This window comes from Maribellus mangrovi, from assembly GCF_037646455.1.
GTDB lineage: Bacteria > Bacteroidota > Bacteroidia > Bacteroidales > Prolixibacteraceae > Draconibacterium > Draconibacterium mangrovi_A.
The window spans coordinates 115344-230686 of record NZ_JBBIXN010000004.1 but is presented as its reverse complement, the minus strand read 5'-3'; the positions used below and the strand labels follow the sequence as shown (position 1 = coordinate 230686).

The following is a 115343-nucleotide window of genomic DNA, read 5'->3' as shown; positions in this document are numbered from 1 at the left end:
CCCAGTAGGTTAGAAAAATGTAACGTTGGTTTTCGTGGTAGTTTCGCACGATTACATGTTCATTCTCGCGTAAATAACGAAGCGTTTCATTATCATCGCGTTCGCCAATGCTATCGCACAACTGCGAAAAAGTGGGAAGGCTGCTGCTCCTGAACTCATACAGCGGAGATTTCTGTTCGTTTGTGAACGCAAATACAGTATCGTTTAAAACCGAATAAAAATGAATGCCGATCTTCTCAACGTTTTCAACCTCCGAATAGGTCGTTCGAAGCACTTTTTCGGGCAAAACCTTACCCATGTTTTCGTTAGTTCCCGAAGACAAGCGATGAAGAGAGGCACCTAAACTGCTCTCGTTAACGGCATAAAAATGTTCGTCGGCCAAAAAGAACTTCTTTGCAACAATAGTTTCACGTACCAGTTGTTGCAGGTATTCTCCATTTTTCGAGATGACGTGTACTCCATTTTCGGCAAGCACTGCAAATCCATTTTTATAACTAATGATATCCTTGGGATTTTTGATTTTGGTCGTTCTATCTCCAACCAGTTCAATCACATATTCACCATTTTTGGTGAAACGCCAAAAGCTGCTTTTCCCCGACATCCGGTGTTTAACAATCAGATTCTCGCCAATTACATTAATGTTTTCTATTTCACCCATTGTTAAATTTGCCTCAGCCACTTTTAATTCCAGGTAATCAATTTTACTTGCAAAGCTTGAAATAGGAAGTATATCGGTAGATTCCTTTAACTCGATAAGTTTTACCTTTTCGTTGTTGGTTGCTGTTTGCGAACAGGCAAAAAACAAGGGCAAAACAAGCAGTAAAACACTGTTTTTCAAATTCATAAATAGTTAATCAAAATAAATAAAGGCCAAAGAAAACTACAACAGATCAAAAACCGTGCCCGCGTGAAAAAGATTTAACAAAGATTAATACGGCTTTGCAGGCCTCATGATACGAACTGACATTACTGACCGAAACAAAAACAAATGTAAAAATGCGCACTTTTTATTTGGAAATCACACAAAAGCAATTCAATTTTGAAGAACAACTTTATAAACTAAAAATCAAACTGAAATGAAAAAACTGATTGGCTTAAGCTTATTATTCGTATTGATCGGAACTGCTTGTCTGGCTCGAAATTCAAACGAATCGGATGAACTGCTTGGAAAATGGAAATACCAGGTTGAATCGGCACCTTATGGTTACGAAGCCGGAACACTGGTTTTTTCTGCTTCCGAAGGTAAACTGCTCGGCAAAGTCCTGCTGGCCGAAAACAACAAGATCGATCTTCAAAATGTAAGTTATGCTGAAGGTGAACTGAAATTCGGACTTTATGTAGATTACGACTACATAACCATAAAAGCAAAGATTCAGGGAGACAAACTGGAAGGAACAGTGAATTCTCCGGAAGGTCCAATGAAAATAACAGCCAAAAAAATCATTAAAGAATAACAGAACGAGGCGCCTGATCGGGTGCCTCTTCCCTTCTATTCACTGCTTTTTCTGAGTATCATGGAACTTTCTAGTACAAAATCGAAATTCAAATCCTGGCTGGTAATTCTTTCAGCCATACCAGCTTATATTGTGATTCTTGCTCTGCTGCAAATTGCATTCGGGGCTATCCTTGCCCTTAGTACTAATCATCAACTTATTGATCTTGCTGCACTAGACAGAGACTATCCAATGATCTGGCAATTGATTTCTGTATTAGCGCAACTTATGGCAGCACTTGCCATCATTTTTATTTACTGGGTGAAGATTTTTAAAAATTCAATCAGATCTATTGGATTTGAGCTCTCCGGTTCAACCGGTAAAGAACTTGTTCTGGGATTTTTATCCGGAATTTTTCTTATTGGAGCTATTTTTCTTGTTTTGTTGCTCACCCGTCAGATTGAAATAACCGACTTCGAATTTTCAACAAAATATTTTTTGTTTTACATACTGTTTTACCTACTTGTATCATTTCACGAAGAACTTTTATTTCGTGGTTATTTACTGGGTACCACAATGCAGGTGGCAAATAAATACATCGTCCTCTGTATTTTTGCATCACTATTCTCTTTTGTGCATTTCTTAACCAACGACTTTTCTTTGTTACCCATCATCAACATTTTTCTGGCAGGTATTATTTTGGGCCAGTACTACATCAACACCAAAAGGCTGTGGTACAGTATATCGTTGCATTTTACCTGGAACTTTTTTCAGGGACCAGTTATTGGATCGAATGTTAGCGGCAACAAAAATATGCAATCGATCATTCAGCAAGACCTGCCTGGGAAAGAATGGATCACCGGTGGTGCATTTGGTTTTGAAGGTTCGGTAATCATGACCTTGCTGTTGATCCTGCTGATCGTCTATTTTGAATTATACCTTCGTAAAAGAGAGAGAGTTTCTGCGCAATAAAAAAGGCCCCAAACGGAGCCTTTCTCAATATTATTATAATAAAACAGCTTTATTCCTCAAGTTTTATCACCTCGCTGCCTGCCAGCAGAAAGGCTCCTGTTCCGTAAACTTCCCAACTGTCGGGTCCGAAATTCTTTTTAGGATCCTGACCAATTGGCTGGCACCAACCAACATGTCCGTCAGGTTGAATCAAACCATTCAATCCGATCCAGGCTTTTTTAACGGCCGGCAAATATTCATCTTTATCCAAAATTCCATTGTTGATTCCCCAGGCGAGAGCGTAAGTATAGAATCCCGATCCGCTTGCTTCGCCTCCAGGATACGACTCGGGATCGAGCAAACTTGAGCGCCACAGACCATCTTCCTGTTGCAGCCCCACAATCGCAGCCGCCATTTCTTTATAATTCTGCACATAAAAATCGCGGTTTGGATAATCGGCCGGCAATTCTTCAAGTACGCGAACTAAACCTCCCATTACCCAGCCGTTCCCGCGCGACCAGAATATTTTTTTTCCGTTAGCTTCTTTCCGCTCTTTGATTCCCGGAGTGTTCCACAAATAGCTCATATCGCGGGCATACAAATGGTATTCCTCGTCCCAAAGCAGATCGTAAGTTTCTTTCCATAGTTTATCAGAAAGTTTCAAATACTTATCCTCGTCTAATGTAATGCCAAGCTTTACAAATGCCGGTGGAGCCATGAATAAGGCATCGCACCACCACCAGGTTTTCTCGTAAATTCCTTCGGCTTCGTATGGAGTAACCATAAATTTCTCCATAGTTTCGGCAAAAGGTTTAATCATTTTTTCGTCTTCCGAAACCCTGTACATATCAATGTATGTTTGGCAAATGGCATGGTCATCAGCATGATGCAAACGTGGTCCGGGTTTCCAGTCGTTGGCTTCTCCCATTTCGTACATGGCATCCCAAACTTTTTTAGAGTCTAAAGTTTCGTACGCAGCAAAAACACCGGCATAAAAAGCACCGTTGGTCCAGTCGTACAACTGGTGTTTCGGGTGTTCGAGCTGCCAGTCGAGCGCTCGTTTCATCGTTTTTTTGATGTACTTATCCTTAAAAAGCTTTTTGGTATTCTTATCGCCCGCCGAAACGGTGGCTGTGATCAATACAATGATCAAAAAGGTAAGATTAATTTTTCTCATGAATTTTTAATTTTGTGCAAAAATATACAACGCCACTTAGTTTGCAAGTTTTTAATCAAGTACTCGAGCGAAATCGGAACGCTCCAATGTAAAATTAAAATTGCTAAATTATAAATTAATGGATCATACGATGGTTCAATACAAATTTATAACTATACTTGTGACAAATAATTGAAATGATAACAAGAACAGGACATCACGGCCATCATGGAATTATCCAACCAAGCGGTAGGCTGTAATTGTTTTGTATATTCATAACGATATTTTAAAAGGCTTGCCGGGAGGTGAGCCTTTTTTGTTTTTAATAAGTTCTGTGGAAATATTAAGAACACCCCCCATTTCGGAAATGGCCCGATCAAGTCGTGCCACTTTCCTCAATTGTCCCTCTAAATTAGGGGGACAGTTTGAGCCGGAAGCTCCGCTTGACGGAGATGAAGGTGAAAACAGGGGGTACCAAAACAAGATTTATAACAGTTAACAACAATAAAAAATGGACAACAAAATTAAAATTGCTATTCAGACAAAAGGAAGATTAAATGAAGACACGATGAACCTGATCAACGAAGCGGGAATCGGGCTGAGTGTTGGTAAGCGCAAACTGGTATCGGAAGCCAAAAATTTTCCGATGGACGCCTTGTTTCTTCGCGATGATGACATTCCGCAAACCGTAGCCGACAATGTTGCCGATATTGGCGTAGTTGGCGAAAACGAAATGGCCGAAAAAGATGAGAATGTAGTGATTGCCAAACGACTGGGGTTCTCAAAATGCAGGCTTTCGCTGGCCATTCCTAAATCAATCGACTATCCAGGCATTGAGTTTTTCAATGGTAAAAAAATTGCCACCTCCTACCCTGTTATACTGAAGAAGTTTCTGGACGAAAACAACATTAATGCAGAAATACACGTGATTTCCGGTTCTGTTGAGATTGCTCCGGGAATCGGACTGGCCGATGCTATTTTCGATATTGTAAGTTCGGGCTCAACACTGGTAAGCAACCGATTAAAGGAAGTAGAAGTGGTTATGAAATCGGAGGCGGTACTGATTGCCAATCCCAACCTTTCGCCCGAAAAGCAGGAAATACTGGATGAATTGATTTTCCGTATTGAATCGGTGCAACGTGCCGAAGGTAAAAAATACATCCTGTTGAATGTTCCTAACGAAAAAATTGAAGAAATTACTGCCTTATTGCCGGGCATGAAAGCACCGACTCTTGTTCCGCTCGCTAAAGAAGGCTGGAGTTCCATGCACTCTGTAATTTCCGAGGACGATTTTTGGGAAGTGATTGGCCGCCTGAAAAAAGCCGGAGCCGAAGGAATTTTGGTTGTACCCATTGAAAAGATGATTTTATAAATTCATACTTACAAAACAACAAGTGACAACAAGGCAACTCATACTTTTTACTATACCGGCTCTCATCTGGGGGTCCACATGGTATGCCATCAAGTTTCAACTTGGTACAGTCGATCCTTTGCTTTCGGTTTCCTACCGTTTCTTACTGGCCGGCCTATTCTTACTAGTATTTTGCCTGGCTACCGGAAAACGAATGAGATTCAATCTTAACGAGCACCTGCTGATGGTTCTGCTTGGCCTGAGTTTATTCGGCATTAATTATTGGTTCGTTTATCAGGCAGAATCCGTTTTAACCAGTGGTGTGGTGGCCGTTATCTTTTCGTTGATTATTCTATTCAACATTTTCTTTAACGCCATCTTACTAAAAGGAAAAATTAAAACAGATGTTGTTATTGCGGCTGTTCTGGGAATTTCAGGTACGGCCTTACTTTTTTATAACGAATTGGATTCGCTGCACATCGAACGTGAAAATGTAGTTGTATTGTTGTTTTGCTTTGGTGGTCTGATATCAGCGTCACTCGGTAATATTTTATCGGCATACAAACAGCGAAGAAGCATTCCTGTACTTCAGGCAAATGGCTTTGGAATGTTCTACGGAGGGCTGGCGATGTTTTTGCTGGTCGTTCTTCTCCAAAAACCCATTTCTTTCGAAGGCACCTTCAGTTATACTACGTCTTTACTTTATTTGTCGGTATTTGGTTCAATCATCGCCTTCTCGGCATATTTGAAGCTTTTGGGTGAAATTGGTCCCGACAGAGTTGTCTACATTGCACTGATTACGCCTGCAATTGCACTAATAATTTCTTCTGTTTTTGAAGGTTATCGATGGAATATGTTCGCTTTTCTGGGCATAGTTTTACTATTTTCAGGGAATATTATCGCACTACGTTTCAAAAACAAAAAACAAGCAGAGGTAAGTAACGCTGAAGCTACCACATCTATTTCTAAATTGAATAAAATATGAAAACATTTATAAATCCACCGGAGAGCAGCTGGCCGGAGATTCTGAAACGTCCGACCTTTGATGTTTCCGAACTTTACGGAAAAGTACAGGACATTTTAAATGAGATTCGTCGGGATGGAGATGTGGCGCTACGCCGATTTACTGCCAAATTTGATGGTGCGGAGCTGGACGATTTCCTCGTTTCGGAAACTGAAGTAAGTGAAGCAGAAAATCTGGTTGATGATAAACTGAAAAGTGCTATTAACCTGGCCGCTAAAAACATCGAAGCTTTTCATGCAGTGCAAAAGCCGGAGATAAAAAAACTGGAAACTACACCCGGTGTCACCTGCTGGCAAAAAGCAGTGGCCATCGAAAAAGTTGGACTTTATATTCCGGGCGGAACTGCTCCGCTGTTTTCCACTGTTTTGATGCTGGCGTTACCGGCAAAAATAGCCGGCTGCAAGGAAATCGTTTTGTGCTCGCCACCAAATAAGGAAGGGAAAATACATCCGGCAATTTTATATGCAGCAAAAGTGGCAGGTGTCACGCAGGTCTATAAACTGGGGGGTGTTCAGGCCATTGGTGCCATGGCTTACGGTACAGAAAGCGTTCCGAACATGTATAAAATTTTCGGACCGGGAAATCAGTTCGTAACAGCCGCCAAACAACTGGTGAGTATGAACGATGTATCGATAGACATGCCTGCCGGTCCGTCAGAGGTGCTTGTTGTAGCCGATTCAACCTCACATCCGGCGTTTGTGGCTTCCGATCTGCTCTCTCAAGCTGAGCACGGTGCCGACAGTCAGGTGGTGCTTGTGGCCGACTCGCAGGAAACCGTTGAAAAAGTGCTGACAGAGATTGAATCTCAGTTACCCGATCTGCCTCGTATGGAACTGGCTACAAAAGCTTTATCAAACAGTGTATTTATTGTTTTGGAAGATCTAGACATCCAGATAAAACTGATTAACGAATACGCTCCTGAACATTTGATCATCAATACAAAAAACTATAGCGAAATTGCGGATCAAGTAGTAAATGCAGGTTCGGTATTTTTGGGTGAATTCACCCCGGAAAGTGCCGGTGATTATGCCTCGGGAACCAATCACACGCTGCCTACCAATGGCTGGGCCCGTTCCTACAGTGGTGTTAATCTGGATAGTTTTATCAGAAAAATCACCTACCAGGAAATCACCAAAGAAGGGATTCGCAACATTGGACCTGCTATTGAAGAAATGGCAGCAGCCGAGCAACTTGATGCCCACAAAAATGCAGTAACTTTACGTTTGAAGGAGATTTAAAAATGGACATTAATCAACTGCTTCGAAAAAACATACAGGATTTAAAACCTTACTCATCGGCACGAGACGAATACACCGGCGAGGCTATGGTATTTCTCGATGCCAACGAAAATCCATTTAACCAGCCGTACAACAGATATCCCGATCCTTTGCAACGGGCTTTAAAGGAAAAAATAGCCGTTCTGAAGAGTGTAGATCCGCAGCAAATTTTTCTGGGCAACGGTAGCGACGAACCCATCGACCTGTTGATCCGTGCCTTTTGTGAACCAGGTGTTGACAACATCGTCACTATAAATCCAACTTACGGGATGTACCAGGTAGCTGCCGATATATCGGGAGTAGAAATCAGGAAGGTTTCGCTCACTCCGGAATTTCAGCTCGATGTGGATGCATTGTTGGCAGCGACTGATGAAAATACCAAACTGATATTTCTGTGTTCTCCCAACAATCCTACTGGGAACAGCCTTGATAAAAAGCAAATATTGAAGGTGGCCGAGCGGTTCAAAGGCCTGTTGATTGTGGATGAAGCCTACATTGATTTCGCACCGGGAAAATCCTTGTTACCGGAGTTGGAAAAATTCTCCAACCTTGTCGTTTTACAAACCTTTTCAAAAGCCTGGGGAATGGCTGGGATAAGATTGGGAATGGCCTTTGCCTCGAAGGAAATTACAGGAATCCTGAATAAAATAAAATATCCTTACAACCTGAATATTTTGACCCAACAAAAAGCTCTCGAATTGCTTGGTCAGTATGAACAGGTTAAAGAGTGGGTAAAACTGCTGATTGAAGAACGCGGAAAAGTTGCGCAGGAACTTAAAAAGCTACCATTTGTAGTTGAAGTTTACCCCTCCGATGCTAATTTCCTGCTTGTAAAAATGCACGACGCTCGCGGAGTGTACGACTACCTGGTTGAAGAAGGCATTATCGTGCGCGACCGCTCGAAAGTACATCTGTGTACCGACAGCCTGCGCATCACAATCGGTGTAAACGAAGAGAACAATATCTTGTTAAATACTTTGAATAATTTGATATAAAATGAAACGAGTCCCGACAGCCCGGGACGAATTACATGAGTTACCTTGAAAAACAAACAATTTTAAACGAATGAAAAAAGTACTATTCATAGATCGCGATGGAACTTTAAATTTTGAAACGCCGGATGAACAAATCGATGGGTTCGAAAAACTGGAGTTTTTGCCCAAAGTATTCCGGAACATGTACAACATTCAAAAAAACCTGGACTACGAATTGGTAATGGTTACCAACCAGGATGGACTGGGAACAGAATCGTTTCCGGAAGACACATTTTGGCCGGTACACAATTTCATCCTGAAAGCCTTTGAAAACGAAGGAGTGACTTTCGACGATATTTGTATCGATCGTCATTTCCCGGAGGATAAATCCAGTACGCGCAAACCGGAAACCGGAATGCTTACTAAATATTTGGAAGGCGATTACGACCTGGCGAACAGTTACGTGATCGGCGACCGGCTTACCGATATTCAACTAGCTAAGAACCTTGGAACAAAAGGTATCCTGATCAACAACGGCGACCTGGTTGAGGAATTGGGAAAACAAGGACTTGCGGATACCTGTGTACTGATCACGGAAGACTGGGACGATATTTATGCCCGGGTAGCCGCACCCGACAGAACAGCCAAAGTAAACCGCGACACGAAAGAAACAAAAATCAGTGTTGAGCTTAACCTCGACGGTTCGGGAGTATGCGAAATATCAACCGGGCTGGGCTTTTTCGATCACATGTTGCACCAAATCGGCCGCCACTCCGGTGTCGATCTGAGCATCAAAGTAGAAGGCGACTTAGAAGTGGACGAACACCACACCATTGAAGATACCGGACTGGCACTGGGTGAAGCATTTAAAATTGCAGTTGGAAATAAACTGGGAATGGAGCGTTACGGATTTTGCCTGCCAATGGATGACTGTCTGGCACTGGCTGCCATCGATTTTGGAGGCCGCCCGTGGTTGGTTTGGGAAGCTGAATTTAAACGCGAAAAAGTGGGCGATATGCCTACCGAAATGTTCATGCACTTTTTTAAGTCATTTTCTGATGCGGCTTTATGCAACCTGAATATTAAAGCAGAAGGAAGCAACGAACACCATAAAATCGAGGCCATTTTTAAGGCCGTGGCCAAGGCAATAAAATTTGCCATTCGACGCGATGTTTTTAATTTCGAACTGCCTTCAACAAAAGGAAAGTTATAACAACCGAATTTTGAAAATATGAAAACCATAAAACCACTTCACGAAAAGAAGAATACAGCCATGCTGCTTATTCACTGCCCCGACAGGCAGGGAATTCTGGCCACCGTAACCGAATTTCTGAATAAAAACCGTGGTAATATTATTTACCTCGACCAGCACGTCGATCGTCAGGAAAAGATTTTTTACATGCGGGTAGAATGGGAACTGGAAAATTTTGCCATCCCGGCCGATAAAATCGGTGAGTATTTCGAAACGCTAATTGGCACACCACTGCAAATGAACTGGAAGATCTATTTCTCGGATGCTGTTCCGCGAATGGCACTTTTTGTATCGAAAATGCCACATTGTCTGTTCGATATACTGGCACGCTACACCGCAGGAGAGTGGGATGTTGAAATACCGCTGATCATCAGTAACCACGAAAAATTAAAACCCGTTGCCGAACGGTTTGGAATTGATTTTTACCACTTCCCCATTACAAAAGAAAACAAGGCCGAACAGGAAGCCGCCGAGATAAAACTTCTGAAAGAGAAAAAGATCGATTTTATTGTTCTCGCGCGCTACATGCAGATTCTTTCGGGTGACTTTGTAAAACAGTTCCCGAACCGGGTCATCAACATACATCATTCGTTCCTGCCTGCGTTTGCAGGTGCCAAACCCTACCATGCAGCCCACGAACGTGGAGTAAAAATTATCGGTGCTACCAGTCATTATGTAACCAGCGAATTAGACGCCGGACCGATTATCGAGCAGGACGTTACGAGATGTAGTCATGTTGATACCATCGAAAAATTGATCAGAAAGGGTCGCGACCTCGAAAAAATTGTACTTTCGCAGGCAGTATACAAACACCTTCAGCGAAAGGTACTGGTGTACAATAATCGAACGGTGGTGTTCAATTAATATCGAAATAAATTACATCATGAATAAACTACTGATTTTAGTAACCTTTATCCTCCTCACTATGAATTCATTTGCACAACTTTCAGAGATTCCTGAAAAGGAAATTCCTGAAGATTATGGTTACATTGTCAAGATCGGTCAACAGTTGCCCGACATTTCGATGAAACTGACCGATGGTAGCCAAGTGACCGGTGCCGACTTAAAAGGCAAAGTAGTAATGCTCCAATTCACAGCAAGTTGGTGTTCGGTATGCCGCAAGGAAATGCCGCATATCGAATCACAGATCTGGCAGAAACACAAAAACAATAAGGATTTTGTATTGATCGGTGTGGACATGGACGAACCGCTGGAGAAAGTGAAAAAATTCAAAGAAGACATTAAAGTGACCTATCCGCTCGCCCTGGATCCGGGCGCTGGAATATTCTACACTTTTACAGCAAAAGGAGCCGGCGTAACACGAAATGTCATCGTCGATAAAAGCGGAAAAATAGTGTATATGACCCGCCTGTATAAAGAAGAAGAGTTCAAGGAAATGGTAGATGTAATTGATTATTTACTCGCCAACTAAAACCAGGTGTCGGATATTTGATTCCGAGTACCAGATTCATATAACTCTGAACTTTGATCTCTGAACTTTAAACTCAGCAGGATGAACATCGTCATTATAAAATACAACGCAGGGAACATTGAATCGGTGAATAACGCACTGAACCGATTGGGTGTAAATGCCGAGATAACGGCCGATCACAAAAAGATCAAAAAAGCCGACAAGGTGATTTTTCCGGGTGTTGGCGAGGCCAGCACAACCATGGCCTATCTTCGCAAGCAGGGGCTCGATAAATTGATTGTGTCTCTAAAACAACCGGTGCTGGGTATTTGCTTGGGGCTGCAGCTGATGTGTTCCCACTCGGAAGAAAACAACACGGATTGTCTTGGAATTTTTGATGAAAAAGTAAAACGCTTTATTCCCAAACCCGGCGAGGAGTTTGTTACAAAAGTTCCGCACATGGGCTGGAATGCCATAAGTGTTTTAAAAAGCGAATTGTTAGCTGGCATACCGGAGAACGAATACGTATATTTTGTGCATTCGTATTACGCCGAAAAAAGCGAGCATACCATAGCTACCTGCAATTACATCAATCCCTTTAGTGCAGCGCTTCACAAGGATAATTTTTATGCCACTCAGTTCCACCCGGAAAAAAGCGGAACGATCGGAGCAAAAATTCTGGACAATTTTTTGAAAATTTAGTCGTAAATTGAAGTATGGATAGACTCACAATCATAAAAGTTGGTGGCAAAGTTGTGGAAGAAAGCGAATCGCTGAATGCCCTGCTCGATCAATTCAAAAAAATATCGGGAAACAAATTATTGGTTCATGGTGGTGGAAGAACAGCCACTTTAATTGCTAAAAACCTGGGCATTGAGACTGAAATGGTTGATGGCCGTAGAATTACAAGTGCCGAAATGCTCGAAGTGGTCACTATGGTTTATGGCGGCCTCGTTAATAAAAAAATTGTTGCAGCTTTACAGGCTCGCGGAATGAACGCAGTTGGACTTACCGGAGCCGACTTTAACCTGATTGAAGCCCACAAACGCCCTGTAAAAGAAGTTGATTACGGATTCGTTGGCGACGTTGACGATGTAAATGTTTCGGAACTTCGGTTGCTGATCGATGAAAATGTTGTACCAGTCGTGGCACCGCTTACCCACGATGGCAAAGGTCAGATCCTGAATACAAACGCCGACACCATAGCTGCTGAACTAGCTACAGAATTAGCTAATTATTACAACGTTTACCTCTTTTATTGTTTCGAGAAAAAAGGTGTTCTGAGCAATCCCGAAGATGATCATAGTGTAATTTATGAACTTGACAAGCAAAATTTTGCTCAATATGCACAAAGCGGTGTCATCAGCGAAGGAATGATCCCAAAACTCGATAACGGATTCAGAGCCAAACAAAAAGGTGTACGTGAAGTGCTGATCACCAATGCCGAAAATATTAGCAGCGGACGTGGGACACGCCTGATATAGCAGCATTTACTCCGGCCAAAAGACTTCCATCATTTAACTCCCAGGGCCATCAAATCATAATACAACCTGATAGTTCCTGCTTCAGTTTACTTGGACAAATTATAAACAATAGTTCACCGTTAAAATTATTGGTTCCGTACTTTTTCATCTTGGAATAATTTATTAAGTTGAGCTGCTTAAGCTTGAGCATCGGTTGTTGTGCCAAATAAAACGGGCCAAACCATAAAGGACTAAATTACAGCATTTTAACATGGCAAAGGTAGTAACCAAAACTTGTAATAATTGTGACCAGCATAGCGAGGGTTGTTGTAAAACGTGTATCGATACACATAAAAACAACATTTTCGCACCGCTTACCATGGAAGAAATTGAATTTCTTGTGGATGAAAAAAAACAAATTAATTACCACGTTGGTGAAACCATTGTTAAACAAAATACCTCGTCGACAACCGTTATTTGTATACGCGAAGGGCTGGCCAAACTTTATGTTGAAAGCAACAACGGCAAAAATGTAATTGTACGTATTGGTAAAACCGGTGATTTTATTACCGGAGGCGGTCTTTTTAACGGTAGTGTACAACATTTCAGCATAGCCGCTTTAACCGACGTTAAGTGCTGTTTGATCGATTCTTCGAAACTCACAAAACTGTTTGAGCAAAACAGCGATTTCGCAGTTCGTTTACTCCGAAATCATACCAAACAAAACAATTATTTGTTAAAAAAACTGGTCGATCATACCCAGAAATATATGCCCGGTCGGGTGGCCGATACTTTGCTGTATTTAAAGGCTGAAATTTTCAACTCTTCAAGCTTCGAAGTGCCACTTACGCGCCAGGAATTAGCCGAAATGTCGAACATGACAAAAGAAAGCTTTGTGCGAATACTTCACCAGTTCAAAGATTCTAAAGCTATTGATGTTAAAGGAAATACGATAAATATAATCGACGAAAGTTCATTAACATCGATCAGTAAAAACGGTTGATTGACATATATCAACTCCAGTACTGTTTAATATCAATTTCCACATTCTTTTATATCACTACACCCCCCCTATTTCATAAGCGTTACACTGTTATTTTTACCCTAAAATTAAGAATAACAAAAATTTCAATTACCTAATCTATTACGTTATGAAATACAAATCATTCACAAAACTTTTATTACTGGCCTTTGGCCTAGTATTTATGTTGGCATCATGTACCAAGGAAGGACCAATGGGACCGGCCGGAGCTGACGGCGCAGATGGTGCTGACGGAACAGATGGCACCGACGGTGTTGACGGAAACCTTTCATGTCTTGTTTGTCACTCGGCCGAAACGATGGATGCAATTACCACGGCATTCGAAATGCATGCGCATAATGAAGGCGGATCATGGGGTCGCGGAACTTCGGCATCTTGCGGACGTTGTCACTCAAGCGATGGTTTTGTTGAGTTTGCAAGATCAGGAGAGGAAATTGGAGCTGCTGTTTCAACACCCTTAACCTGTAAAACCTGCCACGTCAATCATAGCAGTTTAGAAGATGATATACCAGCTCCTGTAAGAGAACTTGGTGTAGTCGAATTCATTGCTGTACCTGGAACTGATTGGGACTATGAAGCCGGTAATTTATGTGCTACCTGTCACCAGGCTCGTAGACCTCATACTGATTATTATTCATCAGAAGCAACAACAGCCACTCGTACATTCACCGGTGACGACATTGCGGTTTATCAAGCCCACGGTGCTGTAGGACCTAATGGAACAAAAACTTTAAATGCTACCGAAGATACCTTAACTGTAGTATTTGATGTACCTACGACTCACGTTTACACCAATAGTACACATGCCGGACCACACCACGGTCCACAAGCAAATATTATCGCTGCCAATATTGGTACACAAATGGGTACTCCATTTGAACAAGCACACCACCAATGCGTGAATTGTCACATGCATGGAGAAGACGGTGCCTCAGGTCACTCTTTCGAAGCAGATCTCAATATGTGTAACGAATGCCACGGTGACCTTGTTGACGTAGAAGGCGAACAAGATGCTATTGCTGCAAGAATGGCTGCTGTTGAAGCTGCTTTAGAAGACCTCGGTGCCATACATGTTGCTGAAGACGGAGTACATCCTATGTACGCTTCTTTACCAAAAGCCCAGTGGGATGCATTTTGGAATTTCATGTGCTTATGGGAAGACAAGAGCCACGGAGTACATAACTTCGGTTATGCAAGCCAACTTTTAAACCAGGCTGAAAATGCTTTAGGTATAGAGTAAGAAGCTCTACTGTTGTTACAATAATTTGAAAAAATAACAAAGTCGGATATCTTTTTAAATTATATCCGACTTTTTAAAAATCAATACTCATGAGGACATTGAAATCTCTTTTATCACTATTCGTATTAGCGGTAATAATGAGTAGCTGTACATACAATTGGATAGTGGAAGAAGAAGTGATCGATCCGGGAGATCCAGATGCTCCTGATATATCATTTTCTGTCGAGATCACTCCAATCTTCGCATCGAAATGTACAGGCTGCCACCAACCAGGAGGTCAGACTCCTGACCTTACCGCGGCTAATGCGTATAATTCACTCAATTCAAGCCGCTACGTAAATACATCGGCTCCTGAGACGAGCCTGATCTATACAAAACCCAGTCCAACGGGTAGCCACGTGAAATATACAGAAGCCGAGGCTGCAAAAGTTCTTACCTGGATAACGCAAGGAGCTCAAAACAATTAAAAAACCTAAACTGATGATGATGAAAAAATACATATTGACTCTGCTAATTTTAGGAATAACGCTATCCAGTTCATTTGCACAGGATGAAGAAGCTCAACCTGTATACGCTTTTAACAGTGGAATACTGATTGATGCACAAACTTCGTACATTCCCGATGCAAGGACCCTGGAATTTGTCATTCAACACAAATTCGGAAGCCTTGAAAATGGGAAATCCGATTTGTGGGGAATTTATGCTCCCGGATCGAACGTACGCTTAGCACTGAATTACGTACCTGTTAAAAACTTTCAGTTTGGAGCCGGCATCACGAAAAAAAACATGTACACTGATTTGAATGCGAAGTATAAAATACTACAACAAAAAACCAGTGGTATGCCGGTATCGCTTACTGTATTTGGTAATGTAGCCATCGATGGCAGAAACGAAAGCGCATTTGGAACCGGAAAAGTTGCTGAGTCGAAAGGCGATAATGCAGAATACACCGTTAAATTCAGCGACCGACTTTCATACTTTTCGCAAGCCATGGTTACACGTAAATTTGGCGAAATACTAACTTTACAGGCAGGCGCCAGCTTTACGCACTACAACCTGACAGGATGGGATTATAACCACGATGTAGTTGGTCTTCATTTTTCCGGTAAAATTAAATTCTCACCTCAGGGATCGATCATTTTCAATTACGACAAACCGTTGAAAATATCCGGAATTTCGGAACAATACGATTGGGATAATGACGAATGGGCCTGGGGAACACATGCCAAGGAAAATCTGTCAATCGGTGTTGAATTCTTTACGTTTACCCACGCATTCCAAATTTATGTGGGAACTGCACAAGGAATTCTTCCGCAAGACATGATGATGTACAATCAAAATGACTGGACAGACAAAGGTTTAGCTTTTGGTTTTACCATCACACGGATTTGGATGTTCTAAGAAAGTACAAACGCAATGATAGTAAAGATGGTAATACCACGAAAAGCGGTATTACCATTTTTTCATAAAACCATAGAAACAGTAAACATTAGAGACTCTATAATATTACATTTTTATCCATGAAATATCTCACTTCAATACTCTTTCTGATCCTCGTAAATATTTCCTTGCAAAGTGCGGGGCAGTACTACGACGATCCTAAAAGTCACGATTGTTTAAAGTGCCACTCGCAGCAAACCTATTCATTTCATAACGACATGATGGACACGGAGGAGAAACGACTCATGAATCCGTATTTTATTATCGATACCATTCAGTTGCGAAACGGGGTACACAAAAACTTCGATTGTACCGATTGTCACTCGTACGATTACACGACTTATCCACATGCTGCCAATCTGAAACTTGAGCCCCTCATGACTTGTTTAGACTGTCATGCCGGCGACGAATCGTTTGCGAAATATGAGTTCGAGAAAATTCAGGAAGAATTTAAAAAGAGTATTCACTACCAGGATTACGGCGACAATTTTACTTGTGCAAAATGCCACAATCAACACTACTACGCTCCTGCCGCACGCACCAGCAGCAGTATAGTTGAAATTGTAGAGTACAGTAACAAGATGTGTTTGTCGTGCCACAACGATATGAAAAAATTCAGCCTGGTTTCGGGCGATACAAAACCAACAGTTGTTTCTATTCACGACTGGCTGCCAAACCAGGCATTGCACTTCGAGCACGTTCGCTGTATTGAGTGCCACACAGCAGTTGAAGACGACCTGATGGTTTCACACAACGTACTTTCAAAAGAAAATGCCGTGCGTCGTTGTGCCGAGTGTCACTCGTCCAATTCATTGTTAAAAGCTTCTTTGTATAAATATCAAAATCTACAGGAAAGAGCAGAAGACGGAACTGCACTTGGTGTACTGTCAAATGAAAATTACGTGATCGGATCGCATCAGATCCCGATTTTGAAAACAATCAGCCTGATATTCTTTTTCGCGGCAATAGCAGGAATCATTATCCACCTGACTTTTAGAATTATCATCAAAAAGAAATAACAATGAGCTCAGAAAACAAAATATATTTCTACCCGCTTTGGTTACGCATTTGGCATGGAATAAATGCCCTGGGTATTATACTCCTTATTATTACCGGAATAAGCATGAATTCGGGTTTCGAAGAGTCGGTTATCAGTTTTAAATTGATCATTACCGTGCACAATTATTCAGGAGTGATAATTACTTTAAACTACCTGTTGTTTTTTATTGGAAACATGGTAACCTCTAATAAGAAGTTTTACATTATAAAACCGAAGAATTTTTTGAAACGCCCCATGAAACAGGCCTATTATTATGCCTGGGGAATGTTTCACGGAATGAAAGCACCCTACCCGCTTTCTGAAAAACGTAAATTCAATCCTTTGCAAAAATATACTTACCTCGCGGTAATGTATATCGTTGTTCCACTGGTAATCATTACTGGAATTGGATTGATGTTTCCCGAACTGATCTTTAATAAAATTTACAATGTAAGCGGTGTACTTATCACTGCCGTTACCCATTCAGCCATGGGATTCTTTATTTCAATCTTCCTGGTTATCCACCTGTACATTGCCTCGATTGGTAAATCGCCACTCGATAATTTCAGAAGCATTGTAAACGGTTGGCATCACATTTAAGAAGCTAATTCAGATAGAGTATAAAAGCATTTAAACGAAAACAAAACAGAAAACAGAACATAAGACATTAACACACAAGGCATAAACTGTTAGCTCGCTCTGAGATTAGAAGAATTTTTACAAATAATAAAATAAAAGGGCGCTGTATGAAAAAGGTGGACAACAAGGTTGTTGATAATGTTCTGTACAATTGCATCTCCGGTCGTTTATCGGGAGTTGTAAAAGTTATTTTGCTGGCTGGATTCATCGTAATGACCGCTTCGGTCCTGTATGCACAGTCAAACGAAGATTGTGCAATGTGCCACGATGATCCCGATCTTTTTACCATCGTTAACGGACGCGAGGTTTCGCGTTACATTCCGGCTAATATCCTGGAAAATTCGGTGCACAGCTACCTGGAGTGCATTTCGTGCCATGCTGATGCCGATGTTGAAGAATTTCCACATCCCGAAAAGCTACAACCCGTAAATTGCGGCGATTGCCACGATGAAGCCATGACAAAATTCTTGGACGGAATTCACGGTACCGCGTTCGAAGAAGGCGATAAAAATGCGCCCAACTGTTCTGAATGCCACGGTTCGCATCAAATTCTGAGTTCAAGCGATCCAAAATCGCGCACATATAAGATGAATATTCCTGTGCTGTGCGGAACCTGTCACCGCGAAGGAGCGCCAGTAGCCCGTTCGTACAACATTCGCGAACGCAACATTATTGAGAACTACAGCCAGGGCATTCATGGTCAGGGACTTTTCAAAAGTGGACTTGTAGTAACCGCCACCTGTAACGATTGCCACGGTAACCACCTGGTATTGCCCCACACCAATATGAACTCCAGCGTATCGGAAAAAAATATTGCGGCTACATGTATGAAATGTCATGCACGTATTGAAGATGTGCATACCAAGGTGATCCAATCGGAACTCTGGGAAAAAAGCCCGGGTGCTATCCCTGCATGCACTGATTGTCACCCGCCCCATAAGGTTGATCTTAAAAACATACTGGCAACCATTTCAGATAAAACATGTTTGAATTGCCACGAGCGCGACGATATCCATAAGATAGTGGATGGCCAAGAGGTTTCATTGAAAGTGGATGTTAATGAATTTGTGAATTCGTCACACAATAATATTACCTGCGTTAAATGTCACTCCGATGTTACTGCAAACATTGCCCGTCCTTGCGAAACGGCGGATAAAGTGGATTGTTCGGCTTGCCATGCTGAGGAATCCGACATTTATTTTAAGAGCGGACATGGGAAGGCCTACTTTGCCAAGCATGAAAATGCACCTTACTGTACTGATTGCCATGGTTCGCACCAGGTTATTCCGTCTGAAGACGAAAACTCCCCCACTTACCGTGCGGTGATTCCTCAATTGTGTGGCGAATGTCATAAAGAAGACGGAAAAGCCGTACAAGGTACCAACCTGAAAGAAACCGATGCTTATTACGATTATTCTACCAGTGTTCACGGTCGCAGTTTAAAGGAAAAGGGCTTGTTATCGGCAGCCATATGCACCGATTGCCACACTACTCACTACATCCTGAAGGAAGAAGATCCGCTTTCGTCGGTAAATCCGTCTAATCTGGCCAGAACCTGCGGAAATTGCCACAAAGGAATTTACGATCAGTACATCGAGAGCGAACACGGAATTCACGACAACACCGATGACCTAAAGTTCCCAACCTGTGAGACCTGCCATACTGCGCATAACATTTCCGAAGTTCACGAAAGTAAATTCATGGGTGAAATAACGACACAGTGCGGTCAGTGTCACAAAGAACTTGCTGAAACGTACCTGGAAACATACCACGGAAAAGTGTATCAGTTGGGTTATCTTGAGGCGGCTCGTTGTTCTGATTGTCATGGTGCTCATAATATTTACCGGATGGATAATCCGAAATCGACCATCAGTCCGCGAAACATTGTAGGAACCTGCGCAAAATGTCATACCGACGCCAATATGAAATTCACGGGATATTTAACACATGCCACGCACTACGATAAAAGCAATTTCCCATGGCTGTATTATACTTTCTGGGCAATGACTGCTTTATTGCTAAGCGTATTTGCTTTCTTTGGCTTGCACACCTTGTTGTGGTTCCCACGCTCACTAGCGACACTCATTAAAAAACGCAATGAGCCAAAACCCATTGGCAAACAAATGTATATCAGGCGTTTTACAAAGAAAAACAGGGTAACCCATATTTTTGTGATCGTTAGTTTTATCCTGCTTGCTTTAACCGGTATGATGCTGAAATTTGCTTATATGGATTGGGCCAAGTTCCTGTCAGATGCTATTGGTGGGGCACGTGTTGCAGGTAATATTCACCGTATCGGTGCCTTAATCACATTCGGATATTTTATTTTCCACGTGGTTTCGCTCTTAAAAGTTAAGTTCCAGAGAGGTATAAAAGTCAGTAAGTTTATATTCAGCAGTAACTCACTGATGTTTAATCGTAAAGACATTCGCGATTTCTGGGCATCACTGAAATGGTTTATCGGAGTTGGTCCACGTCCGGAATATGGCAGATGGACTTACTGGGAAAAATTCGACTACTTTGCTGTTTTCTGGGGAGTTGTGGTGATCGGATCTACCGGATTAATGTTGTGGTTCCCCGAATTCTTTACAAAGTTTCTGCCCGGCTGGCTAATCAACGTAGCTCAGATCATTCACAGCGACGAAGCATTACTGGCGGTTGGATTTATCTTTACTATCCACTTCTTTAATACGCACCTTCGTCCGGAGTCGTTCCCAATGGATACTGTAATATTTACGGGGTATGTTCAGGAAGAAGAATACAAAAAAGACCGTCCGCACGAATATGAACAGTTGGTAAAATCAGGAAAAATTAAAGACGTTCGGGTGGAAAAAGAGTTTACAAAAGAGCACATGCGAAAGATCAGAATATTTGGATTTACTGCACTTTTTGCCGGTACGATCATGATATTACTGATAATTTACTCTTTAATTTTCCATTAAAAACGTAAAATTCGAAATTTAGATTTTTCGATTTATGACTAAAAAACAAATTCTAAAACAATCTTAAAAAACTAGATAAAAGAGACATATAAAAGATCGACAAATAAAGGACAACACTTTAACAGAACATAGTTTCAGAAAAAAACTACGTATGTAGACGACTTATAAATTAGAATTCGACCTTGAATAATTAAAGGAATTTTTGAATCTTGGTCTTCAAGATTTTATGAGAAATCGATAAACTAATAATCATGAAATTACCATCGTCAATAAAGAATTGGATCTCGATAACCGGAGCCGTTTTAGCTGTTTTTAACCTGGCCAGTATTCTGTCTCTGTTTTTACTGAATGCTGTTTTCGGTTTTGGAGGACAGTACATCGGATTGTTCATTTACATGGTACTACCGGCATTTATGATTGTTGGCTTGCTCCTGATCCCAATCGGGATGCGCATCAACCGCAAAAAGGCAAGGCTGGCCGAAAAAGAAGGTCGTCAGCTGAATTGGCCGGTACTTGACTTTAACAACCAGGCCACACGAAACGCCAGCACCATATTTATTGTAGGAACCATATTTCTGCTTATTATTTCCTCAGTAGGTAGTTACGAAGCGTTTCACCTCACTGAATCAGTTGAATTCTGCGGAAAGCTTTGTCACGAAGTGATGGAGCCTGAATACACTACTTACCATGGTTCTTCGCACGAACGTGTTGCCTGTGTGGAATGCCACGTAGGATCGGGAGCCAGCTGGTATGTAAAAAGTAAACTTTCGGGTCTGTACCAGGTGTATTCGGTTATAGCGAATAAATATCCGCAACCCATCCCTACCCCAATTGCCAACTTGCGTCCGGCACGTGAAACCTGCGAAGAGTGTCACTGGCCCGAGAAATTCTACGACAATAAAATGAGGGTAAAACATTCGTTTTTAACCGACGAAGAAAATACCGAGCACATTATTCATTTGCAGGTAAAAACAAGCACCAAAGAAACTCCGCAAGGAATTGTTAAAGGTATTCACCAGCACATCAGTCCTGATGTAAAAATTGAATACAAGGCGCTGGATGATAAACGCCAGATCATTCCGTGGGTGAAATATACCAATACCAAAACCGGCGAAGAATATGTGTATACCGACGGTGACAATATGGTGTCGGAAGCAAAACTCGACTCGTTGGAAACAAGAGTTATGGATTGCCTCGACTGCCATAACCGTCCTTCGCACAATTACAATGCGCCACAAAACTTTATTGATCAAGCAATGGCCCAGGGTAAAATATCGACCGATTTACCGGCCATCAAACTGGCAGCCATGATGGCGCTTTACCAGGATTATCCCGATAAAGACAGTGCCATGTTCGCCATAAAAACTCAGGTCAACGAATGGTTCGAAGGTAGTTACCCAGAGGTATTCGAAACCAAACAGCCGGAAATCGAACAGGCCATTGCTGCCATTCAGGAAGGCTATTCGAACAACATCTTCCCATATATGAAAGCCAGTTGGAAAGCCTATCCGAACAATATCGGTCACATGGAATCGGATGGATGTTATCGTTGTCATAACGATCGGCACGCCACCGAAGACAGCCGCGTTATTTCGAAAGATTGTAAATTATGCCATAATATCATTGCACAGGGCACCGCCGACAGTCTCCAATACTCAACTGATTTTGAGGCACTTGAGTTTAAACATCCGGTTGATATCGCGGAAGCCTGGAAAACTGAGATGTGTTCAATGTGTCATGTGGCATTATATTAGTATATTTAAAACACAGATTTGTGAATTAACAATAGTGTAAACGTTTAATACAGTAATTATGAACTACAAAAAATTAATCTTTCTTTTAGGACTAGCTATTTTGTTCAGCACTGCAGTTTCTGCTCAGGACTTCAAATACATCGGAGCAGCAAAATGCAAAATGTGCCACAACAAACCGAACAAAGGCGAACAGTACAACAAATGGGCTGAAGGGCCACACGCCAAATCAATGGATGCATTGAAAGGCGACGAAAAAAATAACGCGACATGTTTAAAGTGTCACTCAACCGCCGGATCTGTAGACAGTGGTTTGTTAGCCGGTTTGAAAGCTGACGAAGGCGTTTCGTGCGAATCATGCCACGGACCGGGTAGTCATTACAAATCTGCCGCTATTATGAAAAACAAAAAAATGGCATTATCAAAAGGTATGACCGAGCCAACAGAAGAAACTTGTAAAGCCTGCCACTTAGGTGACAAACCTGACGGCCACCCGGCAGCAAAAAAAGCATGGAACTTCGACGAATTTGCAAAAGTTATTGCTCACGACGATCCAACAACAAATTAATAGTTACCAAATTTTTGTTTTGTGAAGAAATTCCTTTGTTTGCATAACAAAGGAATTTTTTTGATGTTTTATTTTGACAACAATCCGTTATGAAGAAGCTAGGTTCACTTATTTTTTCGATGTTTTTTACCGGGATTTTGCTGGTTATTTTTGCGATTGCCATTGGCTATGCCACCTTTGTTGAGAACGACTATGGCACCATCACCGCAAAAATACTGATCTACAATTCCAGATGGTTCGAGATACTGCTCTTTTTACTCAGTATCAACCTCATAGGTAGTATTTTTCATTACAACCTGATTGCAAGAAAGAAATGGACGGTTCTGCTTTTTCACGTGGCCTTTGTTGTCGTTCTTATAGGTGCGCTCATCACACGTTATTACGGTTACGAAGGAAGCATGCACATTCGCGAGAACAATGCTTCGGACTATATCATCTCCGACGCCACCTTTGTGAGTGTTAAAGTTATCGATGGTAATCAAACCGTTGAAGAAATAAAAGAGGTGAAATTTTCGCCTTACACTGCCAACCGATATTCCGAGAAAATTCATTTGAACGGAAAAACAGTTCATATCGAAAACCAACTGTTTATGCCGTCAGCCACCGAAAACATTGTGGTCGATCCAAATGGCGAACCTATCGTTTCGATGATAGCGGTTTATGAAGGATCGAACCGGGTGGACTTTAACCTCAGAAACAACGATGTAAAAGACATTAACGGACTGACCATCGGTTTTGCGTCCTTAACAAATCCAGACATTCAGTTGCGAATGGTAGGTGGGAATTTGTACATTTCAGCCAAAGACTCACTTCACGTCTCGGGCATGATGCAGGACGCTGCTGAAGTGATTGCTCCCGGCACCGAAGCACTGGTGAATACACAAAAAGCCTACATCTACAAAAATCTGACTTTTGCGATCAGGCAATTTCTTCAGAAAGCCTCTGTGCAGCTGGTTTACCAACAGCCACAACAACGTGGGATGCGAACAATGGATGCATTTAAAGCCACAGTTTCATCAGGAGGCACAAGCAAAGACCTTATTGTTTACGGTCAAAAAGGCCAGGTTGGCGAACCCTACTCTACCACAATCGACGGAATGAATGTTACTGTGTCGTACGGATCGCGCAAAATTGAACTGCCTTTCTCTATTTATCTGAATGAATTCCAACTGGAACGTTATCCAGGTTCAATGAGTCCATCATCATACGCCAGCGAAGTGACCCTGATTGATGGTGACATTGAAATGCCATTCCGTATTTTCATGAATAACATTTTGAAATACAAAGGCTATCGTTTCTTTCAATCATCGTACGATACCGACGAGCAAGGTACGATCCTGTCCGTTAACCACGACGCGCTGGGAACCGGTGTAACCTACTTCGGCTACCTGATTATGGCGCTCGGCATGTTATTTACCTTATTCAATAAAAACAGCCGCTTCAAAAGCCTGCTAATGGTATCTGCAAAATTGCGCGATAAACGGAAAAAATTGTTCGCTGTATTGGTTACCGGTATTTTATTGAGTGTTTCGGCACAGGCACAAACACCTGCTCTTGATCGACTCGATCAAGATCATGTCTCGTCGTTCGAAGAATTGATTATTCAGGATCGTAAAGGACGAGTTGAACCGGTATCAACTCTGGCATCGGAAATACTGCGAAAAGTGGCCAAAAAGACCAGCTGGGAAGGCATGTCGGCAACAGAGGTTTTTCTCGATATGCAAGCCAATCCCGATAAATGGAAAAATGTACCGTTTATAAAAGTTTCCAATCCCGAATTAAGAAGCATGATCGGTACCTATGGAAAATATGCCACGTTTAATTCGATTGTAATGCCGCGCGAAATGGGTGGTTACCGGCTCAGTTCCATGGTGCAGGAAGCCTACGAAAAAAGTAGTAATCAACGGAATAAATTCGACAAAGAAGTGATGAATGTTGATGAACGCGTCAACATACTGATGGCCGTGTTCTCCGGCGATTTCTTAACCATATTCCCGATCCCTGATGACAGCAATCACAAATGGGTATCCATTAACGAAGCTACTGAACTGCCAAAAGAGCAAGCCAGTTTTGCTGTTCAATCCGTATCCGCTTATTTGAGTGCGGTTCAAAACCGCGATTGGGCCACTGCCAGTCAAGTGCTTGCCAACATCAAACAAAACCAGCATCAGGTTGGCGCAAAAATCATCCCTTCGGATGCAAAAATATCACTCGAGGTATTGTACAACAAGCTGAACATCTTTGGAAAACTTTCGAAGATATTCATGTTCACCGGATTGATTTTGCTGATGCTGCAGCTAATCACGCTTTTCAATCCGAACTTCAAATTAAGTTTCCTGAAAACATTTGCCTTCTATTTTATAATGTTACTGTTTTTGGCCGAAACTGCCGGCCTAGGAATTCGCTGGTACATTTCGGACCACGCTCCGTGGAGTAACGGTTACGAATCGATGGTGTTTATTAGCTGGGCCACGGCTCTTGGAGGTTTGATCTTTGCCCGACGCTCGGAAATCACACTTTCACTAACGTCGGTTTTGGCCGGATTAACATTAATGGTGGCGGGCATGAGTTGGATGAGCCCCGAAATTACCAATCTGGTTCCTGTACTGAAATCGTACTGGCTGATCGTTCATGTGGCTGTAATTACAGCAAGCTACGGATTTTTAGGCATCAGTGCTTTACTTGGCTTCCTGAATCTCATTTTAATGGTTTTCAGAAATAAACGAAATACCGACCGAATCAACCACACCGTAAAAGAACTGGTAAATATTATCCAGATTGCATTGATAATTGGCCTGTTGATGGTAACTCTGGGATCGTTCCTTGGTGGTGTTTGGGCCAATGAAAGCTGGGGCCGTTACTGGGGCTGGGACCCCAAAGAAACCTGGGCGCTGGTCACTGTTTTGGTATACACGTTTATAACGCACATGCACCGCATTCCGGGTTTACGCGGTAGTTTTGCCATGAGTGTTGCAGCAGTCCTCGGAATCAGCTCGGTTTTAATGACCTATTTTGGTGTGAATTATTACCTTTCAGGACTTCACTCTTACGCTCAGGGAGAACCGGCACCGATTCCGTCAGGTGTTTATGTGGCGATTGTAATTGTGGCTATTGTAATCGTATCCGCCTATATTTCCGAACGCGGAAAACCCATTCCGGAAGAAGTAATTGAAGAAGAATAAAACCCAACAGGGGCAAGTTCATTAAACGATAAACTTGCCCTTGTAAACCGGCTTTCCGAACCGGCGAAGTTCAATTCAATAAAATCCTGAATTGAATTCGGATAAGTCAAGCTTTAACTTTTCCTGATTTTTTTTGAAATAGAATCCTGCCTGCGAAATCATAAACACTAAAACAAGATAAGTAGATCAGATCAAAGGATCGGAAATTACTTGATCTCAGAAAAGTCAACTTCTCTGATCTCATGGCGAACTGTTACTTTTTTCCCCTTGTTAACTTTGACACCATACTGAATATCAACATGTTCAATATAGGGAGGTATATCTTCTTTTGATAATAACCTGCCCCCTAAGAATCCAACATTAATTCGCACAAAAAAGCTGGAAGCAACGTTACGACCATCAACAACAGCAGGTAAGAACTTGCCGGGCAGCATAAGCACTTTTCGATTGGTGGACTGCTCAATCTCGCTACAAAAACCGGATATGAGCTTCGGACCCGAAAGGTTTCCCTTGTCATCAACAAAATACTGTAGAATTGACATACCAACTTTCCCTTCTTTCATAACTTCTATCGGAATTTCCAAATCCTGTGCAATTGTTCGTTTAATCTCATTTTTAGCGCCAATGTACAGAAGTGGTCGCTCTACGTTTTCAACCGCATATTCTGCTTCCTTTTTTACCAGGAAAGAATCGGCTACCATTGCCCCGTTCAGGAAAATCAAACTATCACTACTGAAATTATAGATCATATAAACTTCTCCTGTTTTATCTTCCAAAAACCTCCAAACACCTGATCTGGAAGAGTTATGGTATTTTCCGATGGCAAGTGTGTCTTTTGTCAGGACATTAAGCAAATAACTTTCACCACTGCGAAATTTTGTGGCTTTATCGATATGAAAAACCTCTTTGTAGTTGCCAAATTTTTGTGTACGTTTCTTTAGTTTCTGAGCCTGAACCATTGAAATATTGAAAGTAACAAGGATGAAAAAGAGAAATAATCTGAGCATGATTAAAGGTTTTATACTGATCATAAAACTAAAGAATTAATTGGTGGCTCCACAATTAACCGCGTGTAGAATTAGTATAAATTACGTTGCTGTTATATAGCACTATTCCGATCATATTCACACATCTAGATTCTTTATTATATTTGCACCCGAAACGATCTCCGAGCCTTTGTACCTAAGTTTTATAAGGTACAACGGCCGATGGGACTGCCCGGAAACAGGTTGTCCTCCCGCGTTCCGACGAGTCGGGATAAATTGGAAAGGAGAGAAACAGCCCGGTGTTCACCGGTGCTGAACTCGCTGCTTTCTCTCGTGGGTAAGATTTTAGTAAAGCGAGCGAATGAATTCTTTAACACTACACACAAAAATTAAACTCTCCCATTTTCTGCTGGTGTCGGGCAATGGCAGAAATGTTGGAAAAACTACGCTTGCCTGCAAAATCATTACACAACTTTCGAAATCAACACCTGTTTCCGGAATAAAAATCTCATCGCATTTCCACTCCTATTCCGAAGATGAAGTAGTGAAAAAGAGCGATAGCTTTGTTATCTTAGAAGAAAAAAAGCACAATTCGAAAGACAGTTCTTTAATGTTGCAAGCCGGAGCCCACAGAGTGTATTTTGTTATGGCCGCAAAACAAAACCTGGAAGACGCATTAAGCCAGCTGCTTAAACTGATCCCGAATGAAGCAGTAGTTTGCGAATCAGGAGGCCTGCACGAGCACGTATCACCGGGACTTTTTCTTTTTGTGAACAAAAAAAACAAAGCAATCGAGAAAGTTCATTTGCTCAAACAAGAACCCATTATTGTCGAAAACGACGGAGAAAATTTCAATATGAATATTAAAGACATTTGTTTTACAAACAAGCGGATACAGTTGAGACCATGAGTAAATTCGATCAAATACAGGAAATAATCAAAAAGCTACCCGTAGCTTTCGGTGTTGAAGAAGTGGCATTGGAAGATGCGTATAATCGGATTCTTCGGGAAAATGTGGTAGCGGATATGGATATGCCTCCTTTTCATAAATCAGCCATGGATGGATATGCCTGCCGGTTGGAAGACATCGAGAATTCGCTGGAGGTGCTCGAAGTTATTCAGGCCGGAAGTTTCCCTAAAATAATACCGGGTAAAAACCAGTGCGTAAAGATTATGACCGGAGCGGCAGTTCCAAACGGTTGCGACTGTGTTTTTAAGGTTGAAGATTCGGAGGAAGTTGATTCAAAACACGTAAAGTGTACCAATCCCAAAACAGCTAAAAACATCTGTTATCAGGGGGAAGATTATCAAAAAAATGAAGTTCTAATTGAGGAGGGAACAATAATCAACACACCGCAAATGGCAGTATTGGCCGGTGCAGGTTATTCCAGGGTAAAAGTGACAAAACAGCCACTAATTTCTGTGATCGCTACAGGCAGCGAGTTAGTCGAACCGGCGCGAACACCAAAACCGGGACAAATACGCAACAGCAATACCAGTCAACTGGTGTCGCAACTCCGGCAAATGAACCTGAGGGTAGTGGACAAACTGATGCTCGCTGACGACTTTGAGTTGCTTACAGCAACTTTCCTCAAAGCGCTTATTAATAGCGACTTTGTGATTTTTACAGGTGGAGCTTCGGTAGGTGATTTTGATTTTATTCCTGAAATTTTAAAAGAACAAGAATTCAAATTTTATTGGGACAACACCGGAATAAAACCCGGCAACCCGATGACATTCTCGGAAAAGAAGGGCAAATATGTTATTGGTCTTTCCGGGAATCCGGTTTCATCACTCGCACAGTTCGAAATGATTGCCAAACCGGCCATATACCAATTAATGGGAGCCAACTACAGCCCGCTCCGTATATTGGGCGCTATGGCTTTCGATTTCACCAGAAAAAAAGCTGACCGGATAGCGGTTATTCCTGTCATTATCGATTCAGAAGGACTGATATCGGAAATTCCTTTTCACGGTTCGGCACACATCAATGCATTGGTATCGGCCAATGCACTGCTGGAAGTACCGCTAAATATTAACACCATAAAAAAAGGCGACAACGCGCATGTTAGACCACTTTAACAGAAATATTACCTACCTGCGCATCTCAGTAACTGACCGGTGCAATTTCCGCTGCGAATACTGTATGCCTGCCGAAGGTGTGCCCTGGGAGCATCACGACGAACTCCTGAGTTTTGAAGAGATTCGCGATATTGTTAAAGTGGGTACAAAACTTGGGATCAAAAAGATTCGTTTGACCGGAGGTGAACCGCTGGTTAGAAAAGATCTACCGGAGCTCGTTAAGATGCTTTCTTCTATTCCTGAAATTGAAGAAATCGGAATGACAACTAACGGTGTTTTACTACCCAAATATGCGAAAGCACTACAAGCGGCAGGACTTACGCGGGTAAACATCAGTCTGGATACTCTTGATCCCGGGAAGTTCAAAAAAATTACACGGATCGGAAGTTTGAATGAAGTATTAAAAGGAATCGATGCCGCAATCGATGCTGATCTTCTACCCGTCAAAATCAACTTTGTTCGAATGAATGGCGAAAACAAGGAAGATGAACAGGCCGTTCGTGAATTTTGCCAGAAGAAAAATCTGAAATTGCGCTTTATCCGGCAAATGGATTTACGTACCGGCGAGTTTTATTCGGTGGAAGGCGGTGAAGGCGGGATCTGCAAAATTTGCAACCGGCTACGATTAACAGCCGACGGATTTATTGTGCCTTGTCTGCACTCGGATCTGCGTTACAACATACGCGACATTGGAATAGAAGAAGCCTACATGCAGGCCCTTGAAAATAAACCCAAAACAGGATACGGGACAAATACTCACCGGTTTTCAAATATTGGAGGTTAAATTATGAGTCAGTTATCACATATCAACGACGAAGGAAAAGCCAACATGGTTGACGTTGGGCACAAACCGCAACAAGTGAGGATAGCTAAGGCTTCAGGTTATATTCAACTTCAGCCTGAAACCTTAAAATTGATCAACAAAAGTCTGATTAAAAAAGGCGACGTGATCACCATTGCTGAAATTGCGGGAATTCAGGCTGCCAAAGAAACTTCGCGATTAATTCCGCTTTGCCACCCGCTGCAACTCACTAAAGTAGAAGTTAAAGCGACAACTGAAAAGGATGGAGTCCGAGTAAACAGCCTCACAAAATGTATCGGACAGACCGGTGTTGAAATGGAGGCTCTAACGGCTGTAAGTATGGCTTTACTGACCATTTACGACATGTGCAAAGCCGTTGACAAAAAAATGGTAATGAGCGATATAAAACTCGAATCGAAAGAAAAAAAGGATCAGTAATATGCAGGAGAAAAGTTGTAAGATCGTTTCACTCAATATCTCGGAGAGAAAAGGAACGATAAAAACTCCACGGAAAGAAATAACGCTCACAAACGAAGGCATTCATGGAGATGCGCACGCTGGAAAGTGGCACCGCCAGATCAGCCTTCTTGCCGACGAAAGTATAAAAAGTTTTGAAGGAGAACTGGGCCGTGAGATCAATCACGGTGAATTTGCCGAAAATATAACAACGCTGGGATTTTCTGTGCATAAAACTAAGCCGTTCGATCGTTTTGTATGTGGCGATGTAGAAATGGAAGTCACTCAGATCGGGAAAAAATGCCACGGCGATAATTGCGAGATCTTTCAACAAACCGGAAAATGTGTTATGCCGTCGGAAGGTATTTTTTGCCGGGTCATTAAAACCGGCAAACTCAAAGAAGGAGACCAACTTGAGTACCGTCCCAAAACGTTTCGGGTAAAAGTTTTAACGCTTAGCGATCGTGCTTTCGAAGGCGTGTACAAGGATAAAAGTGGCCCCTTGATCGAGAAACTTACAAAAGACTGGTTTCAGGGGCAAAATTACAGCATAAAAACCAACCGGATTGTAATTCCCGATGAAGCCGATATACTCGAAAAGGAACTAAATAAAGCCGTTCAGGAAAATTACGACATTATTTACACCACGGGTAGCACCGGAATCGGTCCTCGCGATATTGCGCCCGATATCATCAGTAATTTTATCGATCTTGAGATTCCGGGAATTATGGACATGATCCGGTTGAAATATGGAGCGAACAAACCAAATGCCTTACTAAGTCGTTCCATTGCCGGAGTTAAAAATAAAACACTGGTATTCTCGCTGCCCGGAAGTACAAAGGCCGTTCATGAGTACCTGAAAGAAATCCATCAAATACTAATGCATTCGTTTTTAATGTTGCATTCGATCGACAGTCATTAAAATAGCTTATTTGGCATTAAAGAAATCGTCAAGAATCTGAGCGTGATCAAATCCCAGTTCAGGAAGTTTGTCGATAGGAAACCAGGCGGCATTGCTGGCATCGTCACTTCCTGTCACCTGCTCTTCATGAGGAAGTTCAACAGAATGAATCACTGAAATAGTCCGGTGTCGAGGATCGCGTTTTGGTGCATCGTAAGCACGAAATTGCTGCATGCCATCCACCTTCAGACCGGTTTCTTCTTCCAGTTCGCGAATACAAGCATGCTCCAGCGTTTCATCCATTTCGATAAAACCGCCGGGCAAGGCCCACATATTTTTAAAAGGCTCTCCTCCCCGCTCGATCAACAAAACGTGTGGTGATTTTTCGGAATAATAATAGACAATGGCATCGACAGTAAGTGCAGCCCGCGGGTATTTATAAGTATACATGTAAATTTTTTTTAATACGAAGTGATAATTCGAGATTTAAGATTCCGTCAGTTTTTTCTCCCGGTTTTTCTATACCTGAAAATAAGGTACAGAACCGCGATAAAAATTACGAGGTAAATAAAAAACTCAATACGTTCCATTAGCGTCAATTATTTTTTTCATTACACGTAATTTGTGCGTGTAACGTTTCGTATCGACATTAAAAATACCAAATTGATCCACATTATCAATCCTAACCTGCCCGGAAGCATGGATAATTTTATTTCGTTTCCAGATAATTCCAACGTGAGTAATATTTCCTTCCTCATCATCAAAAAAAGCCAGATCACCGGGTTCGGCTTCTTCTACAAAACTAATGGCGGTTCCGTATTTGACCTGCTGGCTGGCATCGCGGGGTAATTTAATCCCGATCATCTTATAGATCACCTGTATAAGCCCGCTGCAATCAACGCCAAAAGGTGTTCTTCCACCCCATAAATAGGGTGCGTTAAAATATTTCAGAGTCTGATCAATAATCATTTTTCGTGGATCTTTCGATTCTCCGTAAATCACATTTCCGGTGGCCAGAAAAGTGTCACGAATAACCGAAAACTGCTTGAGGTAAGGCCGCCAAACCGGCAATGTGCTTCCGGCCACCAACATCAGGTTTTGATCTTCTTTTACTGGCACAATGGTAATCACATCAGAAGTTACAGCCGAGGCACTTTTTTCAATTTTCTTGAGCGTGCGGTTGTTTATCGGAGTGATCATTTTAGTATCCACCCATCCTTCATAACCGTCGTAAGCCAGCTTCACATTGGTCCAGCCCACCATTTGCTCGCGCATTTCGAAATGTTCGCCAAACAATATCTGGGTCACCATTTCGCTTTTTTCTGAAGGTTCGAGTCTGACGGGAATAATACTTAAGTTGGAAATGCCGTAATTCATCAATAATTTGTTATTTTCATTTTGTAAAACAAAGTGCCGGCAGCACTGCTGTATGTACACAAAACTATTAAAAATTGAATAGTGCCTGTCGGCTTCGTTGCGATTTTTATAAGAAAGTTATGTTGAAAAAATCATCCAACGAACATTTATATTAAATTGAGCTGTTATTGAACGCTTCCGATATGAACAAATTTTACAGAAGATTAAAGAAATATACCAGGATAAGCGTACAAATTTTAAGCTTTCTGCTGGCCGCAGTGGCTTTGTACCTGATTTTGCCCGGTGAGCCAAAATTTAAATATGAGTACCAAAAAGGATTTCCGTGGAAGCACGAAAACCTGGTAGCCCCCTTTGATTTCGCCATTTTAAAATCGCCCCAGGAACTTGATGACGAAAAACAGGAAGAAGCCGCTAAAGTAATTCCTTACTTTTCCTGCGACACCTCTGTGGTTACTGCAAACATCAATAAACTTCGCGAGGACATTGAATTGTCTTCCGACATTATGGACGTGCGCAAAGAAATGGTAATTGACATACTGCGCAATGAAATAAAAAAGATTTATAATGCCGGGATTCTGCAGTTTTCGATTGATTCGTACAGCGAGCTTAACGGTAAAAGCGAGATAAAGAAACGTATCGGAAACTCGGTAACACGGGAGAATATCGATGAATTGTATTCCGAGAAACAAGCTTATAATGCCATTGTTGATGCAAAAGAAGAACTTAGCACTTCGGTTGGTAATCTTGACTGGCTAAATAATTATCCCCTCGACCGGTACATTTCGGCTAACCTCACCTACGATGCCGAAACCACACAAAAAGAAATAAATGAAGCTACTGCCGACATTTCTCTTTCAAGGGGAATGGTGCGACTGGGAGAACGCATCATACTTCAAGGAGAGATTGTTGACGGGGAAAAATACCAGATCCTGGAATCACTAAAGGCCAGTTACGAAAAAGAACGCGGCAACAACTTTAACCGCTACATGGTTGGCGTTGGAAAAAGCCTGTTTATTCTTGTGATGCTGGGGCTCGTGTTTGTATTCCTTTTTATATACAGGCGCGATATCCTCGATCACCTCAACCGGCTGTTGTTTCTGCTCATGCTCATTACCTCCATCGTATTTATCGCACAGTTGATCGACTCCTTCCCCAACCTGCACATTTATATCGTTCCCTTTGCTATTTTGCCGATTGTCGTACGCACATTTTTCGATTCACGAACAGCGATTTTCACCCTGTTCATCACTACACTTTTAATCGGATTTTACGCGCCCAATAATTATGAATTTATTTTGCTGCAGGTATCGGCCGGAATTGTAGCCGTTTTTAGTCTGAATAAAATGCACCGGCGTGTTCACCTTGTTTTGGCGGCCATCTGGGTATTTTTGACCTACGCACTCGTTTATACGGCACTTACGTTAATTCACGAAGGAACCCTGATGCTGTTCAACCTGGGAATGTTGAAATGGTTTGTATTCAGTAGCGTACTTATCCTGCTGGTTTACATTCTGGTTTATATTTTCGAAAAACTTTTTGGTTTTATTTCCGATGTTACGCTTATTGAGATATCGGACAGCAACCAGCCACTACTGCGAAAACTGGCGGAAGAAGCTCCCGGAACCTTCCAGCACTCGATGCAAATTGCCAACCTTGCAGAAGAAGTAATTCTTAAAATCGGAGGAAATCCTTTCCTGGTTCGAGCAGGTGCTTTGTACCACGACATTGGCAAAATTGCACGCCCCGCTTTCTTTATCGAGAATCAGGCGGCAGGACTAAATCCTCACGACCGGCTCAACTTTCAAAAAAGTGCCGAAGTGATCATCGATCATGTAAAAAACGGGGTAAAAATGGCGCAAAAACATAAACTCCCGGCACCCATCATCGAGTTTATTGCCACGCATCACGGAACAACAAAAGCGAAATATTTCTACCTGAAACACAAGGAAGAAAATCCTGATTCAGAAGTGGATGAAAGTCAGTTTATCTATCCCGGACCGCTCCCGGAATCAAAAGAAGCATCGGTTGTGATGCTGGTCGATGGAATAGAAGCCGCCTCGCGCAGCATGAAAGAAAAAACCCATCAGAACCTGAAAGAACTGGTGAATAATATGATCGATCAGAAGATCAAAGATCGTCAGCTCGATAACTCCAAACTCACATTCCGCGATATTGAGATCATTAAAGAAACACTGTTGGAAAAACTCATTAACATTTATCACTTGCGGATTGAGTATCCGGAAGACAAAAAGCAGAATTAATAATTTTTAACTTGAATTGCACCAAACAAGTGAAAAGCACGTTACTTTTGTAGCTGTTTATTTGGGCATACTCTTTGTTATTAAATGGAGAGAAAAATTAGCCCACTAATTGATTATTGCAAAATGCATTGAGAATGAAAAACTGGAAAACATTAACAACCGCACTACTCATATCAACACTATTTTTGGCTGGCTGTGGCGACGAAGGAACAGTACCCGATCCTGATGATCCCAAAACGGAAGCTCCGGCACTCACAAAAAAAGTAAACCTTTTTATCAAAGAGGTCATGAATGATATATACCTCTGGTACGACGAGGTTCCCAATATCGACTACAAATATGAATTCGATTCAAAAACCTACTTTAATAAATTGATTTACAAAGATGATAAGTGGTCAGATATTACTGACGATGTTGAAGCTTTAGAAAACAGTTATCAAGGAACAGAAAAAACATTTGGCTGGTCTTTAACTTTTGGCTTGTTTTCGGATACCGAAAATGTTTTCGCCATTGTTCAATACGTTTATCCTAATTCACCGGCTGCAAATGCCGGAGTAAAAAGAGGTGATCTTGTCATATATATGAATGGATCCGACATTACCCAATCTAATTATACCGATTTGCTTTATGCTGATGATTTAAGTGTAACACTGGCAACTTACAATGAATCAACAGGAATAACACTAGGAGCAACAGTTGAAATGATAGCATTGGAATTAAGCCTGAATCCCGTATTAAAAACAAATATTATTGAATACGAAGGACACAAAATAGGATATTTGTTTTACAGTCAGTATGTTGATGGCTTTGATACGGCACTAGATACAGCCCTTGAAAGTATGGTAAGCCAGGGAATGACTGACTTAGTTTTGGATCTGCGATATAATAGGGGTGGAACAAATGGGGCAGCTCAACATTTATGTAGTTCTCTGGCTCCACTGAATATAGTCAACTCAGAGAGCACTTTTTACACTTTCCTTTTTAATGACAAATATCAAAGTTATAATTATGGGGTTCCCTTTGATAAAGATGTACCGGTAAAATTAGGACTGGACAACATTCATATTTTAACAGGAAATAATACAGCCTCAGCTTCTGAATTAACAATTACAGGATTAAGAGCTTATATGGAGGTCACACTCGTAGGAGATACAACCTATGGAAAATTCTATAGTGCAACGCTAATTAAGCCCGAAACGTGGTATGATAACAATACACAATATTACCAGGAAATTGCAAATTGGGCAGTACAACCAATTTTTGCTCGCTTTGCCAATTCTCAGGGAGTAACTGATTTTAAAGACGGATTTCCTCCTGATATAGATGCATACGACGATATATTTAATACACTGCCGCTTGGTGACATGAATGATCCATTACTTGCGGCTGCGATTGAAGATATTACAGGATCTACAGTTATTTCTGCTGTGAAAAGTGCCAGAAAACCACCATTTGAATATAAAATTATTGACCAAGGATTTTCTAGGTTTGATAAAAACAAAGAAGTTCTTCATATAGACATAAATGACATAAATTTCTAATTAATAGTAAGGATATTATTCCAAAAAGAATATTTTAAAAAACTGCATAAGATGTACTTCAGTACTCTTTCTTATAACATATATTAACGAAATTGATCGCCTTTTCATAATTACAAATCAATTTATAAATAAATAACAATCAACTCGTTATCAGCATCTTAATTTACGCGTCCCATTTGCTTTTCTCAAAAATGTGTGTTACATTTGAGCAAACCCTAATTGCGACGCTGTATGTTTGATGAAATTAAGTTTTCAAACCCGGAGTATTCTACCCAGGTATTGGACGACAAACAAAAAAACCAATCAGTTAAAACCCTAGATGATAAGCAACTGATTGACTTTGTGGAATCGATTTCACAAATGGTGCTTATTTTAGATCAGCATCAAAATATTGTTTATGCCAACAATAGTTTCACCAGTTTTTTCGAAAACAAAAAAATCAACCATATCATTGGCAGTAAAGCCGGCGATAGCTTTTCGTGTCGGAATGCATCGCGGGACGGTAATATTTGCGGTACTTCAAAGTTTTGCAGATCATGTGGGGCAGCTCACGCAATTCGAAATGCAGTAAAAGGAAACCGCTCGACCAAAGAATGTAAGATTCTCACCACTAATAACGAAACAATTGATTTAAGGGTGACAGCCAGCCCCTTAACTTTGCAGGAAAGTAATCTTACGCTCTTTTCGATCAGCGATATCAGCAACGAGAAACGACGTCGCTCACTGGAACGGATCTTTATCCACGACATACTGAACATTGCCGGTGGTATTTCCGGTTTATCGGCCATAATGAAAGAAATTGATGATCCTGAAGAAATAAAAGAAATTGCCGAAACCATCGAAACAGCAGCAAATAATCTGGTCGATGAAATTCAGAGTCAGCGTGAATTGAGTTCTGCCGAACGAGGCGACCTGACCCTGAATTATACCAGAGTTCGTACGACAGACATTTTAAAAGCGCTAAAGATACTTTACTCGAATCACGATTTAAATCCGGGCAAACCCATTACAATTCGCGACGACGCAGATTTGGTATTGCTTATTGACAAAGTATTGCTTAAACGTATTCTTGGCAACATGGTTAAGAACGCCATCGAGGCCATTGTTCCGAACGACCAGATAACAATCAGCTGTGTAGAGACTGGACAAAATGTAAGGTTCGAAGTGCACAACAACAGCCACATTCCGGAATCGGCTCAGCAAGAGCTTTTTAAACGTTTTTATTCCACCAAACAAAACGGCCGGGGTATTGGAACCTACAGTATGAAATTGTTTGGCGAGAAGTATTTAAAAGGTAAAGTTTGGTTCAAAAGTTCGTTGGAAAATGGCACCAGCTTCTTTTATGAAGTTCGCTTGTAACTACAATCCCAGAACTTATCTTCCACACATTAATTTTCCGTCAGCAATCTTCCGATGGAATTTATTTTAATACTAAAAACCTTAGATTTTTCTTAATTTAGAAAGCTCTAACAGGCCGGTTTTATAACAGATTGCTCCTATGACAAAAAGCAAGAGACTTGATCACGAACTCCCTCCTGCCACCGAAGAATGGGGATGGCGTTACCACCATTTGGGTATTCCAACCGATAAGCAAATGCCCAACGAGAAATACATTCCGCATTTTAAGTTCTACCACTCCGGTTTTCCCGAAAGTCCATTCGGAATTGAATGGATGCGTTTTGAAACCGATACTCCCGTGCACCCGCTCGTGCAAAATTTGCCACACCTCGCATTTGAGGTTGACAATATTCAACAAGAAATAAAAATTCATGATCTTCGGGTTATTACACCAACCAATTCTCCGGGCAACGGTATTCGGGTAGCTATGATTGAGCACAATGGCGCACCAATTGAACTCATTGAATTTACCAACAAATGACACAGTATTTTACCGACGAAACATCTAAAGGGAAGGACTTTTCAGGTGAAGAGAAACAAGAAGCGAACTACGATAATTGTGAGTTTATTGATTGTTCGTTTACAGGTGCCGATTTAAGCGACCTGAATTTTGAAGACTGTACCTTTAAAAGTTGTGATTTTAGCAACGCAAAGCTTCTGAACACAGCCTTTAAAAACGTCAGCTTTAATTCCTGCAAACTTATCGGACTGCAATTCGAGAAGTGTAATCCTTTTTTACTGGCCTTTACATTCAATTCCTGCATCCTGAATTATGCCACCTTTTATCAGCTGAAAATACCGGGAACCCGCTTTAGCAATTGCATGCTTCTTGAAGCCGATTTTACGGAAACAGACCTTACAGGTGCCACGATCGAAGACTGCAACTTTAGTGGCGCCATGTTTGGAAATACCCGACTCGAAAATGCCGATTTCAGAGGATCCGTCGACTTTAGCATCGACCCCGATCAAAATCAACTTTCAGGAGCCAGTTTTTCGCTCGAATCATTACCGGGGCTTTTGCAGAAATACGGGATAAAAGTTCAGTAAATCCGGAGCGACTATTTTTTCCAAAAAAAAGCCTTGCAAAATGAATTACAAGACCTTCTTTTAAAATCTTTATCCTTTAAAACTTGTACGTCAAGCCAACACCAAACGACTCCATAAATTGCAGGCGAGCTCCGTTGGTCCCAGTATCCGGATCTTCAATTTTTACGTCATCGTCGTAAATCAGGTGGGTAATCAGGTTGGCACTCAGGTAATCATTGATCTTCATATTAAACTGTGTTTTCCAGTCCACATCAACATTTTGAGGATTATCGAGGTAGTTCGAAAATAGGTTCAATGTAGTTTCGAAAGTAACATTTGTCCAAACTTCTTTTTTATACTCCAGTTTAAATGTGGCTCCAAATTCACCACGTACCTTTTTGCCGGCATCAAGTCCAAAATCCTCTTCGTTGATATCGTCGGCCGTAACAAAGGTAAACTTCCCTGAAACAGGCGAGATCAACATCGACAAGCCATCGGTTTTATAATCCATACCGGCGGCTAAATTCAGGTAGCCCGGTGCCATAAATTTCGAAATCAGTTCCCTCGGATCGTTATCGTAATTATAGCCCGAAGCAAATTGCGATTTAAAACCCAGCAAGGCAGCATAATTCCAGTTTCCACCGGCTTCCAATCCCAGTTTTGAACTAATATCGATCAAATCGTCAGATTTCCTGGTATCGGTGTCTTTTTCTTTAATAAACCCATATCGCAAATCGAAACTGTTGTCCCAACTCAGCTTATCCTTTTTGTAATTGGCTGCGTAGTTGAGCATAAACAAGCCCGACATAGAACTTTTTCCTCCCGCAGCCCAGTTGGTTAACGAAACTTGCGAAAAATTAGCGCTTGCAGTTGTCGATGTTTCCCACAGTGTATCCTGTTCAGTTTGTTGGGCAAAAAGGGCAAATGGAATTAACATCAAAATGATTAGTAGCTTCTTCATCTTTTTTAGTCTTTTTTTGTTTGTTTGATAGATTAAAATTTAGGAACAAATATATCCTTCAAATGTTTGAATCTGCTGCACCTTTGCAGGCTGTTGAGGAAACTGTTGTTCGTTCAATTTTATTTATTCAAAGTATGTTTGCTCATTTTACTTTTTTCGTTTCGATCTTTTCATCCACCGCGAACGTGCCAGCTTTTGGAGATCTTCCACCTTATCCGATTCGTCGACTATCTCCAATCCGAAAAGTGTTTCAATTACATCCTCCATAGTAACCAATCCTACAATTGTCCCAAACTCATCGGCCACCATAGCCAGATGCTGGCGCTGTTGAATTAATGTGTCCAGTAGTTTGGCTACCGACCACATATCCTGAACAAAAATGATCTCTCTGCGAATTTCGGCCAGTTTACGGGCATGATTATCTTCTGCCAGATTCTCCAGAATAATATCCTTTAAAGCAAGGCCGGTAATGTTGTCCGGCGACTCGTGAAACACCGGAATGCGTGAGAACTGAAACGGATTGTGTTCAACAAAAATATCCCCCAGGTTCAAGTCTTCATCCAATGCAAAAACTACGCTCCTGGGTGTCATAATATCTTTCACTTTCAGGTTTTCAAGCCGAAGGAGGTTTAGAATGATCGATTTTTCTTCCTGGTCGATCGCACCACTTTTATGGCCGGCATCGGCCATGGCTGCAACATCGGCCCGGCTAAAAACGCTTGTTGTACCATCGCGTTTAATGATTCGGGTAATTCCCTTACTCAACCATATAAAAGGAGCGAGTATGTATACCAATATTCGCAACGAACTCACCGTAAAGCCGGTCAGTTTTTTCCAATAGGTGGCGCCAATGGTCTTTGGTATAATTTCCGATAAAATAAGGATGGCCAGGGTCATTGCACCGGCAATGATCGATTCGTAAGTCACATCAAAAAGTACAAAATTGATTTTGGTGGGACCAAATATTTTTCCGGCTTCAACACCAACACCAATGGCACCCACGGTGTGCGCTATTGTATTCAAAGTAAGAATGGCCGACAGCGGGCGGTCGATATCTTCTTTTAATTTTTGAAGTGGCATACCCACCAACGGATTTTCTTTTTGCATGCGGCTCACATACGACGGGGTAATGCTCAAAAGCACTGCTTCCCAGATGGAGCACAAAAATGAAAATACAATGGAAATGATAAAAAAGAAAAGTAATGTTGCCATAATTTGAACTTACAATAGCTTAAACGAAAATACAGAATTCAGGTTTTACATAAAAACATCGTGGCATGTTTTCCGACGAAATAATATATATTTACTTTGCTTTGAACCGAACAGCTCATCTGATTGTAATTCAAGATGCGAATTCAATACAAAATATTAAAATTATAAGAAGAATGAAAAAAGTAATAATACTAATGCTTTTGGCAATGACAGCAAGATTAGGATTTGCCCAGGGTGATCCCTACCTGTGGTTAGAAGATGTTGACGCGGAAAAATCGCTGGAATGGGTAGAAAAATGGAACGATAAAACCTTAAAGAAATTGACGGGTCAACCCGGGTATGAAAAAATGTACGATCAAATTTTGGAGATCTACAATTCTGACGATCGCATTGCGGCTCCGGCCATTTATGGCGATCTCATCTACAATTTCTGGCAGGACGAAGATCATCCTCGCGGAATTTGGCGACGTACTCCCCTAAAAAGTTATTTAAGCAAAGAACCGGTTTGGGAAACGGTTTTGGATATTGATGCCTTATCAGAAGAAGACAATGAAAAATATGTTTTTAAAGGAGCCGGCGGTTTATATCCCGATTACGGAAGGTTTATGGTACAACTCTCGAAAGGGGGCGGCGATGCTGTTGTTATACGCGAATTCGATGCCATCAATAAACACTTTGTACAGGGTGGTTTTGAGATTCCCGAAGCCAAAGGAGGCGTTAGTTGGATTGACAAAAATACACTTCTGGTTGCCACTGATTTTGGTACCGGATTAACGACATCGGGTTATCCAAAAGATGTTAAAATATGGAAGCGCGGTATCGATTTAAAAGATGCCAAATTCATTTACGAAGGCAAAGAAGATGACATGTACAACGGTGGTTCATGCATGCATACCAAAGAAAGAAATTACCAACTGATTAGTAACCGCACTACATTTTATACCGGTGTGTATTATTTTGTTGAAAACGGAGAACTAATAAAACCGGAACTTCCCGAAGATATTATTTTGAATACCATTTTTAAGAACCAGGCTATTTTCGACTTAAAATCGGATTGGAATGTTGGCGGTAATTCTTTTAAACAGGGCGATATGATCAGTATCGATTATAACGATCTGATTAATGGGAAAACGAATTATCAACTCGTTTTACGCCCCGATGAACGTTCGAGTGTTTCCGGGATAAATACCACCGAAAATTATTTGCTGGTAAATATGCTGCACAATGTAAAAGGAGAATTGTACAAGTATTGGTTCGACGGCACCTGGAAGAAAGAAAAAATAGACGCGCCGCAGTTGGGTACCATTTCACTCGGATCGGCTGATGATAACAGTGATACCTTTTTCTTTTACTTTCAGAATTTCCTTGAACCATCAACTTTATACAAAGGCGATGCACAAACGGGTAAATACGAAAAAGTTAAATCCTTAAAATCGTGGTTTCCTACTGATGATTACCAGGTTCAACAATTTGAAGTGGCCTCGAAAGACGGCACGATGATCCCGTATTTTGTAGTGTCGGCTAAAGACATGAAATACAATGGCAAAAACCCGACATTAATTGGTGCCTACGGAGGATTCGAAGTTGCCCGATTGCCGTTCTACAGCGCAATCACAGGAACTTCGTGGCTTGAAGACGGTGGAGTTTACGTGCTGGCAAACATTCGTGGTGGCGGCGAGTTTGGCCCTAAATGGCACCAGGCCGGCTTAAAAGAAAACCGTCAGCGAATTTACGACGATTACTTTGCAGTGGCCGAAGATCTTATCAAACGGAAGATCACATCGCCAAAAAAAATGGGCATTACAGGAGGAAGTAATGGAGGATTACTTGTTGGTGTTGGGTTTACGCAACGTCCCGATCTTTATAACGCCGTGGTATGTGCTGTTCCTTTGCTCGATATGAAGCGCTACCACAAACTGCTGGCCGGTGCCAGTTGGATGGCCGAATACGGAAATCCCGACATTCCGGAAGAATGGGAATACATCAGCAAATACTCGCCTTACCAGAATGTAAAAAAAGGAATGGATTATCCCGAAGTGTTTTTCTATACTTCTACCCGCGACGATCGTGTTCACCCGGGACACGCCCGTAAAATGGTAGCCAAAATGAGCGATATGGGCTACAAAGTGTACTATTTCGAAAACACCGAAGGTGGACATGCCGGAGCATCAACCAATGAACAGCGCGCAAAAATGGCGGCTTTACAATACAGCTATTTAAAAATGAAACTGATGAATTAGATTGAAAAAATATTCAGGACACTACTATTCACCCGTTGACTTTAAGTCACCGGGTGAATTTCTTTAAAACGCTGCACATTAACTTCATCCGGTAATCGCTTGTTTTCCCCACTCAAAAAATCGCACATTACACCGGCAAAATGCGGTGCCAACATCACTCCTTTTGTTCCCAAACCATTAAAAACAAAAACATTTTTATGCTCAGGATGCTGACCTAGTAACGGTCTCCTATCGGCAATTGTCGGCCGAACACCTGCCCAGTGGTTCTCGATGGTGTAATCTAAACCAATTAGTTGATCCAGGCGTTCGAGTATCGATGCTTTTCCTTTTTCTGTCGGCTCCTCACTCAGGTCCTCCCATTCATAGGTCGAGCCCACTTTAAAACGCTGATCTCCCACCGGCAACACAAACACCTTTTTATTCAGAATATATTCTTCCGATAAATCAGGCGCGTGAATTAACAGCACCTCTCCCTTTGCCGGATTCATTTTTACAAAATTGAATAATGGATTACGACTGAGGTGATAACCTTCGCAAAACACAACTTTTTCAGCCTTATAACCACCGCATTCAATTTCTTTATTGATATCCATGTTATCTGTAACTTGAAAATCTTCTTCAATTAGAAGTCCCTTTTTATAAAAAAATGATTCGGCGTGAGCTAAAAAAACAGAGAGATTAAGATAACCGGCCTGTTGCACTATTCCGTAAGCCGGCGCCGTTTTTATACCTCGAACCGGAGATTCTCCAACTATGTCTTCAATGTAAAAATCAAAACCGGGTAAGGTAATTTTCTTTTTCCACAGATTAGTTTCCTGTTCCGAAAGCGGCTTAAGAATTTTTTTGGAGAAATAAAAAGACTTCCCAAGGATCTTTTCCAGGTGCTGAAAGTTCCAGATCATTTCGGGCAGCAATTCATCCACCATCCAGCTTTTTGTAAGACGTTTATATACCAGGGGATTGATCATTCCGGCTGCAACTATAGAAGCCTTGCTTTTGTTCGCTGAATTTACAATTCGAAAATCAATTCCCCTTTCCAACATATTAAAAGCAAGCATGGTTCCTGCGAGCCCCTGTCCTACGATCAGGAATTCTGTTTTTTTCATGATCGAATCAGCTTTCGGGCTTCTTTGGTTGAGCGCGTCGGTAGGTTACATTTGCCTTCGTGACACACATAAATAAGATCGTCGCCCAAAACAAAACGATTTTTAAGCAGCGGAATTTTACTTTCACGGTTCGTTTGCGCCCAAAGTATATGGGGTTGATAGCCATCCTTTAGTTCTGCAAGCAGCAGATTTGAATTGATACCGCACACCACCACCTCAAAATAAGGCTCAGTGAGTTTGAGCATCACATTTCCCCAGTTGGCGTAAGCCATCGGATATTTGGTAAAATGAAGAGTTATATGCTGAAGCATTTTTTTTACCGCAGTCAAATAATCCGGTCGCCCCTGTATCAGGTACAAGCGATGCAGATTATTTGCCATCACTGAATTGGCGGCAGGAATAACATTGTCTTCTTTTTGAAAATGATTGGCAACCGCCGATCCCGTATTTTTTTCGGAAAAGTAAAATAATCCTTTCTTCTCATCGTAAAAATGATCGAATACATAGTCGTTCATTCGAACAACTTGTTTCATCCATTTTTCATCGCCGGTAGTTTCGAAAAGAGCCAGAAATGCCTGAATTAACAGGGAATAATCTTCTAAAAATCCTTTTATCGTACTCCTGCCTTTTTTCCAGTTGTGATACACCTGACCCGATTTATTCACCTGGTTCTCCACCAAAAAGTCAGCATTCTTTTGGGCCAATCGAAGGAAATGATCGTCATTAAAAGCTTTGTAAGCATCTACCAAACCGGTAATAACCAAAGCATTCCAGGAGGTAAGAGTTTTATCATCCAGCCCGGGACGTTCTCTGTTGCTCCTTTGCTTTAACAATTTATATTTCCAATTGCCCACCATTAAATGCAGGTGGTGCTCGCTCAATTCATGCAAATTTGCAAAATCTTCATTGCTCCTGTCGCGCAATAAAATGAACTTGCCATCTTCCCAGAAACCTTTCTCGTTAATGTTGTAGTATTCAGCAAAAAGCGGGTAATCTTCATCGATCACTTTTTTCAATTCACTTTTTTGCCACACGTAAAATTTGCCTTCTTCTCCTTCGCTGTCTGCATCGAGCGAAGAATAAAAAGCACCTGTCTCGTCCATCATTTCACGCTCGAGGAAATCGACGATCTCGTAAACCACACATTTAAACTCCTGATTCTTAAAGTGCTGATAGGCTTTCGAATAGATGCTAAGCAGTTGCCCGTTATCGTATAACATTTTCTCGAAATGCGGAACCTTCCATTTGTCGTCGACCGAATACCTTGCAAAGCCACCTCCAACATGATCGTAAATACCTCCACGGGCCATTTTTTCGAGCGTGATTCGCACAAAATCAAGCGCCTTGTCGTCGTTTTTTATAAATCCAAAATACAGCAGGAAATCGAGGTTTACGGGCATCGGAAATTTCGGTGCACCGTTTTTTCCACCCTCTTTCAAATCAAAGATCGATTTCCAGTTTTCTAAACCGGTTTCAATCAGTGAGCGATCAACAGCAATATTTTCCTCCACCTCAATTCCCAGCGAAATGTTTTCAATTCCTTCCTGCAATTCACGTGCATATTGTTGTGTTTTTTCAGGCTCCTTTTTGTAATAGTCAAATACTGCATTCAGGCTGTTCATCCAGGTTTCTTTCGAGAAAAAGGTTCCGCCCCAAATGGGTTGTCCGTTTGGCAATACAACCACATTTAGCGGCCATCCACCCTGTCGCATCATCAACTGAACGGCACTCATATAGTAATGATCGATATCCGGTCGTTCTTCCCGGTCCACTTTAATGCATACGTATTTATCATTCATTACCTGCGCTACTTCAACATCCTCAAAACTTTCGTGTTCCATTACATGACACCAATGACAGGCCGCATAACCTATACTTATAAGTACCAATTTTCCATCACGTTCAGCTTCTTTAAGGGCTGCCTCGCTCCAGGGCTGCCAGTTCACCGGATTGTGAGCGTGCTGCAACAAATACGGAGAAGTAGAATTGATCAATTCGTTGGTTTGACCTGTTTTGTCATTTAGATGAAATGTCATTTCGTCGGCCTTTCAGATACTTTAATGTGATACTATTTTGTTATTACAAGAAAAACAATAATATGTATGAATAGTTTGTAAAGTGGCCTTTGAATCCGATAGGTAATATTTATGAGATATCGAAGTATATTTATACATACTTACTGTAGACTTCCTGCTTTATTCGGATTAAATCTTTTTTGTGTATTGTACAATAAACATTATTTCAAATCCCCGAACCACAACACATTGTATTACTGCATATTACAAGCATACAAAATAATATCTGTATTTTATCCCGACTTTTGTAGTGAGAAATATCAGCTCCCGAAAGCTCTAACACTTGCAATATTCAATTATATTTGTAGCACAAACCCGATTGGAAGTCGAAAGACACAACATTACAAAGTATTAAATCCCGGAGTGGACGCCGGGATTTTACTTTTTAAAGACTTAAAATTTCATAAAACATTTTGCTAACTTCCTCTAAAAAAATAACTTCGCCCCGTTTTTTAAAGCGTAATCAATCATGATAAATATTCTTAAAAATTTTTCCGTTCTGTTGGTTCTTCCTATTATTCTTTTCATGGGCTCTTGTGTTGACGGAACAACATCTGACAGGACTCAGGAAGAAGAACTGGTTGAACTTAACCAGTTGATCTTAAATATGGAATCTCAGGGCATCGATGTGGACACAACCGAATCGGGAGTTTACTACGTCATCCACAAGCAGGGAAGCGGTCCGTTTATAGCACCTTATGATACCATTACCATTGGATACGAGGCCTACCTGACCAATGGCATGCTTTTCGATACCTCTGAAGATCGATATGAAGATGGAGAATGGGAATTTGTGTACATGCAACAAACGCTTATGCAGGGTTTAACTGATGGACTTGCAATAATGAAAAAAGGAAGTGAATTTGAGTTTATTATTCCTTCGCGATTGGCTTATGGTGATTTTGGGCAACCACCACTGATCGGCCCTTACGAATCTTTGATTATAGGTGTTAAAGTATACGACATAAAGCCGCTTGTTGAATAATTGTCGCTTTCCATTTCTACCTAAATTGCATTGATTAGTTCTTCCTTCAAATTGAAAATAGCTGCAATTGTCTTGAATTCACACTAAAAAAACAATAATTTAGCGTCAGGCAATAAAACAAATCAACATGAACTGCAGACGCCATTTTATTAAAACGTCGCTGCTTTTTGCGCCGGTGATTTTTTATCCAAAATTAATCTATTCGAAACCCGACCAGTTAAAAAAGGTATTGTTACTGGGCGATTCTATATCAATCGGCTACACACCTTTTGTTCAGGACCTTTTGAAACATCTGGCCGTTGTTTCACGCCCGATGTTGGCAAATGGCAGAGCTGAAAATTGTCAAGGCACTAATAATGGGGTCGCAAACATCAGGCGGTGGATCGGTGACACGAAATGGGATCTTATTCATTTTAATTTTGGTCTGCACGACCTAAAACATGTTGATTCAATAACCGGCGAGAACAGTGATAATGCTGAAGACCCTTTACAGGCAGATTTGAAACAATACAAGAAAAACCTCAAAAAAATAGTGGAGGAACTAAAACAGACCGGGGCTGATTTAATTTTTGCCACCACTACCCCCTATCCCGATACGGTAAGCAATCCTCTTCGCGATCCGGGAATGTCGGAGAAATATAACCGCGTAGCCATCAAGATCATGAACAAAAACAACATCGGCATAAACGACCTTTATACCTTTGCCGAGCCTCGTTTAGATGAAATACAGATCCCTGACAACGTACATTTCACCGAGGATGGTTATCGCCAACTGGCCAAAAAAGTAGCCGACAGGATCACCGAACGAATTGAATATCCGCAGTACCGATAAACAAGAGTTAAAACTCTGCTATTGACTATTCGCTTCATTTTCTGTAATTTGTATCCTCAAATCTATTAAACAAAATTACATGAAGACGTATTACGACATTCACTGCCATATTTTTAATAAAGATGTTATCATCCGAAAACTGGTAAATGTAGTTCAATCACTGCTTTCAATCCGCGATCTTTTGGAGAAAGATCTGTCGGGTGCGGCCCTGAAGTATAAAATCGACGAGATTACGCACATACTTACCGAAGTTACGCAGGAATCGAGCGAGGATGTGTTCAAGGCACAGGACAAAGTTTATCAGGGACAGGTGGTAACCACCCCGCTTATGTTCGACCTGACTTATGCCGATGATAACGACGATGACGAGAACCACAATAAGCGCTATCGCCGAAGAATTAAGAGTGTATTTTGGCTATTGCGCGCAGTTGTTCTGCCGGTGGTTGAACACATTGCCCGCAACAAATACGATAACGACGAGCTGGCAGAAGCCATCGACCAAGTGCAAAAACAGGTAAAAAAGTTCCAGAAAAACTTTAAGGTAAAATCGGATGAAGAGGTAGAAATTTTTGATAACGCCAACTATGCTCAGCAAGTAGCCGATCTGGAATACCTCTCGCAAAAATACGAAACCATAAAACCGTTTTTTGGCATCGATCCGCGACGCGAATATAAGGGACATACCAATACTGTTGAAGCTATCAAACAGAAAATTCTAGCTGACGATGCCTTGTTCTACGGAGTAAAACTCTATGCACCAGCCGGCTTTTCTCCAACCGATCCCGTGTTGATGGGAACCGACGATCAGGAAGGTGTTTATGGCATTTGCGAGCGCCATAAAATACCAATCACCGTGCACAACTCAGATGCGGGATTTGCCTGTTTCTCAACGGTACTTAATGTTCGCGGTGATGTGCTGCTGAACGAAAACATTGTCCGACCCCAAAAACCAATTCGTTTTGATAATCGTTTTTTTAGTCGTCACGTGAGCGAAGCAATTCAGGAACGGGCAAAAAAATTAAACCACCCGCAACTCTGGGAATTGGTGCTGCAGAAATATCCAAACCTGGTTCTCAACCTTGCACATTTTGGCGGCAGCGGACAAATTATGGAATATGTGAATTACGATATCAAGTATAAAAAGGCAGATGCGGATCTTTTTGAAAACGAAATCATGCACTTATCAGTCGAAGATAAAGAGGTTTTAAGGGCTGCATATACCGAAAAGAAAGGCTACATGTATTTGCGGGAGAACATGACTATTTCGGAACGGGCAAAAACATGGAATGCGCTGTATCGAGCAAAATTAATTGACAACTGGGCAAAAGCCATTTTCGATTTGGTTAAAAATCCGAATTATCCGAATGCTTACACCGATCTGTCCTGTTTCTCTGAAGGAACACTGATTGAATCGCCCGAAACACAAAAACTTACATTCTCAATTAAAGAAGAACTCAAAACATTTAAGCATAACTTCTTCGACCAACTCAACGCATACGAAAAATCGAAGATATTGTACGGTTCCGATTACTACCTCACCCAGTTCTTTGGTCCTTCGTTACAACAATATTTTGATGATTTTAAAGCTGCTTTCGATGAAGACTTTGATATTATAGCTATCGACAATCCCAAACGGTTTCTTAACTTTGAATAATACGAAAGTAAAGCGACTAAATGGGAAAAATTACACTGCATCGGGGCGACATCACAAAACTGGAAGTTGATGCCATTGTAAACGCTGCCAACAAATCATTATTGGGTGGCGGAGGTGTCGACGGAGCCATTCACCGGGCGGCAGGAAAAGAATTACTCGAAGAATGCCGAACTCTGAACGGCTGTGAAACGGGTGATGCGAAAATTACCAAAGGCTATCAACTTCCGGCTGATTTTGTGATTCATACGGTCGGTCCCGTATACAACGGTGGCCGTTACAACGAAGCCGGGAAACTGGAATCCTGTTATAAGCGTAGTTTGCAGGTAGCCGTTGATAACGGAGTTAAAACCATTGCTTTTCCGAATATAAGTACCGGAGTTTATGGTTATCCAAAAGACGAAGCTGCAAAAATTGCCGTTGAAACCGTTCAGGAATTTCTCTCTCAGGCGCCTTCAATCAAAGAAGTGGTTTTCTGCGTATTCGACGATCAGAACTTCCAACTTTATAAAAATCTCCTCGGGCACGACTAACAAAAACTTCGCTTTAAATTCAATAAAAATTAATGCTAAAGTCATTGTGAATCCCGATTTTCTGTTTTTCATTTGAAGGATTATTTAAGAAGGAATGGAATCGATAAAAGAAGTATATAAAATTGGTCACGGACCATCGAGCAGCCACACCATGGGCCCTAAAAAAGCGGCTATTAAGTTTTTGGAGAAAAATCCTGAAGCCGGTCGCTATGAAACAGTGTTTTATGGTAGTTTGGCAGCCACAGGAAAAGGCCACCTCACCGATTTTGTAATCGAACAGACATTTGCCGGGAAAAATAACCGGATCATCTGGGAGCCCAAAACATTTCTGCCCCGTCACCCGAATGCCATGAAGTTTACAGCATATGATTCAAATGATACTATTCTGGATGAATGGACCTGTTACAGCGTTGGCGGAGGAACAATTATAGATGATATTACAAGCTCGGAAACGGTTGATATTTACGAGCGCCATAAAATGGACGACATCCTGGAATGGTGCCGGAGAAACGAAAAACAATTTTGGGAATACGTTGTAGAATACGAGAACAACGACATTTGGGAATACCTGGAAGAAGTTTGGGAAGTGATGGCTGCCAGCATTAAACGCGGGCTAAAAACCGATGGTAACCTGCCCGGCGTTTTGCGTCTTCCGCGTAAAGCTTCATCGTTTCAGATAAAAGGCGAGAATTTTGCGACTCCTTTCAAACGTCGTTCACAGCTGTTTTCATACGCTTTGGCCGTATCCGAAGAAAATGCTTCGGGTGGAAAAATCGTTGCCGCTCCAACATGTGGTGCCTGCGGTGTACTTCCGGCTGTTCTTAAATATTTCAGCAAAGTACATAAAACCGATAAAAAGGGCATTTTGCGAGCTCTTGCAACTGCCGGATTAATTGGCAACATCGTAAAAACCAACGCTTCCATCTCGGGTGCTGAGGTAGGTTGTCAGGGCGAAGTGGGCACGGCCTGTGCCATGGCATCGGGAGCTGCAACTCAAATGATGGGCGGCAGTATTCAGCAAATTGAATATTCGGCTGAAATGGGATTGGAACACCACCTCGGATTGACTTGCGATCCGGTTGCCGGACTGGTGCAGATCCCGTGCATCGAGCGAAATGCTTTTGCCGCCGAACGCGCTGTATCGCACAACAATTATGCCCTGCTAACCGACGGTCGGCACCGGATTAGTTTTGATGAAGTTGTGGAAACCATGTACAAAACCGGGATTGATATTCAAAGTAAATACCGCGAGACTTCTGAAGGTGGACTAGCTGTATTTACGGCCTTGCCAAAATGTTAATCCAACTTTTCTGATTCAACAAACTGAAGTTCAACTGATCAAAAATATTTTTTTATGTGAAAAGCAATTTTGAGGGTTGCTTTTTATTTTTTTCAGTTTTATCTTTGTTGGCACAAAGAAAAATGAATATGAATATCTCAATTACAATTACCGCCATAGATGTGCGACCGCTCCGGATTCGCTAAAAAAGAGATTATTCAAGCATTTATTCATTTTTTCTACATATTTTCAAATGTCTTATCTAAAAACAGGATTATTGGCTTTCAGTCGACTTAAAAGCATTGACTATAAAACCCTTTGGCAGGATGTTAAAGAAGCCATTGGCGGTACCGAGCGCGATTTCACTGACAGCAGTATGGGCAAAGCAATTTTTATTCTGGCCATTCCAATGGTGCTCGAAATGCTGATGGAATCGGTTTTTGCCATTGCCGACATTTTCTTTGTATCTCGTTTGGGAGCAAATGCCGTGGCCACTGTTGGCCTGACCGAATCAGCGATGACCATTATATATGCTATTGGCATGGGACTCGCCATGGCTACTACTGCACTGGTTTCGCGCCGAATCGGAGAAAAGAAAAAGAAAGAAGCCGGCGAAGTAGCCTTTCAGGCTATTGCCATGGCAGCCATTGTAGCTTTACTTATCGCCTTACCGGGAGTACTTTTTGCCAAAGACTTTCTTCGCCTGATGGGAGCAACACCCGAGGTAGTTGAAGAAGGTTACCTCTACCCTGCCATCATGTTTGGCGGAAACGTGATCATTATGTTGCTGTTCATTATCAATGCGGTATTTCGAAGTTCCGGCGATGCAGCCATTTCCATGCGCGTGATGTGGCTGGCCAACATCATCAATATTGTGCTCGACCCACTTCTGATTTTTGGCTATGGTCCATTCCCTGAACTGGGTTTGAAAGGGGCCGCCATAGCAACAACAACCGGAAGGGGAATTGCGGTGATTTACCAGTTCTACCTGCTGTGGAGCGGTAAATACAGAATTAGATTATACCGGGATAACATTAAACTGAAATTTGAAGTAATGTGGAAGTTGCTTAAAATTTCAGGTGGTGGTATACTGCAAAACCTGATTGCCACCTCAAGCTGGATTTTTTTGATGCGCATTATAGCCGTTTTTGGCCCTGATGTTATTGCCGGTTACACCATTGCTATCCGGATTATAATTTTCCCCTTGCTGCTGGCCTGGGGATTAAGCAATGCCGCAGCCACGCTTGTCGGGCAAAACCTGGGAGCAAATCAACCTCTAAAAGCAGAGAAATCGGTTTGGATCACCGGTTATTCAAATATGATTTTTATGGGATTGATCGGACTCTTGTTCGTTTTTCTTCCCGATGTCTGGATCGGTTTATTTGTTGATGAAGGGCCGGTTTTAGCCAACGGAATTTTGGCCCTGCAAATCATCAGCATCGGATTTTTAAGTTATGCACTGGGTATGGTTTTGATGCAGTCGTTTAACGGCAGCGGCGACACCATAACACCCAGTAAAATCAACTTTTTTAGTTTCTGGCTTTTCGAAATTCCACTGGCATATGTTTTGGCCATCACCCTGAACATGGGACTTGCGGGCGCCTGCATTGCTATTGTTGTGGCCGAATCGCTGCTTACCCTGCTGGCTTTTATTTTGTTCAGAAGAGGTAAATGGAAGTTAAGAAAAGTGTAAATTACAAGACAATGGGAAAAAACACATTAAAACAGCTTGGCTACTCTGGTCAAATTAAGGAATTGATCGGCGAAGAAATCGAATCGGCGGAACTGGCACGTGTCTCTGCCGAGCATAAGGAGCGTTACCAAATAATAAATGAAGATGGAACTTTGCAGGCAGAAATCACCGGAAATATAAGATATGCTGCGCAAACAAGAGCTGATTTCCCTGCTGTTGGCGACTGGGTGAAAATTACACGAATCGATAAAGATTCTGCAGTTATACTGAAAGTTTTCCCGCGCTACTCTTTTCTGGAAAGGCAGGCCGTTGGCAAACAAGGCGAAATACAGTTGATCGCCGCTAACATCGATGTTGCATTTATTGTGCAGGCCGTTGGACATGACTTCAACCTGAACCGACTGGAGAGGTACCTGAGTATATGTTATGCAGGAAAAATTGAACCAGTTATCGTGCTTACAAAGATCGACCTGATTGAAAAAGAAGAACTGGAAGCGTTGCAAAATCAGATAAAAGCAAGAAACGCTAAAGTTCCATTATTTGTGGTAAGTAATGTTACCCTCGACGGATTGGAACAACTCCGCGAAAAAATGGAGCCTTATGAAACATACTGTTTTATAGGTTCGTCGGGAGTTGGAAAATCAACGCTGATAAACTGTTTGCTGGAAGATGATATGCTTGAAACCAGCCAAATAAGCGATAGCACAAGCAAAGGAAGGCACACGACAACACACCGCGAACTAATTATTCTTCCAAATGAAAGCATTGTGATCGACACTCCGGGAATGCGCGAACTGGGAATAACGAACCAGGAAGGCGGTCTCGAACTAACCTACGACCAAATAGCTGAACTGGCTGAGAATTGTCGTTTTAACGACTGCTCGCACGAAAACGAAAAAGGTTGTGCAGTGTTAAAAGCGGTGGAGTATGGATCACTCTCCGAGGAAATGTACAACAACTACCTGAAGCTGAAACGCGAACAGGAACATTTCTCAAGCACAGTTCATGAAAAACGGCAGAAGGGAAAAGAATTTGGGAAAATGGTAAAAGAGGTGTCACGGCTTCGCAAAAACAACAAGTATTAAGCTTGAACAAATTCAAACTAAAAATACTTTATAGTAACAAGTGAACTAAATTTTGAACCTATGAAAAAAATTGCTGTAGAAATTAAGTGGGCCATCCTTTTTGTTGTCGTTCAATTACTTTGGATGTTACTCGAACGCGTTTCAGGCCTGCACGACAAAAACATTGAATACCATGCCGTTGTAACAAATTTCTTTGCTCTTGTAGCCGTAGCGGTTTATGTTTTCGCATTGCTCGACAAACGAAAAAGAGATTATGACGGCAAAATGAACTGGATCCAGGGATTCATCTCAGGACTGATCATTACACTCGGAATCACCCTCCTCACCCCTTTATCGCAGTACCTGACAGTGACGGTTATCAGTCCCGATTATTTTGAAGAAATGATTGACTATTCGGTTTCTACCGGAATATTATCGCAGGAAGCTGCTGAAGCCGAGTTCAACCTGGAAAGCTATATGATTCAAAGTGTCTTGTTTGCACCGATTGTTGGTTTAATTACTTCAGCCGTCGTTGCCTTATTCACAAGAAAGAAATAATGCAGAGTTTTAAAACGGTTGACGAATACATTTTGAACGCGGACAGAGGTCGCGAAATCCTGATGGTTTTACGCGATCTTTTGCTGACTACTGAACTTACCGAAACCGTAAAATGGGGCGGTCCTGTTTATACCATTAACGGAAAAAATGTGGTCGGGATCGGTGCATTTAAATCATACTCGGGACTTTGGTTTTACCAGGGAGCTTTATTAACAGACCGCAAAAAAGTGTTGATCAGATCATTGGAAGGCAGAACAAAGGCTTTGCGCCAATGGCGGTTTCAATCGCCCGATGAAATCGATCCCGAACTTTTGCTCGAGTACGTACACGAAGCCATTGAGAACCAGAAGCAAAACAAGGAAATTAAAGCCGACCGGAACAAACCGCTTGTTATTCCTGATGAACTTACCGAAGCATTCGAAGAAGATCCAATTCTTAAATCCAATTTTCAGTCTTTCACTAAAGGGAAACAGCGCGAATTCGCCGATTATATTTCACATGCCAAACAGGAAAAAACACGCTTATCGCGCCTGCAAAAAGTCATTCCGCTCATTCAGCAGAATATTGGCCTGAATGATAAATACAGGAAATGATTTCACGGTTGCTGAATTAATCCTATTTTCATGGACTATAAACGTATTTTCCATGAAGAACGCTGCCATCCTAATTTCATTAATATTAACTGCAATGGTAAGTACCGGACAATCAGCACTTGATTTTAACCTGAAAAAAGCTGAATACCTTTATCATTTTGCCTACGAATGCATCGACCAGGAATACCCGAACAAACCTAATGGTGTTCTGGGCGACGATAGTTACCTGTTGCCACCCCGTGAAATTCATCCGGCGTTTTACGGGTGCTTTGACTGGCATTCGTCGGTACATGGACACTGGACACTGGTAACGATTCTCAACCAGTTTCCTGACTTTGAATACCGCGATGAAATCATTGCCAAGCTGCAGAATAACATCACAAAAGAAAATATCTTAAAGGAAATCGAATACTTTCAGGATGAACACAACACTACTTACGAACGCACTTACGGTTGGGCCTGGTTGTTAAAACTCGATGAAGCTTTGCGCGAATGGGATGCTTCTGAAGCTGCAGAATTGCAGGCTAATCTTTCTCCTCTTGTTGACACGCTGTCCTTAAAATTCATCGAATTTCTCGACAAACTGGTTTACCCGATCCGTATTGGCGAACACAGTAACATTGCTTTTGGGATGTCGTTTGCTTACGACTGGGCTAAAAAATACAATACTGAACTGGCTACCAAAATCGAAGAAAAAGCGCTGGAATATTATGCCACAGATTGCGATTGCCCGCTGACCTGGGAACCCGGTGGTTTTGATTTTCTTTCACCTTGTTTACAGGAAGCTTCTATTATGCAAAAGGTCTTAGATTATGAAGATTTCAGTAAGTGGCTCAAAACCTTTCTCCCTGATTTTGAGAAAGATCCGTCAGAATTTATGGAAGTTGCCGAAGTGACCGATCGAAGTGACGGTAAACTGGCTCATCTCGACGGACTGAATTTTAGCCGAGCCTGGTGCCTGTTCGAAATGGGGCACACTCTTCATAACCGGAAGATGATTGAGTTGGGTGATCAGCATTTTAATTACAGTTACGTAAAAATGGACTCAGGTGAATATGCCGGCGCTCACTGGTTGGCTTCGTTTGCAGTTTATGCGCTTATAAAAAGTATGGAATAAAGAATATCGATTAACGTTTTATGAGTTACAGAAATCTTATCCTTGTTCTGGTTCTTGTATTAGCATTTTCAGTTGCCAATGCCCAAAATCACTTAGAACGTTTCAAAAGCATCGACGTTATTCACTACAGTTTTGAACTTCATTTACACGACGAATCGGACCAAATTGAAGGCACCGCTGATATAACAATAAGATTCTTAAAACCTGCCTATAGTTTCAATCTCGATCTCGTTGAAATTGAAAATAACTCTACCGGGATGCAGGTCAGTTCGATTGTTTATGAAGGAGAAGAAATATCATTCAAACACACGAATTCCATACTTGAAATTGAATTCCCAAAACAAATCAGCTCCGGTGACACGGCTCAGCTTAAAATCAATTACTTTGGCACACCGGCCGATGGACTGATCATATCCAAGAACAGATACGGCGACCGCACTTTTTTTGGCGATAACTGGCCCGATCGTGCGCATCATTGGCTTCCCTGCGTTGATCATCCATCGGATAAAGCAAAAGTAGAGTTTCTGGTTTACGCACCGGCTCACTATGAAGTGGTCGGTAACGGGTATCTGACCGAACGAAAAATGGTGACTGACAATATTGAATTCACGCACTGGAAAGAAGACGTTCCGATTTCAACAAAAGTGATGGTAATTGGAGCCGCCGACTTTGCAATCGGGAACGATACCACTTTCAACGGAATTCCTGTAAGCGCCTGGGTTTTTAAAGAAAATCGTGATAAAGGACTTGAAAATTACCGCTACACAACTGAGGCACTGAGTTATTTTTCTGAACTCATCGGGCCGTATTCATACGAAAAGCTGGCACATGTGCAGTCGAAAACCCGATATGGCGGAATGGAAAATGCCAGTTGTATTTTCTACAGCGAAAATTCGGCCATTTCCGATCGAAGTCAGGAAAGTCTTTTTGCGCATGAAGTGGCCCATCAGTGGTTTGGCAACTCTGCAACCGAACAAAACTGGCACCACGTGTGGCTTAGCGAAGGTTTTGCCACCTATCTTACTCATGTTTACAATCAACATTTTTACGGCGGCGATGCGTTTAAAAATGGTTTGCAGAGAGATCGCGAGCGGGTGATCCGTTTTGCTCATCGTTACCCGGCACCAATAATCGACACTACCGTTACCGAATACATCCGTTTGCTGAATGCAAATTCCTATCAAAAAGCAAGTTGGTTTTTACATATGCTCCGTCACCAACTTGGTGAAGAAACCTTTTTTAAAGGCCTGCGAAACTATTATGCTGAATATAGAAATACAACCGCGCTGACTGCCGATTTCAAAAATGTTATGGAAGAAGTTTCGGGAAAAGACCTGCAAAGCTTTTTCGATCAATGGCTGCGCCGTGCCGGACATCCCGTTCTAAGTTGGAGTTGGGAACAGAACTCGGATATGAAAGTAGAGTTGAAATTGCAACAAATACAGGAAGGTTTCGATTTCGCTTTTCCGCTTGATGTAGCTGTGATTTATAAAGATGACAGCCGGGAAATTCAAACAATAAATGTTGAACAAAGAAGCTCTACTTTTGTATTTCCCGTTCAGCAAAAGGTTAAAACTATCAAGTTCGATCCCGGGATCAACCTTCTATTTGAAGAGGCGAAATAAATCCTGCCATCGATACAAAGAATTACCATATTCTTAAGTAAAGTTTATCCCTTGTATCAATCTGGTCGGTACTTTTTTCATTATTCAAGAAACATTACATTTGCGCAAATTTTTACGAAGGGTCAAATGCAATACTGGAAAAAACTTACACGAAGTGAAATTCGTAACCGGGTGGATGAAGCACTGAATCATAACATTGATTACCACGAACGTTCGATACTGGGTATTCCTGCCTCGCACCTCGATGGAAACGTATTTAATAAAGACGCCGATTCCCTCGATAACGCCCCATTTCTGAAAACCATGGTTGCTAATCCCAATCACATCGGTTGTCACACCATGGGCGAATCGGAACCGTTTTTTGCCGGGACTCAAAAGCTGGAGCAGGAACTAATCAGTATTGTTGCTGAAGATATTTTAAATTGTGAATCCGATAAGTACGATGGTTATGTGGCATCGGGCGGAACCGAAGCCAACATTCAGGCGATCTGGATCTATCGTAACCTGTTCAAAAAAGAATTTGGAGCAAACTACGATGAAATGTGTATTCTTTTTTCAGAAGATTCGCATTATTCAATGCACAAAGCCGGGAATGTTTTGAACCTCGATATAATCACCGTTCCGGTAACCGACAACAGTCGTGAAATAACCCGTGAAACCGTTAAACAACAAATTGAGTCAGCAAAAGCCAGGGGGAAAAAGTATTTTATTGTGGTGGCCAACATGATGACTACGATGTTCGGATCGGTGGATGATATTAATATATATTCTGAAACTTTGACAAACACCGGAGTTGAGTTCAGGATTCACGTCGATGGTGCATTCGGAGGTTTTGTGTACCCGTTCAGCACCAACAGCGAAGCCATGACTTTCGCCAATCCGCACGTGAGTTCAGTTACGCTGGATGCCCATAAAATGGTTCAGGCACCTTTCGGAACCGGTATTTTTATTGCACGAAAAGGCCTCATCGACAATGTATTTACCAACGAAGCCCAATACGTTAGCGGACTCGATGCCACTTTGATCGGAAGCCGTTCAGGGGCAAACGCCATTGCAGTTTGGATGATCCTGCAAACGTACGGGCCTCACGACTGGTTCGAGAAAATACATATTCTTAATCACCGTTCAAACTGGCTTTGCAACCAGCTAAAAGAGGCCAGGGTTGATTTCTACCGTCATCCCGGATCGAACATTGTTACCATTCGTGCCAAGCATGTGGCAAAAGAACTAGCCCATAAATACGGTTTAGTACCCGACCAGCATAATGGCAATGCCCAGTGGTACAAAATCGTGATTATGGAACACGTGCATATTGATCATTTAATACCGTTTGTGGAAGAATTGAAACAGTCTGAGAAAGTGACTAACCACAGCATTTTAGTGACAAAAAAACATCGTGGTACTCATTTTCCCTTTCGTTTTTTCAGGACGAGGTTTTTTGCCGGAAAGTGACGAAGTATACCAATGATCGGCCTGTTTCAGAAAAGCAGGAAATTATCGGCATAATGATTTTTAAAATATCCTGATCATGGACCTGTATTTAATCTAGTGTTAACATCAATATTTTATATGTTGTCCTTCAAAACTATGCAACTAATTCCCCAATTTTCGTATATAATTAAACAAAAGACAACTACTGCGACCATTATCTGATTGTTTTGGGATACAACTTTAACTGGCATAGCTATGAAATACAGATCGAACAGTATTCTGGCATACATCCCGCAAAACAGGGATGGTAAAAGCATTTTGAAACAAGCCTTGTTTATTACCAATGCATTGAGTATGCGCATTTTCCTACTCGATGTCATAAAATCGAGATCGGTATTTCTTCACAATCCAAAATCAAAAAGAAACCAGATACTTCATCAGGGAGCGCTGAATAAGTTTACGGATTTTGTTAAAAATTGCCTGGATTCCAAAATTCCGGATAACATAATTTTGCGAATTGGATGGGGCAATATCATTAATGCACTGATTGAAGAATCCGAACTTGGAGGCTACGAATTCTATTTGATTGATAAGAGTAAAAGCAAGAACGGTTCACAACTTTCACGAACCGATATTGATAAATGTGTGAGTAAATCGTATTGTCCGGTTCTTACCATCAACAAAGATTATCCCGTTACAGAAATTAAAAATATTGTTGTTCCCATTGACATTTCGCAACAAACGAAGAAACGCCTCTACTGGGCCACTTTTTTTGCCAAAAAGATGAATTCTAATATTCATATTGTTTCCGCCCTCAACATCAACATTGAAGAACGCAAGAGTCTGGCGTACAAGAATGCCAGTAAAATAAAGACAATGCTTGAAGAAAGAGGTGTGGCATGCGATGTCAAGATTCTTAAAGTTCACGACCAGGAAAAGCATACAGCAATATTAAATTACATTCAGGAATTTAAGGCCGGAATGGTTATTATTCGAACGCATCAGGAATCAAGATTTACCGGAAAGAAAATAGGAAAATTTGTTTCTGAAATTATACACGGTTGCACAATTCCGGTTTTTACCGTTGGTGGAGTCACAGAAGACTATGATTTTAACACAATATAAAACCTGTTAAGCCAGAAGCGATGACTGACCGAATCGAAGAAATTACGCAAAAAATCTATAACGAAGGCATCACAAAAGCCAAAGGCGATGCAGAACAACTGATTTCTGAGGCCAAAGAAAAAGCTGAAGCCATAATTCGTACGGCAAAACAAACGGAGGAAAAAATCATACTCAATGCACAGAACAAGGCTTTGGAAGAAAGAAAACGCGGCCAAGCTGAATTAAAATTGGCTGCTCAACAGTTTGTTAGCCACCTTAAACAGCAGATCACAAATCTTATCAGCACTGCCCAGTTAGACAAACCGGTAAACGAAGCTTTTAAAGATGACGATTTTATCAAACAGATCATTCTAAAAATAATAGAGAAATGGGAACCTGAAAATCAGGAAAAAATGGATCTGACTTTATTGCTTCCTCCCGATGATCAAAAAAAAATAAATGATTTTTTACAATCGAAAGCCACGGAAGCCATGAACAATGGCATTGATATTAGAGTGGATCCGGCACTGGAATCCGGTTTCAGGATTGGGCCAAAAGAAGGCAGTTATCTCATCAACTTTACCGCACAAGACTTTACAAATTATTTTATACAATACTTAAAAAACGAAACAAAAAAATTACTGTTTGATGCCGCTGAAAAAGACTAGGCACATATAGAGAGACACCATAGACATTGTGATAGACCAGGCGTTAGTTCCACCGGGCTGAATGATTGTTGAATTTCTTTAAGTTTCGGTTATGCTAAAAGGAGAATATTATTGCTTGGTTGCCGGGCTTCCCGACTTAGTCTTCGGCCAGAACAGTGCGCCTGTGAAAAGCAGGATATTCTTGGAGGAACTTCGGCAACAACTTCATTCATCAGACTACAAGCTGATTGAATACCTCTTTTTACCCTTCGACAATCTAAACCTCCTCAATATTTTACTCAAACAGAACAAACCTTATTTCTATCCCGGCATTTACAGTAAACAGGAAATTGAATCGCAACTCTCGCCCGATAACGAAGAAATGCGATTGCCACAATACATGTTCATTTTTATGAACCAAATAAAAAACAGCGACCCAAAACCTGAGGATATGGAAGCTGAAAATGGTTTAAGCATCCTGTTCTATGAGCATGCCCTAAACTGCTCAAACACATTTCTTCAACAGTGGTTCCGTTTCGAGATCAACCTAAAAAATGTGATTACAGCTTTCAACTGCAAGTTATACAACTACAATCTGGGAGAACAACTACTTAAGGTTAATGGAGCAAATGCGGTGTATACGCTTTTAATAGAGAACAAACTAAAACCCAACTATTTTGAGGAACTGCTACCTTATTACGATGAGGTACTCAAAATAGCCGATTCGGAACTTGAACGCCTTGAAAAAGAAAAAGCAATTGATAAACTCAAGTGGCTTTACCTCGACGAGCATACATTTTTTCACTTTTTTACGATAGAAAAAATACTCGCTTATACTATAAAACTATTGCTGATAGAACGATGGATGAAGTTGGATAAAGACACTGGTAAGGAGCTTCTGAATAAATTAATTGAAGAATTTACCAAAAACTATGAATTCCCGGAGGAATTCAATTTGATAAAATAATACAGTATGGCTACAACGGGAACAATTACCGGTATAATCTCGAACCTCGTTATGGTTAAAGTGGATGGTCCGATTTCGCAAAACGAGATCTGCTACATCAATCACAAGGCTGTTAAATTAATGGCAGAGGTCATTCGCATCGGTTCCAACACTGCCTACATACAGGTTTTTGAAAGCACGCGCGGATTAAAGACCGGAACCCTCGTTGAGTTTACCGGTCATATGCTTGAAGCAACACTTGGTCCCGGAATTCTATCGAAAAATTTTGATGGACTGCAGCACGATCTGGATAAGATGACCGGTAATTTTCTACAAAAAGGCGATTACACACACCCGCTCGAAACAGATAAGGAATGGACCTTCAAACCTTTTATGAAAGCAAATGCAAAGGTAAAGGCCGGATCCTGGCTGGGAGATGTGACCGAGAACTGGATTAGTCATAAAATAATGGTTCCGTTCACTTTCAAAGGTGATTTTATAGTAAAGAAAATCGTTGCTGCCGGGGATTATAAAATTAACGATACGATTGCCGTACTGGAAGACGATCGTGGCAACGAACACCGGGTTTCGATGCTGCAAAAATGGCCGGTCAAAATTCCAATAAAAACATATAAAAGTAAACCTCGTCCGTCAAAATTTCTTGAAACCGGAATTCGTGTAATCGACAGCCTCACTCCTATTGTTGAAGGCGGAACAGGTTTTATACCCGGGCCCTTTGGTACAGGGAAAACCGTTTTACAACATGCTCTGTCGAAACAAGCCGATGCCGATTTAATCGTTATTGCCGCTTGTGGTGAGCGTGCTAACGAGGTGGTAGAAATTTTTGCCGAATTCCCTAAGTTGGAAGATCCCAGAACAGGCCGAAAGCTAATGGAGCGTACAACCATTGTTGCCAACACATCAAACATGCCCGTGGCAGCTCGCGAGGCCTCGGTGTACACCGCCATGACAATTGCTGAATATTATCGTTCGATGGGTTTAAAAGTACTTCTGCTGGCCGATTCAACATCACGCTGGGCTCAGGCTCTCCGCGAAATGTCGAACAGGATGGAAGAACTCCCCGGCCCTGATGCCTACCCGATGGACTTGCCGGCAATCATCTCCAACTTTTATTCACGCGCGGGATTTGTTTACCTGAATAATGGAGAGACAGGATCCGTAACTTTCATCGGAACAGTTTCGCCGGCCGGCGGCAATTTAAAAGAGCCCGTTACTGAAGCCACGAAAAAGGCTGCACGGTGTTTTTATGCCTTGTCACAAAACCGTGCCGACAGTAAACGTTACCCTGCCATAGATTCTGTCGACAGCTACTCAAAATACCTCGAATATCCGGAGTACATTGAATATGTGTCAAAAGTAATAACACCCGATTGGGTGGATAAGATCTTATTGGCCCGTAATATTCTTATTCGTGGACGCGAAGCTAACGAGCAAATCAATATTCTGGGTGACGATGGAGTTCCTATTGAGTATCACGAAACATTTTGGAAATCAGAAGTCATCGATTTTGTTATTCTGCAACAGGATGCCTATGACAAGGTTGATGCTTCAACACCGATCAAACGTCAGCAATACATGCTCAACAAAGTACTCGATATAAACAACACCAAATTCAATTTTGAGCATTTCGAGGAAGTGAATCCGTATTTCAAGCAGATTATAAACGTATTGAAACAAATGAATTACTCCGAATTTAAATCGGAACAGTTTAAAAATTTTGAACAGGAATTGCAGAATATTATAGAAGAAAAAACACTTGTTGAAGCCAAGCACCAATAAAAGCGAGAAGATGAAAACAACGGCGTTTCAAAAGATCCACACCAAAGTTGACCGGATTACCAAGGCAACTTGTGCCTTAATGGCTAAGGGCGTTGGCAACGAGGAAATGGCCATCGTAAACGACCGTTTGGCACAGGTTGTAAAGATTGAAGGTGATCTTGTTACCCTGCAAGTTTTTGCCGGGACCGAGGGTATTCCAACCAACTCCGAAGTGGTATTTTTGGGTCATGCCCCTCAACTAGCTGTTGGCGACGATCTTGCCGGCCGGTTCTTTAATGCGTACGGACACCCGATCGACCGAGGTCCGGAGATTGACGGAAAATTGATAGAAATAGGCGGGCCATCAGTAAACCCGGTTCGCCGAAAGCAGCCATCGGAGTTGATCACCACGGGAATTGCCGGGATCGATTTGAACAATACGCTGGTAACCGGGCAGAAAATTCCCTTTTTTGCCGATCCCGATCAACCTTATAACCAGGTAATGGCGATGGTCGCTTTACGTGCGAAAGCCGATAAAATCATTCTCGGAGGTATGGGAATTACCAACGACGATTATCTGTTCTTTAAAAACCTTTTCGAAAATGCCGGAGCCATCGACCGGATCATCAGCTTTGTAAATACCACCGAAAATCCGCCGGTTGAACGCTTGCTGGTTCCCGACATGGCCCTAACCGCCGCTGAGTATTTTGCTGTTGAGAAAAATCAAAATGTACTGGTCCTGCTAACAGATATGACCTTGTATGCCGATGCATTAAGTATCGTTTCGAACCGGATGGATCAGATCCCATCGAAGGACAGCATGCCCGGTTCGTTATACAGCGACCTGGCCAAACTGTATGAAAAAGCAGTGCAATTCCCCAACGGAGGCTCGATAACCATTATTGCCGTTACTACACTCTCCGGCGGCGACATTACTCATGCCATCCCCGATAATACGGGGTACATAACCGAGGGGCAGTTATTCCTTCGAAAAGAAACAGATATAGGAAAAGTTATTGTTGATCCGTTCAGGAGCTTATCGCGATTAAAACAACTGGTTATTGGCAAAAAAACACGCGAAGACCATCCTCAGGTGATGAACGCAGCCATCAGATTGTATGCCGATGCTGCCAACGCCAAAACCAAAATCGAAAATGGCTTCGACCTAACTGATTACGATAAACGAACCATAAGCTTTGCAAAAGATTATGCCAATGAGTTACTGGCCATTGATGTGAACATTGAAATAGATACAATGATCGACACTGCCTGGAAACTATTCAATAAGTATTTCTCGAATGCCGAAACGGGCATAAAAGCCAGTCTGATTGAGAAGTATGGAACATTAAATAAAACAGAACATTAAATGGAGTTGTTATGGAAAATCAATTAGTTACAATCTTAAGAGTTTCGACTCCCCAGTTGGGTTCTTTTGTAAAAGACAGGCTGGAGGAACACGGGATTGAAGTATTCTTCACCAACGAAGATATGACTCCCGGTGATCGATACAATCCTAATGAAGTGCTGCTAAATGTAAAAGCAAGGCAGTCGGAAAAAGCCATTGCCCGGCTTTTGCAGCTTCATAAGGAATACGATCTTGACAAAATTAAAGACGATGTAAGTTTTACGAACCTGAGAAAGATTCTGGTACCTGTAAAACTAAGTGAAGACTGTATTGATCTGTGCAAGTATGCCATTGGTCTGGCAAAAAAACAGAATGCCGAGATCAAGATTCTGTACATATACCCCGATCCGAATTTTAATGAACAAAACAGGCATACCACGTCATGGCAAAGATATGTTCGCCTGGAATTAAAAGAGGCCCACGAAAAGGCCCAAGAAAACCTGGTAAACTTTAGTAAGGAGCTTAAAAAGCAAATCCCTGCCGAATTGTTTAACGCGGTAAAATTACACTACCGCATGCTGAAAGGCACACCCGTAAATGTAATTACTGCTGCCAGTAAGCGCTATCAACCGGATGTCATTTTAATGGGCTCCAAAGTTTCGAAACAGGCTGATGGAGAATTCGTTGGAAAAACACTTGTTAAAGTTATCGAGGAAACTCAACAACCTGTCCTGGCAGTTCCTTTGTCGGCAGTTTTTAAAGGAAAAGATCTGATTAATGTAATGTATGCCACTGATTTTTATGATTCGGACAATACATCACTGAACAAATTATTGAAGATCCTGGAACCATTCAATAAAAAGATTCATTGCGTACATATCGACCTGAAAGAAGATCCGCAACACCAGGAGAAAGTTGATGAACTTAATGCCATGCTCGACCGCGAATACAGCAATCACCACATCAAATGTGAATTGTTCGAAAGTGACAACCTCGTAAAAGGATTCGAAGATTTTGTTGCAAAAAGAGATATCGATATCATTTCGCTTTCCAAAGTGAAGTACTCGGGATTCTATAAGCTGTTTCACTTCGACCTGGTTTCAAAGTTGGTCGCAAATGTAAATGTACCGATTTTGATATTCCCTGTATAAACCATAGAAGAATAAGGTGGCCTTAAAATTTCAATACAATAAAACTGCCCTCCACAACCTGAACAAGCAATTGAAGATCAGGTTGAAGGCATTACCAACCCTAAAAAACAAGGAGGCCGCTTTGCGTCTGGAGGTGAAAAAGGCGAAAAAGAAAACTACCGATCTGGAGCAAAAACTAAAAGAGTTGTTGATCAGCGAGGAACATTCAGTCCAACTTTGGAATGAATTTTTGCCGGAATTGATCACGATCAACAACGTTAAGATTTCAACGAAAAAAATAGCAGGTGTTTCAATTCCGCTTATGGATGAAATAATTTTTGATGAAGAAAAATACAGTCTGTTCTCAAACCCGGATTGGTTTCCCGCGGGAATTTCACTCGTAAAAAAACTGGGAAGGATAGCTTTAGAACGCGAGTTTTACGCACGTAAAACTGACTTGCTCGATCGGGCTCGAAAAAAAACAACTCAGAAAGTAAACCTGTACGAGAAAGTGCAGATACCGGGTTACGAAGGTGCCATTAGAAAAATTAAACGATTTCTGGAGGATGAAGAAAACCTTTCGAAATCGGCACAAAAGATCGTAAAAAAACGACAGCAGCGACAAAAAGTTAAAATAGCATGATCGTTCCGATGGTAAAATATACGTTTCTGGTTTATCACAGGGAATATGAGGATTTTCTTATTGAACTGTGCAGATTGGGTATTGTGCATATTGCAGAACGAGATGTTGAGATTAATGACGAAACAAAGCAAAAGTATGCTGAGTTGAATGCGTACGAAAATGCTGTACACTTTTTACAAAAAAGAAAAAGTGAGTTGCCCCAAAAAAGAATTCATATTTCGGCTAGCGAAATTATTGATGACATTAACGGCAAACAAAAAGAGTTAGAAGAACTGGAATCGCAACTGGAATTGTTAAATAAAGCAAGTCAAAACGCAAAACCGTGGGGTGATTTTTCTCCGGAACTTATCAGGCAGCTTAAACATGAGGGAATTAATCTGTTCTTTTTCAGTACAACAAAAAAGAAATACACTGACCTGGAACAAGCTGAATTACCGGTGGCAATTATCTCAGAATCCGGTAAACAGGTGCTTTTTGTTCATATTAAACAGAACGATCAGCAAATTGATATTGATGCTGAATCCGTTGAACTTCCGCCACTTCCCTATTCTGAAATTGAAATTCAGATCGATGAAACTAAAAAACAAATAAAAGCGATCAACCAAATTTTCGACAGTTACGCCAACAACTCCATTAAGACGCTGGAAAAAGAAAAAATAAAACTGATACGATCGCTTCAATTCAATCATGTTTTACATAACACCTATAAGGAAGCCGAAAACAAATTGATGGTCCTTGAAGGCTGGGTCCCGCAACCTAAAACAGCGGCACTTAATAAACTTTTAAAGGATACAGGATCCATTTACTTTTCGCGTAAAGCCAAACCCGACGATAAAATTCCGGTTTTGCTCACAAACAATCGTTTTAGTAAACTCTTCGAACCGATCGGTTCCATGTTCTCGCTTCCTGATTATTCTGAACTCGACTTAACCGTATTTTTTGCTCCGTTTTTCATGCTGTTCTTTGGATTTTGTCTCGGCGATGCAGGCTATGGATTGCTTTTCATAATTGGCGGTGGATTGTATAAGCTAAAAGCCAAAGCTGAATTTAAACCGTATTTAAGTCTCATCCAGTTTCTGGGTGCGGCAACCATCCTGTTTGGAGCTATATCCGGTACATTTTTTGGTATAAATCTTATTGAGTCGAAATTTGCCCTATCCGATCAGGTCCGGCATCTTTTCCTGAATCCCGATAAAATGTTCAACCTGTCGCTGATGTTAGGCGGCGTTCAAATTATTTTCGGACTATTTATTAAAGCAGCCAACCAAAGCAAACAATACGGGTTCACTTATGCGCTGGCCACCTACGGATGGCTGATTATAATAATCGGCAGCGTCACATATTTCCTCTTGTCGCCAACCGAAATTATACCGGAAAATAGCACGATCCTTTACTGTATACTAGCCGTTGGAGGATTTTTTGTCTTCTTTTTCAGCGATCCCGGAGTGAATATATTTGCCCGTATTGGCAAAGGTGTCTGGGATGTTTACTCCACCGTAACAGGTATTTTCGGCGATCTGCTTTCATACATCCGACTATTCGCACTTGGCTTGTCGAGTGCTATTTTGGGTTTTGTAATCAACGATATCGGCCTGCAAATTCTTGGATCATCCAAAATATTTGGTCCTGTATTTTTTATCATCTTTTTATTGCTCGGACATACATTAAACATTCTCATTTCGTCGCTTGGCTCGTTTGTACACCCCATGCGTTTAACTTTTGTCGAATTTTATAAAAGTGCTGGGTTTAAAGGTGGTGGCAAAGAATACAAACCGTTTGGAAAGCATGAACAAGTATTGAATCAGAATGGAGGAATGAAAACAATAAAAACTTAAGAATAAACTTTAAATAATTACGATCATGACAACTGCAGTTATTTTAGCATATATCGGATTAGCCATTATGCTCATATTTTCAGGAATTGGCAGTGCTGTTGGTGTCTCAAAAGGTGGGAATGCCACAGTTGGTGCATTAAAAAAGAAACCCGATAAATTTGGAAGCTATCTCTTATTGAGTGCCTTGCCGGGAACCCAGGGATTATATGGTTTTGCAGGATTCTTTATCATTAACAGCCAGGGAATCATCACTCCCGAAATGAGCATGCTCCAGGGAGTAGCCATTTTGGCGGCCGGTTTAACTTTGGGATTTGTTGGATTCTTCTCAGCTTTAAATCAAGGCGAAGTAACGTCGAATGGGATCGCCGGCATCGGGTCGGGACACGATATCTTTGGCAAAACCATGGTACTGGCCGTTTTCCCTGAGTTGTATGCCATTATTGCTTTTGCAGCCACCTTTTTAATCAGTATGAGTTTGTAGTATTATAAATTGGTTCAAAATTTTAATCACCTGGAAAATTTGGCCAAAACGATAGTTCTTCTGGTTACTGCATTTTAACTTTTAGATTGAAAATCCATAATGAAAATTTTCGGCAGGATTTAATCCATGGATAAAACTTATGTAAACTACTGATTAACAAATCAGTAATTTAGACATGTTTCAAATAATCACTTAAACGTTCGTAATTCAAAATTCAATTTTTGAAAAAAGGCCTTTAAATATTACACTTTCAAAGTAAGTGTAATATTTAAAGCCCCATTTTTACTCTTGCTATCACTACATCATTCACCACTCATATTGATCGAAGCTGTTAATTATCATATCCCAATAATTTCAACACCTGTTTTTATTCACAATATTTAAATGAATTTACATAGTTAAATATGTACAACCATTAAATCAAGTTTTATGAAAAAGAGAATCATTATTACAAGTTCGGTTGCGGTAGTTGCTTTGATCGCCTACCTGACAACCGCGTTCAATCCTCCTCCTTCAGCCTCTGCAATAAGCAGCGACTACATTGTTTTGGCATGGAACGATTTAGGAATGCATTGTGCCAATGCCGACTTTTCAGACATTGTTATTTTACCGCCTTACAACAATTTTAATGCGCAGGTAATAAAACGAGGTGATGCAAGCCAGGGTGTTTTACCCGAGATCATTACTTCCGGTCTGGAAGTTAATTACAGCATTCCGGGAAATAGTTACTCCGCCGGTAAAACAAATTTCTGGGATTACGAGGACCAATTGTTTGGTGTTGAACTCCCTGACGATATCGGACTTGCCGGAAATGGCCTTTCGGGAAAAATGGAGGTTCTGGAAGGCGAGAATTTTTACCACGTCGAAGGAGTGCCAATCACTCCTTTCACTGATAACGATCTGGAAAATGAGGCACCTTACCAACTCGCACTGATTGAAGTATTACTAAATGGAGACAATGTAACCACAACACAAAATGTAATTCCGGTTTCGAACGAAATTAACTGTTTGAGTTCAGGATGTCATGCAAGCACACGAGACATAAGGAACCGACATTCCGATTCAAAAAACTGGCCTAAACCAGTACTGTGCGCTTCATGTCATGCATCGAATGGATTGGGAGCCCCGGGAAAACCTGGAGTCATGTCCCTTTCCGAAGCAATGCATGAAAAACACAAAGGAAAAACCAACGATTGCTACAAATGTCACCCCGGCTTTAACACCGAGTGTTTGAGAGGCGTAATGAGCAACGAACACAATATGTATTGTACAGATTGTCACGGAAGTATGGAACAGGTTGCAGCATCTATTCATGAAGGTCGTGAACCCTGGTTGGATGAACCAAAATGCGGATCTTGTCATGGCTCAGAATTTGCAGAAGAATCCGGAAAACTGTATAGAAATTCTAAAGGACATGGTGGGCTATTTTGCACCACCTGCCATGGATCGCCACATGCGATTGTACCTTCCAGAGAGGAAAATGATAATCTTCAGAATTACAACCTGCAGGGGTACGCGGGTACTTTAAATGATTGTAAGGTATGCCACACTTCAAATCCCTCCGGCCCGGGTCCGCATGGAATCTACGCCGATAACCAGGAAACCTCTGATGCAGATGGCGACGGATATAATACAGATGTTGATTGCAATGATAATGATCCGTTGATTAATCCGGGAGCATTGGAAGTACCAGATAACTGTATTGATGAGAATTGCGATGGAATAACAGAGTATTCAACTCCATACAATTTGAATTGTCAGGCACTGAATGTTTATCCAAATCCTTTCCAAACCAACATTACGATAGAATATAGCGGTAGCTTCACTTATGCACTTTATAAAAATTCGAGATTAGTTTTACAATCAGGTTCTACTTACATGAATTCATACACTATTAGCATACCTGGAAATTTCAAGGATGGTTCATATGTACTGATAGTCACGGATGATGATGCCAATACCTCGACTTCAGTTAATCTGATAAAGAAAACGTCAAAAGGAGGAAAAGGAAGAGGACATTAAATGTTAGGTAATAATTTAAGAAAAGCCGCTAATCAAAATGATTAGGGGCTTTTTTACTGTGGGAACAGGAGAATGCAACCTCATCGTTTTCCCAACGAGCTGAACATACACATACCTCTTGATTTCCTAATTTTCAAGGGCTTTCAGCGCATTCAAATTAACAGTTGTCCAGTACGTAAGGACACAATCCGGCAGAAAGTCACCTACACTTTTAAGCGTGATTGAGTATCAGGATAAAAAATTAGTTAAACTATTCTCTAGGGAGATTTTATTTTACAATTCCAATATTAAAATATGTGTGCATCACAGACAAATGAAAGTGAGTGCTCTGTTGAATTACAATTACAGTGTATTTAAAATTATGAAGTGAGTTAATCTGTTTCAGTTTAACTGGCGATCATTCAATTCTATAGGTTCCACCTTTTGTTCCAGAAATATCCTTTACTTCAATGCAACGAACATCAACCGGGTGAAACAATTCCTTTAATTTATCAACACACTTTCTAAAAGTTGGCAAATGATAATTTCGGGTTTCACCATTCTGAATACTTATTCTCCAATTTGTCGAACCTTTCTTTTCAATATTACCTTCAATAGTTTTCAGATTAAGTGTGATTGTATGATAAGTTGAAAATGGAGTTTGGTCAACACCTTCTAATTCTTCTTCCGGATTAAAACTTCCTTTTATAATGTATAGTTTAGACATGGGCTTATAACATTTAGTTTACTAAATACTAAGTACAATTTTCAAACCAATAAATTTTAAAAATGAATATTTCTTAACAGCTTACACTTACAAGTTGGGACCAAATGAACTGCGATTACAGGCATCTTATAATAAAATTCATGCATCATTCTTAATGTGATGTTTAACCTTTCAGTAGTAGTTGGAAGCATCAGATATGGAAAATGTTCCCATTTTGGGAAAGGATTTGAGTTAACAAAATACTTATTATTCTGAAATACAATACTTAACACCTTTGGTCTAATGCTTGTTTTTATAAAGCAACTTCATTGAAACAGGACGATAAAAAAATAAGGTTACAACATAAGGGGAAAGCGACTTCTGTATACTTGATTGGTTTTGTATTTAGGGTTTGTAAATTATCAATCATCTTCAAAAAGCGTCCATAGAGCTTTCCCCTCTTTTCCTTTTCAAAATATTAAACCTAACTTCATTATAGTTTGGTACGTTGATTCACAGGAATCAACAAAATTTTAATTTAAAAGGAGGAGTTGTCCTTCTTTTTTCATTCACGCAATCAGTACCGTGGAAATAATCACTGGCTATTACACTATTGTCTATAACTTATTTACAACAAGAAAATAAATAGGGAAACTAAAAAGGAAACAATATCGTTTTACATACAAATCTATCATTTTGCTTTTTCAGAAATTTAAGTAAAACTCGGCGTTGCTTTAGATCGGGTTTTATTTTTTCTGTTAAGTAGAGTGGTTACCTTTTTGTCATTTCCCGAATATATTAATAGAAGGACGTAAATCTAACAACTTAATATTTAAGAAATTTGTATTGTGTATTGACGCTTACACAATCGTTTATTTATTAACTCTAAATTTTAAGTTATGTTTTACAAAACCTTTATGTTAGTTGTTGCCTTTTCTTTGATGATTGGTTTAGGTAACGCAAAAGCTCAGTGTGAATGTATAGATGACATCGCAACGGCTGTGGAAGAAGTAATGGCTACCGATGCTTGTGATGCCGAGATGATGTGGGAAGCACCCCACGCCCTCGAAGTTCATCTGAAAAAACTCCAAAACTGGTGCGGTGATCAACACAAACCACTAAAATCAAAAGTTCCTAATATTGTTGCAGGTATGCTTGAAACCATTCAGGATGCCTATGAAGGTGAGGTTTATGTAGATCCGCTGACAGGAATGGAAATAGTTGTTCATATACCTGCTCCAGAATGTGCCATTCCAGCACTACAGGCACTGGAAGATTTATTGACAGCATGTCCTGTTGTAGAGTAAAAGTATTCCCTCAACTGTATTTATGATTGTTACTTCTCAAATACCAAATAAGTAAATTGTAAATACTATAAAAAGCTGTTCTGAATAGGACAGCTTTTTTGCTATTATTTATACAATGGAATTTACAAGAAAAGAAGGGCAACATTTCTGCTGCCCCTCTAACCCCAAGCACATCAGGAATTAAATTCCCAATGCAATCCAAATATAAAATAAATACTTATTTACAGCACTAAGTCCCAGATTTTGTTTGGGCGAAAGTAGTTGACTCAGTTTGGTGTGCTGAAAAGAAGAAAGATTAGTTCAACAACTACCCCCTTAAATGTTACAAACACACATAGTGCGGATGCACGATGAAACAAACTGATATGTTGAGATATAGATATTCAAGCAAAGCTATCGGCTTTGTGATTGATAGCTCAATTATTATGATCAGAATCACTAAATGTTCTTTTCCAACACTACAAAAAAAAGAACAGCAAAAAAGCACTACTCTTTATAAATGTATTTTCAGTTTAAGATGTGAAAGGATCTGGCAGAAAGTTACCTGCAAAAGTAGCCTACACTCAGGGACAAAAACGAAAAAAGGGACTGAAAATCAGTCCCTTAATTATCCAATATGGTGGGAAGAGCAGGATTCGAACCTACGAAGGCGTAGCCAACAGATTTACAGTCTGCCCCGTTTGACCGCTTCGGTATCTTCCCAATATTTTGAGCCATTTATCTCCCAACTAAGTTGGAGAGTAGCGACTCTTCGAGCCGAATCTCAGATTCGAACTGAGGACCCCGAGATTACAAATCACGTGCTCTGGCCAACTGAGCTAATTCGGCTTATATTGTATCAGTTTTTTTCAGAACGTTGCTGTTTTTATCAGCGGCTGCAAAGGAAAGAATTTCTTTCAAATTTGCCAAACATTTTTTTAAAATTTTCACCACTGAATAAAGAACTGCTTTTTTTGACAAAAAAGTGGGTAAGCTACCTGTGTCGCACCGCTACAACCGCCTACCCTTGCTGCCTTCCGACCCTGGGGGAATTCAGCAGGAGCTGGTCGCACAGGACTTACCCGGCGACAAAAGTAGAAAATTTTAATTTCCCGCCAAACATTTTTTTGTTGTGGAGTAATTATGGTGATTTTGTTACGACATATGTAGTTGATAATCTGGCAAGAACTGATGAGATAATTCTCAAAAAATCATACGATGACATTTGTTTATCCCACAGATTTGGCCGATAACTAAAATATTGATTACTTGTAAATCTTTGTAACACATTTAGTCGAACTCATTTCTGTCATTCAATAAAAATAGAATTATATTTGTCACACCTAATCAAAAAAAGCATTGTTATGGAACAAAAACCTGCATCTTTAATGAAATCGTCGCTAACCTCCGGAATTTATATCGGCGTTGTCTCAATTTTAGTCTCAGTTGTATTGTATGTAGCTAATTTAATGTTTGAAACCTGGGCCGCCTACATCAGTTATGCTGTATTGATTGCCGGCGCCGTTTATGCCCAACTTTCATACAGAAAAAGTCTGGGCGGAGAAATGACTTATGGCCAGGCTCTCGGAGTTGGTACGCTTGCGCTCATTTTTGCATCGGTACTTTCCGCAATTTATGCTTATTTATTATACGCAGTTATCGATCCGTCATTAATTGAACAGATTAGAATTACAACCGAACAAAAAATGGTAGAGCAAGGTAACATTCCTGAAGAACAATTGGATCAGGTTGTTGATATGATGATGAAATTCCAGCGGCCACCGATTATGGCAGCCATGGCAGTTTTAGTTGGTGCAATTGGAGGATTGATCATTAGTTTAATCACCGGTATTTTCACAAAGAAGAACCCAACCGACGTGGTTCCCGAATAATTAAAGCAAACGATTTTATATGGATATTTCCGTAGTTGTACCCCTGTTTAACGAAGAAGAATCGCTCCCGGAACTGGCGGCCTGGATAAAGCGGGTGATGGAAGATAACAACTTTTCGTACGAGATTATGATGATCGACGACGGCAGTCGTGATGACTCGTGGAACGTTGTGCGGAAACTTCAAAAAGACAATCCCCTGATAAAAGGGATAAAATTCAGGCGCAACTACGGAAAATCTGCCGCTTTGTATTGCGGTTTTGAAGCCGTACAGGGCGATGTGGTAATTACCATGGATGCCGACTTGCAGGACAGCCCGGATGAAATACCCGAATTATATCGAATGATAAAAGAAGAGGGTTACGATCTGGTTTCGGGCTGGAAAAAGAAGCGACACGATCCGGTATTGACCAAAAATATGCCGAGTAAACTTTATAACTGGACCGTTCGGAGAATAACCGGCATTAAGCTGCACGATATGAATTGCGGCTTGAAAGCCTACCGCAAAAATGTAATTAAAAGCATTGAAGTTTACGGCGAAATGCACCGCTACATTCCGGTTTTAGCCAAATGGGCAGGCTATAAAAACATCGGTGAGAAAGTGGTCATTCATTCCGAACGAAAATATGGTGTCACCAAATTCGGGCTCGAACGCTTTGTACGCGGCCCGCTCGATTTGATCTCGGTAATGTTTATTTCGCGATTTGTAAAGCGCCCCATGCATTTTTTTGGTGTACTTGGCGCCCTAATTTTTATCGTTGGATTTATAGCCGCAGGTTACCTAGGTGCCCAAAAGTTAATTTTGCTCAACCAGGGAATTAAAGGACATTTGGTGACCGATAGCCCATATTTTTACATTGCACTTACATCCATGATTATTGGTGCTCAGTTTTTTATGGGAGGCTTTCTGGGCGAACTGGTTTCCAGAAGCTCGAGCGAACGCAATAAATATCAGATCGAAGAAAAATCGTATTAGATCCCTATAAGTATATGGTAGAAAAAGAAATCCGGTTCAGGCAGAAACGTGAACTGGCTCAGATCTTATCCGAAGCTTTGGAATTTTTCAAGCAGGAATACAGAGCGATATTACGAATGGTGGCCATTTATGTGCTACCGTTTCTTGTGCTGAATGCCGGTGCACAGGTATATTTTCAAAAAAATGTTTTGGTGAACCTTGATTTTACCGATCCGGAGGCCTTAATGGCCGACCTGGGCGCTTTAAACCTCAACCTGTTCTTTTTATTGCTGTTTGGTCTCTTTGTTCAATCGCTGTTGGTTGGTACTTATTATTCTTACCTGGAGGCTTACATTAAGCTTGGAAAAGGCAACTTTCAGCTATCCGATATATCATCAAATTTTTTTTCTAACAGCTTACTGGCACTGGGTGCAGGACTGGTCTTTACATTTGCTTCGCTTTTCGGATTGATGCTTTGTGTGCTCCCCGGTATCTTTCTGGCCAACACGCTTTCGTTAATGTTTTTTATCACGGTATTCGAAAAACAAGGGATCGCCTACTCCACAACCAAATCGTGGTTGCTGGTTAGAACACAGTGGTGGAATACCCTGGCAATGAATGCTTTGGGAATTATTGCATGGTACAGCGTACATTTAATTTTTTCACTTTTATTATTTGTGCTCGGTTTCGCCGGAGGTTTTAATACTTCTGTTACCGAAGGCCCCATTAATTATCCGCAATGGTATTGGATCCTTATAGGCGTTTCATCGGCCGTTTCAACCATTTTCATGATCATCCCCTACACGCTTCAGGCCTTTCAGTATTTTAATCTCGAAGAGCGCGAAAATCCGAAAGCGGTTTAAATCAGTATCATTTCAATACATCTTTGCAATCTGATGATCTATCAATTAAATTTGATCGCATTACTAATGGTAAACACTTCCGGGTGTTTTCAGCTGATTTTTGCTACTTTAGTAGAGAACAATTTATGACTAACTAAACAATCCGACTACAATGAAAATCTGCACTGTTTTAATCCTTGCCTTATCAATAGTATTCTTCTCTTTTCAAACGGATGATCCGCAAAAGGGAAAAGAATTCAACACCGAAAAAGACATTTTGCTGGCCCAGTTCGATTGCAAAACCGATGTTGACGACCTGCATTCAGTAGCGGCATTTATTACGCTAATGTCACATCCCGATTTTTCAGATGTGAATTATTACGCCGTAGCCGGTGCATACGGAGTTCAGGAAGGACTGTATGTTCCGCCAAATGCTTTGTTTCAGCTTGCTTTTGGTGACAGGTGGAGCGATGCTCACCAGTACCCCGATCTGGCGGTGAAAGAAGTAAAAGCCATTATAAAACCAACGCTATTGAATTGTGGCGATGTATGGATCGCAGAGGCCGGACAGTCCGATTTTTCGGCCCGACTGATAAAAGCAATGCAAAATGACCTGCCCGACATTGATACGAAAAAGCACATCCATATTGTGCAGCACAGCAACTGGAACGAGGATGTAACTTCTGAAGAAGCCCTAAAATACGTCAAACAAAATGCGGATTACAAAAAAATACCCGATGGAAACGAAGTGGGCAACGGAACTCCGGGATTTCGAACACCTGATTATACCGACTGGAAGAAACAGCTTAAAGATCCGAAACTAAAGGAAATATGGAGTGTGGCAATCGAACTGGCCAACAAATACAACGGCAAAGACGGACGTTACAACAACGAGGCAGTGGAAAGTGGAGGCCTCGATTTTTCTGATATTTCGGAAACTTGCTATATACTGGGCATTCAGGATATTAAAGACTCAAAACAGTTTTTTAAGGACTTTGGCAGATAAACTCAGTTCTCGTTGCGGGTGATTTTTATGGGACTAACTATCTATCCTATATTCATGTATTTCTCACGATCGTTTAAAAAATCGCGATAAACTTTAAAGTGCTCTGTATCTTCATATTCTACCGAAGACAAAGGCATCCTGTCGAAACTGTAAATTGTTGCAAGTTCGCAGGCCAGTAAAATCGGTGAATGCGTTGTAACGATAAACTGGGCATGTCCGGCCTTCGCATTTTCAATCAACAAATTCAGCAACTCCAGTTGGCTTGAAGGCGAGAGTGCAGTATCCGGCTCGTCGAGCAAATATAAACCCTCTAATTTATAACGACTTTTGAAAAAAGACATGAGCGACTGCCCATGCGATTGGCTGATGAGAGACTTCCCTCCAAATAACTCCAACTGTCCCGGATCGGTAGTCGCCCACTCTTCAAGCATAGAGGCGAAATCTTTGAAGATCTGAGCTCCGAAAAACGAACCGGGCACTTTTCCATTGGCCCAGTTAACTTTCATGTAACGATGCAATGAACCTTCATAGCGATTCACCCGGTAACGACTGTTCATTCCATTTCGCCAAATGTAAATCCCGGCCGCCTCTGCAATAGCCTCGAGCAAAGTCGATTTTCCTGAACCATTTTCTCCAACAAACAAAGTGATCGGACTTTCAAATTCAAGTTTCTTCGTTTCTGAGAATAAAGGCAAATTAAATGGATAGTGCTCTTTTGTCGGATACCTCTCCGATTCAAGGGTAATGCTTTTTAAATGGTTAGCCATGGCGAATGCAGCTTGAAAGTGTAATATCATCAAACATAACCATAATCATCCAATTATTTGTTCTATTTTAGTTTTGAATTTTTATGATTAGCGACTTAGCTGTCAACATCTTAAACCGAGAATCAATGGAACTTGAATCAGTACGTCTACTAATAAAAGAAATCGGGTGGGAAGATCTGGAAGACATTCACAACTTGAACTCTTTGCCCGAAGTTGATGAATACAATACACAGGGTATTCCCCTAGATACTGAAGAAACCAAAAAGAATATCCGCCCGGCCATTGAGGCACAAAAAGAAGAGAAGCGCAAATCGTATTTCTGGAAAATCATAAGAAAAGATACCGGTGAGTTTATTGGTGTGGCAGGATTAACGCTGTCGCTTAACCGCTTTAAACTTGGCGAAATATTTTATTCTATCCATCCGGAATTTTGGGGAAACGGATTCGCCACCGAACTTGCGAAAGCACTCATTTCAGCGGGATTCAACCATTTTAAGTTGCATAAAGTGGAGGCCGGTGTAGCCACGGAAAACAGCCGTTCGATTAAAGTACTTGAAAAAGCAGGAATGACACGCGAAGGCCGAAGAAGAAAAGTTTTACCCATTCGGGGAGTGTGGAAAGACAATTTTCATTACGCCATCGTTGAAGATGATCCGCGGGATTATTAGAAAATAATACTTCTTGCCTATTCAGCTTTTTGCTTCACCCAAATTAATTTTGAAGTGTCGTATCCGCGTGAAGTCGCCTTATCAAGAATATGTTGCTTTGTTTGTTCCCCGAGCTGTGGTGTTCGACTCAGAATCCAGAGGTAATTGGGCGATGAACTTCCGATCAAAACCCACTGATAATCATTATCTAGTTCCAGTACCAGATAATCGGAATAAAAAAACCAGAAAAAGGACACCCTGAGTTTACCGGGATCAGAAGTGGTTTTTGCCTTACCGTCGGCGCGCTTCAATTCTCCATCCAGGGAACCTTTGCAGCCTTGGTTCACTACTTTTATTTTGCCGTCTTCGCGCATGGAATAAGTAGCTGTAACACCCTCCAGATTTCGTTCGAAACGGTGATCAAAACGTGCGATTTCATACCAGGTACCCAGGTATTTGTCCAGATCAAGTTCATCAACAGTCGACACATCCAGATCCTGAGATTGCGATGTATGCCTTCCGCATGAAACAAATAAAGCAATGAGCACTACTAAAATTAGAGGTAGTAGAATGTTTGTCTTCATGTTATTCTCCTTTGTTCTTTCTGACAAGAATAACAAACGAAATCCTTCGTTGTTAATTGAATCCTGAATTTTAGGATTTCAACATAAAGCTAAAATTGGTATTTACCGCTTTCCGTTTCCTTTAATGCTGCATGGTAAGCTGTGATCAAATTATCCATCACTACAGAAACCGGCAATATTTCATTCAGCTGTGCCGATACCTGCCCAATCTCCAGCTCTCCTTCTTCCATATCGCCTTCGAACATGCCCTTTTTAGCCCGACGCCGTCCCAGTAACGCCATCAGTTCTTCCGGCGATTTTCCGGCTTTTTCAGCAGCATCAACTTGTTCGAAAAAAGCATTTTTGATCAAACGAACCGGCGCCAGTTGTTTCAGTGCCAATTTTGTTCCACCCTCTCCCAAGGAAGTCACCAATTTCTTAAACTCGGGATGCGCTGATGATTCTTCAGTCACTGCGAAGGCCGAGCCTATTTGCACACCATCAGCTCCCAGTGCCAAGGCAGCGAGCATGGCTTCACCCGATCCTATTCCGCCGGCGGCCATTAATGGTAAGTTGGTGGCTTTTCGTACCGAAGGAATCAAAGAAAGCGTGGTCGTTTCTTCACGTCCGTTGTGTCCTCCGGCTTCAAAGCCCTCGGCTACAATAGCATCAACGCCAGCATCTTCACATTTTTTTGCGAAGAATGAACTTGACACCACATGTGCCACGGAAATTCCGCGATCTTTTAGCCAGGTCGTCCACTTTTTCGGACTACCAGCTGAGGTAAACACCACGGGGACTTTGTGTTTTACGATGATATCCATTATGCGTTCCTGTTCGGGGTAAAACAAAGGGATGTTCACACCAAACGGTTTGACGGTTGCAGCTTTCGTTTTAATAACGTGTTCTTCCAGCGTTTCGGGATGCATCGATCCGGTGCCGAGTAAACCAAGTCCTCCAGCATTACTTACTGCTGATGCCAGTTTCCAACCTGCACACCACACCATTCCACCTTGAATTACAGGATATTTTATCTTGAAAAGATCACAAATTCTATTCATCTCAACGCTTATATGATTTCCATCAACAAAATTATAAATAAGCTTTTGTTTTGAAGGAGCTAGAACTTAATTCAGCACAATATTAAGATAGTTTTGTTATTGATTGAATTTACCGAACTAAAGCCTATGCCATTTCTGAATTGAGGTTCTCCTGCAGGATCTGGATCAGCGAATCTTTGGAAACGCGGCGTTTAATCTCGCCTTTATGTGCCACTGAAATGCTTCCTCTTTCTTCCGACACCACAATTATCAGTGCATCAGTGTTCTCCGACAGTCCTACTGCTGCACGGTGACGCAAACCAAGTGCCTGATCGAGAGGCTTTTGAGTTAAGGGAAGAATACAACCCGCTGCTACAATTTTATCATCTCGGATAATAATCGCTCCGTCGTGTAGCGGAGAATTCTTAAAAAAGATGGTTCGGATAAGGGTGGAAGAAATACTTGAATTAATTAATTCGCCGGTATTCACCTGTTCGCGTAATTCGTTATTTTCAGCAACAACAATCAGTGCCCCTGTTTTTGATTTTGCCAACACCTCGCAGGCACCGGCAATCTCTTCAATGTGTTCTTCTTCTATCGTCCTGCCTTTTCCTGTTCCAAAAAGTTTATCAAGGTGAAGTACACGGTTCATGTTGTAATTGGTGCCAATAAATACCAGAAACTTACGGATTTCAGGATGGAAAACCACGATGAGCGCCAACACTCCGACCCCGATAAATTGACCCATAATTGACCCCAGCAACTCCATGTTGAGCGCTTTTACAATCAACCAAAGCAGGTAAAACGAGAAAAGACCTATTACGATGTTAAAGGCAACGGTTCCCTGGATAAGCCGGTAAAGTTGATACAGCAAAATAGCTACCAGCAAAATATCCAGGATATCGAGAAATCGTATGGTAATAAATGCACTTATCATTTAATGCTTGCTTTAATTTCACAGAAGATCTTTACGGCCTCCACGGCTTCTTTTACATCGTGAACCCGCAAGATGTCGGCCCCTCCGAGCAAAGCCATCGTATTTGCCACACTCGTTCCGTTAAGTGCGTCTTTCGCCTCGATATCAAGTGCCTGCCAGATCATCGATTTTCGACTTAAACCGGCCATTACCGGTAACTGAAAAACTTTAAAAGAATCGAGTCGGTTCAGCAATTCGTAATTGTGATCCAATGTTTTTCCGAAACCAAAACCGGGATCGATGACCACATCCTGCACGCCTAATTTGGTTAAACGTTTTACCTTTTCCGCGAAATAGGATGAAATATCCTTGATAATATCGTCGTAATAAGGATCGTCCTGCATGGTTTGCGGTGTTCCTTTAATGTGCGAAAGAATGTATGGCACCTGCAATCTGCCAACTGTTTCAAACATCTTCGAATCCAGCGTTCCACCGGAAATATCGTTAACTATGATAGCTCCTACCTCATCGATTACACGCACGGCTACCCACGAACGAAAAGTATCGACCGACAAAGCCACGTCGGGAAACTCTTTTCGAATGGCCTGCACGGCAGGCAATAACCGGGCTAATTCTTCTTTTGTTGATACACTATCGGCACCCGGGCGGGTAGAAACCGCCCCAACATCAACAATGGTAACGCCATCAGCAATCATGGTCTCAACGGCTTTCAACATGTTCGCTTCATCTTCCATTTTTCCACCATCGTAAAACGAATCAGGCGTAACGTTTACGATTCCCATAACTACAGGAATAGAAAGATCGATCTGGTCATCACCAATTTGCAGCGAACTTTTACGTTTAAGGAATTTGCCTGCCGACTGTGTAATCAACATCAGTTTAAAGCTTTTATGTTTAACAAATTATTAAGAACTTGTAACAAGTTGTTAAGTACAAAAGTAAAATAAAAGAATTCAATATGCTTAATTTTTAATACTTTTATCCAGCAATTTAGCAATGGTATAACCGAAGACAGCACCCGTTTTGGTGTTGTTTTTTAATGCAGTGACAACAAAATCATTCATGGAGAAAACAAACCAACAATACGACCAGGTGATTTCGACTTGTAGGAATCTGTTTGAAAAGAAAATGAAAGACTACGGAAAAGCCTGGCGAATATTGCGCCCGCAATCGCTTACTGATCAGATCTACATCAAAGCCCAACGCATAAGAAGCATTGAAGAAAAAGGAGTTTCGAAGGTGGATGAAGGCATTCGTCCTGAATTTATCGGAATTATAAACTATTGCATAATGGGGCTTATTCAACTGGAACTGGGGCCTTCGGACGAAGAACTGACGGACAACCAGACCATGGAACTTTACGACAAATATTTCCTTCAGACTAAAAAATTGATGATGGACAAAAATCACGACTACGGAGAAGCCTGGCGGAACATGCGTATCAGTTCCTACACCGACCTCATTCTTATGAAAATTAAACGCACCAAACAGATTGAAGATAATGCAGGTAAAACACTGGTTTCGGAAGGTATTGATGCCAACTACATGGACATGATCAACTACGCCGTGTTTGCCATGATTAAAATTGAATTCGAAATCGAAGAAACAACCCTATGATCAGAGTTTTAAAACACCTAGCCCGAATTCTGTTCGGACTTGTATTTATATTTTCCGGTTTTGTAAAAGGAATTGATCCGTGGGGATCGGCCTACAAATTTACCGATTACTTCCATGCCATGGGATTGGATGCACTGGTGTGGACTGCTTTTCCGCTGGGCATAATTTTATCCTTTGCCGAATTTGCCATTGGTGTAGCCTTTCTGTTTAATTGGCGAATGCGCTTTTTCTCATGGCTGGGATTACTTTTTATGGCCTTTTTCACGCCACTCACCTTGTGGATCGCCATTACAAATCCGGTAACCGACTGTGGTTGTTTTGGCGACGCTCTGGTCATATCGAACTGGGCAACTTTCTATAAAAACCTGATTTTTATTACATTAGCTATTGTTGTTTTTGCTAACCGAAAATGGTTTGCCGACCAGGTAAAAACAAAGGTGCCGCTCACGCTTAGCCTGATCACATTTGTGGTGTATTTTGGAATTGTTTATTACTCGTATAATCACTTGCCTATATTTGATTTCAGACCTTACAAAGTGGGAACAAATATTCCGGATGCGATGAGTTATCCCGACGATGCTCAACAGGATGTGTACGAGAATATTTTTTACTACAAGAATAAAAATACAGGTAAAATCAAGAAATTTAGTGAGGAAAATTATCCCTGGCAGGATACAGTGAACTGGGAATTTAATGACATGGAATCGAACCTAATCCAGGAAGGTTACGTACCACCGATTCACGATTTCAGGGTTGAAACACCCGAGGGTGAAAACATCATCGACTTTTTTATTTACGATGAAAATTATGTGTTTATGCTGGTCGCTTACGATCTGCACGAAACTAACACCGAAGAGCAAAGCAAAATAAATACCTTGTCGGGATGGGCATCCGGAAACGGCTATTCGTTTATTTGTCTGACATCGACCCTGCCCGATGAAGCGCAGGCATTTGCCGACGCTAATCAATGCAATTATGAGTTCTTTAATTGCGACGAGATCACTTTAAAAACAATGATCCGTTCCAATCCGGGATTGATTGCAATAAAAGACGGAACCATCATCGGGAAATGGCATTATAACGATATTCCAACTCCGGAGGAATTTCAACAGGAATTTATGAGTGAGTGAGTACAACTTTATCAAAACGCTAAACTTAGGAAAAGCTCGTAGTGCACAGCTCTCAGCCCACAACTGATAGTAAATAAATAGTTAATTGTCCCCCGCTGTTAAAAATGGAGTTGACTCTTATCGATTAAGCTGTTACATTTGTATCGGTTTTAAAATTCTAATCTAATAAATTAAATTACAATAAGATGAGACAAAAAATAGTTGCCGGCAACTGGAAATGCAACACAACCGTTCAGGAAGGTGTTGAATTGGCAAAAGCCGTTGATACATTGGTAGCCAAAGAAGGTGCCGACGATGTTGTAGTTGTTCTTGGAACACCTTTTACTCACATTACAAAAGTTGTTGAATCGGTTAACACCGAAAGAATTGGTATTTCTGCACAAAACTGTGCTGCCGAAGCTAAAGGTGCTTTTACCGGCGAAGTTTCTGCTGAAATGGTAAAATCTACCGGTGCTGAATTCGTAATTCTTGGTCACTCTGAGCGTCGTGAATATTATGGCGAAACCAGCGAGATCCTGAACAAGAAAGTGGCCTTGGCACTTGAAAACGGTCTGACTCCGATTTACTGCTGCGGTGAAGCCTTGGATATCCGCGAAGCCGGAACGCACAACGAATTTGTTGTAAAGCAACTGGAAGAAACTGTTTTCCAGCTTTCAGCCGACGACTTTAAAAAATTAGTTATCGCCTACGAACCAATCTGGGCCATAGGTACCGGTGTTACTGCCAGCTCTGATCAAGCTCAGGACATGCACGCCAACATTCGTGCTGCCATTGCGGCCAAATTTGGTGAAGAGGTTGCTGAAGGAACTTCAATCCTTTACGGAGGTAGCTGCAAACCAAGCAACGCAAACGAACTTTTTGCCAACAAAGATGTTGACGGTGGATTGATCGGTGGAGCTTCGCTGAAAGCTGAAGATTTCCTCGGAATCATCAACGGTTTCTAAAAAATATAACTTTACATATTACTTTACGTAAAGTCACTCAGTTTTGAGTGACTTTTTTTGTGTTAAAATATGGAGTATAAAAAAATTACCATTGTCATCTCGCCTTACCAGGAATGGTTGCGCGATATTATTACAGCTCAACTTGCCGATATCGGCTTCGACAGTTTTGTCGACATCACCAACGGAGTGGAGGCTTATGTTCCGCTAAACCTTTATCAGAAAGGAGAACTAAATGCAGTACTCGATGAGTTCTCCGAAGATTTTTCGTTCAGTGTGAAATCGGAATTGATTGCCGACCGCAACTGGAATGAAGAATGGGAAAAGAACTACTTCAAACCTTTGGTAGTTGCCGATGAATGCGTGGTTAGGGCGCCGTTTCATAAAGAGTTTCCGCACCTGAAGTATGAGATTGTTATTGAACCCAATATGGCTTTTGGTACCGGTAATCATGAAACTACCAGTTTAATGCTGGAACACATTCTGAAATCGGATTTAACAGGAAAGCAAGTGCTCGACATGGGCTGCGGAACCGGAATACTGGGAATCCTTTGCTCCATGAAAGGAGCCAAAAAGATTACCGCTATAGATATCGATCAGTGGTCGTTCGACGGAACTCTTGGAAATACAAAACTCAATAAAATCTTCAACATCGATGTAAAACTGGGTGATGCCGGTTTACTGAGCGACAATAATTTCGATCTGATCCTGGCAAACATTCAGCGAAATGTACTCCTGAACGATATGCCCGCTTATAACCATGTTTTAAATGAAGGAGGAACACTTATTATGAGCGGTTTTTACAGTGAAGATATTCCGGCTATTAAAGAAAAAGCCGAGAGCCTGGGATTAAAAGATGTCGGATACACGGTCAAGAATAATTGGGTAGCATACACATTTCTGAAAGTATAATCAGCTTAAAACCAAACTTTACTACTGAGTTTCACTCTTTGCAGCCGGTTGGATTTAAGTCATATATGTATTAACTTTAAAAGTGCTGAAACCTTGAATTAATGGCCAATCAAAACCGCTTAACAAAATTCTGGCACGAACTAAAACGACGGAAAGTTATACAAGTAATAATTATATATGCTCCGATAGCATTTATCGTTATTCAGCTTATTGATATTCTGGAAGATGATCTCAATCTTCCAGAATTTACAATGCTTTTAGTTATTATTTTACTGGTAGTAGGATTTATAATTGCAGCAATCTTCTCCTGGATTTTCGATGTTTCCTCAAAAGGAATTTCGGTAACAGAACCCGAAGTCCCGAAAGATGGGATAGAATCAAACAAACAAGTTCCCGAAAAATCAATCATAGTACTGCCGTTTGAAAACATAAGTTCCGATCCTGAGCAGGAATATTTCAGCGATGGATTAACTGAAGAAATTATCACCGACTTATCGTATATAAAAGACCTGCTGGTAATTTCCAGAAGTTCAGCAATGACCTTTAAAGGATCGAAGCAAACCTTAAAGAAAATAGCAAGTAAAGTTAACGTAAAGTATGTGTTGGAAGGCAGCGTTCGAAAATCAGGGAATGATCTGCGGATTGTTGCCCAGTTGATCGATGCACAATCGGATACACATGTATGGGCTGAAAAATATACCGGAAAATTGGACGATATTTTTGATATTCAGGAGAAAGTTTCACGCTCGGTGTCCGAATCATTAAAAGGGAAGCTGCAATCCGGAGAACTGGAAAAAATCATGGATAACAAAGTGGACAATATCCATGTTTACGAATGCTATTTGAAATCAAGACCCGATTTATATAAATATACAGAAGAGGCTCTGAAAAGTGCAGAAAGAAACTTAAGATATGGCCTTGATCTTTACGGCCCTCATGTATTGTTGTACACAGGTTTGGGACAAGTTTACTTTCAGTTATATGATTCAGGAATTGATATGGATCCTGATAATTTGAATAAAACAGAGGAGTATCTAAGAAAAATATTTGAAATGCAGCCCGACTCAGCCGAAGGTTTTCTTCTTTCGGGCCTCATGAAATTAAAAAGGGAAAATGCTATCACCGCTTTTAACGATTTTAAAAAAGCCATGGAGATTAATCCAACCAGACCCGAAACACTCATGTGGTATTGTTTTATTCAACTCTTTCATTTTGGTCAACCGGAAAAAGCAAAATCGGTTTTCGAAAAACTTTTGGAGATTGATCCTTTGACTTCTATTAATTTAATATTACCCGCATTTTATCATTGGCTTAAGGGTGAACACGAAAAAGCGCTCAATTATATTGAAAAGTCCATAAAAATAGAGCCTAATAATATTCTTTCAATCTGGTACAAAGGCCAATTACTGATATTAACCCAAAATAATCAAGCGGCAGACTATGCCAGTGAACAGTGGAAAAATGACCCCGGATTTTTCCAGGGATTGCTAATGGTAATGTATCACGCATACAATGGCAGGAAAAATGAAGCGCTCGAATATCTCACTGAAAGCATGTTGAAAATGGCTTGGGAAGATTTTGCATTGGCCTGGTTCATCGCTGGTTATTATGCTGTTATGAATGAAAAAGAATTAGCAATAAAATATATCGAAAGATTACACGAGAAAGGTATGATCAACTACCCCTTGATTGCAAAACATGATCCCTTACTTGAAAACATTCGAAATGAACCAAGTTTTAAAAAGCTTTTAAAAACAGTCAAGAAGGAATGGGAAGAATTTGAAGTTTAATCACCGCTGTTGAAAATCTGACTTCTTTCCATTTCCCAAATCTCCAAATCTCTGATATTCTTCCCGTCGATTACAAAACGCAAAGCGGTACACATTTTATGAAATCCTTTGTAGCCTGCTGCTCCTGGATTCATGTGAAGGAAATTCAGTTTTTTATCAAAGATCACTTTCAAAATGTGCGAATGTCCGCTAATAAAAAGATCGGGAGGATTCCGGTAGATATCCGGTTTTACGTAGCGCTCGTAACGCCCCGGATAACCGCCAATGTGCGTCATCCAAACATCTACCTCTTCACACTTAAAACGCTGGTGTAACGGATATACTGTTCGAACTTTGTGATCATCGATATTCCCGTAAACACCTTTTAGCGGTTTAAAAGCAGCCAATTGATCGGCCGTTTCAAGATTTCCAAAATCGCCGGCATGCCAGATTTCATCCACATTTTCGAAAAACGTAAATACGCGTTCAGGAATAAATCCGTGAGTATCTGATAAAAGTCCGATTTTCTTCATAATGAAAAGCTGGAAGTCAGAAGTCGGACGCCTGGAGAGCCTTCTTTTATGACTTTGACTACCACATTATACAATTTGTAAAATCCATTAAATGCTCGACAAAATAAACTAAATTTGTTTAAATGGCCCGTTGGTAGGTGAACAACTTCGGAGTATTATCTCCGATCTTCCGACTTCGGGCTTTAAACTTCAGACTATGAAACGAGTAGTAATTGTCCGGCACGGAAAGGCCGTTCCTTACGGCTACGACGATGATTTTAACCGCGATCTGCGCCCACGCGGAAAAAGCGATGCAAAATTAGTGAGCAACGAGTTGGTCAGAAGAAAAGTTATCCCCGACCTGATGATCTCGAGCCCGGCAAAACGGGCCATTAAAACTGCACGATATTTTGCCGACAATCTGGAATATGATGCTGCCAATATCCGCGAAGTGCAGGACATATACGATGGACTGACCACAAGCGAGTTTATGGACATCATCAACGAGCTGCCGGAGAATGTCCAAACGGTTTTCTTTTTTGGCCACAATCCCGGATTTTATTATTTCGTTTCCAATCTCCTAAAAACGTTTAACAGCGATATGCCTACCACTTCAACGGTTGGGATCGATTTTGATGTAAACAACTGGAATGATGTGGAAGCGCGCAGTGGAGATCTGGCATTTCATTTGGTGCCACGCATGTTTAAGTAGTTAAATTGAATTTCGTGCTACTAAATGAGACCCCTCTCTGCCATCCAAACAACTGAATACCAGACTTTTTTTTACCGGTCGTGGTCTTTTTCATACTTGCCGCACCTCTCAATTCCCTGAAAGCCATAATTTGCATCAGGGAATTCTGGCTTTTTTTATTTCCTCAAATTTCTTCGTCGATTTGAAATATTTCCATTATTTTTATCATTTGTTCATAATCAACAAATTAAATGCAAGTAACCATTCCACAGAATATAATTCATTTTATTCATATTTTACTAAGATGCAGTGGATCAATCAAATGAAATACCAGGTGCAATAAAAAGCGGAAAATGTGCATTTTTCATCAAACCGAATGGATTTTAAACTGTTTGAATAAGCGAAAACAGAAATAACAAATAAAAACACATGGATACATTTATGGCAGCCCGCATGCAAATGGGGGTTTCGCTCGGATTTCATATCATTTTTGCATGTATCGGCATGGTAATGCCGTGGTTTATGTTTGTAGCCGAATGGAAGTGGCTAAAAACCAACAATCCGGTCTACCTCGATCTTGCAAAGGCGTGGGCAAAAGGTGTAGCAATATTCTTTGCCGTAGGTGCCGTTTCCGGTACCATGCTTTCTTTCGAACTGGGCATGTTGTGGCCAACTTTTATGGAACACGCCGGCCCAATATTTGGAATGCCATTCTCACTGGAAGGAACAGCCTTTTTTGTAGAAGCCATTGCGATTGGACTGTTCTTATACGGCTGGAACCGTTTGAGCAAAAAAGTACACTTGTTTACCGGTATGATTGTAGGGATATCAGGTGTCATCTCAGGAATTTTTGTGGTTGCCGCCAACGGTTGGATGAATGCTCCTTCGGGCTTCGATTGGGTAAACGGGCAGGCGATAAACATCGATCCCGTAAAAGCCATGTTCAACAAAGCCTGGTTATCGCAGGCCCACCACATGACCATTGCAGCTTTCTCGGCAACAGGATTTGCAGTTGCGGGAGTACATGCGATCTTATATTTGAAAAATAAACTCGAAATTCATTCGAAGGCAATAACCATTGCACTGGCTTTTGCATCGGTGGCAGCTATTTTGCAACCCATTAGCGGTGACCTGGCTGCAAAAAATGTGGCCAAATTACAACCCTCAAAACTGGCGGCTTTCGAATCGCATTTCGAAACCCAGGAAAAAGCACCGTTGATCATTGGAGGTATCCCCGATGTTGAAAAACGAGAAGTGAAATATGCTATTAAACTACCGGGTTTTCTGAGTTTCCTTGCACACGGTGATTTTAATGCTGAAGTAAAGGGACTTGAAGAATTTCCGGAAGAAGAATGGCCGCCGGTTCCCATCACTCACTATTCGTTTCAATTGATGGTCGGAATTGGCATGTTTCTCATCCTGATTGCGGTCATTTTCCTTGCCGGCACCTACAAATGGAAACACTGGCTTGAAAAAAGCTGGTGGCTAAAACTGCTTATTGTAGCAACTCCTTTGGGATTCATTGCTGTTGAAGCAGGCTGGATTGTTACTGAAGTAGGTAGGCAACCCTGGATCATTTACGGCATTATGAAAACGAAAGACTCATTAACACCGATGCCGGGAATCCAATACACATTTTATACCATTACCGCAGTGTATTTGCTACTTAGTTTTGTTGTTATCTGGTTGTTAAGCAGACAGATAAAAATGTTGCATTTAAAGTACCAAACCAATGGCTGAAATTAATTTACTCGTACTTGTTATTGCATTACTACTGTACGTTGTTTTGGGTGGCGCCGATTTTGGAGGCGGTATTCTGGAGTTGCTTACAAAAGGAAAAGCCTCGGGAATCGTTTCCAGAGCCATAGCACCTGTTTGGGAAGCCAATCACGTTTGGCTGATCCTGGTGGTGGTGATACTTTTTGTAGGTTTCCCAAGTGTTTATTCCACAGTGCTCACGGCTCTGCACATACCCGTATTGCACGTTCTTATCGGAATTATCTTTCGGGGAACAGCATTTACTTTCAGGCATTACGATATTGATGAAGAGACACCAAAAGCGATATATTCGAAAGTATTTCAATATTCCAGCCTCTTCACCACTTTCTTTCTTGGAGTTACCTTAGGTGGAATTATTCTCGGAAACATTACGCTCGACTATCAATTGGGATTTTACGACGTTTATCTTCGCCCTTGGCTAAACTGGTTCTCGATGAGTATGGGATTGTTTCTTGTGTTGTTATTTGCCTTTTTGGCCGGTATTTTTACGGTAAGCGAAATCAACGACGAAAACTACATCCGCTATTTCTCGAAAGTGGCAAAGCGATTGTTACTGGCTTTGGTTGTGGTAGGTGCCATGGTCTTCACGGCGGCTCAGGCAAGCGGCCATCCCCTGTTCTACGAATTTCTGCATTCACCAGCAAGTATTGCTAGTGTTATTCTGGCTACCCTTGCGCTTCCTGCATTTTGGTATTATCTCAAGACAAACAACAAACTGATGCTTCGCCTGACTGCAGGTTTCCAAACCACCATGATCGTTACCGGTTGGTTTGCAATTCAATTTCCGGTGCTGGTTAAAATTAAAAATGGCCCGGATATCACATTGCAGTCGGCTAGCGCCTCTCACGAAGTACAACTGTATCTGTTGATCGCGCTAATCGTTGGAATAGTGATTATTTTTCCTTCGATGTTTTATCTTTATAAAGTTTTCAAGTTTAACGACGAACCAACAAAAAGCGTTTAAAAGTATCGGTTTCATCGATTTGACTATTTTTGTGAAAACCAAGTATTGAAATCGGATGCAAATCTTTTTTATTCCTGAAATCATTGGAAATACCGTCACACTAAGTACTGAAGAATCGAAGCATGCTGTTCGAGTGTTAAGGTTATCGGTTGGCGATCAGGTTCAAATCGTTGATGGCAAGGGCGGTTTTTACAGGGCTGAAATTCTGGAGGCACATCAGAAGAACTGTATGCTTCAGATTCTTGAGGCCAAATCCGATTATGAAAAAAGAAATTTCAGGCTGCACATTGCCATTGCACCAACAAAAAACATCGATCGGTTTGAGTGGTTCCTCGAGAAATGTACTGAAATCGGTATCGACGAAATTACCCCCTTGATCAGCGAACATTCCGAACGAAAAATAATAAAACCGCAACGGCTGGAAAAAATCCTGGTTTCGGCCATGAAACAATCGCTGAAAGCTTACCTGCCTCAACTAAATGAACTCACTGAACTGAAAGATTTTCTCCAGCAGGATCATCCCGAGAAAAGATTTATCGCTCATTGCAACGATGGCTTAAAAGCCCACTTAAAAAATGAAATTGCAGCCGGCGATGATGCACTCATCCTTATTGGTCCTGAAGGCGATTTTAGCCCGGAGGAGGTGGAACAGGCAAAATCCGTTGGATTTACAGAGATTTCGCTTGGTAATGCTCGTCTTCGTACCGAAACTGCAGGAGTGGTAGCCTGCCACATCGTTAATTTGGCGAACGATTAATTCTTTGTTTCAATTACGAATTGTATTTTTCGGAAAATTACATTTATGCGCACTCAAATTTTTCTTTTGTTTCTGGTTATGGCATTGGCCGGCACAGCTCAAAACAGCAGTGTCAAAATTGCCCTGTTAAAATACAATGGCGGCGGCGACTGGTACTCCGATCCAACGGCCTTGCCCAACCTGATTGAATACTGCAATAAGAATTTAGGCACGAATATCAATCCCGAACCATCGACAATTGAAGTGGGCAGCCCCGAAATCTTTAATTTCCCGTATGTGGAAATGACCGGACACGGAAACATCATTTTTTCGGAAAGTGAAGCAATGAATTTGAGAGCGTACATGGAAGCTGGCGGTTTTCTGCATGCGGATGATAATTATGGTATGGATGAATATTTCCGTCGTGAGATGAAAAAGGTTTTTCCTGAAAAAGAATTTGTTGAATTGCCTCCCTCCCATCCTATTTTTCATCAGAAATACGATTTCGACCAGGGCGTTCCCAAAATTCATGAACACGACAACAAACCGCCTCAAGCATTTGGCCTCTTTATCGAAGACCGATTGGTTTGCCTGTACACCTACGAAACCGACCTGGGCGATGGCTGGGAAGATGAGGATGTACACAACGATCCGGCCGATCTGCGCGAAAAAGCACTAAAAATGGGCGCCAATATCATCTCTTTTGTTTTTGCTCAGTAAGAGCTGAAAGCATCAATTCTCACACAAATTATTTTATCACTTTCTATCTAATTATGAACGCATTATGAAGATTGTAGCCTTTAACGGAAGTCCGCGTAGAAACGGCAACACAGTTACACTGCTGAATGAAATGTTCCGAATTTTTAATGAGGAAGGCATTGAAACAGAACTTATTCAGCTGGGCAATAAAACGGTTCATGGCTGCACGGCTTGTGGAATCTGCAAGGAGAAAAAAGACGGAAAATGCTACATCAAAAATGACCACCTGAATTTTTGCATCGGGAAAATGATTGAAGCCGATGGAATTATCCTGGGATCGCCGGTTTATTTTGCCGATGTCACCTCAGAAATTAAAACATTAATCGACGTGGCCGGATATGTTACCCGCGCAAGCGGACACTTACTAAAACGAAAAGTGGGAGCCGGCGTTATTGCTGTCCGTCGTGGCGGAGCACTTCACACTTTCGAATCGATAAACAACTTTTTCCTGATCAACCAGATGATCGTTCCGGGATCGAGCTATTGGAATTTTGCCATTGGCAGTCAACCTGGAGAAGTACTCAACGATGCCGAAGGCATGCAGACCATCCGTACACTGGCCGAGAATATGGCCTGGTTGCTGAAACGAATTAAACAGTAAACAGTCGCAGTTGGTAGTTGCAACTTTCAGGCACATCGGACACTGAGTATGAAAATTCCGGTTTCAAAAAAAAGGCCATCCATCCGTCAATTGACGAATAAACAGCCTTTTCATATTTTATCAATCGAATCTTATTTTTGTTGTTCCAGCTTCAATGTTTCAGTCGTCGGATCACATACCTCGGTTGGTCCGAAATATTGAATTGGCCCGGGATAAACAAACTGCGTATTGAAAGCCCATTCTCCTCTTTTCGATGCGAAATATTTGAACGGAGCACCTTCGAGTTCAACCAATGCCTTTTGAATAACGGGTTTCATGTGACCATGGCGTTTTTCCATATTCATCATCATTGTTATCGGAACTCCTCCCGCTATCCATTCCGCTGCCGGTGCAGTCGTATTTCTAACCGATGACATATAGCCGGTCTTTCCTTCCGAAATAAGTCCTGAGGCTGTAAAACCTAACGAATAACAATAATCGGCATCGTAATTCGATGGTGCAGCGCAACGACCTTCATATCCGAAGAAATGGTATTGAGTTCCAAACTTTCCACTGAATTTTCCTTTATCTTTTAGTTCTTCTAAAAGTGATTTAACCATCTCACCCAGTAATTTCTCAGTTTCAATTAATGAAACCTGAACATTTCCGTGTGGATCACGATCAAGAGTCAACTGCGTTGCAATACCAGTAGGCAGCGATTTAAATACCTTTGCTGATTCTTCTGAAATATGTTCAGCAATCCAAGCCAAACGGTGACTTTTTTTAAGATGCTTGAACTCTTTTTCAAAGTCAGATCCCTCCGAGAGCAAATCATTCAATTCCGATATCAGTGTTTTCATTTCCGGAATAAATTCAATCAAACCTTCAGGAATAAGTGCCACACCAAAGTTATTACCGTCTTCAGCACGTTTTATAATAATGTCGGCCATGTATTCAACCACTTCGGCTAAGGTTTGCTTTTTTGCTGCTACCTCCTCTGATATCAGAGTAATGTTTGGTTGTGTTTTTAAGGCACATTCCAGGGCAATATGAGAGGCTGAACGTCCCATTAATTTTATGAAGTGCCAGTACTTTTTAGCTGAATTGGCATCGCGCTGAATGTTACCAATTAACTCGGAATATACTTTGGTCGCTGTATCAAAACCAAACGAAGTTTCAATCATTTCGTTTTTCAAGTCACCGTCAATGGTTTTTGGGCAACCGATCACCTGAACACCAGCATCTATTTTGGCATAATACTCAGCCAGAACACATGCATTCGTGTTTGAATCGTCACCTCCAATTACAACAAGTGCGTTTAATGCCAGATCTTTTGCAATTTCCAATCCTTTGTCGAACTGACTTTCTTCTTCCAATTTTGTTCTTCCTGAACCAATAATATCAAAACCGCCGGTATTACGGTACTCATCAATTATTTCTTTGGTAAGTTCAATGTATTTATGCTCTATTAATCCGGAAGGGCCACCAAGAAAACCGAACAACCGACTTTCCGGATTAATATTCTTAATTCCATCAAAAATCCCTGAAATTACGTTATGTCCTCCCGGAGCCTGTCCACCGGAAAGTATCACACCAACATTTAACGCCGGGCGTTCCTTTGTTTCTTCTGCAGCTTCAAATCTTATCAATGGCAAACCATAAGTATTCGGAAATAACTTTTGTATTTCATCCTGATCGGCAACTGATTGAGTATTTTCGCCTTCTATCATTTTAACAGAACCTACTATCGATTTAGGTACTTTAGGCTGATATTTAGCCCTTTCTTTTTGCAATGCGCTAATGTTCATTTTATGTTATTTTTTATTTTTTCGAAAAGCGTACCAAAAATAAGTGAATTTAACAGGATTTCCTATGTTAAAAAGTTTAGCGTAAAGGATTTAAAGTAAAGTTAAAGGGGTGTATAATCGCCTTGGCCTATGCACGACAGGCACAATCATAAAATCACTTCTTTTGAAGATGGCTCCCCAAAGAATCAATGTCAGGATTTTGGGGTGTGTTAAGGCCCAACCTACTAGTTGGTTAAGAAATCGAGAACATTGCTTCCACCACCTGAGCGTCCGGCACGATAAAATTCGGTATAGCCACAACGTTTGCACGAAACGGTTGTAAAACGTCGGTTCTGGATATTGAAATACTTTGTAAAACCAGCACCAGTTGTACGAATCTCATCTGTCTCGTATTCCCATCCACTGCATTTTGGACAGCTAAAATGTTTTTTCATCTTTATCTAATATTTTCAAGGTATCAATTAATAGGGTTCCATATATTGGTATCAATTTCTGATTTCCATTACTAAACGGATCAGAAAACCAATAATTGCCAGTGTTGCCAGCAACACAAAAGCAATATTCCTGACCTTTGAAATCGAATTCTTTGAACCTGGTTTTTGCTTCTTATAATGATCGTATCTACCCATTGTCTGAAGTTTTCTTTAAACGTTTTGCATCTTTCAGGGCATTGTGAATAATCCACTCCAGTTGTCCGTTAATGCTCCGAAAATCGTCGGTAGCCCATTTTTCGACTGCTGCCATCATTTCCGGATCAACGCGTAGAACAAATGTTTTTTTCTTCGCCATATTCTATTCCTCTCCTTCCATTAATTTGCGCATGGCGTATTCTATAGCCTGTTTCTTCTGAGTTCCAATCAATATCTTCTTGTCGTCTTTTAAGTGCAATTGTAATCCCAGGTTTCCTGCAATGGTGTATGCACTTCCGGCCCTTCTTCTGCGCTTGATACCATGACCGCCATATTCACGTTTAGGACGAAATGTTCGTATTTCGTACGATCCGATCTCTTCAGCACTAATCTTTTTCCATTTTCGCATAATTGGCCAAAAAGAAACCCAGACAGCTTTTGTGGTAATTTTTGTTTTAAGCCGGCTGATCATAAATATGACCATGACACCAATCATTACCACCGTAAATAAAATACCCGGCAATGATGGTTCGATATCGTTTAATGGTTCTACTCCAAAAGATTCTCCTTGCTTTGTTTCGATACCCATTGGAATAAGTACCGACAAAATAGCTGCAGTAAAGAATATCCAGAGCCACCATTTGCGGCTTCGTTGTTCTTCTGTGAAGAGAACTTTCTCCATGAACTTTTCTTAATATAAAGAACCTGTGTTAACGACCGGCGTTGCATCTTTATCGCCACATAATACTACCATTAAATTGCTCACCATGGTAGCTTTTTTCTCTTCATCCAACTCTACAATTTCTTTCTGGCTTAATTCTTCCAAAGCCATTTCAACCATACTTACCGCACCTTCAACAATTTTATAACGCGCTGCAACAATGGCAGTTGCCTGTTGCCTTTTCAACATGGCCTGTGCAATTTCCTGTGCATACGCAATGTGGTTGATACGTGCTTCAATTACATGAATGCCGGCAATCTCGAGGCGCTCAATAATTTCACGCTCCAGTTCATTGTTCACTTCTTCGGTACCATCGCGAAGGGTAACTTTGGCCGATTCATCCTCAATATTATCATAGGGATATAAACCCGCCAGTTTACGAAGTGCCGCTTCGCTTTGTACCACTACAAAATGCTCATACTCATCAACACCAAAGGCAGCTCTGTAGGTTTCTTCAACTTTCCATACCAGAACCAGTCCGATCATGATCGGATTACCCAGTTTATCGTTCACTTTAATGGGCTCGCTATCAAAGTTACGGGCTCGAAGTGAAATCTTTTTACGTACAAAAAACGGATTCACCCAATAGAAGCCATTCTTTTTAATGGTTCCCTTATAGGCACCAAACAAAACCATAACACAGCTTTGATTTGGATCGACGACAGTAAATCCGATGGCCAACAGAATAAATATGGGAATTAAGATAACCGAAGTCAGAATCATCCCACGAAGAAAACCAAATACAATAAGTACCAACAGAATCAATTCCACAAACAGAAACAAATAACCCGATAAACCAGAATATTGCTTTTCCATGACATTAATATTTTAGTAATTTGATATTATTTTGATATCACTAAATTATAACATTTTTTTCAACTTGTCAATAGCACCACTAAAATTTTTTCTTTATAAATTTGATATTTTCGCAGAAACATTGTTTAACTTTTTCTGTTATCCATTGATATGAAAGATAAAATCAAGATCATTAAAGAGCCTATTAACCAGTTTGTTCGTCTGGAATCCTCGAGCAGTATTATCCTTTTTGGCGTAACATTACTGGCACTTATTCTTGCCAACAGCCCCATCAGTGAGCAATTTTTAAACCTATGGGATAAATACATCACTTTCAGTTTACCTGGATTTGAATTGTCAAAACCCATTTACAAATGGATCAACGATGGCTTGATGGCCATTTTTTTCTTTGTTATCGGTCTGGAGATCAAACGTGAAGTGCTCACGGGTGAACTCAGTCACATCAAAAAAGCCTCACTCCCATTATTTGCGGCTATTGGTGGGATGATCGTTCCTGCGGTGCTGTTTACAGCGCTTAACATAGGCAATGCAGGTGGCGAAGGCTGGGGTATTCCAATGGCAGCCGACATTGCGTTCTCGCTGGGGATTCTTACCCTTTTGGGGAGCCGGGTACCGGCAGGTGTAAAAGTCTTTTTAATGGCATTTGCGATCATCGACGACCTTGGAGCTGTTTTGGTAATCGCCTTTTTCTACAGTTCGAACCTTATCTGGTCGAATATTTTTATCGGACTTGGCATTGTAGCAGTTTTAATGGTTCTTACCCGCTTTAATTATTACTCGAAGTACATCTTTTTTATTGCCGGAGTGATCGTATGGATTCTATTCCTGAAATCGGGAATTCACGCTACCATTGCGGGTGTTTTATTGGCCCTGACCATTCCTCTACGTAGAAAAACAGATACCAGATCATTTTATGAAAGAAGCAAACAACTTCTCGAAGATTTTATATCAGATTGCAATGTAAATGAACAAAAAACAGTTTTGAGCAAAAAGCAAATGCATAGTATTGACGACCTTCAGGAATTAACAGAAACCACTACATCTCCACTCCAGCATCTGGAACACATGTTGCACGGATGGGTGTCGTACCTGATTATGCCGGTTTTTGCTTTAGCCAATGCAGGGGTTGCATTTAGTTTCGGGGGAGACACGAATATCGCGCTGTCGTTGAACCTGGCTTTGAGTATGGTGGTCGGAAACGTGATTGGAATTTTCGCTTTTTCATGGCTGGCCATCAAGTTTAACATTGCCGAATTACCGGAGAATGTAAACTTCAAACAATTGGGGGGAGTTTCATTTCTTGGCGGATTAGGATTTACAATGTCGTTGTTTATTAACAGCCTAGCATACAAAGATGCTGCGCTTGTCGACTCTGCCAAGATGGGTATTTTGTTTGGATCGTTAGTTGCCGGAATATTGGGCTACACGTTTATCAGGCTGACTACCGCACCCGAAAAAGATTAAACTGAAAAGATTATAAAAAACGAAAGCATAAATAAGGCACCTTATCGGTGCCTTATCGTTAATTTAATATCATTTCCACGTATCCCGCCGACTTGGTTTCAACGACGTCGTACGAACGGGCAAAATTCAGAATATTTCTGATGGAAGCTTCGGATGGTTCCATCTCATTTGTAGTTTTCGAAGTATTCAATTCCTGACCGGCTATTGCGGTTTCTATTTTATCGCAATCACTTTGAAAAGAATTAATACAGTACATTAAAGTAGAGATTTTCTCCATAGGCATTTTTAAAATTATCTTTTCCCTTAAAACGCCCTTCCCCTACTTAATATTGTGTTAACAATAGTTAAATCATTGTCAGCGATATCTTTTTCTTCTCGATTAACTTTCGCAGGTTGATCAGTGCATAACGCATGCGTCCCAATGCCGTGTTAATACTTACATCAGTTTGATCGGCTATTTCTTTAAAACTCAGCCCCATATAGTGCCGCATGTAAATAACCTGCTGCTGATCTTCCGGCAATTCTTTGATCAGATCTTTCACCTCGTTTAAGATCTGATCGTTGACCATTTGATCTTCGACAGTAGCTTCAGAAAACTTCTGAGAATTGAAAATATCCACCTCGGTACTGTCGTTCGAAATGGTTCCTTTCAATTTCAATTTTCTGAAATGATCAATAATCAGGTTGTGTGAAATCCGAAGCACCCAGGAAACAAATTTCCCATTCTCAATGTATTTCCCCCGTTTCAACGAGCGGATAACTTTGATAAACGTTTCCTGAAAAATGTCTTCAGCCAGTTCCTGATTTTTTACGATCAACAGGATATACGAAAAAACCCTGCTTTTATGTCGTACTATTAAAGTTTCAAGAGATTCTTGATCGCCTTCAATAAATCGTTGAACGAGCTCATTGTCGTCCAGTGAGTTAAGTTTGAACATTACCTTCTATTTAATAAACAAAAAGTAAAATGGCTCTATAGGCGTCAAATTTTAAGTGTGGTTAAACAATTATTGTAATTTTGTACGAACCAAAAATGAAACAATTTAACGAAAAATACAAGTTTTTTGAATTATTTATTGCATTCGAGAAAAAATTATGCCGAAAAGTAAAAGCGCCAAATACATTGAAATTCAGAACGCCAGGGTACACAATTTAAAGAATATAAGCCTTAAAATACCCCGAAACAAATTCATTGTTGTAACAGGTGTTTCCGGCTCAGGGAAGTCTTCTTTGGCTTTCGACACACTCTTTGCAGAAGGCCAGCGACGCTATGTCGAAAGCCTGTCGTCGTATGCCCGGCAATTCCTTGGAAGAATTAATAAACCTGAGGTTGACTTTATTAACGGCATACCTCCGGCAATTGCTATTGAACAAAAAGTTAACACCCGAAATCCCCGATCGACAGTTGGAACATCTACCGAAATTTACGATTACCTGAAGCTGCTTTATGCGCGAATTGGCAAGACATATTCACCGGTTTCCGGAGAACTGGTTACCCAAAACACGGTTTCGGATGTGGTGGATTTTATTTCGGGACATAGCGACAAAACCAAGCTTATAATTGCCTCGCCACTGCACCCGAAGAATGGGCGTTCGGTACTCGAGGAAGCCGAATTACTTATGCAGCAGGGATTTCCACGACTGGAAACCAACAATGAAATTGTTAGAATTGAAGATCTGCTAAAAAATAAAGATGAAGCACTTTGCCAGGGCGATTGCAACCTGATTATCGACCGGTTGGTCGTACAACACGATGAAGATACTTTGAGCCGAATTGCCGACTCAGTTCAAACCGCTTTTTATGAAGGTGATGGCGAATGCATCATAAAAGTATATACAGAAAACGGAATTGAAGACAAACGTTTTTCGAATCGATTTGAAGCCGACGGTTTTGAGTTTGAAGTGCCCAGCGTTCACACATTTAGCTTCAATAATCCGGTGGGAGCCTGCCCGAGTTGCGAAGGATACGGTAAAGTAATTGGAATTGACGAAGACCTGGTCATCCCAAATAAATCCTTATCGGTTTACCAGGATGCCATTGCCTGCTGGAAAGGTGAAAAAATGAGCGAATGGAAACGTGAACTGATCTATTCGGCCGAAAAATTTAACTTCCCAATTCATAAACCTTATTACGAACTAACTGAAGAACAGAAGTTTCTGCTTTGGACGGGGAACAAATATTTTAAAGGTCTGAATCGCTTTTTTAAACACCTGGAGGAAGGCAGCTATAAAATACAATATCGTGTGATGCTTTCGAGGTACCGCGGAAAAACGATCTGCCCAGAATGTAAAGGCAGCCGGCTAAAACGTGAAGCGGGCTACGTAAAAGTGGCGCAAAAATCATTGCAGGAATTGGTGTTGATGCCCATTTCCGAGCTTCAAACTTTTTTCGAAAAACTGGAACTCTCGGAACATGACCTCGATATTTCGAGAAGAATTTTAATAGAAATTACCAATCGACTCGAATTTCTGTGCGATGTCGGGCTGGGATATTTAACGCTCAACCGACTTTCATCCACTTTGTCGGGAGGTGAATCACAGCGCATCAACCTGGCGACTTCACTTGGAAGCAGTTTGGTTGGCTCGCTTTATATTCTCGACGAACCGAGCATCGGCTTGCATTCGCGCGATACAGAAAGGCTGATAAAAGTGTTGCGCCGATTGCAAAAAATTGGTAATACAGTTCTGGTGGTTGAACACGATGAAGAAATTATCCGGGCCGCTGATGAAGTCATTGATATCGGTCCGCTTGCAGGCCAACATGGCGGCGAGGTGGTTTTTCAGGGCAATCACAAACAATTGGCCAAGAAGCCCGAAAGTTTGACCACAAAATACCTGACAGGAGTGGAAAATATTAAAATTCCTAAGCAACGTCGTAAATGGACAAATTCAATCGAACTAATTGGTGCACGAGAAAACAACCTTAAAAATGTTTCGGTGAAGTTTCCGTTGAACACAATGACTGTAGTCACGGGAGTCAGCGGATCAGGGAAATCGTCGCTGGTCTCGAAAATTCTAACTCCGGCGCTGACTAAAATCTTTGGAGGTTACGGTGAAAAAACCGGGCGTCACGATGCCGTAAAAGGCGACTACAAACTGCTGCAAGCCGTTGAATTTATCGATCAGAATCCGATCGGGAAATCCTCTCGCTCAAACCCGGTGACTTATTTGAAAGCTTACGACGAGATCAGAAAGTTATATTCACAGCAGCAGGCTGCGAAAATACAGGGATTAAAACCCTCTCACTTTTCGTTTAACGTTGATGGTGGTCGTTGTGATGAATGCCAGGGCGAAGGAACCATAAAAGTTGAAATGCAGTTCCTGGCCGATGTATTCCTGGTGTGCGAAAGCTGCGGAGGAAAACGTTTTAAAGAAGACATACTGGAAGTACGCTATCACGAAAAAAATATCGACGATATTCTTAATCTTACCGTGAACGAAGCGATTGAACTCTTTTCAAAAGGAACAAGCTCAACCGAAAAGAAAATCACCAAGCGTCTGCAACCACTGCAAGATGTAGGTTTGGGCTACATCAAACTCGGTCAGTCATCGAGCACTTTATCGGGTGGAGAAAGCCAACGTGTAAAACTGGCTTCCTTTTTGGCCAAAGAGAAGGATGCTCCTACTCTGTTTATTTTTGATGAGCCTACAACCGGTCTGCATTTTCACGATATCAGGAAACTACTCGATTCTTTCAATGCACTAATATCGCGTGGTCATTCCATCCTGATCATCGAACACAACATGGAAATTATTAAATGTGCCGACTGGATCATCGATCTGGGCCCCGATGGTGGTGACAAAGGCGGTGATCTGGTTTTTGCGGGATTACCCGAAGACCTGTTAAAAACCAAAGCATCCTATACCGGAAAGGCTTTAGCAGAAAAGCTATCGCTTGCCTAGCATTAGCCACAAACGCTGTATTCCGAGCAGCAGAAATATAACGACTGGTAAGATCAGAATCAGCACGGTAATTCCGATCCAAAGCCGAAAGTTGAAGTCTGAATTCTGAAAAGAAAACAACCAGTTTCCTGCTAAAACTCTGGCAATAAATCCCCAACAAGCTGCCAAGATGGTGTTCACCAGTAGAATTTGTTTCATTCGTTTTGAGAGCATTGAAGCACCATCGGATCGAATCAATCTGAACATCAGCAAAGTATAAAGAAACAATCCTGCCCAAGATATGAGTGTTCCGGCCGGGAAGTGACTATTCTTAACAATTTCACTCTCCAGTATTCCGGGATTAAAAACAAAAATGTAAACAAGCACCGTAAGTAGTGCAAGCATAGCAGCCAACTTAGTTCTTCTGGTTTTCATCGTTTTTTGCAACAATTATAGGAAGGCGTTTCCATTCACGTACAAGGATGAAAGCAACAACAATTGCCGAGAGCGAATCAGAAATTGGAAAACTGATCCAAATTCCGTCAATCCCATAGAAACCGGGTAAAATAATCAACAATGGAATTAAAGCGATCACCTGACGGAACAAGGTAGCAAACAACGATAATCCGGCTTTTCCGATGGCCTGAAAGAAGTTGGAAGCAACCACCTGGAATCCAATTATGGGCATCACAAGAATCACAATTCGTAAACCACGTGTTGCAATTTGATACAACATTTCGCTGTCGCTGTTGAATACTTTGATAATCATTCCTGGGAAAGTTTCAAGCAGACCGTATGCAAGCACCGATATAATTGTTGCAGCTATCAAGGTAATTTTTAGGGTTTGTTTAATTCGATCGACCGATTTGGCTCCGTAGTTAAATCCGATGATCGGTTGAGAGGCCATATTCAATGCAACGATGGCCATGATCACCAAAGTTAGCACCGAGTTAATAATTCCAATGGCACCAACCGCCAGATCCCCGCCAAACTCAATTAGCTTTTTATTCAGTAATCCCTGCACAAAACTACCGGCAATCTGCATCGAAAAGGGCGCCATTCCAATAGCCAGAATTTCCATGGATATTTCGCGGTTTATCCGAATATTTTTGAGCTGTAACTTAATGACCGATCGTTTGCTTTTCAGAAAATGATACAGCACCCAGATCATTAAAATAAACATGGAGATCACGGTTGCATAGGCTGCACCTTTAACTCCCATATCGAAACCAAAAATAAAAATCGGGTCAAGAATAAGGTTGGTCACCGAACTCAGTATCATCGAAACCATAGCGATTCGGGCATTTCCTTCGGAGCGGATAACATTGTTTAGCGAAAAGCCAACCACCATGAAAAGTACACCTCCGAGTACGATATCAAGGTAATCATTCGCAAACTGAAATGTCTCGTCAGTGGAACCAAACGATTTTAAAATAGGAACTTTCAGTGCGTAAGTAATTATCATGATCAGCAAAGAAGAAATGATCATCAGAGTAAATCCTGTCCCCAGTGTTTGCCCGGCACGTTCCACATCCTTTTTCCCCAGGTTGATGGAAACATAAACTCCGGTACCTATTCCTATCAACATTCCGAAGCCCATCATAATAAGCATCACCGGGAAGATTACAGACACTCCGGAAAGCGCTTCGGCACTCACTCCCTGTCCGATAAAAATACGATCGACTATGTTATAAAGCGCATTGACAAACACACCAATAAATGCCGGGATAAAATATTTTAGCATCAAGCGGCCAACGTGAGCCTCTCTTAATTCTTCAACATTCTTCATCCGATTAAACTACTTTGTGTTTTGTTAGCATCGTTAAGATTTCGCCAATCAAACCGGTTCATGTCCTTTTGTGTTTGTCCAATTATGTCTGGTTTATGAATTGCATAAAGGTAAAGATTATTGACAAACATTTGTATTTCCACTTTGTTTAAGCTTTTTATTAAATGTAAATTTGCAGCCATTCAATTACGTTCATCATGAAACAACCAAAAATAAACGAGGCCACACGAAACAAGTTGTTCTCCAGCAATTCCGAAACCGTCATTTCAGCTGTTCGCTCGCTTAAAGAATGTGGCAACCGGAGTTACCTTCCGATATTGTTTGAACTTCTGAGTGCCAATCCTGAATCGGAAGTTAAAGCTGAAATTTTAAAGTTGCTTGGTACCATAAAAGACAAAGATACCATACCTGTTGTTATCGATGCACTGCAAAACAAGAAGTACCATTCGATCCGAAAAGAACTGACCACCATGTGCTGGCAAAACGGACTCGATTACAGCATGTATTTCGAAGTGTTTACCAACCTTGTTATCGATGAAGAATGGGCGGTCGCTTTTGAGGCTTTTACGGTGCTCGAGAACCTAGAACATTTTCCTCCCGATGAGCAAATGAAACCGATAAAACTTAAAATTGCGCGGGCGTTGAAAACGGCCAACAAACAAAAACAGTATTTCCTGGAAGAATTGCTAAAAATGACAAGCTAAATTAGGCTGCACGGGTGAAGTATTTCGGCAAAATAATATGGATTCTGTTCTTTTCTTCTTTGGTTTTCAGCGCAAAATCACAAAACGAAAGTCCGCTTCAGCCGTTTTCAAATCCCATGCTCATTAATCCTGCTTTTGCCGGTTTCGACAACCAAACCAGTTTGCATGTGGGTAATCAATTCTATAATGTCGATTCCGCACAAGCCTATAACCAGCTGCATTTTACTTACGACACCTGGTCTCAGAAACTGAACGGTGGCATTAGCATCATTTTTCAGCAAGGCATTATCGGGAAACGGAATATCAGTACTACCGAACTAGGTTTTTCATACGCTGCAAGACCCAGAAAAACCGAAAACGGTGCACTGCGATTTGCCGTGAGTACCAATTTTGTACTGGCCACCAAACAACTTTATGTAAATTCGCTCGACGGGATAATGATCGATGCGGAATCCTCTCCCAATCCTCCGGGCCCGGATCTCTTCCAGTACCTGCTTTTAAAACCACGTCTGGCTGTTTTGTACGAAAGTCGGACGACAAGTTGGGGATTAACTGCCGGCTTTCCGTTAAAGGTTGATTTTGCCGGTGGCGAAGAAGATCTTAATAAAGTTACTCCGATCAATTTAACACTTTACATTTCGGGGAACCACGAAGGTTACAAAAAAGGTTTAAGAACAAAGCCTTATGCTTTTATTCCTGAAGTGATTGTATTTTACCAGGAAGATTTTAGTGTGATCCGATTACATCCCTACATGGAACATGCTGATAACACGTTGGGAATTTTTCTCCAAAGCGATATCACCAACAACATTCATTGCCTGGGCGGAACAGCAGGAATTGCCTTTGGAAACTTTCGCATTGATTTAAATGCAGGCGCAGGAATTCCGGGCATATCAGATCAAATTGGCCTGATGGGAGAACTAAACCTGAAAATTATTGTTCCCCGAATAGACTACTCCAAAATAAATCCATGGGCAACCGAAAGGAACTAAAATGGTTTTTGTAATTTGGTCGGCCAACTTTCAGGGTTTGTAATTCATGAAGTTTCTAAAACTCTTCATACTAATTGGTTTTATTCCGGCGATACTGTATGCCCAGGATCCCAATTATTCCCAATTTTATGCCAATCCAATTTATATGAATCCTGCCTTTGCCGGTACAACAGAACTTCAGCGAATTGTTGCCAATTACCGCAACCAGTGGCCACAACAAGGAAATGCTTTCACTACCTATTCGCTGTCGTACGACCGACTGCTCGATAACCGTAAATCGGGGCTGGGAATTCAGATAAATTACGACCGAGAGCCGAACAATGTTATAAACACCAGCTGGGCCACGGTAAGCTATTCGCATCATGTGCAACTTGGCATGGAAACGTTTATGACATTTGGATTACAAGGCGGTCTGGTAGTTAAACAATACGATGTGAATGGCCTTGTCTTTCCATCAAATATCGATCAGATTTCAGGTCAGATATCCGGGAGTTTACCCATAACAGTTACTGAATCCCGGAAAACTTATCCCGACTTTGCTGTGGGTATCGTTGGACAAAACAAAAGAACATTTTGGGGCATTAGTGCACACCATTTAAACCGCCCCGATGAATCGATTGTGGAAGGCGATAATAAAGGAAGAGTACCGGTAAAAATTACAGCACTCGTGGGAAACAGGAGCAGGAATTTTCATCATGGCCTGTTATCGCGCGAATTCACATTATCACCAAATATTTTATACCAGCAGCAGGGAAGCTTCAAACAGTTAAATCTTGGAATTTATATGATCGAAAAATCATTTCTTTTTGGAGGGTGGTTCAGACATAACTTCGATGTTCGTCCTGATGCGCTGATTGCCTTGATTGGATTTGCACGTGAAAAGTTTCAGTTTGGATACAGCTTTGACTTTACCCTGTCGAAACTGTCCAATTACAGCCACGGTTCTCATGAAGTTTCGTTGACTTTCTTTTTGGGAGCGAAAAGCAGAAAGAACCTGCAAAACAGGTTACTCATACCGATGATTTAATGGTAAACGGGCTTTTTCCAATCCTCATGTGTCATTTCCCACGGTACGACGTAGTGTTCCTCCTCTATACTTCTCGTCCTGTTTTCTTTAAAATTAATCGAGTATCCTTTGAATACCTGATAATTCCTTTTGGAAACCTCTCGTATTGACAAATCCTGCCTCCTCATAGTACCCGAATTTTAAGTGTTTTAAAATTACAAAAAATGAGGCATCAAGCCAAGTTAAAAATCCATAAAGATAAGCGTAAATTTTACCCTAAACCGCTAAAATAGAAGAGTTACCGTTCCCTGCTGCTTGTGCTGTTCACCCGCAAAATCGGTGTATTGAAGCACCCAGGTGTAAACTCCTGCAGGCGCAAATTCGTTGTTTTTCATGGAACCGTCCCAACCTGTATTTTGACTGTTCGATTCAAAAATAATCTCACCCCAGCGATTAAAGATGAGCAGTTGATATCCCTCGTCCACTACACCTTCACCATAAACTCTAAATTCGCGGTCTTCTTCGAGAGTTGCATTGGGAGAAAACGCGTTTGGCGGGAATAAACGATCAAACGTTACAACAACAGGTTTTACGATGGTATCTCTACACTCAAAATCATTATCGGTAATGAGTGAAACCGAATAAATATTCATGGCATCATAACGATGCACGGGATTTGTAATATCGGAAAAAGTACTATCGCCAAAGTCCCACAAATATGAAAGTGCTGCATGACTGGTATTTATGAAATGAACTTCGGGATCGGTGATCAAAACTTCGGAGGGTTCAAAATAAAAATCGGATACAGGAACGGGATAAACAGCTACCAAAGAATCATATATTGCAGTATTTTCACAATTATTTTCATCTACAACCGTAAGACTAACATCAAAAGGACGCAGATTATCTTCCGAATTTATGAACTGATGAGCAGGATGTTGTTCCGGGGAAGTGTTTCCATCGTCAAAATCCCAGAGATACGAGGCTGCAGGATTACTGCTTGTTGCTGAAAAATCGACTTGTAATGGAGAGCAACCTTCAGTATTTTCTGCCGAAACAACGATATCGGGTTTTGCCATTACATTGCGCGGAGCTGAAACATCAGTGCAGCCTTGTTCGTTTATTTTCAGTCCAACCGTGCGATCGATATGCTCGAAACCTAACGGAATGGTAACACTTTCCATTCCTATTCCCGTTGCAAATTCCTCTGAATTGTAATACCAGGTAAATTCAGCTTCTTCCAATGTAGTTCCAATGTATGCTAACTGCAGGTTGTACCCGTAGCATTCATCTTCATCGAGATCGAAAGTGGCTTGGGGTTGATTGTGTATTCCGATTTGCAATGTATCAGTATATTGGCAGCTTGCCTCATCGGTCATTGTCAATAAAAAAGAATAAGTGCCGTATTCCGGAACTGATATAACAGGATTATACGATGTATGATCTTCAATACTAACGCCTGCATCTAATTCCTCCAAAACAACAGATGGATTTCCATTGGTAAAAGCAATTTCAAAGGGATGAGTCATCCCACCGCAAAAAAGCATTTTTACCTTATTTTTATCCAGTTCAGGGTGTTCGCTAGCTGTAACATCAACATAAGCCACAGCTGATAATTTTACCTCCGGATCATTGGGCATGCCACCAAATTCAATTAAAAAACCCTGTGGTATATAGCCCGGGGTTCCCGAACCGGTATTTGGCAGATCGTTCCAATAACCGCGAGTGCCGGCGCTGTATAAAATGTGCGCATAATCTTCATCATTCAAGTTATTGGGCTCACCCGTCCCCCAGTGCGAATACTCGTCATCAACGGGCGTTCCGCTTGATGTTCCCGACCAAAATACTACTCCCTCATCCGGACCTTCCACCCATTTCCAAGTTCCTTCCTGCGAACGATCCGAAGCACCGATCCATCCTGTTCCTTCAGTTTTTGTGTAAATAAAATCCTGTTCTTCTTTTGAACGGATTGTGGCAAGATATCCTTGCAAACCATAATAATCCATTGAAGCAGCACGAGAACGTGCACTGGTCCACGATATCGATTCATCAGCTACAAAACGATAAAAATGTCCGGTTGCGGGTAAATAGTCGGCATCGCGAAGTGTAATTGAAAACGACCGAATGCCCGGATTTTTTGAACCGGAAACATTGTGATAATAAACCTTCGAGACCGCTTCTTCATACTCAGCGTCGGTCCCTATTCCACTGATTTCGAGATAACCACTACCATCATTCCAGTTATAGTCAAATGTTCCTACTTCATCCCACTCCAGTAGGTCCTCTCCACGGGTGTACGGCGAAATGGATATTTTCATCCCTTCGCTTTCTTCATCAACCTGAATATTCTGGATGGATATTGCCTCTGCCACTGCAACCGGATCATCGCAGTACTGAACAGGCTCGGTATTAGGATTGTCAATAACTGGTGGTTCCTGAGCCAAAACAAAACCGGTACTTCCCATGCAGCAAAAGAGTACAATCAGAAATACCGGTTTTATGAATTTCATAAGTATTTTGTACTATTTCCGATTCGAGAAGTACTTCATGAACTGCGAACGCTCGTACATCAACGGATCGGGAATATTTTTATAAGAAAGTCGTCCCCTAAAATCTTCTATCTTTTTGAAATTCCATTTTTTCATAAATGTCTTTATCTCGTCAATAATAGGAGGTATTGACGCAGAACCATTGATATACAGCGTAGAACAAAGCTGTGCCACCTGGGCACCTGCCAGCAACTGTTTCAATACGCCATCTCCGTCGTGAATACCTGTTGATGCGGCAATATCAAGTCTCGTAACCGATGATGAAACCAAACCGACCCAGCGCAATGAACGACGAATATCGGAAGGAGAGCTAAATACTTCCGAAGAAGTCAACTCAAGGGTATCAAGGTTGATATCGGGTTCATAAAAACGGTTGAACATTACTATTCCGGCTGCTCCACTGGCTTTCAGTTTATCAGCCATTCCCACGATGTTGCTGTGATGCACACCAAATTTTACCGAAACCGGAATAGTCACTTCTCTTTTTACTTTTTCAAGCACATCGATGTACAGTTGCTCCACCATGCCCGGTTTTTCGTGCCGGTCGGTAGGCAGGTAAAAAATATTCAGCTCGATGGCATCGGCACCGGCTTCCTCAAAATCTTTGGCAAAGCTGGTCCACTCCATACCGGTGATGCAGTTTACACTGGCAATTATAGGAATATCCACTGCCTCCTTCGCTTTCTTCAACAAATCGAGGTGGTGTACAACAGTATTATTACGGGTGTAGTTTCTGATGTAATCCTCGGCTTCCGGGTAAGAGGTGTTCTGCTGATTTTTGAGCAAACTTGTAATTTCGTTGTTGATCTGTTCCTCAAAAATCGATTTTAAAACAATAGCTCCGATCCCGGCTTCAGCCAGTTCTTTAATCTTTTCAACCGAACTGGTAAGTCCTGAACTTGCTGCTACCAAAGGATTATTCAGTTTTAATCCTAAATATGTAGTTTCCAAATTTGCCATAACAACTTTAAAATTTAATGTTCAGAGTTTAAATTTAAACTCCTTTTTTGATATTTATATGCTAATAATTTCTTGCTCCAAAAATGTTACTCCCTACCCTGATCATTGTACTGCCTTCTTCCAGCGCTATCGGGTAGTCATCCGACATGCCCATCGAAATTTCACGAAATGATTTAGAATCGGCAAAATATTCATTTTTTAGCTGAGTAAAGATATTATACAACATCTTGAACTCTTTTCTGATCTGTTCTTTATCATCGGTGTAAGTCGCCATTCCCATCACCCCGGCAATTTCAATGTTTGTAAAATTCTTGTAAGCTTCCGAATCCAGGATCTCGCGGGCTTCGTCAACGTTTAATCCAAACTTGGTACTTTCCTCGGCAATATGAAACTGCAACAGGCACTTTATTTTGCGGTCGTTTTTCTTTCCTTCTTTATTGATCATTTTCAGCAGCTTAAGCGAATCAACTCCATGAATCAGGCTGATGAAATGCGCAATATATTTTACTTTATTGCTCTGCGGATGCCCGATAAAATGCCACTCGATATCTTTGGGAAGTTCCTCGTATTTTTTTGTCAGGTCCTGTACTTTATTCTCTCCAAAAATACGATGGCCGGTTTTATAAGCCGCTAAAATATCTGCTTTGGGTTTGGTCTTCGAAACAGCAACCAGTTTTACACCTTCAGGCAAATTAGTTTTGATTGATAAAATATTCTTCCCGATATCCATACTGTGCTGAATTTACTGTAAAAATAGAAATATTGACGGGAATAGCCGAGGAAGAATACAGAGAAATTACCAGACTGATGGATTGATGGTAGAAATGCTTAAATGCTCTAATGTGTAATGCTAAAATATTTTCAAAACAGAATATTGCGACTGCAAACTACAATTGCTCTGTTGTTAAACTGATAAATTGTAATTGGAGGAGAAATGGTGCCCGTTTGTTACCGATTTGCCTGTGGTTAATTGCCTACTGTCAACTGATCACTGATTGCTGAACACTGACCACTGCCAACTCAAAGCTTGCAACTCGCAGCTCATAGCTCACAGCTTTTTATAACTTTGCGCCGGAATGAAAGTAAGGGAGGAGATATCAAATAAAATGAACGCACTGGGTGCCCGCCGGGAAGCCTTTGTTTTTCTGATTGATTTTGAAGGAGAACGAGCCAAACTTTTAAATCCCCATGCCAGTGAAGAAATACTCTGGCAAACACGTGACGCTTCAAATTTTAAGTCCGGCAAGGTTAATCCAAATATCGAAGAGTGGAAAATTGATCCGGTTTCTATAGAAGATTATAAAAAAGGATTTGACCAGGTTCAGCAGCTCATTCATAACGGCGATACCTATTTGCTCAATTTCACTCAACCAACACAGGTGCGGACCAACCTTTCGCTCACCGATATTTTTGAGCGAAGTTCGGCGCCATACAAAATCCTTTTGAACAATGAATTTGTGTGTTTTTCTCCTGAAACTTTTGTGCAGATTACGGATGGAAAGATTGCTTCATTTCCGATGAAAGGAACAATGGATGCCAGCATCGAGAATGCTGAAGAACTCATTCTAAAAGATTCGAAAGAACTGGCTGAACACAACACTATTGTCGATTTAATCCGTAATGATCTGAGCCTGGTGGCCGAAAATGTTACGGTGGAAAAATTCCGATACCTGGAACGCATAAAAACCAACCGACGCGACTTGTGGCAGGTAAGTTCGAAAATTACCGGTAACCTTCCCAAAGATTATACAGAAAATATTGGCGACATTATCTTTACCATGTTGCCGGCAGGTTCCATTTCCGGAGCACCCAAAAAAAAGACCGTGGAAATTATTAAAGCCGCCGAAAATTACAAGCGCGGTTTTTACACCGGTATTTTTGGGTATTTCGACGGGCAAAACCTCGACAGCTGCGTCTTGATACGCTACATCGAAAACCAAAACGGAGAACTCGTTTATAAAAGCGGTGGCGGAATTACGTTTATGAGCGATGCCCAAAATGAGTACGACGAAATGATTAAAAAAGTGTATGTCCCGATTTTTGCTTGAAACCATAAAATGCCTCGACGGGAAACTCTTTAACCTGGAATTTCACCAGCATCGTTTCAATCTGGCCAGAAAAAAAGCGTATTCCTGTTCCGACCTTATTTCATTAGCCGATTCGATTCAAATTCCTGAAAAAGCTAAAACCGGACTTTTTCGTTGCCGGGTGATATATTCCGAGCAAATTGAAAAGATTGAATTCATTGCTCATAAATACCGCCCGATAAAAAGCCTGAAACTGGTGGAAGACAATGAAATTGATTATCATTTGAAATATGCCGACCGGAAACGGCTGAATTTCCTTTTCAATCAGCGAGGTGACTGCGACGATATATTGATCGTAAAAAACGGCTGCATCAGCGACAGTTACACTGCCAATCCGGTGTTTTGGGACGGCACCAGCTGGTGGACACCCGACACTCCCCTGCTCTCCGGCACCCAGCGTGCCCGGCTGATTACAGAGGGTAAAATAAAAGTCTGGCGGATCACCCCAGCCGATTTACCCAATTACAGCAAGGTTGGTCTGATCAATGCCATGCAGGACCTGGAAAATATGCCGGTGATTGAGGTGGAAAATGTTGAAATGCTGGATGCTTGATATAGGATGGTGGATGACATGGCCAGATAAAGACTGGCTGTATTATATGGCAGATTATTTATTTTTCCAATAACCATCTCCACAGAAATCCGGGCAAATTAAACGAATCATTTTGGATCTTTTTAATGGCAAATTGAGCCTCGTAAATACAAATATTAGTCTCTTCAATGCCATCGTAATTTTCGAGCAAATAAGGTAGTGCCTGTTTTGCGCCTAACTGCCCCATTGCCCACAACGCTCTTGATTTTTCATCATCACATTCAGCACGGCTTTGTGCCACATTTACAAGAGCCTGAATTTTGTCTCCGGGATAGGACTCAAGTGCCAATTTACACGTTTCCTGAACCCGATACTCAACATAGAAACTTGTACCTAGAAAAAGTAAGAGCAGAATTGAAAAACCTATAATGATAAATATTTTTAATCTTTTTTTCACTGGCTTCCCACTTAAAAGATTTAAAAAGTGCTTTGCTAATAATACGCAAGAATAAAAATATTATTATAACGCCATTAAAAAGAATCCT

109 protein-coding genes, 2 tRNA genes, 1 other RNA gene and 1 riboswitch (1 of these 113 only partly in view) are annotated in these 115343 nt (G+C 41.2%); of the genes, 79 read left to right on the top strand and 33 right to left on the bottom strand.

Annotated elements, in window-relative coordinates; genetic code table 11:
* Positions 1–844, bottom strand: partial view of a DUF4934 domain-containing protein gene (locus tag WFY05_RS16425; RefSeq protein WP_340113994.1) — the 5' portion only. The gene continues 263 nt to the left of window position 1, outside the view; only the first 844 of its 1107 coding nucleotides appear in the window; the start codon lies at positions 842–844; the stop codon falls past the left edge of the window.
* Positions 845–1076: 232 nt separating this feature from the next.
* On the opposite strand from WFY05_RS16425, the gene WFY05_RS16420 reads away from it, so the two are divergent.
* Both WFY05_RS16420 and WFY05_RS16415 read left to right on the top strand, forming a co-directional pair.
* Positions 1077–1454, top strand: a complete 378-nt coding sequence (locus WFY05_RS16420; protein WP_340113993.1) for a hypothetical protein — start codon at positions 1077–1079, stop codon at positions 1452–1454.
* A gap of 60 nt (positions 1455–1514) precedes the next feature.
* Complete coding sequence (locus WFY05_RS16415) at positions 1515–2405, top strand: CPBP family intramembrane glutamic endopeptidase (RefSeq protein ID WP_340113992.1); 891 nt, start codon at positions 1515–1517, stop codon at positions 2403–2405.
* A gap of 49 nt (positions 2406–2454) precedes the next feature.
* Here the strand turns inward: WFY05_RS16415 and WFY05_RS16410 are convergent, their stop codons facing one another.
* Positions 2455–3561: a glycoside hydrolase family 88/105 protein gene (locus tag WFY05_RS16410; RefSeq protein ID WP_340113991.1), complete on the bottom strand. Its 1107-nt coding sequence runs from the start codon at positions 3559–3561 to the stop codon at positions 2455–2457.
* A gap of 313 nt (positions 3562–3874) precedes the next feature.
* Here WFY05_RS16410 and WFY05_RS16405 point away from each other — a divergent pair, with 313 nt between their 5' ends.
* The 20 genes from WFY05_RS16405 to WFY05_RS16310 all read left to right on the top strand — a co-directional run bounded on the left by WFY05_RS16405 (position 3875) and on the right by WFY05_RS16310 (position 26135).
* On the top strand, positions 3875–4039 hold the full coding sequence (locus tag WFY05_RS16405) for a hypothetical protein (protein ID WP_340113990.1): 165 nt from the start codon (positions 3875–3877) through the stop codon (positions 4037–4039).
* A gap of 12 nt (positions 4040–4051) precedes the next feature.
* Positions 4052–4912, top strand: coding sequence for an ATP phosphoribosyltransferase (gene hisG, locus WFY05_RS16400; protein ID WP_340113989.1), 861 nt, complete (start codon positions 4052–4054; stop codon positions 4910–4912).
* Between the two features lie 22 nt (positions 4913–4934).
* Positions 4935–5876, top strand: coding sequence for a DMT family transporter (locus WFY05_RS16395; RefSeq protein WP_340113988.1), 942 nt, complete (start codon positions 4935–4937; stop codon positions 5874–5876).
* Positions 5873–7153, top strand: coding sequence for a histidinol dehydrogenase (gene hisD / locus WFY05_RS16390; RefSeq protein WP_340113987.1), 1281 nt, complete (start codon positions 5873–5875; stop codon positions 7151–7153). Before WFY05_RS16395 ends, hisD begins: the two co-directional genes overlap by 4 nt.
* A 2-nt stretch (positions 7154–7155) precedes the next feature.
* Entirely contained in the window at positions 7156–8187 is a 1032-nt protein-coding gene (hisC, locus tag WFY05_RS16385; RefSeq protein WP_340113986.1) for a histidinol-phosphate transaminase, read from the top strand.
* Positions 8188–8257: 70 nt separating this feature from the next.
* Positions 8258–9379 carry a bifunctional histidinol-phosphatase/imidazoleglycerol-phosphate dehydratase HisB gene (hisB, locus tag WFY05_RS16380; protein ID WP_340113985.1) on the top strand — a complete coding sequence of 374 codons (1122 nt, stop codon included), beginning with the start codon at positions 8258–8260 and terminating at the stop codon, positions 9377–9379.
* Between the two features lie 18 nt (positions 9380–9397).
* Entirely contained in the window at positions 9398–10282 is an 885-nt protein-coding gene (gene purU, locus WFY05_RS16375) for a formyltetrahydrofolate deformylase (protein WP_340113984.1), read from the top strand.
* A gap of 19 nt (positions 10283–10301) precedes the next feature.
* On the top strand, positions 10302–10850 hold the full coding sequence (locus tag WFY05_RS16370; RefSeq protein ID WP_340113983.1) for a TlpA family protein disulfide reductase: 549 nt from the start codon (positions 10302–10304) through the stop codon (positions 10848–10850).
* A gap of 81 nt (positions 10851–10931) precedes the next feature.
* On the top strand, positions 10932–11531 hold the full coding sequence (gene hisH / locus WFY05_RS16365) for an imidazole glycerol phosphate synthase subunit HisH (RefSeq protein ID WP_340113982.1): 600 nt from the start codon (positions 10932–10934) through the stop codon (positions 11529–11531).
* Between the two features lie 14 nt (positions 11532–11545).
* Positions 11546–12313, top strand: a complete 768-nt coding sequence (gene argB, locus WFY05_RS16360) for an acetylglutamate kinase (protein WP_340113981.1) — start codon at positions 11546–11548, stop codon at positions 12311–12313.
* A gap of 250 nt (positions 12314–12563) precedes the next feature.
* Positions 12564–13295 (top strand): Crp/Fnr family transcriptional regulator, encoded by a 732-nt coding sequence (locus WFY05_RS16355; RefSeq protein ID WP_340113980.1) that lies wholly within the window; start codon positions 12564–12566, stop codon positions 13293–13295.
* A gap of 148 nt (positions 13296–13443) precedes the next feature.
* On the top strand, positions 13444–14574 hold the full coding sequence (locus tag WFY05_RS16350; RefSeq protein ID WP_340113979.1) for a hypothetical protein: 1131 nt from the start codon (positions 13444–13446) through the stop codon (positions 14572–14574).
* 137 nt (positions 14575–14711) lie between these two features.
* On the top strand, positions 14712–15041 hold the full coding sequence (locus tag WFY05_RS16345) for a c-type cytochrome (protein WP_340113978.1): 330 nt from the start codon (positions 14712–14714) through the stop codon (positions 15039–15041).
* 19 nt (positions 15042–15060) lie between these two features.
* On the top strand, positions 15061–15975 hold the full coding sequence (locus WFY05_RS16340; RefSeq protein WP_340113977.1) for a DUF5777 family beta-barrel protein: 915 nt from the start codon (positions 15061–15063) through the stop codon (positions 15973–15975).
* Positions 15976–16094: 119 nt separating this feature from the next.
* Entirely contained in the window at positions 16095–17033 is a 939-nt protein-coding gene (locus WFY05_RS16335; protein ID WP_340113976.1) for a cytochrome c3 family protein, read from the top strand.
* Between the two features lie 2 nt (positions 17034–17035).
* The gene (locus WFY05_RS16330; protein ID WP_340113975.1) at positions 17036–17653 is read left to right on the top strand and encodes a cytochrome b/b6 domain-containing protein; all 618 of its coding nucleotides are present in this window, start codon (positions 17036–17038) and stop codon (positions 17651–17653) included.
* A 146-nt stretch (positions 17654–17799) separates the two neighbouring features.
* Positions 17800–20634, top strand: coding sequence for a cytochrome c3 family protein (locus tag WFY05_RS16325; RefSeq protein ID WP_340113974.1), 2835 nt, complete (start codon positions 17800–17802; stop codon positions 20632–20634).
* Positions 20635–20885: 251 nt separating this feature from the next.
* Positions 20886–22388: a NapC/NirT family cytochrome c gene (locus WFY05_RS16320; RefSeq protein ID WP_340113973.1), complete on the top strand. Its 1503-nt coding sequence runs from the start codon at positions 20886–20888 to the stop codon at positions 22386–22388.
* A gap of 58 nt (positions 22389–22446) precedes the next feature.
* On the top strand, positions 22447–22953 hold the full coding sequence (locus WFY05_RS16315; protein ID WP_340113972.1) for a multiheme c-type cytochrome: 507 nt from the start codon (positions 22447–22449) through the stop codon (positions 22951–22953).
* Positions 22954–23042: 89 nt separating this feature from the next.
* Positions 23043–26135: a cytochrome c biogenesis protein CcsA gene (locus WFY05_RS16310; protein WP_340113971.1), complete on the top strand. Its 3093-nt coding sequence runs from the start codon at positions 23043–23045 to the stop codon at positions 26133–26135.
* A gap of 206 nt (positions 26136–26341) precedes the next feature.
* Here WFY05_RS16310 and WFY05_RS16305 read toward each other — a convergent pair whose 3' ends face one another.
* Complete coding sequence (locus WFY05_RS16305; RefSeq protein WP_340113970.1) at positions 26342–27142, bottom strand: hypothetical protein; 801 nt, start codon at positions 27140–27142, stop codon at positions 26342–26344.
* A gap of 147 nt (positions 27143–27289) precedes the next feature.
* A riboswitch (molybdenum cofactor riboswitch) is annotated at positions 27290–27424 on the top strand.
* Positions 27425–27482: 58 nt separating this feature from the next.
* Between WFY05_RS16305 and WFY05_RS16300 the strand changes: the two genes are divergently transcribed.
* From WFY05_RS16300 to WFY05_RS16280, 5 genes are read left to right on the top strand one after another with little or no spacing between them, the layout of a single operon-like run.
* Complete coding sequence (locus WFY05_RS16300; protein ID WP_340113969.1) at positions 27483–28031, top strand: hypothetical protein; 549 nt, start codon at positions 27483–27485, stop codon at positions 28029–28031.
* On the top strand, positions 28028–29203 hold the full coding sequence (locus tag WFY05_RS16295; protein WP_340113968.1) for a molybdopterin molybdotransferase MoeA: 1176 nt from the start codon (positions 28028–28030) through the stop codon (positions 29201–29203). Before WFY05_RS16300 ends, WFY05_RS16295 begins: the two co-directional genes overlap by 4 nt.
* The gene (locus WFY05_RS16290; RefSeq protein WP_340113967.1) at positions 29187–29987 is read left to right on the top strand and encodes a GTP 3',8-cyclase MoaA; all 801 of its coding nucleotides are present in this window, start codon (positions 29187–29189) and stop codon (positions 29985–29987) included. The genes WFY05_RS16295 and WFY05_RS16290 overlap by 17 nt, the downstream gene beginning before the upstream one ends.
* A gap of 3 nt (positions 29988–29990) precedes the next feature.
* Positions 29991–30443 (top strand): cyclic pyranopterin monophosphate synthase MoaC, encoded by a 453-nt coding sequence (gene moaC / locus WFY05_RS16285; RefSeq protein WP_340113966.1) that lies wholly within the window; start codon positions 29991–29993, stop codon positions 30441–30443.
* A gap of 1 nt (position 30444) precedes the next feature.
* Complete coding sequence (locus tag WFY05_RS16280) at positions 30445–31383, top strand: molybdenum cofactor synthesis domain-containing protein (protein ID WP_340113965.1); 939 nt, start codon at positions 30445–30447, stop codon at positions 31381–31383.
* Between the two features lie 6 nt (positions 31384–31389).
* Here the strand turns inward: WFY05_RS16280 and WFY05_RS16275 are convergent, their stop codons facing one another.
* Both WFY05_RS16275 and WFY05_RS16270 read right to left on the bottom strand, forming a co-directional pair.
* Entirely contained in the window at positions 31390–31812 is a 423-nt protein-coding gene (locus tag WFY05_RS16275) for an NUDIX domain-containing protein (protein WP_340113964.1), read from the bottom strand.
* Positions 31813–31938: 126 nt separating this feature from the next.
* Positions 31939–32739, bottom strand: a complete 801-nt coding sequence (locus WFY05_RS16270; RefSeq protein WP_340113963.1) for a C40 family peptidase — start codon at positions 32737–32739, stop codon at positions 31939–31941.
* Positions 32740–32921: 182 nt separating this feature from the next.
* Here WFY05_RS16270 and WFY05_RS16265 point away from each other — a divergent pair, with 182 nt between their 5' ends.
* From WFY05_RS16265 to WFY05_RS16245, 5 genes are all read left to right on the top strand, one after another.
* Positions 32922–35000, top strand: a complete 2079-nt coding sequence (locus tag WFY05_RS16265; protein WP_340113962.1) for an HD family phosphohydrolase — start codon at positions 32922–32924, stop codon at positions 34998–35000.
* Positions 35001–35134: 134 nt separating this feature from the next.
* Positions 35135–36541, top strand: a complete 1407-nt coding sequence (locus WFY05_RS16260) for a S41 family peptidase (RefSeq protein WP_340113961.1) — start codon at positions 35135–35137, stop codon at positions 36539–36541.
* 231 nt (positions 36542–36772) lie between these two features.
* Complete coding sequence (locus tag WFY05_RS16255; protein ID WP_340113960.1) at positions 36773–37900, top strand: sensor histidine kinase; 1128 nt, start codon at positions 36773–36775, stop codon at positions 37898–37900.
* 139 nt (positions 37901–38039) lie between these two features.
* On the top strand, positions 38040–38420 hold the full coding sequence (locus tag WFY05_RS16250; protein WP_340113959.1) for a VOC family protein: 381 nt from the start codon (positions 38040–38042) through the stop codon (positions 38418–38420).
* A complete protein-coding gene (locus WFY05_RS16245; protein WP_340113958.1) occupies positions 38417–38986 on the top strand; it encodes a pentapeptide repeat-containing protein in 570 nt (189 codons plus the stop codon). The genes WFY05_RS16250 and WFY05_RS16245 overlap by 4 nt, the downstream gene beginning before the upstream one ends.
* A gap of 76 nt (positions 38987–39062) precedes the next feature.
* Here WFY05_RS16245 and WFY05_RS16240 read toward each other — a convergent pair whose 3' ends face one another.
* Both WFY05_RS16240 and WFY05_RS16235 read right to left on the bottom strand, forming a co-directional pair.
* A complete protein-coding gene (locus WFY05_RS16240; RefSeq protein ID WP_340113957.1) occupies positions 39063–39926 on the bottom strand; it encodes a DUF3078 domain-containing protein in 864 nt (287 codons plus the stop codon).
* Between the two features lie 147 nt (positions 39927–40073).
* Positions 40074–41138 carry a CNNM domain-containing protein gene (locus tag WFY05_RS16235; protein ID WP_340113956.1) on the bottom strand — a complete coding sequence of 355 codons (1065 nt, stop codon included), beginning with the start codon at positions 41136–41138 and terminating at the stop codon, positions 40074–40076.
* A gap of 173 nt (positions 41139–41311) precedes the next feature.
* Between WFY05_RS16235 and WFY05_RS16230 the strand changes: the two genes are divergently transcribed.
* A complete protein-coding gene (locus tag WFY05_RS16230) occupies positions 41312–43378 on the top strand; it encodes a prolyl oligopeptidase family serine peptidase (RefSeq protein ID WP_340113955.1) in 2067 nt (688 codons plus the stop codon).
* Positions 43379–43419: 41 nt separating this feature from the next.
* Here WFY05_RS16230 and WFY05_RS16225 read toward each other — a convergent pair whose 3' ends face one another.
* Both WFY05_RS16225 and WFY05_RS16220 read right to left on the bottom strand, forming a co-directional pair.
* Positions 43420–44484, bottom strand: coding sequence for an NAD(P)/FAD-dependent oxidoreductase (locus WFY05_RS16225; RefSeq protein ID WP_340113954.1), 1065 nt, complete (start codon positions 44482–44484; stop codon positions 43420–43422).
* Entirely contained in the window at positions 44481–46520 is a 2040-nt protein-coding gene (locus WFY05_RS16220) for a thioredoxin domain-containing protein (RefSeq protein ID WP_340113953.1), read from the bottom strand. Before WFY05_RS16220 ends, WFY05_RS16225 begins: the two co-directional genes overlap by 4 nt.
* A 508-nt stretch (positions 46521–47028) precedes the next feature.
* On the opposite strand from WFY05_RS16220, the gene WFY05_RS16215 reads away from it, so the two are divergent.
* The 22 genes from WFY05_RS16215 to WFY05_RS16110 all read left to right on the top strand — a co-directional run bounded on the left by WFY05_RS16215 (position 47029) and on the right by WFY05_RS16110 (position 71852).
* Positions 47029–47544, top strand: coding sequence for an FKBP-type peptidyl-prolyl cis-trans isomerase (locus tag WFY05_RS16215; RefSeq protein ID WP_340113952.1), 516 nt, complete (start codon positions 47029–47031; stop codon positions 47542–47544).
* 127 nt (positions 47545–47671) lie between these two features.
* Complete coding sequence (locus WFY05_RS16210; RefSeq protein ID WP_340113951.1) at positions 47672–48376, top strand: SGNH/GDSL hydrolase family protein; 705 nt, start codon at positions 47672–47674, stop codon at positions 48374–48376.
* 79 nt (positions 48377–48455) lie between these two features.
* Complete coding sequence (locus WFY05_RS16205; protein ID WP_340113950.1) at positions 48456–50030, top strand: amidohydrolase family protein; 1575 nt, start codon at positions 48456–48458, stop codon at positions 50028–50030.
* A 20-nt stretch (positions 50031–50050) separates the two neighbouring features.
* Positions 50051–50560 (top strand): O-acetyl-ADP-ribose deacetylase, encoded by a 510-nt coding sequence (locus WFY05_RS16200; RefSeq protein WP_340113949.1) that lies wholly within the window; start codon positions 50051–50053, stop codon positions 50558–50560.
* Between the two features lie 94 nt (positions 50561–50654).
* A complete protein-coding gene (locus WFY05_RS16195; protein WP_340113948.1) occupies positions 50655–51860 on the top strand; it encodes an L-serine ammonia-lyase in 1206 nt (401 codons plus the stop codon).
* 232 nt (positions 51861–52092) lie between these two features.
* On the top strand, positions 52093–53532 hold the full coding sequence (locus WFY05_RS16190; protein ID WP_340113947.1) for an MATE family efflux transporter: 1440 nt from the start codon (positions 52093–52095) through the stop codon (positions 53530–53532).
* Between the two features lie 11 nt (positions 53533–53543).
* The gene (gene rsgA, locus WFY05_RS16185; RefSeq protein WP_340113946.1) at positions 53544–54617 is read left to right on the top strand and encodes a ribosome small subunit-dependent GTPase A; all 1074 of its coding nucleotides are present in this window, start codon (positions 53544–53546) and stop codon (positions 54615–54617) included.
* 60 nt (positions 54618–54677) lie between these two features.
* A complete protein-coding gene (locus WFY05_RS16180; RefSeq protein ID WP_340113945.1) occupies positions 54678–55154 on the top strand; it encodes a DUF4199 domain-containing protein in 477 nt (158 codons plus the stop codon).
* Complete coding sequence (locus WFY05_RS16175) at positions 55154–55747, top strand: YdeI/OmpD-associated family protein (RefSeq protein ID WP_340113944.1); 594 nt, start codon at positions 55154–55156, stop codon at positions 55745–55747. The genes WFY05_RS16180 and WFY05_RS16175 overlap by 1 nt, the downstream gene beginning before the upstream one ends.
* A gap of 52 nt (positions 55748–55799) precedes the next feature.
* Positions 55800–56864 (top strand): DUF2891 domain-containing protein, encoded by a 1065-nt coding sequence (locus tag WFY05_RS16170; RefSeq protein WP_340113943.1) that lies wholly within the window; start codon positions 55800–55802, stop codon positions 56862–56864.
* Between the two features lie 20 nt (positions 56865–56884).
* Complete coding sequence (locus tag WFY05_RS16165; RefSeq protein ID WP_340113942.1) at positions 56885–58489, top strand: M1 family metallopeptidase; 1605 nt, start codon at positions 56885–56887, stop codon at positions 58487–58489.
* A 126-nt stretch (positions 58490–58615) separates the two neighbouring features.
* Positions 58616–59941 carry a pyridoxal phosphate-dependent decarboxylase family protein gene (locus tag WFY05_RS16160; protein WP_340113941.1) on the top strand — a complete coding sequence of 442 codons (1326 nt, stop codon included), beginning with the start codon at positions 58616–58618 and terminating at the stop codon, positions 59939–59941.
* A gap of 234 nt (positions 59942–60175) precedes the next feature.
* Complete coding sequence (locus tag WFY05_RS16155; RefSeq protein ID WP_340113940.1) at positions 60176–61045, top strand: universal stress protein; 870 nt, start codon at positions 60176–60178, stop codon at positions 61043–61045.
* Between the two features lie 20 nt (positions 61046–61065).
* The gene (locus WFY05_RS16150) at positions 61066–61692 is read left to right on the top strand and encodes a hypothetical protein (protein WP_340113939.1); all 627 of its coding nucleotides are present in this window, start codon (positions 61066–61068) and stop codon (positions 61690–61692) included.
* Between the two features lie 91 nt (positions 61693–61783).
* Entirely contained in the window at positions 61784–62638 is an 855-nt protein-coding gene (locus tag WFY05_RS16145) for a DUF2764 family protein (protein ID WP_340113938.1), read from the top strand.
* A gap of 6 nt (positions 62639–62644) precedes the next feature.
* A complete protein-coding gene (locus WFY05_RS16140) occupies positions 62645–64417 on the top strand; it encodes a V-type ATP synthase subunit A (RefSeq protein ID WP_340113937.1) in 1773 nt (590 codons plus the stop codon).
* Between the two features lie 10 nt (positions 64418–64427).
* The gene (locus WFY05_RS16135) at positions 64428–65762 is read left to right on the top strand and encodes a V-type ATP synthase subunit B (RefSeq protein WP_340113936.1); all 1335 of its coding nucleotides are present in this window, start codon (positions 64428–64430) and stop codon (positions 65760–65762) included.
* An 11-nt stretch (positions 65763–65773) separates the two neighbouring features.
* Entirely contained in the window at positions 65774–66892 is a 1119-nt protein-coding gene (locus WFY05_RS16130) for a universal stress protein (RefSeq protein WP_340113935.1), read from the top strand.
* A 16-nt stretch (positions 66893–66908) separates the two neighbouring features.
* Positions 66909–67514 (top strand): V-type ATP synthase subunit D, encoded by a 606-nt coding sequence (locus WFY05_RS16125; RefSeq protein WP_340113934.1) that lies wholly within the window; start codon positions 66909–66911, stop codon positions 67512–67514.
* Positions 67511–69349 carry a V-type ATP synthase subunit I gene (locus tag WFY05_RS16120; RefSeq protein WP_340113933.1) on the top strand — a complete coding sequence of 613 codons (1839 nt, stop codon included), beginning with the start codon at positions 67511–67513 and terminating at the stop codon, positions 69347–69349. The genes WFY05_RS16125 and WFY05_RS16120 overlap by 4 nt, the downstream gene beginning before the upstream one ends.
* Before the next feature lie 25 nt (positions 69350–69374).
* Positions 69375–69830, top strand: a complete 456-nt coding sequence (locus tag WFY05_RS16115; protein ID WP_340113932.1) for an ATP synthase subunit C-like protein — start codon at positions 69375–69377, stop codon at positions 69828–69830.
* Between the two features lie 429 nt (positions 69831–70259).
* Positions 70260–71852, top strand: coding sequence for a MopE-related protein (locus WFY05_RS16110; RefSeq protein WP_340113931.1), 1593 nt, complete (start codon positions 70260–70262; stop codon positions 71850–71852).
* A gap of 397 nt (positions 71853–72249) precedes the next feature.
* Here the strand turns inward: WFY05_RS16110 and WFY05_RS16105 are convergent, their stop codons facing one another.
* On the bottom strand, positions 72250–72558 hold the full coding sequence (locus WFY05_RS16105) for a hypothetical protein (protein ID WP_340113930.1): 309 nt from the start codon (positions 72556–72558) through the stop codon (positions 72250–72252).
* Positions 72559–73436: 878 nt separating this feature from the next.
* On the opposite strand from WFY05_RS16105, the gene WFY05_RS16100 reads away from it, so the two are divergent.
* Positions 73437–73844 carry a hypothetical protein gene (locus tag WFY05_RS16100; protein WP_340113929.1) on the top strand — a complete coding sequence of 136 codons (408 nt, stop codon included), beginning with the start codon at positions 73437–73439 and terminating at the stop codon, positions 73842–73844.
* Positions 73845–74461: 617 nt separating this feature from the next.
* Here WFY05_RS16100 and WFY05_RS16095 read toward each other — a convergent pair.
* The 3 genes from WFY05_RS16095 to ffs form a co-directional block, all read right to left on the bottom strand.
* A tRNA-Tyr gene (locus WFY05_RS16095) sits at positions 74462–74546 on the bottom strand.
* A 52-nt stretch (positions 74547–74598) separates the two neighbouring features.
* Positions 74599–74672 (bottom strand) — tRNA-Thr (locus WFY05_RS16090).
* Between the two features lie 135 nt (positions 74673–74807).
* Positions 74808–74907: signal recognition particle sRNA small type (gene ffs, locus WFY05_RS16085), an RNA gene on the bottom strand.
* 280 nt (positions 74908–75187) lie between these two features.
* On the opposite strand from ffs, the gene WFY05_RS16080 reads away from it, so the two are divergent.
* The 4 genes from WFY05_RS16080 to WFY05_RS16065 all read left to right on the top strand — a co-directional run bounded on the left by WFY05_RS16080 (position 75188) and on the right by WFY05_RS16065 (position 78515).
* The gene (locus WFY05_RS16080) at positions 75188–75715 is read left to right on the top strand and encodes a DUF4199 domain-containing protein (protein WP_340113928.1); all 528 of its coding nucleotides are present in this window, start codon (positions 75188–75190) and stop codon (positions 75713–75715) included.
* A 19-nt stretch (positions 75716–75734) separates the two neighbouring features.
* Positions 75735–76688: a glycosyltransferase family 2 protein gene (locus WFY05_RS16075; RefSeq protein ID WP_340113927.1), complete on the top strand. Its 954-nt coding sequence runs from the start codon at positions 75735–75737 to the stop codon at positions 76686–76688.
* Positions 76689–76702: 14 nt separating this feature from the next.
* On the top strand, positions 76703–77530 hold the full coding sequence (locus WFY05_RS16070; protein WP_340113926.1) for a hypothetical protein: 828 nt from the start codon (positions 76703–76705) through the stop codon (positions 77528–77530).
* A 151-nt stretch (positions 77531–77681) separates the two neighbouring features.
* On the top strand, positions 77682–78515 hold the full coding sequence (locus tag WFY05_RS16065) for a hypothetical protein (protein ID WP_340113925.1): 834 nt from the start codon (positions 77682–77684) through the stop codon (positions 78513–78515).
* Positions 78516–78556: 41 nt separating this feature from the next.
* Here WFY05_RS16065 and WFY05_RS16060 read toward each other — a convergent pair whose 3' ends face one another.
* A complete protein-coding gene (locus tag WFY05_RS16060) occupies positions 78557–79282 on the bottom strand; it encodes an AAA family ATPase (RefSeq protein ID WP_340113924.1) in 726 nt (241 codons plus the stop codon).
* 125 nt (positions 79283–79407) lie between these two features.
* Here WFY05_RS16060 and WFY05_RS16055 point away from each other — a divergent pair, with 125 nt between their 5' ends.
* Positions 79408–79950: a GNAT family N-acetyltransferase gene (locus WFY05_RS16055; RefSeq protein WP_340113923.1), complete on the top strand. Its 543-nt coding sequence runs from the start codon at positions 79408–79410 to the stop codon at positions 79948–79950.
* Positions 79951–79967: 17 nt separating this feature from the next.
* Here WFY05_RS16055 and WFY05_RS16050 read toward each other — a convergent pair whose 3' ends face one another.
* The 4 genes from WFY05_RS16050 to folP form a co-directional block, all read right to left on the bottom strand.
* Positions 79968–80513 carry a lipocalin family protein gene (locus tag WFY05_RS16050; protein WP_340113922.1) on the bottom strand — a complete coding sequence of 182 codons (546 nt, stop codon included), beginning with the start codon at positions 80511–80513 and terminating at the stop codon, positions 79968–79970.
* Positions 80514–80602: 89 nt separating this feature from the next.
* Positions 80603–81553: an NAD(P)H-dependent flavin oxidoreductase gene (locus tag WFY05_RS16045; protein ID WP_340113921.1), complete on the bottom strand. Its 951-nt coding sequence runs from the start codon at positions 81551–81553 to the stop codon at positions 80603–80605.
* Between the two features lie 124 nt (positions 81554–81677).
* Entirely contained in the window at positions 81678–82469 is a 792-nt protein-coding gene (gene cdaA / locus WFY05_RS16040; protein ID WP_340113920.1) for a diadenylate cyclase CdaA, read from the bottom strand.
* A complete protein-coding gene (folP, locus tag WFY05_RS16035) occupies positions 82466–83344 on the bottom strand; it encodes a dihydropteroate synthase (RefSeq protein ID WP_340113919.1) in 879 nt (292 codons plus the stop codon). The genes cdaA and folP overlap by 4 nt, the downstream gene beginning before the upstream one ends.
* Before the next feature lie 187 nt (positions 83345–83531).
* Here folP and WFY05_RS16030 point away from each other — a divergent pair, with 187 nt between their 5' ends.
* The 5 genes from WFY05_RS16030 to WFY05_RS16010 all read left to right on the top strand — a co-directional run bounded on the left by WFY05_RS16030 (position 83532) and on the right by WFY05_RS16010 (position 88859).
* The gene (locus tag WFY05_RS16030) at positions 83532–84086 is read left to right on the top strand and encodes a DUF1599 domain-containing protein (RefSeq protein ID WP_340113918.1); all 555 of its coding nucleotides are present in this window, start codon (positions 83532–83534) and stop codon (positions 84084–84086) included.
* Positions 84083–85216, top strand: a complete 1134-nt coding sequence (locus WFY05_RS16025; RefSeq protein ID WP_340113917.1) for a BT_3928 family protein — start codon at positions 84083–84085, stop codon at positions 85214–85216. The genes WFY05_RS16030 and WFY05_RS16025 overlap by 4 nt, the downstream gene beginning before the upstream one ends.
* Positions 85217–85401: 185 nt before the next feature.
* Positions 85402–86160, top strand: coding sequence for a triose-phosphate isomerase (gene tpiA / locus WFY05_RS16020; RefSeq protein WP_340113916.1), 759 nt, complete (start codon positions 85402–85404; stop codon positions 86158–86160).
* Between the two features lie 69 nt (positions 86161–86229).
* Positions 86230–87069 carry a 50S ribosomal protein L11 methyltransferase gene (prmA, locus tag WFY05_RS16015; protein WP_340113915.1) on the top strand — a complete coding sequence of 280 codons (840 nt, stop codon included), beginning with the start codon at positions 86230–86232 and terminating at the stop codon, positions 87067–87069.
* A 101-nt stretch (positions 87070–87170) separates the two neighbouring features.
* Positions 87171–88859 carry a tetratricopeptide repeat protein gene (locus WFY05_RS16010; protein ID WP_340113914.1) on the top strand — a complete coding sequence of 563 codons (1689 nt, stop codon included), beginning with the start codon at positions 87171–87173 and terminating at the stop codon, positions 88857–88859.
* Here the strand turns inward: WFY05_RS16010 and WFY05_RS16005 are convergent.
* Positions 88856–89371, bottom strand: a complete 516-nt coding sequence (locus WFY05_RS16005; protein WP_340113913.1) for a metallophosphoesterase family protein — start codon at positions 89369–89371, stop codon at positions 88856–88858. The two genes, WFY05_RS16010 and WFY05_RS16005, sit on opposite strands and share 4 nt — an antisense overlap.
* A gap of 196 nt (positions 89372–89567) precedes the next feature.
* Here WFY05_RS16005 and WFY05_RS16000 point away from each other — a divergent pair, with 196 nt between their 5' ends.
* The 6 genes from WFY05_RS16000 to WFY05_RS15975 all read left to right on the top strand — a co-directional run bounded on the left by WFY05_RS16000 (position 89568) and on the right by WFY05_RS15975 (position 94880).
* Entirely contained in the window at positions 89568–90062 is a 495-nt protein-coding gene (locus tag WFY05_RS16000) for a SixA phosphatase family protein (protein WP_340113912.1), read from the top strand.
* Between the two features lie 408 nt (positions 90063–90470).
* Positions 90471–91781 (top strand): cytochrome ubiquinol oxidase subunit I, encoded by a 1311-nt coding sequence (locus WFY05_RS15995; protein WP_340113911.1) that lies wholly within the window; start codon positions 90471–90473, stop codon positions 91779–91781.
* Positions 91774–92784: a cytochrome d ubiquinol oxidase subunit II gene (locus tag WFY05_RS15990; RefSeq protein WP_340113910.1), complete on the top strand. Its 1011-nt coding sequence runs from the start codon at positions 91774–91776 to the stop codon at positions 92782–92784. The genes WFY05_RS15995 and WFY05_RS15990 overlap by 8 nt, the downstream gene beginning before the upstream one ends.
* Positions 92785–92839: 55 nt before the next feature.
* On the top strand, positions 92840–93541 hold the full coding sequence (locus tag WFY05_RS15985) for a 16S rRNA (uracil(1498)-N(3))-methyltransferase (protein ID WP_340113909.1): 702 nt from the start codon (positions 92840–92842) through the stop codon (positions 93539–93541).
* A gap of 45 nt (positions 93542–93586) precedes the next feature.
* Positions 93587–94240, top strand: a complete 654-nt coding sequence (locus WFY05_RS15980) for a DUF4159 domain-containing protein (protein ID WP_340113908.1) — start codon at positions 93587–93589, stop codon at positions 94238–94240.
* 64 nt (positions 94241–94304) lie between these two features.
* Positions 94305–94880, top strand: coding sequence for a flavodoxin family protein (locus tag WFY05_RS15975; RefSeq protein ID WP_340113907.1), 576 nt, complete (start codon positions 94305–94307; stop codon positions 94878–94880).
* Positions 94881–95011: 131 nt separating this feature from the next.
* Here WFY05_RS15975 and WFY05_RS15970 read toward each other — a convergent pair whose 3' ends face one another.
* The 6 genes from WFY05_RS15970 to WFY05_RS15945 all read right to left on the bottom strand — a co-directional run bounded on the left by WFY05_RS15970 (position 95012) and on the right by WFY05_RS15945 (position 98833).
* Positions 95012–96667, bottom strand: coding sequence for a diphosphate--fructose-6-phosphate 1-phosphotransferase (locus WFY05_RS15970; RefSeq protein WP_340113906.1), 1656 nt, complete (start codon positions 96665–96667; stop codon positions 95012–95014).
* 224 nt (positions 96668–96891) lie between these two features.
* Complete coding sequence (locus tag WFY05_RS15965; RefSeq protein WP_340113905.1) at positions 96892–97101, bottom strand: zinc ribbon domain-containing protein; 210 nt, start codon at positions 97099–97101, stop codon at positions 96892–96894.
* 51 nt (positions 97102–97152) lie between these two features.
* On the bottom strand, positions 97153–97296 hold the full coding sequence (locus WFY05_RS15960; protein ID WP_340113904.1) for a hypothetical protein: 144 nt from the start codon (positions 97294–97296) through the stop codon (positions 97153–97155).
* On the bottom strand, positions 97289–97456 hold the full coding sequence (locus WFY05_RS15955) for a type II toxin-antitoxin system antitoxin (RefSeq protein WP_340113903.1): 168 nt from the start codon (positions 97454–97456) through the stop codon (positions 97289–97291). Before WFY05_RS15955 ends, WFY05_RS15960 begins: the two co-directional genes overlap by 8 nt.
* Before the next feature lie 3 nt (positions 97457–97459).
* Positions 97460–97978 carry a hypothetical protein gene (locus WFY05_RS15950; protein ID WP_340113902.1) on the bottom strand — a complete coding sequence of 173 codons (519 nt, stop codon included), beginning with the start codon at positions 97976–97978 and terminating at the stop codon, positions 97460–97462.
* A gap of 9 nt (positions 97979–97987) precedes the next feature.
* Positions 97988–98833 (bottom strand): SPFH domain-containing protein, encoded by an 846-nt coding sequence (locus WFY05_RS15945; protein ID WP_340113901.1) that lies wholly within the window; start codon positions 98831–98833, stop codon positions 97988–97990.
* 150 nt (positions 98834–98983) lie between these two features.
* Here WFY05_RS15945 and nhaA point away from each other — a divergent pair, with 150 nt between their 5' ends.
* Positions 98984–100297, top strand: coding sequence for a Na+/H+ antiporter NhaA (gene nhaA / locus WFY05_RS15940; RefSeq protein ID WP_340113900.1), 1314 nt, complete (start codon positions 98984–98986; stop codon positions 100295–100297).
* A 58-nt stretch (positions 100298–100355) separates the two neighbouring features.
* On the opposite strand, the gene WFY05_RS15935 is transcribed toward nhaA, so the two are convergent.
* Together WFY05_RS15935 and WFY05_RS15930 are read right to left on the bottom strand one after the other, a co-directional pair.
* On the bottom strand, positions 100356–100574 hold the full coding sequence (locus WFY05_RS15935; protein ID WP_340113899.1) for a hypothetical protein: 219 nt from the start codon (positions 100572–100574) through the stop codon (positions 100356–100358).
* Positions 100575–100641: 67 nt separating this feature from the next.
* Positions 100642–101235, bottom strand: coding sequence for an RNA polymerase sigma factor (locus WFY05_RS15930; RefSeq protein WP_340113898.1), 594 nt, complete (start codon positions 101233–101235; stop codon positions 100642–100644).
* Positions 101236–101392: 157 nt separating this feature from the next.
* Here WFY05_RS15930 and uvrA point away from each other — a divergent pair, with 157 nt between their 5' ends.
* Positions 101393–104200, top strand: a complete 2808-nt coding sequence (gene uvrA, locus WFY05_RS15925; RefSeq protein ID WP_340113897.1) for an excinuclease ABC subunit UvrA — start codon at positions 101393–101395, stop codon at positions 104198–104200.
* On the opposite strand, the gene WFY05_RS15920 is transcribed toward uvrA, so the two are convergent.
* Entirely contained in the window at positions 104186–104614 is a 429-nt protein-coding gene (locus WFY05_RS15920) for a hypothetical protein (protein WP_340113896.1), read from the bottom strand. The genes uvrA and WFY05_RS15920 overlap by 15 nt on opposite strands.
* Complete coding sequence (locus WFY05_RS15915; RefSeq protein WP_340113895.1) at positions 104595–105968, bottom strand: MATE family efflux transporter; 1374 nt, start codon at positions 105966–105968, stop codon at positions 104595–104597. The genes WFY05_RS15920 and WFY05_RS15915 overlap by 20 nt, the downstream gene beginning before the upstream one ends.
* Before the next feature lie 197 nt (positions 105969–106165).
* Between WFY05_RS15915 and WFY05_RS15910 the strand changes: the two genes are divergently transcribed.
* The 3 genes from WFY05_RS15910 to WFY05_RS15900 are packed head-to-tail and all read left to right on the top strand — an operon-like array spanning position 106166 to position 108691.
* Positions 106166–106672, top strand: a complete 507-nt coding sequence (locus WFY05_RS15910; RefSeq protein ID WP_340113894.1) for a HEAT repeat domain-containing protein — start codon at positions 106166–106168, stop codon at positions 106670–106672.
* 14 nt (positions 106673–106686) lie between these two features.
* Positions 106687–107664, top strand: coding sequence for a type IX secretion system membrane protein PorP/SprF (locus WFY05_RS15905; RefSeq protein ID WP_340113893.1), 978 nt, complete (start codon positions 106687–106689; stop codon positions 107662–107664).
* Between the two features lie 46 nt (positions 107665–107710).
* Positions 107711–108691, top strand: coding sequence for a PorP/SprF family type IX secretion system membrane protein (locus WFY05_RS15900; protein WP_340113892.1), 981 nt, complete (start codon positions 107711–107713; stop codon positions 108689–108691).
* A 263-nt stretch (positions 108692–108954) separates the two neighbouring features.
* On the opposite strand, the gene WFY05_RS15895 is transcribed toward WFY05_RS15900, so the two are convergent.
* The 3 genes from WFY05_RS15895 to WFY05_RS15885 all read right to left on the bottom strand — a co-directional run bounded on the left by WFY05_RS15895 (position 108955) and on the right by WFY05_RS15885 (position 112909).
* Complete coding sequence (locus tag WFY05_RS15895) at positions 108955–111180, bottom strand: PKD domain-containing protein (RefSeq protein ID WP_340113891.1); 2226 nt, start codon at positions 111178–111180, stop codon at positions 108955–108957.
* A 12-nt stretch (positions 111181–111192) separates the two neighbouring features.
* Positions 111193–112179, bottom strand: a complete 987-nt coding sequence (locus WFY05_RS15890) for a dihydroorotate dehydrogenase-like protein (RefSeq protein WP_340113890.1) — start codon at positions 112177–112179, stop codon at positions 111193–111195.
* A 61-nt stretch (positions 112180–112240) separates the two neighbouring features.
* Positions 112241–112909, bottom strand: a complete 669-nt coding sequence (locus WFY05_RS15885) for a YggS family pyridoxal phosphate-dependent enzyme (protein ID WP_340113889.1) — start codon at positions 112907–112909, stop codon at positions 112241–112243.
* Between the two features lie 346 nt (positions 112910–113255).
* Between WFY05_RS15885 and WFY05_RS15880 the strand changes: the two genes are divergently transcribed.
* The gene (locus tag WFY05_RS15880) at positions 113256–114227 is read left to right on the top strand and encodes an aminodeoxychorismate synthase component I (RefSeq protein WP_340113888.1); all 972 of its coding nucleotides are present in this window, start codon (positions 113256–113258) and stop codon (positions 114225–114227) included.
* Positions 114208–114819 (top strand): aminotransferase class IV family protein, encoded by a 612-nt coding sequence (locus WFY05_RS15875; protein WP_340113887.1) that lies wholly within the window; start codon positions 114208–114210, stop codon positions 114817–114819. Before WFY05_RS15880 ends, WFY05_RS15875 begins: the two co-directional genes overlap by 20 nt.
* A 58-nt stretch (positions 114820–114877) precedes the next feature.
* On the opposite strand, the gene WFY05_RS15870 is transcribed toward WFY05_RS15875, so the two are convergent.
* Complete coding sequence (locus WFY05_RS15870; protein WP_340113886.1) at positions 114878–115255, bottom strand: hypothetical protein; 378 nt, start codon at positions 115253–115255, stop codon at positions 114878–114880.
* Positions 115256–115343: the final 88 nt, after the last annotated feature.

Bases quoted from the DNA above. Each gene is read 5' to 3' on its own strand.
- WFY05_RS16420 (WP_340113993.1), top strand. From the start codon at position 1,077: ATGAAAAAACTGATTGGCTTAAGCTTATTATTCGTATTGATCGGAACT.
- WFY05_RS16415 (WP_340113992.1), top strand. From the start codon at position 1,515: ATGGAACTTTCTAGTACAAAATCGAAATTCAAATCCTGGCTGGTAATT.
- WFY05_RS16410 (WP_340113991.1), bottom strand. From the start codon at position 3,561: ATGAGAAAAATTAATCTTACCTTTTTGATCATTGTATTGATCACAGCC.
- hisG (WP_340113989.1), top strand. From the start codon at position 4,052: ATGGACAACAAAATTAAAATTGCTATTCAGACAAAAGGAAGATTAAAT.
- hisD (WP_340113987.1), top strand. From the start codon at position 5,873: ATGAAAACATTTATAAATCCACCGGAGAGCAGCTGGCCGGAGATTCTG.
- hisC (WP_340113986.1), top strand. From the start codon at position 7,156: ATGGACATTAATCAACTGCTTCGAAAAAACATACAGGATTTAAAACCT.
- hisB (WP_340113985.1), top strand. From the start codon at position 8,258: ATGAAAAAAGTACTATTCATAGATCGCGATGGAACTTTAAATTTTGAA.
- purU (WP_340113984.1), top strand. From the start codon at position 9,398: ATGAAAACCATAAAACCACTTCACGAAAAGAAGAATACAGCCATGCTG.
- WFY05_RS16370 (WP_340113983.1), top strand. From the start codon at position 10,302: ATGAATAAACTACTGATTTTAGTAACCTTTATCCTCCTCACTATGAAT.
- hisH (WP_340113982.1), top strand. From the start codon at position 10,932: ATGAACATCGTCATTATAAAATACAACGCAGGGAACATTGAATCGGTG.
- argB (WP_340113981.1), top strand. From the start codon at position 11,546: ATGGATAGACTCACAATCATAAAAGTTGGTGGCAAAGTTGTGGAAGAA.
- WFY05_RS16355 (WP_340113980.1), top strand. From the start codon at position 12,564: ATGGCAAAGGTAGTAACCAAAACTTGTAATAATTGTGACCAGCATAGC.
- WFY05_RS16350 (WP_340113979.1), top strand. From the start codon at position 13,444: ATGAAATACAAATCATTCACAAAACTTTTATTACTGGCCTTTGGCCTA.
- WFY05_RS16345 (WP_340113978.1), top strand. From the start codon at position 14,712: ATGAGTAGCTGTACATACAATTGGATAGTGGAAGAAGAAGTGATCGAT.
- WFY05_RS16340 (WP_340113977.1), top strand. From the start codon at position 15,061: ATGAAAAAATACATATTGACTCTGCTAATTTTAGGAATAACGCTATCC.
- WFY05_RS16335 (WP_340113976.1), top strand. From the start codon at position 16,095: ATGAAATATCTCACTTCAATACTCTTTCTGATCCTCGTAAATATTTCC.
- WFY05_RS16330 (WP_340113975.1), top strand. From the start codon at position 17,036: ATGAGCTCAGAAAACAAAATATATTTCTACCCGCTTTGGTTACGCATT.
- WFY05_RS16325 (WP_340113974.1), top strand. From the start codon at position 17,800: ATGAAAAAGGTGGACAACAAGGTTGTTGATAATGTTCTGTACAATTGC.
- WFY05_RS16320 (WP_340113973.1), top strand. From the start codon at position 20,886: ATGAAATTACCATCGTCAATAAAGAATTGGATCTCGATAACCGGAGCC.
- WFY05_RS16315 (WP_340113972.1), top strand. From the start codon at position 22,447: ATGAACTACAAAAAATTAATCTTTCTTTTAGGACTAGCTATTTTGTTC.
- WFY05_RS16310 (WP_340113971.1), top strand. From the start codon at position 23,043: ATGAAGAAGCTAGGTTCACTTATTTTTTCGATGTTTTTTACCGGGATT.
- WFY05_RS16305 (WP_340113970.1), bottom strand. From the start codon at position 27,142: ATGCTCAGATTATTTCTCTTTTTCATCCTTGTTACTTTCAATATTTCA.
- WFY05_RS16300 (WP_340113969.1), top strand. From the start codon at position 27,483: ATGAATTCTTTAACACTACACACAAAAATTAAACTCTCCCATTTTCTG.
- WFY05_RS16295 (WP_340113968.1), top strand. From the start codon at position 28,028: ATGAGTAAATTCGATCAAATACAGGAAATAATCAAAAAGCTACCCGTA.
- WFY05_RS16290 (WP_340113967.1), top strand. From the start codon at position 29,187: ATGTTAGACCACTTTAACAGAAATATTACCTACCTGCGCATCTCAGTA.
- moaC (WP_340113966.1), top strand. From the start codon at position 29,991: ATGAGTCAGTTATCACATATCAACGACGAAGGAAAAGCCAACATGGTT.
- WFY05_RS16280 (WP_340113965.1), top strand. From the start codon at position 30,445: ATGCAGGAGAAAAGTTGTAAGATCGTTTCACTCAATATCTCGGAGAGA.
- WFY05_RS16275 (WP_340113964.1), bottom strand. From the start codon at position 31,812: ATGTATACTTATAAATACCCGCGGGCTGCACTTACTGTCGATGCCATT.
- WFY05_RS16270 (WP_340113963.1), bottom strand. From the start codon at position 32,739: ATGAATTACGGCATTTCCAACTTAAGTATTATTCCCGTCAGACTCGAA.
- WFY05_RS16265 (WP_340113962.1), top strand. From the start codon at position 32,922: ATGAACAAATTTTACAGAAGATTAAAGAAATATACCAGGATAAGCGTA.
- WFY05_RS16260 (WP_340113961.1), top strand. From the start codon at position 35,135: ATGAAAAACTGGAAAACATTAACAACCGCACTACTCATATCAACACTA.
- WFY05_RS16255 (WP_340113960.1), top strand. From the start codon at position 36,773: ATGTTTGATGAAATTAAGTTTTCAAACCCGGAGTATTCTACCCAGGTA.
- WFY05_RS16250 (WP_340113959.1), top strand. From the start codon at position 38,040: ATGACAAAAAGCAAGAGACTTGATCACGAACTCCCTCCTGCCACCGAA.
- WFY05_RS16245 (WP_340113958.1), top strand. From the start codon at position 38,417: ATGACACAGTATTTTACCGACGAAACATCTAAAGGGAAGGACTTTTCA.
- WFY05_RS16240 (WP_340113957.1), bottom strand. From the start codon at position 39,926: ATGAAGAAGCTACTAATCATTTTGATGTTAATTCCATTTGCCCTTTTT.
- WFY05_RS16235 (WP_340113956.1), bottom strand. From the start codon at position 41,138: ATGGCAACATTACTTTTCTTTTTTATCATTTCCATTGTATTTTCATTT.
- WFY05_RS16230 (WP_340113955.1), top strand. From the start codon at position 41,312: ATGAAAAAAGTAATAATACTAATGCTTTTGGCAATGACAGCAAGATTA.
- WFY05_RS16225 (WP_340113954.1), bottom strand. From the start codon at position 44,484: ATGAAAAAAACAGAATTCCTGATCGTAGGACAGGGGCTCGCAGGAACC.
- WFY05_RS16220 (WP_340113953.1), bottom strand. From the start codon at position 46,520: ATGACATTTCATCTAAATGACAAAACAGGTCAAACCAACGAATTGATC.
- WFY05_RS16215 (WP_340113952.1), top strand. From the start codon at position 47,029: ATGATAAATATTCTTAAAAATTTTTCCGTTCTGTTGGTTCTTCCTATT.
- WFY05_RS16210 (WP_340113951.1), top strand. From the start codon at position 47,672: ATGAACTGCAGACGCCATTTTATTAAAACGTCGCTGCTTTTTGCGCCG.
- WFY05_RS16205 (WP_340113950.1), top strand. From the start codon at position 48,456: ATGAAGACGTATTACGACATTCACTGCCATATTTTTAATAAAGATGTT.
- WFY05_RS16200 (WP_340113949.1), top strand. From the start codon at position 50,051: ATGGGAAAAATTACACTGCATCGGGGCGACATCACAAAACTGGAAGTT.
- WFY05_RS16195 (WP_340113948.1), top strand. From the start codon at position 50,655: ATGGAATCGATAAAAGAAGTATATAAAATTGGTCACGGACCATCGAGC.
- WFY05_RS16190 (WP_340113947.1), top strand. From the start codon at position 52,093: ATGTCTTATCTAAAAACAGGATTATTGGCTTTCAGTCGACTTAAAAGC.
- rsgA (WP_340113946.1), top strand. From the start codon at position 53,544: ATGGGAAAAAACACATTAAAACAGCTTGGCTACTCTGGTCAAATTAAG.
- WFY05_RS16180 (WP_340113945.1), top strand. From the start codon at position 54,678: ATGAAAAAAATTGCTGTAGAAATTAAGTGGGCCATCCTTTTTGTTGTC.
- WFY05_RS16175 (WP_340113944.1), top strand. From the start codon at position 55,154: ATGCAGAGTTTTAAAACGGTTGACGAATACATTTTGAACGCGGACAGA.
- WFY05_RS16170 (WP_340113943.1), top strand. From the start codon at position 55,800: ATGAAGAACGCTGCCATCCTAATTTCATTAATATTAACTGCAATGGTA.
- WFY05_RS16165 (WP_340113942.1), top strand. From the start codon at position 56,885: ATGAGTTACAGAAATCTTATCCTTGTTCTGGTTCTTGTATTAGCATTT.
- WFY05_RS16160 (WP_340113941.1), top strand. From the start codon at position 58,616: ATGCAATACTGGAAAAAACTTACACGAAGTGAAATTCGTAACCGGGTG.
- WFY05_RS16155 (WP_340113940.1), top strand. From the start codon at position 60,176: ATGAAATACAGATCGAACAGTATTCTGGCATACATCCCGCAAAACAGG.
- WFY05_RS16150 (WP_340113939.1), top strand. From the start codon at position 61,066: ATGACTGACCGAATCGAAGAAATTACGCAAAAAATCTATAACGAAGGC.
- WFY05_RS16145 (WP_340113938.1), top strand. From the start codon at position 61,784: ATGCTAAAAGGAGAATATTATTGCTTGGTTGCCGGGCTTCCCGACTTA.
- WFY05_RS16140 (WP_340113937.1), top strand. From the start codon at position 62,645: ATGGCTACAACGGGAACAATTACCGGTATAATCTCGAACCTCGTTATG.
- WFY05_RS16135 (WP_340113936.1), top strand. From the start codon at position 64,428: ATGAAAACAACGGCGTTTCAAAAGATCCACACCAAAGTTGACCGGATT.
- WFY05_RS16130 (WP_340113935.1), top strand. From the start codon at position 65,774: ATGGAAAATCAATTAGTTACAATCTTAAGAGTTTCGACTCCCCAGTTG.
- WFY05_RS16120 (WP_340113933.1), top strand. From the start codon at position 67,511: ATGATCGTTCCGATGGTAAAATATACGTTTCTGGTTTATCACAGGGAA.
- WFY05_RS16115 (WP_340113932.1), top strand. From the start codon at position 69,375: ATGACAACTGCAGTTATTTTAGCATATATCGGATTAGCCATTATGCTC.
- WFY05_RS16110 (WP_340113931.1), top strand. From the start codon at position 70,260: ATGAAAAAGAGAATCATTATTACAAGTTCGGTTGCGGTAGTTGCTTTG.
- WFY05_RS16105 (WP_340113930.1), bottom strand. From the start codon at position 72,558: ATGTCTAAACTATACATTATAAAAGGAAGTTTTAATCCGGAAGAAGAA.
- WFY05_RS16100 (WP_340113929.1), top strand. From the start codon at position 73,437: ATGTTTTACAAAACCTTTATGTTAGTTGTTGCCTTTTCTTTGATGATT.
- WFY05_RS16080 (WP_340113928.1), top strand. From the start codon at position 75,188: ATGGAACAAAAACCTGCATCTTTAATGAAATCGTCGCTAACCTCCGGA.
- WFY05_RS16075 (WP_340113927.1), top strand. From the start codon at position 75,735: ATGGATATTTCCGTAGTTGTACCCCTGTTTAACGAAGAAGAATCGCTC.
- WFY05_RS16070 (WP_340113926.1), top strand. From the start codon at position 76,703: ATGGTAGAAAAAGAAATCCGGTTCAGGCAGAAACGTGAACTGGCTCAG.
- WFY05_RS16065 (WP_340113925.1), top strand. From the start codon at position 77,682: ATGAAAATCTGCACTGTTTTAATCCTTGCCTTATCAATAGTATTCTTC.
- WFY05_RS16060 (WP_340113924.1), bottom strand. From the start codon at position 79,282: ATGGCTAACCATTTAAAAAGCATTACCCTTGAATCGGAGAGGTATCCG.
- WFY05_RS16055 (WP_340113923.1), top strand. From the start codon at position 79,408: ATGGAACTTGAATCAGTACGTCTACTAATAAAAGAAATCGGGTGGGAA.
- WFY05_RS16050 (WP_340113922.1), bottom strand. From the start codon at position 80,513: ATGAAGACAAACATTCTACTACCTCTAATTTTAGTAGTGCTCATTGCT.
- WFY05_RS16045 (WP_340113921.1), bottom strand. From the start codon at position 81,553: ATGAATAGAATTTGTGATCTTTTCAAGATAAAATATCCTGTAATTCAA.
- cdaA (WP_340113920.1), bottom strand. From the start codon at position 82,469: ATGATAAGTGCATTTATTACCATACGATTTCTCGATATCCTGGATATT.
- folP (WP_340113919.1), bottom strand. From the start codon at position 83,344: ATGTTGATTACACAGTCGGCAGGCAAATTCCTTAAACGTAAAAGTTCG.
- WFY05_RS16030 (WP_340113918.1), top strand. From the start codon at position 83,532: ATGGAGAAAACAAACCAACAATACGACCAGGTGATTTCGACTTGTAGG.
- WFY05_RS16025 (WP_340113917.1), top strand. From the start codon at position 84,083: ATGATCAGAGTTTTAAAACACCTAGCCCGAATTCTGTTCGGACTTGTA.
- tpiA (WP_340113916.1), top strand. From the start codon at position 85,402: ATGAGACAAAAAATAGTTGCCGGCAACTGGAAATGCAACACAACCGTT.
- prmA (WP_340113915.1), top strand. From the start codon at position 86,230: ATGGAGTATAAAAAAATTACCATTGTCATCTCGCCTTACCAGGAATGG.
- WFY05_RS16010 (WP_340113914.1), top strand. From the start codon at position 87,171: ATGGCCAATCAAAACCGCTTAACAAAATTCTGGCACGAACTAAAACGA.
- WFY05_RS16005 (WP_340113913.1), bottom strand. From the start codon at position 89,371: ATGAAGAAAATCGGACTTTTATCAGATACTCACGGATTTATTCCTGAA.
- WFY05_RS16000 (WP_340113912.1), top strand. From the start codon at position 89,568: ATGAAACGAGTAGTAATTGTCCGGCACGGAAAGGCCGTTCCTTACGGC.
- WFY05_RS15995 (WP_340113911.1), top strand. From the start codon at position 90,471: ATGGATACATTTATGGCAGCCCGCATGCAAATGGGGGTTTCGCTCGGA.
- WFY05_RS15990 (WP_340113910.1), top strand. From the start codon at position 91,774: ATGGCTGAAATTAATTTACTCGTACTTGTTATTGCATTACTACTGTAC.
- WFY05_RS15985 (WP_340113909.1), top strand. From the start codon at position 92,840: ATGCAAATCTTTTTTATTCCTGAAATCATTGGAAATACCGTCACACTA.
- WFY05_RS15980 (WP_340113908.1), top strand. From the start codon at position 93,587: ATGCGCACTCAAATTTTTCTTTTGTTTCTGGTTATGGCATTGGCCGGC.
- WFY05_RS15975 (WP_340113907.1), top strand. From the start codon at position 94,305: ATGAAGATTGTAGCCTTTAACGGAAGTCCGCGTAGAAACGGCAACACA.
- WFY05_RS15970 (WP_340113906.1), bottom strand. From the start codon at position 96,667: ATGAACATTAGCGCATTGCAAAAAGAAAGGGCTAAATATCAGCCTAAA.
- WFY05_RS15965 (WP_340113905.1), bottom strand. From the start codon at position 97,101: ATGAAAAAACATTTTAGCTGTCCAAAATGCAGTGGATGGGAATACGAG.
- WFY05_RS15960 (WP_340113904.1), bottom strand. From the start codon at position 97,296: ATGGGTAGATACGATCATTATAAGAAGCAAAAACCAGGTTCAAAGAAT.
- WFY05_RS15955 (WP_340113903.1), bottom strand. From the start codon at position 97,456: ATGGCGAAGAAAAAAACATTTGTTCTACGCGTTGATCCGGAAATGATG.
- WFY05_RS15950 (WP_340113902.1), bottom strand. From the start codon at position 97,978: ATGGAGAAAGTTCTCTTCACAGAAGAACAACGAAGCCGCAAATGGTGG.
- WFY05_RS15945 (WP_340113901.1), bottom strand. From the start codon at position 98,833: ATGGAAAAGCAATATTCTGGTTTATCGGGTTATTTGTTTCTGTTTGTG.
- nhaA (WP_340113900.1), top strand. From the start codon at position 98,984: ATGAAAGATAAAATCAAGATCATTAAAGAGCCTATTAACCAGTTTGTT.
- WFY05_RS15935 (WP_340113899.1), bottom strand. From the start codon at position 100,574: ATGGAGAAAATCTCTACTTTAATGTACTGTATTAATTCTTTTCAAAGT.
- WFY05_RS15930 (WP_340113898.1), bottom strand. From the start codon at position 101,235: ATGTTCAAACTTAACTCACTGGACGACAATGAGCTCGTTCAACGATTT.
- uvrA (WP_340113897.1), top strand. From the start codon at position 101,393: ATGCCGAAAAGTAAAAGCGCCAAATACATTGAAATTCAGAACGCCAGG.
- WFY05_RS15920 (WP_340113896.1), bottom strand. From the start codon at position 104,614: ATGAAAACCAGAAGAACTAAGTTGGCTGCTATGCTTGCACTACTTACG.
- WFY05_RS15915 (WP_340113895.1), bottom strand. From the start codon at position 105,968: ATGAAGAATGTTGAAGAATTAAGAGAGGCTCACGTTGGCCGCTTGATG.
- WFY05_RS15910 (WP_340113894.1), top strand. From the start codon at position 106,166: ATGAAACAACCAAAAATAAACGAGGCCACACGAAACAAGTTGTTCTCC.
- WFY05_RS15900 (WP_340113892.1), top strand. From the start codon at position 107,711: ATGAAGTTTCTAAAACTCTTCATACTAATTGGTTTTATTCCGGCGATA.
- WFY05_RS15895 (WP_340113891.1), bottom strand. From the start codon at position 111,180: ATGAAATTCATAAAACCGGTATTTCTGATTGTACTCTTTTGCTGCATG.
- WFY05_RS15890 (WP_340113890.1), bottom strand. From the start codon at position 112,179: ATGGCAAATTTGGAAACTACATATTTAGGATTAAAACTGAATAATCCT.
- WFY05_RS15885 (WP_340113889.1), bottom strand. From the start codon at position 112,909: ATGGATATCGGGAAGAATATTTTATCAATCAAAACTAATTTGCCTGAA.
- WFY05_RS15880 (WP_340113888.1), top strand. From the start codon at position 113,256: ATGAAAGTAAGGGAGGAGATATCAAATAAAATGAACGCACTGGGTGCC.
- WFY05_RS15875 (WP_340113887.1), top strand. From the start codon at position 114,208: ATGTCCCGATTTTTGCTTGAAACCATAAAATGCCTCGACGGGAAACTC.